The organism is Lactobacillus apis, assembly GCF_003150935.1.
Lineage (GTDB): Bacteria > Bacillota > Bacilli > Lactobacillales > Lactobacillaceae > Lactobacillus > Lactobacillus apis.
Genome location: NZ_CP029476.1, coordinates 1,245,006 through 1,360,348, shown reverse-complemented (window position 1 = coordinate 1,360,348; position 115,343 = coordinate 1,245,006). Strand labels below are relative to the sequence as shown.

115 protein-coding genes, 2 tRNA genes, 1 pseudogene and 1 riboswitch (1 of these 119 only partly in view) are annotated in these 115,343 nt (G+C 37.4%); of the genes and pseudogenes, 103 read left to right on the top strand and 15 right to left on the bottom strand.

Annotated elements, in window-relative coordinates; all coding sequences use genetic code 11:
• Positions 1 to 34 precede the first annotated feature (34 nt).
• From rpoE to scrK, 12 genes are all read left to right on the top strand, one after another.
• Positions 35 to 580 carry a DNA-directed RNA polymerase subunit delta gene (gene rpoE, locus DKL56_RS06495; RefSeq protein ID WP_109715807.1) on the top strand — a complete coding sequence of 182 codons (546 nt, stop codon included), beginning with the start codon at positions 35 to 37 and terminating at the stop codon, positions 578 to 580.
• Between the two features lie 118 nt (positions 581 to 698).
• Positions 699 to 2,318, top strand: a complete 1,620-nt coding sequence (locus DKL56_RS06490; RefSeq protein ID WP_109715806.1) for a CTP synthase — start codon at positions 699 to 701, stop codon at positions 2,316 to 2,318.
• Positions 2,319 to 2,448: 130 nt separating this feature from the next.
• Positions 2,449 to 3,723 carry a UDP-N-acetylglucosamine 1-carboxyvinyltransferase gene (locus DKL56_RS06485; protein ID WP_074425808.1) on the top strand — a complete coding sequence of 425 codons (1,275 nt, stop codon included), beginning with the start codon at positions 2,449 to 2,451 and terminating at the stop codon, positions 3,721 to 3,723.
• A 142-nt stretch (positions 3,724 to 3,865) separates the two neighbouring features.
• Positions 3,866 to 4,510, top strand: coding sequence for a hypothetical protein (locus DKL56_RS06480; protein ID WP_109715805.1), 645 nt, complete (start codon positions 3,866 to 3,868; stop codon positions 4,508 to 4,510).
• A 291-nt stretch (positions 4,511 to 4,801) separates the two neighbouring features.
• On the top strand, positions 4,802 to 7,537 hold the full coding sequence (locus DKL56_RS06475; RefSeq protein WP_109715804.1) for a sigma 54-interacting transcriptional regulator: 2,736 nt from the start codon (positions 4,802 to 4,804) through the stop codon (positions 7,535 to 7,537).
• A gap of 143 nt (positions 7,538 to 7,680) precedes the next feature.
• Positions 7,681 to 8,454 (top strand): PTS mannose/fructose/sorbose/N-acetylgalactosamine transporter subunit IIC, encoded by a 774-nt coding sequence (locus DKL56_RS06470; RefSeq protein WP_074425801.1) that lies wholly within the window; start codon positions 7,681 to 7,683, stop codon positions 8,452 to 8,454.
• Positions 8,447 to 9,235, top strand: coding sequence for a PTS system mannose/fructose/sorbose family transporter subunit IID (locus DKL56_RS06465; protein WP_074425800.1), 789 nt, complete (start codon positions 8,447 to 8,449; stop codon positions 9,233 to 9,235). The genes DKL56_RS06470 and DKL56_RS06465 overlap by 8 nt, the downstream gene beginning before the upstream one ends.
• Before the next feature lie 12 nt (positions 9,236 to 9,247).
• Entirely contained in the window at positions 9,248 to 9,736 is a 489-nt protein-coding gene (locus DKL56_RS06460) for a PTS sugar transporter subunit IIB (RefSeq protein ID WP_109715803.1), read from the top strand.
• A 15-nt stretch (positions 9,737 to 9,751) separates the two neighbouring features.
• On the top strand, positions 9,752 to 10,162 hold the full coding sequence (locus DKL56_RS06455; RefSeq protein ID WP_109715802.1) for a PTS sugar transporter subunit IIA: 411 nt from the start codon (positions 9,752 to 9,754) through the stop codon (positions 10,160 to 10,162).
• Between the two features lie 17 nt (positions 10,163 to 10,179).
• Positions 10,180 to 11,589, top strand: coding sequence for a glycoside hydrolase family 32 protein (locus tag DKL56_RS06450; RefSeq protein ID WP_109715801.1), 1,410 nt, complete (start codon positions 10,180 to 10,182; stop codon positions 11,587 to 11,589).
• Positions 11,590 to 11,604: 15 nt separating this feature from the next.
• A complete protein-coding gene (locus DKL56_RS06445; RefSeq protein ID WP_109715800.1) occupies positions 11,605 to 11,982 on the top strand; it encodes a VOC family protein in 378 nt (125 codons plus the stop codon).
• A 117-nt stretch (positions 11,983 to 12,099) separates the two neighbouring features.
• Positions 12,100 to 12,972, top strand: coding sequence for a fructokinase ScrK (gene scrK, locus DKL56_RS06440; RefSeq protein ID WP_109715799.1), 873 nt, complete (start codon positions 12,100 to 12,102; stop codon positions 12,970 to 12,972).
• Between the two features lie 127 nt (positions 12,973 to 13,099).
• Here scrK and DKL56_RS06435 read toward each other — a convergent pair whose 3' ends face one another.
• Positions 13,100 to 14,515, bottom strand: coding sequence for a C69 family dipeptidase (locus tag DKL56_RS06435; protein WP_109715798.1), 1,416 nt, complete (start codon positions 14,513 to 14,515; stop codon positions 13,100 to 13,102).
• A gap of 201 nt (positions 14,516 to 14,716) precedes the next feature.
• Here DKL56_RS06435 and DKL56_RS06430 point away from each other — a divergent pair.
• Positions 14,717 to 14,857, top strand: a pseudogene (locus DKL56_RS06430) (helix-turn-helix transcriptional regulator); the annotation flags it as partial.
• Positions 14,858 to 15,053: 196 nt separating this feature from the next.
• Positions 15,054 to 15,932, top strand: a complete 879-nt coding sequence (locus tag DKL56_RS06425) for a phosphotransferase family protein (RefSeq protein ID WP_204116341.1) — start codon at positions 15,054 to 15,056, stop codon at positions 15,930 to 15,932.
• 119 nt (positions 15,933 to 16,051) lie between these two features.
• Here the strand turns inward: DKL56_RS06425 and DKL56_RS06420 are convergent, their stop codons facing one another.
• Both DKL56_RS06420 and DKL56_RS06415 read right to left on the bottom strand, forming a co-directional pair.
• Positions 16,052 to 17,338, bottom strand: a complete 1,287-nt coding sequence (locus DKL56_RS06420; protein ID WP_109715797.1) for a nucleobase:cation symporter-2 family protein — start codon at positions 17,336 to 17,338, stop codon at positions 16,052 to 16,054.
• Positions 17,319 to 17,915: a xanthine phosphoribosyltransferase gene (locus tag DKL56_RS06415; RefSeq protein ID WP_109715796.1), complete on the bottom strand. Its 597-nt coding sequence runs from the start codon at positions 17,913 to 17,915 to the stop codon at positions 17,319 to 17,321. Before DKL56_RS06415 ends, DKL56_RS06420 begins: the two co-directional genes overlap by 20 nt.
• An 80-nt stretch (positions 17,916 to 17,995) precedes the next feature.
• A riboswitch (purine riboswitch) is annotated at positions 17,996 to 18,093 on the bottom strand.
• Between the two features lie 186 nt (positions 18,094 to 18,279).
• Between DKL56_RS06415 and guaA the strand changes: the two genes are divergently transcribed.
• From guaA to budA, 3 genes are all read left to right on the top strand, one after another.
• Positions 18,280 to 19,830 (top strand): glutamine-hydrolyzing GMP synthase, encoded by a 1,551-nt coding sequence (gene guaA / locus DKL56_RS06410; RefSeq protein ID WP_109715795.1) that lies wholly within the window; start codon positions 18,280 to 18,282, stop codon positions 19,828 to 19,830.
• A gap of 148 nt (positions 19,831 to 19,978) precedes the next feature.
• Positions 19,979 to 21,904, top strand: coding sequence for an AbiA family abortive infection protein (locus DKL56_RS06405; RefSeq protein ID WP_109715794.1), 1,926 nt, complete (start codon positions 19,979 to 19,981; stop codon positions 21,902 to 21,904).
• A gap of 184 nt (positions 21,905 to 22,088) precedes the next feature.
• Positions 22,089 to 22,796 carry an acetolactate decarboxylase gene (budA, locus tag DKL56_RS06400; RefSeq protein WP_109715793.1) on the top strand — a complete coding sequence of 236 codons (708 nt, stop codon included), beginning with the start codon at positions 22,089 to 22,091 and terminating at the stop codon, positions 22,794 to 22,796.
• A 330-nt stretch (positions 22,797 to 23,126) separates the two neighbouring features.
• Here the strand turns inward: budA and DKL56_RS06395 are convergent, their stop codons facing one another.
• Both DKL56_RS06395 and DKL56_RS06390 read right to left on the bottom strand, forming a co-directional pair.
• Positions 23,127 to 24,002, bottom strand: a complete 876-nt coding sequence (locus DKL56_RS06395; RefSeq protein ID WP_109715792.1) for a hypothetical protein — start codon at positions 24,000 to 24,002, stop codon at positions 23,127 to 23,129.
• A gap of 114 nt (positions 24,003 to 24,116) precedes the next feature.
• Positions 24,117 to 24,704, bottom strand: coding sequence for a TetR/AcrR family transcriptional regulator (locus tag DKL56_RS06390; RefSeq protein ID WP_109715791.1), 588 nt, complete (start codon positions 24,702 to 24,704; stop codon positions 24,117 to 24,119).
• A 137-nt stretch (positions 24,705 to 24,841) separates the two neighbouring features.
• On the opposite strand from DKL56_RS06390, the gene DKL56_RS06385 reads away from it, so the two are divergent.
• From DKL56_RS06385 to DKL56_RS06355, 7 genes are all read left to right on the top strand, one after another.
• Positions 24,842 to 26,686 carry a beta-glucoside-specific PTS transporter subunit IIABC gene (locus DKL56_RS06385; protein WP_109715790.1) on the top strand — a complete coding sequence of 615 codons (1,845 nt, stop codon included), beginning with the start codon at positions 24,842 to 24,844 and terminating at the stop codon, positions 26,684 to 26,686.
• Positions 26,687 to 26,691: 5 nt separating this feature from the next.
• Positions 26,692 to 27,006 (top strand): hypothetical protein, encoded by a 315-nt coding sequence (locus DKL56_RS06380; protein ID WP_109715789.1) that lies wholly within the window; start codon positions 26,692 to 26,694, stop codon positions 27,004 to 27,006.
• An 8-nt stretch (positions 27,007 to 27,014) separates the two neighbouring features.
• Complete coding sequence (locus DKL56_RS06375) at positions 27,015 to 28,430, top strand: 6-phospho-beta-glucosidase (RefSeq protein WP_109715788.1); 1,416 nt, start codon at positions 27,015 to 27,017, stop codon at positions 28,428 to 28,430.
• A gap of 223 nt (positions 28,431 to 28,653) precedes the next feature.
• Positions 28,654 to 29,508, top strand: coding sequence for an ABC transporter ATP-binding protein (locus DKL56_RS06370; protein WP_109715787.1), 855 nt, complete (start codon positions 28,654 to 28,656; stop codon positions 29,506 to 29,508).
• Positions 29,509 to 30,354, top strand: a complete 846-nt coding sequence (locus DKL56_RS06365; RefSeq protein WP_109715786.1) for a multidrug ABC transporter permease — start codon at positions 29,509 to 29,511, stop codon at positions 30,352 to 30,354.
• Position 30,355: 1 nt separating this feature from the next.
• Positions 30,356 to 30,808, top strand: coding sequence for a LytTR family DNA-binding domain-containing protein (locus DKL56_RS06360; protein ID WP_109715785.1), 453 nt, complete (start codon positions 30,356 to 30,358; stop codon positions 30,806 to 30,808).
• A 1-nt stretch (position 30,809) separates the two neighbouring features.
• Positions 30,810 to 31,202, top strand: a complete 393-nt coding sequence (locus tag DKL56_RS06355; RefSeq protein ID WP_109715784.1) for a DUF3021 family protein — start codon at positions 30,810 to 30,812, stop codon at positions 31,200 to 31,202.
• Between the two features lie 85 nt (positions 31,203 to 31,287).
• On the opposite strand, the gene DKL56_RS06350 is transcribed toward DKL56_RS06355, so the two are convergent.
• Positions 31,288 to 32,742, bottom strand: coding sequence for a vinyl phenol reductase (locus DKL56_RS06350; RefSeq protein WP_109715783.1), 1,455 nt, complete (start codon positions 32,740 to 32,742; stop codon positions 31,288 to 31,290).
• Between the two features lie 107 nt (positions 32,743 to 32,849).
• Here DKL56_RS06350 and DKL56_RS06345 point away from each other — a divergent pair, with 107 nt between their 5' ends.
• Positions 32,850 to 33,770, top strand: coding sequence for a LysR family transcriptional regulator (locus DKL56_RS06345; RefSeq protein ID WP_109715782.1), 921 nt, complete (start codon positions 32,850 to 32,852; stop codon positions 33,768 to 33,770).
• 29 nt (positions 33,771 to 33,799) lie between these two features.
• Here DKL56_RS06345 and DKL56_RS06340 read toward each other — a convergent pair whose 3' ends face one another.
• Positions 33,800 to 35,107 carry an APC family permease gene (locus DKL56_RS06340; protein WP_109715781.1) on the bottom strand — a complete coding sequence of 436 codons (1,308 nt, stop codon included), beginning with the start codon at positions 35,105 to 35,107 and terminating at the stop codon, positions 33,800 to 33,802.
• Positions 35,108 to 35,337: 230 nt separating this feature from the next.
• On the opposite strand from DKL56_RS06340, the gene rbsK reads away from it, so the two are divergent.
• From rbsK to alr, 11 genes are all read left to right on the top strand, one after another.
• The gene (gene rbsK / locus DKL56_RS06335; protein ID WP_109715780.1) at positions 35,338 to 36,252 is read left to right on the top strand and encodes a ribokinase; all 915 of its coding nucleotides are present in this window, start codon (positions 35,338 to 35,340) and stop codon (positions 36,250 to 36,252) included.
• 119 nt (positions 36,253 to 36,371) lie between these two features.
• Entirely contained in the window at positions 36,372 to 37,280 is a 909-nt protein-coding gene (locus tag DKL56_RS06330; protein WP_109715779.1) for an L-lactate dehydrogenase, read from the top strand.
• 388 nt (positions 37,281 to 37,668) lie between these two features.
• On the top strand, positions 37,669 to 38,328 hold the full coding sequence (locus DKL56_RS06325) for an amino acid ABC transporter permease (protein ID WP_109715778.1): 660 nt from the start codon (positions 37,669 to 37,671) through the stop codon (positions 38,326 to 38,328).
• Positions 38,309 to 38,986 (top strand): amino acid ABC transporter permease, encoded by a 678-nt coding sequence (locus tag DKL56_RS06320; protein ID WP_109715777.1) that lies wholly within the window; start codon positions 38,309 to 38,311, stop codon positions 38,984 to 38,986. Before DKL56_RS06325 ends, DKL56_RS06320 begins: the two co-directional genes overlap by 20 nt.
• Positions 38,987 to 38,991: 5 nt before the next feature.
• Positions 38,992 to 39,732 carry an amino acid ABC transporter ATP-binding protein gene (locus tag DKL56_RS06315; RefSeq protein WP_109715776.1) on the top strand — a complete coding sequence of 247 codons (741 nt, stop codon included), beginning with the start codon at positions 38,992 to 38,994 and terminating at the stop codon, positions 39,730 to 39,732.
• Between the two features lie 9 nt (positions 39,733 to 39,741).
• Positions 39,742 to 40,587, top strand: coding sequence for a transporter substrate-binding domain-containing protein (locus DKL56_RS06310; RefSeq protein ID WP_109715775.1), 846 nt, complete (start codon positions 39,742 to 39,744; stop codon positions 40,585 to 40,587).
• Positions 40,588 to 40,702: 115 nt separating this feature from the next.
• Positions 40,703 to 40,948 (top strand): type B 50S ribosomal protein L31, encoded by a 246-nt coding sequence (locus DKL56_RS06305; protein WP_046307648.1) that lies wholly within the window; start codon positions 40,703 to 40,705, stop codon positions 40,946 to 40,948.
• Positions 40,949 to 41,078: 130 nt separating this feature from the next.
• Entirely contained in the window at positions 41,079 to 42,446 is a 1,368-nt protein-coding gene (locus tag DKL56_RS06300; protein WP_109715774.1) for a UDP-N-acetylmuramoyl-tripeptide--D-alanyl-D-alanine ligase, read from the top strand.
• 10 nt (positions 42,447 to 42,456) lie between these two features.
• Positions 42,457 to 43,989, top strand: coding sequence for a degradosome RNA helicase CshA (cshA, locus tag DKL56_RS06295; RefSeq protein WP_046307644.1), 1,533 nt, complete (start codon positions 42,457 to 42,459; stop codon positions 43,987 to 43,989).
• Between the two features lie 78 nt (positions 43,990 to 44,067).
• Entirely contained in the window at positions 44,068 to 44,421 is a 354-nt protein-coding gene (gene acpS, locus DKL56_RS06290) for a holo-ACP synthase (RefSeq protein WP_074425773.1), read from the top strand.
• A 2-nt stretch (positions 44,422 to 44,423) separates the two neighbouring features.
• The gene (gene alr / locus DKL56_RS06285; RefSeq protein ID WP_109715773.1) at positions 44,424 to 45,554 is read left to right on the top strand and encodes an alanine racemase; all 1,131 of its coding nucleotides are present in this window, start codon (positions 44,424 to 44,426) and stop codon (positions 45,552 to 45,554) included.
• 55 nt (positions 45,555 to 45,609) lie between these two features.
• Here alr and cbpA read toward each other — a convergent pair whose 3' ends face one another.
• Positions 45,610 to 46,317, bottom strand: coding sequence for a cyclic di-AMP binding protein CbpA (gene cbpA, locus DKL56_RS06280; protein ID WP_046307639.1), 708 nt, complete (start codon positions 46,315 to 46,317; stop codon positions 45,610 to 45,612).
• 223 nt (positions 46,318 to 46,540) lie between these two features.
• Between cbpA and pth the strand changes: the two genes are divergently transcribed.
• From pth to lysS, 11 genes are all read left to right on the top strand, one after another.
• Positions 46,541 to 47,107: an aminoacyl-tRNA hydrolase gene (pth, locus tag DKL56_RS06275; RefSeq protein ID WP_046307637.1), complete on the top strand. Its 567-nt coding sequence runs from the start codon at positions 46,541 to 46,543 to the stop codon at positions 47,105 to 47,107.
• Position 47,108: 1 nt separating this feature from the next.
• Entirely contained in the window at positions 47,109 to 50,600 is a 3,492-nt protein-coding gene (mfd, locus tag DKL56_RS06270) for a transcription-repair coupling factor (RefSeq protein ID WP_109715772.1), read from the top strand.
• Positions 50,601 to 50,611: 11 nt separating this feature from the next.
• The gene (locus DKL56_RS06265) at positions 50,612 to 50,854 is read left to right on the top strand and encodes an RNA-binding S4 domain-containing protein (protein ID WP_046307633.1); all 243 of its coding nucleotides are present in this window, start codon (positions 50,612 to 50,614) and stop codon (positions 50,852 to 50,854) included.
• Positions 50,855 to 50,930: 76 nt separating this feature from the next.
• Positions 50,931 to 51,308, top strand: a complete 378-nt coding sequence (locus DKL56_RS06260; RefSeq protein WP_109715771.1) for an FtsB family cell division protein — start codon at positions 50,931 to 50,933, stop codon at positions 51,306 to 51,308.
• A complete protein-coding gene (locus DKL56_RS06255; protein ID WP_420812386.1) occupies positions 51,308 to 51,673 on the top strand; it encodes a S1 RNA-binding domain-containing protein in 366 nt (121 codons plus the stop codon). The genes DKL56_RS06260 and DKL56_RS06255 overlap by 1 nt, the downstream gene beginning before the upstream one ends.
• Positions 51,663 to 52,922: a tRNA lysidine(34) synthetase TilS gene (gene tilS / locus DKL56_RS06250; protein ID WP_109715769.1), complete on the top strand. Its 1,260-nt coding sequence runs from the start codon at positions 51,663 to 51,665 to the stop codon at positions 52,920 to 52,922. Before DKL56_RS06255 ends, tilS begins: the two co-directional genes overlap by 11 nt.
• Before the next feature lie 87 nt (positions 52,923 to 53,009).
• Positions 53,010 to 55,217, top strand: a complete 2,208-nt coding sequence (ftsH, locus tag DKL56_RS06245) for an ATP-dependent zinc metalloprotease FtsH (protein WP_109715768.1) — start codon at positions 53,010 to 53,012, stop codon at positions 55,215 to 55,217.
• A gap of 48 nt (positions 55,218 to 55,265) precedes the next feature.
• Positions 55,266 to 56,138: an Hsp33 family molecular chaperone HslO gene (gene hslO / locus DKL56_RS06240; protein WP_109715767.1), complete on the top strand. Its 873-nt coding sequence runs from the start codon at positions 55,266 to 55,268 to the stop codon at positions 56,136 to 56,138.
• 113 nt (positions 56,139 to 56,251) lie between these two features.
• Entirely contained in the window at positions 56,252 to 56,884 is a 633-nt protein-coding gene (locus DKL56_RS06235; RefSeq protein WP_109715766.1) for a histidine phosphatase family protein, read from the top strand.
• A 99-nt stretch (positions 56,885 to 56,983) separates the two neighbouring features.
• Positions 56,984 to 57,994 carry a tRNA dihydrouridine synthase DusB gene (gene dusB, locus DKL56_RS06230; protein WP_046307621.1) on the top strand — a complete coding sequence of 337 codons (1,011 nt, stop codon included), beginning with the start codon at positions 56,984 to 56,986 and terminating at the stop codon, positions 57,992 to 57,994.
• A gap of 26 nt (positions 57,995 to 58,020) precedes the next feature.
• Positions 58,021 to 59,568, top strand: coding sequence for a lysine--tRNA ligase (gene lysS, locus DKL56_RS06225; RefSeq protein ID WP_109715765.1), 1,548 nt, complete (start codon positions 58,021 to 58,023; stop codon positions 59,566 to 59,568).
• A gap of 81 nt (positions 59,569 to 59,649) precedes the next feature.
• Here lysS and DKL56_RS06220 read toward each other — a convergent pair whose 3' ends face one another.
• A complete protein-coding gene (locus DKL56_RS06220; protein WP_109715764.1) occupies positions 59,650 to 60,471 on the bottom strand; it encodes a DUF2785 domain-containing protein in 822 nt (273 codons plus the stop codon).
• A 127-nt stretch (positions 60,472 to 60,598) separates the two neighbouring features.
• On the opposite strand from DKL56_RS06220, the gene DKL56_RS06215 reads away from it, so the two are divergent.
• From DKL56_RS06215 to rpoC, 7 genes are all read left to right on the top strand, one after another.
• A tRNA-Gly gene (locus DKL56_RS06215) sits at positions 60,599 to 60,673 on the top strand.
• A gap of 45 nt (positions 60,674 to 60,718) precedes the next feature.
• Positions 60,719 to 60,792 (top strand) — tRNA-Pro (locus DKL56_RS06210).
• 83 nt (positions 60,793 to 60,875) lie between these two features.
• On the top strand, positions 60,876 to 61,184 hold the full coding sequence (locus tag DKL56_RS06205; protein ID WP_109715763.1) for a hypothetical protein: 309 nt from the start codon (positions 60,876 to 60,878) through the stop codon (positions 61,182 to 61,184).
• Between the two features lie 692 nt (positions 61,185 to 61,876).
• Positions 61,877 to 62,446, top strand: coding sequence for a hypothetical protein (locus DKL56_RS06200; protein WP_109715762.1), 570 nt, complete (start codon positions 61,877 to 61,879; stop codon positions 62,444 to 62,446).
• A 379-nt stretch (positions 62,447 to 62,825) separates the two neighbouring features.
• Positions 62,826 to 65,330: an ATP-dependent Clp protease ATP-binding subunit gene (locus tag DKL56_RS06195; RefSeq protein ID WP_109715761.1), complete on the top strand. Its 2,505-nt coding sequence runs from the start codon at positions 62,826 to 62,828 to the stop codon at positions 65,328 to 65,330.
• 211 nt (positions 65,331 to 65,541) lie between these two features.
• Positions 65,542 to 69,174: a DNA-directed RNA polymerase subunit beta gene (rpoB, locus tag DKL56_RS06190; protein WP_109715760.1), complete on the top strand. Its 3,633-nt coding sequence runs from the start codon at positions 65,542 to 65,544 to the stop codon at positions 69,172 to 69,174.
• Between the two features lie 16 nt (positions 69,175 to 69,190).
• Complete coding sequence (gene rpoC / locus DKL56_RS06185; RefSeq protein WP_109715759.1) at positions 69,191 to 72,850, top strand: DNA-directed RNA polymerase subunit beta'; 3,660 nt, start codon at positions 69,191 to 69,193, stop codon at positions 72,848 to 72,850.
• A 68-nt stretch (positions 72,851 to 72,918) separates the two neighbouring features.
• Here the strand turns inward: rpoC and DKL56_RS06180 are convergent, their stop codons facing one another.
• Both DKL56_RS06180 and DKL56_RS06175 read right to left on the bottom strand, forming a co-directional pair.
• Entirely contained in the window at positions 72,919 to 73,287 is a 369-nt protein-coding gene (locus DKL56_RS06180) for a DUF3021 family protein (protein ID WP_109715758.1), read from the bottom strand.
• 184 nt (positions 73,288 to 73,471) lie between these two features.
• Complete coding sequence (locus tag DKL56_RS06175; RefSeq protein ID WP_109715757.1) at positions 73,472 to 74,161, bottom strand: prepilin peptidase; 690 nt, start codon at positions 74,159 to 74,161, stop codon at positions 73,472 to 73,474.
• Between the two features lie 180 nt (positions 74,162 to 74,341).
• Between DKL56_RS06175 and rpsL the strand changes: the two genes are divergently transcribed.
• The 40 genes from rpsL to DKL56_RS05975 all read left to right on the top strand — a co-directional run bounded on the left by rpsL (position 74,342) and on the right by DKL56_RS05975 (position 102,174).
• Positions 74,342 to 74,749, top strand: a complete 408-nt coding sequence (rpsL, locus tag DKL56_RS06170) for a 30S ribosomal protein S12 (RefSeq protein ID WP_046307589.1) — start codon at positions 74,342 to 74,344, stop codon at positions 74,747 to 74,749.
• A gap of 15 nt (positions 74,750 to 74,764) precedes the next feature.
• Positions 74,765 to 75,235 (top strand): 30S ribosomal protein S7, encoded by a 471-nt coding sequence (rpsG, locus tag DKL56_RS06165; protein ID WP_046307588.1) that lies wholly within the window; start codon positions 74,765 to 74,767, stop codon positions 75,233 to 75,235.
• A 23-nt stretch (positions 75,236 to 75,258) separates the two neighbouring features.
• Positions 75,259 to 77,361 carry an elongation factor G gene (gene fusA / locus DKL56_RS06160; protein WP_074425752.1) on the top strand — a complete coding sequence of 701 codons (2,103 nt, stop codon included), beginning with the start codon at positions 75,259 to 75,261 and terminating at the stop codon, positions 77,359 to 77,361.
• 385 nt (positions 77,362 to 77,746) lie between these two features.
• Entirely contained in the window at positions 77,747 to 78,055 is a 309-nt protein-coding gene (gene rpsJ / locus DKL56_RS06155) for a 30S ribosomal protein S10 (protein WP_046307586.1), read from the top strand.
• Between the two features lie 25 nt (positions 78,056 to 78,080).
• The gene (gene rplC / locus DKL56_RS06150) at positions 78,081 to 78,710 is read left to right on the top strand and encodes a 50S ribosomal protein L3 (protein WP_046307583.1); all 630 of its coding nucleotides are present in this window, start codon (positions 78,081 to 78,083) and stop codon (positions 78,708 to 78,710) included.
• 14 nt (positions 78,711 to 78,724) lie between these two features.
• On the top strand, positions 78,725 to 79,357 hold the full coding sequence (gene rplD, locus DKL56_RS06145) for a 50S ribosomal protein L4 (RefSeq protein WP_046307581.1): 633 nt from the start codon (positions 78,725 to 78,727) through the stop codon (positions 79,355 to 79,357).
• Positions 79,354 to 79,659 (top strand): 50S ribosomal protein L23, encoded by a 306-nt coding sequence (gene rplW / locus DKL56_RS06140; protein WP_046307577.1) that lies wholly within the window; start codon positions 79,354 to 79,356, stop codon positions 79,657 to 79,659. Before rplD ends, rplW begins: the two co-directional genes overlap by 4 nt.
• Before the next feature lie 15 nt (positions 79,660 to 79,674).
• Entirely contained in the window at positions 79,675 to 80,511 is an 837-nt protein-coding gene (gene rplB / locus DKL56_RS06135; protein ID WP_046307576.1) for a 50S ribosomal protein L2, read from the top strand.
• An 18-nt stretch (positions 80,512 to 80,529) separates the two neighbouring features.
• On the top strand, positions 80,530 to 80,811 hold the full coding sequence (rpsS, locus tag DKL56_RS06130) for a 30S ribosomal protein S19 (RefSeq protein ID WP_046307575.1): 282 nt from the start codon (positions 80,530 to 80,532) through the stop codon (positions 80,809 to 80,811).
• A gap of 19 nt (positions 80,812 to 80,830) precedes the next feature.
• Positions 80,831 to 81,184, top strand: coding sequence for a 50S ribosomal protein L22 (gene rplV, locus DKL56_RS06125; protein WP_046307574.1), 354 nt, complete (start codon positions 80,831 to 80,833; stop codon positions 81,182 to 81,184).
• A gap of 13 nt (positions 81,185 to 81,197) precedes the next feature.
• The gene (gene rpsC, locus DKL56_RS06120; protein ID WP_109715756.1) at positions 81,198 to 81,869 is read left to right on the top strand and encodes a 30S ribosomal protein S3; all 672 of its coding nucleotides are present in this window, start codon (positions 81,198 to 81,200) and stop codon (positions 81,867 to 81,869) included.
• On the top strand, positions 81,869 to 82,309 hold the full coding sequence (gene rplP, locus DKL56_RS06115; RefSeq protein ID WP_046307568.1) for a 50S ribosomal protein L16: 441 nt from the start codon (positions 81,869 to 81,871) through the stop codon (positions 82,307 to 82,309). Before rpsC ends, rplP begins: the two co-directional genes overlap by 1 nt.
• Positions 82,299 to 82,496 (top strand): 50S ribosomal protein L29, encoded by a 198-nt coding sequence (gene rpmC, locus DKL56_RS06110; protein WP_046307567.1) that lies wholly within the window; start codon positions 82,299 to 82,301, stop codon positions 82,494 to 82,496. Before rplP ends, rpmC begins: the two co-directional genes overlap by 11 nt.
• A gap of 18 nt (positions 82,497 to 82,514) precedes the next feature.
• Positions 82,515 to 82,781 carry a 30S ribosomal protein S17 gene (rpsQ, locus tag DKL56_RS06105; protein ID WP_046307565.1) on the top strand — a complete coding sequence of 89 codons (267 nt, stop codon included), beginning with the start codon at positions 82,515 to 82,517 and terminating at the stop codon, positions 82,779 to 82,781.
• Between the two features lie 32 nt (positions 82,782 to 82,813).
• Positions 82,814 to 83,182, top strand: coding sequence for a 50S ribosomal protein L14 (rplN, locus tag DKL56_RS06100; protein ID WP_034980437.1), 369 nt, complete (start codon positions 82,814 to 82,816; stop codon positions 83,180 to 83,182).
• Between the two features lie 17 nt (positions 83,183 to 83,199).
• On the top strand, positions 83,200 to 83,451 hold the full coding sequence (gene rplX / locus DKL56_RS06095) for a 50S ribosomal protein L24 (protein ID WP_046307564.1): 252 nt from the start codon (positions 83,200 to 83,202) through the stop codon (positions 83,449 to 83,451).
• Between the two features lie 14 nt (positions 83,452 to 83,465).
• Positions 83,466 to 84,008: a 50S ribosomal protein L5 gene (rplE, locus tag DKL56_RS06090; RefSeq protein ID WP_046307563.1), complete on the top strand. Its 543-nt coding sequence runs from the start codon at positions 83,466 to 83,468 to the stop codon at positions 84,006 to 84,008.
• Between the two features lie 12 nt (positions 84,009 to 84,020).
• Positions 84,021 to 84,206, top strand: coding sequence for a type Z 30S ribosomal protein S14 (locus tag DKL56_RS06085; RefSeq protein WP_046307561.1), 186 nt, complete (start codon positions 84,021 to 84,023; stop codon positions 84,204 to 84,206).
• Between the two features lie 22 nt (positions 84,207 to 84,228).
• Positions 84,229 to 84,627, top strand: a complete 399-nt coding sequence (gene rpsH / locus DKL56_RS06080; RefSeq protein ID WP_046307559.1) for a 30S ribosomal protein S8 — start codon at positions 84,229 to 84,231, stop codon at positions 84,625 to 84,627.
• A 24-nt stretch (positions 84,628 to 84,651) separates the two neighbouring features.
• Positions 84,652 to 85,182 carry a 50S ribosomal protein L6 gene (gene rplF / locus DKL56_RS06075; RefSeq protein WP_046307557.1) on the top strand — a complete coding sequence of 177 codons (531 nt, stop codon included), beginning with the start codon at positions 84,652 to 84,654 and terminating at the stop codon, positions 85,180 to 85,182.
• Between the two features lie 24 nt (positions 85,183 to 85,206).
• The gene (gene rplR, locus DKL56_RS06070; protein WP_074425750.1) at positions 85,207 to 85,566 is read left to right on the top strand and encodes a 50S ribosomal protein L18; all 360 of its coding nucleotides are present in this window, start codon (positions 85,207 to 85,209) and stop codon (positions 85,564 to 85,566) included.
• Positions 85,567 to 85,582: 16 nt separating this feature from the next.
• On the top strand, positions 85,583 to 86,089 hold the full coding sequence (gene rpsE, locus DKL56_RS06065) for a 30S ribosomal protein S5 (protein WP_046307555.1): 507 nt from the start codon (positions 85,583 to 85,585) through the stop codon (positions 86,087 to 86,089).
• A gap of 13 nt (positions 86,090 to 86,102) precedes the next feature.
• A complete protein-coding gene (gene rpmD, locus DKL56_RS06060) occupies positions 86,103 to 86,288 on the top strand; it encodes a 50S ribosomal protein L30 (protein WP_046307554.1) in 186 nt (61 codons plus the stop codon).
• 23 nt (positions 86,289 to 86,311) lie between these two features.
• Positions 86,312 to 86,752, top strand: a complete 441-nt coding sequence (gene rplO, locus DKL56_RS06055; RefSeq protein ID WP_046307553.1) for a 50S ribosomal protein L15 — start codon at positions 86,312 to 86,314, stop codon at positions 86,750 to 86,752.
• Positions 86,752 to 88,047 (top strand): preprotein translocase subunit SecY, encoded by a 1,296-nt coding sequence (gene secY / locus DKL56_RS06050; RefSeq protein WP_046307552.1) that lies wholly within the window; start codon positions 86,752 to 86,754, stop codon positions 88,045 to 88,047. Before rplO ends, secY begins: the two co-directional genes overlap by 1 nt.
• A 10-nt stretch (positions 88,048 to 88,057) precedes the next feature.
• The gene (locus DKL56_RS06045; protein ID WP_074425749.1) at positions 88,058 to 88,708 is read left to right on the top strand and encodes an adenylate kinase; all 651 of its coding nucleotides are present in this window, start codon (positions 88,058 to 88,060) and stop codon (positions 88,706 to 88,708) included.
• A 71-nt stretch (positions 88,709 to 88,779) separates the two neighbouring features.
• Entirely contained in the window at positions 88,780 to 89,001 is a 222-nt protein-coding gene (gene infA / locus DKL56_RS06040) for a translation initiation factor IF-1 (RefSeq protein WP_046307550.1), read from the top strand.
• Positions 89,002 to 89,015: 14 nt separating this feature from the next.
• Positions 89,016 to 89,132 (top strand): 50S ribosomal protein L36, encoded by a 117-nt coding sequence (gene rpmJ / locus DKL56_RS06035; RefSeq protein WP_046307548.1) that lies wholly within the window; start codon positions 89,016 to 89,018, stop codon positions 89,130 to 89,132.
• Positions 89,133 to 89,155: 23 nt separating this feature from the next.
• The gene (gene rpsM / locus DKL56_RS06030) at positions 89,156 to 89,503 is read left to right on the top strand and encodes a 30S ribosomal protein S13 (RefSeq protein ID WP_046307546.1); all 348 of its coding nucleotides are present in this window, start codon (positions 89,156 to 89,158) and stop codon (positions 89,501 to 89,503) included.
• Positions 89,504 to 89,527: 24 nt separating this feature from the next.
• Positions 89,528 to 89,911: a 30S ribosomal protein S11 gene (gene rpsK, locus DKL56_RS06025; RefSeq protein WP_046307544.1), complete on the top strand. Its 384-nt coding sequence runs from the start codon at positions 89,528 to 89,530 to the stop codon at positions 89,909 to 89,911.
• Between the two features lie 45 nt (positions 89,912 to 89,956).
• Positions 89,957 to 90,895, top strand: coding sequence for a DNA-directed RNA polymerase subunit alpha (locus tag DKL56_RS06020; RefSeq protein ID WP_046307542.1), 939 nt, complete (start codon positions 89,957 to 89,959; stop codon positions 90,893 to 90,895).
• Between the two features lie 26 nt (positions 90,896 to 90,921).
• Complete coding sequence (gene rplQ / locus DKL56_RS06015) at positions 90,922 to 91,305, top strand: 50S ribosomal protein L17 (protein WP_046307540.1); 384 nt, start codon at positions 90,922 to 90,924, stop codon at positions 91,303 to 91,305.
• Between the two features lie 452 nt (positions 91,306 to 91,757).
• Positions 91,758 to 92,609, top strand: coding sequence for an energy-coupling factor transporter ATPase (locus DKL56_RS06010; protein WP_109716049.1), 852 nt, complete (start codon positions 91,758 to 91,760; stop codon positions 92,607 to 92,609).
• Positions 92,585 to 93,430, top strand: a complete 846-nt coding sequence (locus tag DKL56_RS06005; protein WP_109715755.1) for an energy-coupling factor transporter ATPase — start codon at positions 92,585 to 92,587, stop codon at positions 93,428 to 93,430. Before DKL56_RS06010 ends, DKL56_RS06005 begins: the two co-directional genes overlap by 25 nt.
• Positions 93,431 to 93,436: 6 nt before the next feature.
• Positions 93,437 to 94,234, top strand: coding sequence for an energy-coupling factor transporter transmembrane component T family protein (locus DKL56_RS06000; protein WP_109715754.1), 798 nt, complete (start codon positions 93,437 to 93,439; stop codon positions 94,232 to 94,234).
• Positions 94,234 to 95,019 carry a tRNA pseudouridine(38-40) synthase TruA gene (gene truA, locus DKL56_RS05995; protein ID WP_074425746.1) on the top strand — a complete coding sequence of 262 codons (786 nt, stop codon included), beginning with the start codon at positions 94,234 to 94,236 and terminating at the stop codon, positions 95,017 to 95,019. The genes DKL56_RS06000 and truA overlap by 1 nt, the downstream gene beginning before the upstream one ends.
• Positions 95,020 to 95,125: 106 nt before the next feature.
• On the top strand, positions 95,126 to 95,569 hold the full coding sequence (gene rplM, locus DKL56_RS05990) for a 50S ribosomal protein L13 (RefSeq protein WP_109715753.1): 444 nt from the start codon (positions 95,126 to 95,128) through the stop codon (positions 95,567 to 95,569).
• A 13-nt stretch (positions 95,570 to 95,582) separates the two neighbouring features.
• Complete coding sequence (gene rpsI, locus DKL56_RS05985) at positions 95,583 to 95,978, top strand: 30S ribosomal protein S9 (RefSeq protein WP_074425745.1); 396 nt, start codon at positions 95,583 to 95,585, stop codon at positions 95,976 to 95,978.
• A gap of 113 nt (positions 95,979 to 96,091) precedes the next feature.
• Positions 96,092 to 96,439 (top strand): DUF6176 family protein, encoded by a 348-nt coding sequence (locus DKL56_RS05980; RefSeq protein ID WP_109715752.1) that lies wholly within the window; start codon positions 96,092 to 96,094, stop codon positions 96,437 to 96,439.
• A gap of 470 nt (positions 96,440 to 96,909) precedes the next feature.
• Entirely contained in the window at positions 96,910 to 102,174 is a 5,265-nt protein-coding gene (locus DKL56_RS05975; RefSeq protein WP_109715751.1) for a SpaA isopeptide-forming pilin-related protein, read from the top strand.
• Between the two features lie 140 nt (positions 102,175 to 102,314).
• On the opposite strand, the gene DKL56_RS05970 is transcribed toward DKL56_RS05975, so the two are convergent.
• Entirely contained in the window at positions 102,315 to 103,580 is a 1,266-nt protein-coding gene (locus tag DKL56_RS05970) for an ABC transporter permease (RefSeq protein ID WP_109715750.1), read from the bottom strand.
• Complete coding sequence (locus DKL56_RS05965; protein ID WP_074425741.1) at positions 103,580 to 104,260, bottom strand: ABC transporter ATP-binding protein; 681 nt, start codon at positions 104,258 to 104,260, stop codon at positions 103,580 to 103,582. Before DKL56_RS05965 ends, DKL56_RS05970 begins: the two co-directional genes overlap by 1 nt.
• 243 nt (positions 104,261 to 104,503) lie before the next feature.
• Between DKL56_RS05965 and DKL56_RS05960 the strand changes: the two genes are divergently transcribed.
• The 4 genes from DKL56_RS05960 to DKL56_RS05945 all read left to right on the top strand — a co-directional run bounded on the left by DKL56_RS05960 (position 104,504) and on the right by DKL56_RS05945 (position 107,532).
• Positions 104,504 to 104,818, top strand: coding sequence for a PadR family transcriptional regulator (locus tag DKL56_RS05960; protein ID WP_109715749.1), 315 nt, complete (start codon positions 104,504 to 104,506; stop codon positions 104,816 to 104,818).
• Positions 104,811 to 105,458 carry a DUF1700 domain-containing protein gene (locus DKL56_RS05955; RefSeq protein WP_109715748.1) on the top strand — a complete coding sequence of 216 codons (648 nt, stop codon included), beginning with the start codon at positions 104,811 to 104,813 and terminating at the stop codon, positions 105,456 to 105,458. Before DKL56_RS05960 ends, DKL56_RS05955 begins: the two co-directional genes overlap by 8 nt.
• A complete protein-coding gene (locus tag DKL56_RS05950; protein ID WP_109715747.1) occupies positions 105,458 to 106,330 on the top strand; it encodes a DUF4097 family beta strand repeat-containing protein in 873 nt (290 codons plus the stop codon). Before DKL56_RS05955 ends, DKL56_RS05950 begins: the two co-directional genes overlap by 1 nt.
• 131 nt (positions 106,331 to 106,461) lie before the next feature.
• Positions 106,462 to 107,532, top strand: a complete 1,071-nt coding sequence (locus DKL56_RS05945; protein ID WP_162542533.1) for a S66 family peptidase — start codon at positions 106,462 to 106,464, stop codon at positions 107,530 to 107,532.
• A gap of 60 nt (positions 107,533 to 107,592) precedes the next feature.
• Here DKL56_RS05945 and DKL56_RS05940 read toward each other — a convergent pair whose 3' ends face one another.
• The gene (locus tag DKL56_RS05940) at positions 107,593 to 108,876 is read right to left on the bottom strand and encodes a glycosyltransferase family 2 protein (RefSeq protein WP_109715745.1); all 1,284 of its coding nucleotides are present in this window, start codon (positions 108,874 to 108,876) and stop codon (positions 107,593 to 107,595) included.
• Positions 108,873 to 109,367, bottom strand: coding sequence for a cell division protein (locus tag DKL56_RS05935; RefSeq protein WP_109715744.1), 495 nt, complete (start codon positions 109,365 to 109,367; stop codon positions 108,873 to 108,875). Before DKL56_RS05935 ends, DKL56_RS05940 begins: the two co-directional genes overlap by 4 nt.
• A gap of 414 nt (positions 109,368 to 109,781) precedes the next feature.
• Here DKL56_RS05935 and DKL56_RS05930 point away from each other — a divergent pair, with 414 nt between their 5' ends.
• From DKL56_RS05930 to DKL56_RS05910, 5 genes are all read left to right on the top strand, one after another.
• Positions 109,782 to 110,231 (top strand): PTS sugar transporter subunit IIA, encoded by a 450-nt coding sequence (locus DKL56_RS05930; RefSeq protein WP_074425736.1) that lies wholly within the window; start codon positions 109,782 to 109,784, stop codon positions 110,229 to 110,231.
• Positions 110,232 to 110,233: 2 nt separating this feature from the next.
• Positions 110,234 to 110,551 (top strand): PTS fructose transporter subunit IIB, encoded by a 318-nt coding sequence (locus DKL56_RS05925; protein WP_046307502.1) that lies wholly within the window; start codon positions 110,234 to 110,236, stop codon positions 110,549 to 110,551.
• A gap of 2 nt (positions 110,552 to 110,553) precedes the next feature.
• Positions 110,554 to 111,654 (top strand): PTS fructose transporter subunit IIC, encoded by a 1,101-nt coding sequence (locus DKL56_RS05920; RefSeq protein WP_046307501.1) that lies wholly within the window; start codon positions 110,554 to 110,556, stop codon positions 111,652 to 111,654.
• Positions 111,655 to 111,730: 76 nt separating this feature from the next.
• Positions 111,731 to 114,400 carry a glycoside hydrolase family 38 N-terminal domain-containing protein gene (locus tag DKL56_RS05915; RefSeq protein ID WP_109715743.1) on the top strand — a complete coding sequence of 890 codons (2,670 nt, stop codon included), beginning with the start codon at positions 111,731 to 111,733 and terminating at the stop codon, positions 114,398 to 114,400.
• Between the two features lie 8 nt (positions 114,401 to 114,408).
• A protein-coding gene (locus tag DKL56_RS05910) for a glycoside hydrolase family 38 N-terminal domain-containing protein (protein WP_109715742.1) crosses the window boundary here: on the top strand, positions 114,409 to 115,343 show its beginning. 1,687 nt of this gene lie beyond the right edge of the window; 935 of the gene's 2,622 nt are visible here — the first part of the coding sequence; its start codon is at positions 114,409 to 114,411; its stop codon lies beyond the right edge, outside the window.

The window sequence follows — 115,343 nt, the reverse complement described above, 5'->3', positions numbered from 1 at the left end:
ATAAAAAGGATTGTTAAAAGAGAGGAATACAATTGTGGGATTAAACGACTTTAAAGACAAAAATCGCAATGAACTATCAATGATTGAAGTTGCTCGTGCAATATTGGAAGATAACAATAAAAGAATGGGTTTTGCCGATATTGTTAATGCCGTACAAAAGTACTTGGGAGAGAGTGATGAGGAAATTAGGGAACGTTTACCCCAATTTTACACGGACTTGAATACCAACGGTGAATTCATTTCAATGGGTGAAAATGTTTGGGCTTTACGTTCATGGTTTCCTTATGAATCAGTTGACGAAGAAGTTAACCATCCAGAGGATGATGACGAAGATGACAGTCGTGCACATCACAAGAAAGTTAATGCTTTCTTAGCAAGTGCTACTGGAAGTGACGACATTATTGACTACGATAATGACGATCCAGAAGATGAAGACTTAGATGCGACAGCTGACGATGAAGCAGATGACTTTGTCGAAGATGAAGATTTCGTTGATACTGATGATGACGATGATGAAGATTTGCCAGATGGCATTGAAGGTCAATTGTCAGAATTAGATGATGACGAAGAGGATGAATAATTCTCTTGACTTAATGACGCAAAATAGATAGTATTTTAATTGGGCACCCTTATGTGCGTTTATGCTCCCTTTTTGGGAGCTTTTTTATTTTTATTTTTTGCAAAAAGGAGTTTGGCTAATGACAAAATATATTTTCGTTACGGGCGGCGTTGTTTCTTCACTAGGCAAGGGAATTACTGCTTCAAGTCTTGGTCGGTTATTAAAAAATCGTGGTTTGAAAGTAACCATGCAAAAGTTTGATCCATATATCAACATTGACCCAGGTACAATGAACCCATATCAACACGGTGAGGTTTTTGTAACTGATGACGGAACAGAAGCAGACCTTGATTTAGGCCACTACGAGCGAATTGTAGATGTGCGTACCAGTAAATACTCAAATGTAACTACTGGTAAAATTTACAAAGAAGTTTTGGAAAAAGAACGTCGTGGTGATTATCATGGTGCTACTGTCCAAGTTATTCCTCATATTACGGATATGATTAAGCAAAAAATCATGCGTGCAGGCTTAACCACTGACTCTGATGTGGTTATTTCTGAAATCGGTGGTACTGTTGGTGACATTGAGTCTACTCCTTTTATGGAAGCAATTAGACAAATGCGTCGTGAAGTCGGTGAAGAAAATGTGATGTACATTCACTGTACTTTAGTACCATATTTACACGCTGCTAAAGAAATGAAAACTAAGCCAACCCAGCATTCTGTTGCTGAATTGCGCAACATTGGTATTCAACCAAATATGTTAGTTTTACGTGCAGAAATGCCAATCAACCAAGAACATAAAGATAAGATTTCTAACTTTACTGATGTTCCAGTTGATCGAATTATTGAATCAATCGATGCACCATCACTTTTCGACTTACCATTAGCCTTTAAAGAACAAGGTATGGATCAAAAGGTTTGTGACTTTTTACATATTAAGAGTCCAAAAGATGAAGCTGATATGGCTGAATGGACCCGTCTTGACGAAAGAGTTAAGAACTTAAAGTACAAGACCAAAATCACTTTAGTTGGTAAATATGTTGAACTTGAAGATGCTTATATTTCTGTTACTGATGCACTTAAGCATGCTGGTTATTCTTATAATACTGATGTTGAAATTAATAAGGTACAAGCAGAAGATATAACTGAAGATAATATTGCAGACTTCATGAAAGGTTCCGATGGCTTGATTGTTCCCGGTGGATTTGGTTCCCGTGGCTTTGAAGGCATGATTACTGCAATTAAATATGCCCGTGAAAATGACATTCCATTCCTTGGAGTATGTTTGGGTATGCAAATGGCAACTGTTGAATTTGCACGTGACGTTTTAGGATATAAAGATGCAAATACTGCTGAAGCTGATCCTAACACTAAGCACAATGTGATCGATATTATGGCTGACAAACGTGATGAAGAAAACATTGGTGGTACTTTACGTTTAGGCCTTTATCCAGCAGCATTAAAGCCTGGTACTAAGACCGCAGCTGCTTATGACAATCAAGATGTTATTCAAGAACGTCACCGTCATCGTTACGAATTTAACAATGAATACCGTGAAGCATTTGAAAAGGCTGGAATGACCTTTGCAGGTGTTTCACCAGATAACCATTTAGTCGAAGTAATCGAACTTACAAAGAATAAGTTTTTCATTGCTGCACAATATCACCCTGAATTTTTGAGTAGACCACAAAGACCAGAAGGACTATATAAGGCCTTTATCGGTGCTGCTTCTGGTTTAGAGGAAGAAAAACTATAAAGAGTGAAATTGAATAATACAAAAATCTTTATTTTTAAGCAGGGAAGACGAAGGTCTTCCCTTGTTTTTTCCGTTAAATTCCTTTAACATAATTATGACTAATCGAAAATAGAAAAGGATTTTTTCGCCAATGAAGCAAATGATAATTCATGGTGGAAAGCCCCTACAGGGTGATGTCTGGATTGGCGGCGCAAAGAACTCAACCGTTGCACTAATTCCGGCATCAATTTTGTCGCGTACACCGGTAACTTTGGAAGGCGTTCCAAGGATTGCAGATGTTGACAACTTAATGGATTTACTGAGTGAGATGGACGTCGTTTGTTCTTTTGAAAAGACAACTTTACAAATCAATCCAGAGAACATTAAGATGAGCCCATTGCCAAGTGGTAAGATCAAGAGTTTACGAGCTTCCTATTACTTTATGGGTGCTCTTCTTGGCCGTTTTGGTAAGGCTGTTGTGGGCTTCCCTGGCGGGGATGATATTGGTCCCCGCCCCATTGACCAACATATCAAAGGTTTTGAAGCCTTAGGTGCATGTGTAACAAATGAAAATGACCAAATAACAATTACTGCTCCCGATGAAGGACTGCAAGGAGCGACTATTCACCTAGAAATGCCATCAGTAGGCGCGACAATGAATATTATCATGGCTTCAGTTACCGCAAATGGGCAAACTGTCATTGATAACGCTGCTAAAGAACCTGAAATAATTGACTTAGCAACTTTCCTTAATAATATGGGTGCAGTTATTCGAGGAGCAGGAACCGATTCAATCCGAATCGAAGGTGTTGAAAAGTTAGAAGCTAGAGCTCCGCATACGATTATTCCTGATCGAATTGAAGCTGGAACGTACATTTCTCTTGCTGGCTGTATTGGCAATGGTATCTGCATTCATAACATTATTGAAGAACACCTTGATTCTTACCTTGCGAAGGTAGAAGAAATGGGACTAGTCATTGATGCAGATGAGGACTCACTTTACGTTTATCCTGCTGGCGACTTGAAAATGACACAGATTAAAACTGGTGCATACCCAGGTTTTGCTACTGATTTGCAGCAGCCTGTAACTCCTTTGCTGTTATCTGCTAAGTCTGGTGAAGGTGTAATAATTGATCGCATTTACCCTAAACGAATTGGTCATATTGAGCAATTGCGTAAGATGGGTGCTGACATCAAAGTAGAGGATAATATTATTCTTGTTCACCCGACTGAAAAACTGCATGGGGCAACTGTTGCTGCTGGAGAAATCAGAGCTGGTGCATGTTTGATGATTGCGGGACTAATGGCAAAAGGTGACACAATTATCAATAATGCTGGTAATATTCTTCGTGGTTATGATCGCGTTCAAGAAAAATTACGCTTGCTAGGTGCTGACGTTACAATCAAAGACGTTCCAGATAAGTAGCTAAAAATAGTGCAATTAAAGATATTTAAGTAAACGACTAGTCTTTTGATTAGTCGTTTTTTACTATTTTCATTAACTGTTAACATCCGCTTAATATAGTGTGATACAATAAGACTAAATATATAAAGGATGGTTGAATGAAATGAAATTAAAATTAGGAAGAATATCAAAAATTGCTTTAGCGGCAGCTCTTCTTTGTGCTCCGATTGCAGCGGTAGCATCATCAAGTAATGTTATTTCTGCTAAGACAGCTGCGAATAAAAAAACACCGTACCATTATTCAGCAAAAGCTTGGACTAAGAAATTAGCAAAAGCTGGCTATTCATTTAAACTACCTAATGCAGCTAAAGGCGCTTTGTATAAGCCTAACGGTAAGCCTTATGGTAAAAAGTCACTTAAGAAGATTGTAAAAAGCAATACTCTTTTTAAAGTAAAAAAAGTAAGGTTAATCCACAACAATGTATTCGTTGATCTTGTATCAAAGAATGGTAAATTCAAGGGTTATACTTCATACATTAATGGCATTTATAATAAGAACTTGGATAATCCAAAATTACAGCCACTAATAGAAGCTGAATTAGGTGTAATGACTGCAAAAGTTAATAAAAATCCGACAGCTGATTTATTAGGTCAGGCGCAAAACGAGGCCGCTAAATTAACTGGTAAAGAGAAGAAAATTGCTGATCTTTCGCTTAAGCAACTAAAAGAATTCGTTGAATATGGAACAGTAGCTGAAACACCAGTATTGCTGATCGGCCGCTATCCAGGAAGTGTAGTAGAAAAATAATTTAATTTAATCAAAGATAAGTTCTAAAAGACTTGAAGATAATAACTTCAAGTCTTTTTTGTTTTCACACTAATATAATTTTTTCACACAAGTGCTTTTTTCAACTAATTAAAATGTGTGCATTAACGAGAAAAACAGTGTAACAGGAACGAATTAAGCGAAGAATCTTTTTCTGCCAGCCAGATTCACAGTTTGCTACAGTGAAAAAAGCTCAGATTTGTTAATAAAGTTAATGTAAAATGACTTTGAAAGCGGTTTTAAGTTGAGACGATATTTAAAAAAGAGGTCATTATGCTAAAAGACGAGATTTTACATTACTTGGATAAAGAAACGAAAACAGTCAATTTGGAGGAATTAGATGACAAATTTACGGCTGGTGGAATTGCTAAAGCTTTAAACGCAAAGCGCAATACCGTCAGCTTGTATTTAAATCAACTGACTAATGAAGAGAAATTGGTAAAAATTGAAACTAGACCTGTGCATTTTCTTCACCGCTCAAGCTTTGAAAAAGAGAACTACAAACTGAAAAAAAGTGTCTATCAATCTGTTACAAAATTAGAACAGGAAAATAGCAACCAAGATTTGCTAAAACGATTCGTCCAAATTAATCCTAGCTTGAAGGAGAGCATTGAGCGAGTTAGGGCCGCAGTTCTATATCCTAACGGCGGCTTGCCTTTACTGATTAATGGAGAAAGTGGTACAGGAAAAAGTTATTTGGTCAGCTTGATCAATCGTTTTTGCCGCACACATAAATTAATTAAAAAGTCTGCGCCCTTTATAACAATCAACTGTGCGCAGTACGCTGATAATCCAGAACTATTAACTAGCAATCTTTTTGGCTATAAAAAAGGTGCTTTTACTGGTGCTGATGAAGATCATGAGGGTGCATTTGTGGAAGCCGATGGTGGAATTCTCTTTTTGGATGAAGTTCACCGACTTGGTCCTAAAGGGCAAGAAAAGCTATTTACTTACTTAGACCAGGGAATAGTTTATCCAGTTGGTGAAACGAAAAAAGGAAAAAGGGTCCATGTGAGATTATGCTTTGCCACAACTGAGGATCTGGATACCAGTTTTTTAACTACTTTTACACGTCGTATTCCCGTAAAAATCACTTTGCCTTCGCTTAGTCAACGGAGTAAGGAAGAGCGCTTGAATTTGGTTTATACGCTTTTTAACAATGAGCAAAAAAAGATTGCTAAACCGCTTTCTATTAGCGACCAAGTTTTAGACATGTTGGCCAACTATCAGCCAACCGGCAATATAGGAGACTTAAAAAATGCAATTAAGTTAACAATTGCTCGCGCTAATGCTGATCAAAAGGATAACGAGACAATTACTTTGACGGCATATAACTTACCACTAGACGTTTTGAATAAAAGCAAAGTGGAGGTCTATCATCCTTCTTCTAAGCCAATTATGATTACAAATGAAACAGAAGTAGATGATTTAATTGAACGAAATTTTCCCGAAAAGAAAATTTTTCTTAATAGCTTAAATAAGTTACTCAAAGTCTATGAGCAAAGTGATGATAACTTGGCTGAATGTGAATCTAAGTTAAAACAAATAGTGTACCAGCTATTTGATTCCTTGCTTTTTGAAAAAAATAATAGCGATCATATTCCATTGCTTTCGTATGTGATCGATGGCGTTAACCATTTGTTTGAGCAAATGAAAACAGCTTATCAGCTAAAGATTAGTAATAATGCAGTATATGCAGTTAGTTACTATTTATTTGAGCGCCAAAAGTTTCAATGGAGCAGTGAGGAAATAAAGAATCAAAAGGCTTTGGTGAAGCTCAACAAAGATGTTCACCAACGCTATCTTGACATTTATGTTTATGTCACCAAGTTAATTAATTTGATTAAGACAAATTTGGATATTGAACTTAATGAAGTAGATTATATCTTTCTAACTATTTATCTAAACAAGTTGGAGATTATTACCAAGACTGGTTTGATTAAAGCAATTGTGATTGCTCATGGTTATGCCACAGCTGGGAGTATAGCAAATGTTGTTAACCGGCTTTTGGGTGCACATACACTTGATGCATTTGATATGCCAATTAATGTTAGTACGCAAGAAATTGCTGACAAAATAATTGATTATACTGAAAATAATGATGTGACGCATGGCCTAATTATTCTAGTTGATATGGGATCATTGAAAGAGATTGAAACACTTTTTCCACGCCAGATTAATGCACCGATTTTATTAATTAACAACGTTTCTACATTATTAGCCTTAACGGTGGGTGAAAGCATTCTAAAGAAACGTAATTTTCGGAAGATTAGTCAATTAGTAAAACAAACCGGAGAGATTGAAATCAAATTAACCTACCCGGAAACCAGTAAGCAAAAGGTGATTCTAACAACTTGTTATTCTGGAATTGGAACCGCAACGCATGTTGCAAGACTTTTGGAGCGTTGTTTGCCGAATAAAAAAATTAAGATTGTACCGTATGATTTTCAAGCTTTGAAAGATACTCATGAAGTGGGCATTATTAAGAAAATGTATGAGGTTGTTGGCATCATTGGAACTGAGAACCCAGGCATTAACGGAATTGATTTTATTTATCTTGAACAAATTTTATCTGACAAAGATACAGCTAAGTTAAGCGACTGGCTAAAAACAGCATTTTCGAATCAAGAAATAGAAACTATTCTCAATAACTTAGTTAAGAACTTTTCCTTAGAGCAAACCATTAATATGGTTACTATTCTTGATGCACCCAAAGTTATTGAAAACATTACTATTTTTATTCAAGAGCTTGAGCGTCGATTTTCAATTACTCTGTCTAATCAAAAGAAGTTTACCCTTTATGTTCATGTCAGCTACTTAATTGAGCGGTTAATTAGGAAGGAAGCTAATAATCTTGACTATAACTATGAAAAATCATTCTCACAAAAATATGCCAATGAGCTAAGCAAAATAAAAGCTGCATTCAGTGTGATTAGTGATAATTATAGTGTGAAAATTCCACAATCTGAGTTAATTTACATTGATCAAATTATTTTTAATCGGCAATGAAAGCCGCATTTACCAATGTCTATTAGGTAATGTGGCTTTTTTGTTTATAACTTGGCACAAAAGTTGCTAATTAGTTGATGGAAAGAAGTGTTTGGATAAATCAATCACCAAATTAATTTATTTTCTAAAAAGGAGAACGAGAAATGATATTACGAAATATTCTTGTCGTAATTTATGGCTTTATTATCAACTTTGATAAAGAAGGACCAAAATTGGGTATCTCACAACCGGTTGTGGCTGGTTTCATTACCGGTTTAATTATGGGGGATGCAGAAACTGGGCTATACATAGGTGGTACATTACAATTAATGACACTTGGTATTACCAGTTTTGGTGGAGCATCAGTTCCAGACTATCAAACGGCAGCTTTGATTGGTACGTACTTAACTTTAGCGACTCATCAAAAAGCCGCTATCGGAATCACGCTAGCAATTCCAATTGCTTTGCTAATTGTTCAAGTTGATGTCTTAAAATGGTCAGCTAATATTTTCTGTCAACAAAAGGCTGAAAAATATGCTGAACAAGGAAACTACCGAATGATTAACTGGATGCAGTATCTAGCAACTTTAATGACAAGTTGTGTATCAGGTATTCCAGTTCTATTGACTGTAATTCTTGGGCCTCAAATTGTTGGTAGTTTTATTAACTACATTCCTGCTTGGCTTTCTGGTGGACTTAAGACAGCTGCCGGTATTCTACCTGCAGTAGGTATTGGAATGTTATTACAGTACTTACCAACTAGAGACTACTTTTCATACATCATTATTGGATTTGTTTTAGCCATTTATTTAAAGATGCCAATTATTGGTATATCACTAATTGGCTTTGCAATTGCTTTGCTTCTATATAAGAACCAAACCAAGGGTAGTGAAAGTGGACAAGCAGCTGTAGAAGGGAGTGCTGACGAAGATGAGTAAAATGAAAAAAGTTTATCGTAAAGTAATGAATCGGTGGATTGTTTTTGGTGCTACTTCTCTAAATTATGAAAAATACGAAGGCTTAGGCTATACCTATGCGATGTTACCATTCATTGAAGAGAACTATCGCGATGATCCTGAAGGTAAAAAAACTGCTATTAAAACGCAATTGCAGTTCTTTAATACAACTCCATATACTGCACCATTTATTATGGGAATTGATGCGGGGATGGAAGAAAGTGGTAAAACTGCATCGCTTGAAGCAGTTAGCGCGTTAAAAACAGGTTTAATGGGACCACTAGCAGGAATTGGTGATAGTTTGTTTGTAACTATTCCATGGACAATTTTTGGTGCGATTGCAGCTAATATGGCACTTCACGGTAATCCATTTGGCGTATTCATGTGGATAATTGCTTCAATTTTAATTAGATTGACAGCATATCCTTTGTTCAATGCTGGATACAAATCTGGAACTAAGATGCTTTCTTCAATTAATACAACGTTAAAGGCTCTTACTAATGCAGCATCTGTTCTAGGATTGATGGTTGTTGGTGCATTGGCTGCGACAATGGTAAAAGTAAATCTAGCATTTACTTTTAAACAAGGAAAATTAACGATGACTGGTAATAGTATTTTAGATCAAATTATGCCTGGACTATTGCCAGCAGCAGTTGTTGCAGGAATCTATTATTTACTGGGTAAAAAGATAAAACCAGTATATGTAATTTTGATTGTTTTGGTAGTATCTGTTGCATTAAATGCAATGCACATTTTGGCATAGAGGTATTAGACAATGGCAGAAGAAATGGAAGGAATTGTTCACGTTAGAATTGACGATAGAATGATTCATGGTCAAGTGGCAACCCAGTGGAGTGGCCGCTTAAATGCAACGAGAATTATGGTTATCAATGACTCGATTGTAAATGATGACATGCGTAAAACTGTAGTTAGATTGGCTGCCCCAGCAAACGTAAGCACATCTATTTTAGGAAGAGAAAAGGCGCTAGCTAATATTAAGAGCGGGCGCTATAAGGGACAGAGAGTACTTTTAATCTGCGTTTCTCCGATGGATGTTAATTATTTAATTGATAATGGGTTACCAATTAAAGAGGTTAATGTGGGTAATATGGCGGCAAGAGAAGGTACGGAACGCATCCGACCATCAATTAATGTTACTCAGGAAGAACGTGCATCATTTAAGCAATTAATTGATCGTGGCATAAATGTTACTGTTATTCCGACACCACAAAGTCCAACTGTTTATTTAAAAGATTATATTTAGAAGGATTGAAATTCAATGTTCAACATAATAATAGCTACACATGGTCATCTCGCCGGAGAGTTCTTAAGGGTTTTACAGTCATTTTTTGGCCAAACTAAAAAAGTGAAGACTGTTGAATTGGGTGATCAAGGAATAGATCAATTTTCAAAGAAGGTTGAAAATGTGGTTGAACCATTAGTTGATGAGCCAGTAATTATTTTCTGTGATATAGCTGGTGGGACACCATTTAATGAGTTTGCTAAAAAAAGCACTGCTTGGGAAAATGAATCATATTTATTTGGCGGTGTTAGTTTACCGGTTCTTGTTGAAACTTTGAATTTAAGAATGCAAAACAAGCCACTAAAGGATGTAGTGGATAAAATTGAGAAAATGGTCCCTTTGACACGATTTGAATTAAAAAATGTTAAAGGTGATGATGATGAATAAAGAAAGAATTAACTAAAATGCAAAAAATATTTTATCAACCAAAAGATTATTGGTTTGGGGACTGTATGCCTTTCTTTAATGAGGATGATCAAACTTTTTATCTTTTCCATCAAAGAGATACTCGGAAACCTAAGCCTCTAACTGATCCGTTTGGCTGGTCACTGGTTACAACAAAAGACTTTGTTAATTTTAAAGACTATGGTGAGGTCTTACCCAAAGGATCGCATGATGCAGTTGATCAATTTATTTATGCCGGAAGTGTTACTCAAGGAAAAAATGAGAAGATTGCCTTTTATACAGGTCATAATCGCCAAGCTAAACTAGCTAAAAAGACTTCTGAAGTTTTAATGTCAGCTACTAGCCAAGATTTAGTTCATTGGAAAAAATCAGGTCAAGCAACTAGTTTAGTACCACAAACTGGTTATGATCATAATGATTGGCGTGATCCAGTAATTGTTTATTCTCAAGAAAAGCAATGCTATATCTTAGTTCTTGGTGCAAGATTGCCTAGTGATAAGAAAAAGCCTACAGGTCGATTAGTTTATTTCGAATCTCAAGATCTTAAAAATTGGGATTTCAAAGGTGATTTTTGGACACCAAATGAATTTAATATGATCGAAATGCCTGATCTATTTCAGATAGATGGTGATTGGTACTTAATCTTTTCGGAATATTCTGAAGATAAAAGAACTAAATATCGTGTTGGAAAAGACTTGTTTGGCGTTTGGCATTCTTTAAGCGATGAATTCTTTGATGGTAAAGCTTATTATGCCGCTAGAACGGTAGGTAATGAAAATGTTGGTCGCTTTTTAACAGGCTGGGTAGCGACTAAAAAAAATAATGATGATTTAGGAAATTGGGATTGGGGTGGAGCATTTGTACCGCATCAAGTAATTAAAAGAGAAGACAAAACTCTTGGCGTAACTCTACCTCAAACCATTATTAACAATTTCGCAAAAACAGCCTCCTTACCAACATTTGAATTTGGAAATTCAACCGAAAAAACAGAACACAGTTTTATTGAAAATCTACCAAGTCAGTTTTTACTTGAAGGACAAATCGATGTTCTAGAAGATACTAAAGAATTTGGAATAAAGGCGTTTGTTAATAATGAAACTCGAGAAGGATACCAATATAAAGTCTCGCGTCCTGAACACATGCTTAAATTTACTCATACTCCAAATTACCCTTGGCCATCCTACTTCACTACAGGATTACAGCGTCCAATTTCCTTGGTCAAAAACCAAAAATATGACTTTAAACTGATTGTAGATGATAGTATTATTATTTTGTATATAAACAACATAGCTTTAAGTGCTAGAATGTACAATAAAATGGGCAAGCAGCTAAGTTTCTTTGTAACAGAAGGCAAAATCGCTGTTTCTAATTTGCAGTATCATACTCAATGGAAAGATACTTTAAGATAAAACATGAGGTAAAAAATGTTTTTTAATGGTTTACAACATATAGGAATTCCTACAAGAAAATTTGCTGAAAGTAGGAAATTTTACGAAGCTCTTGGCTTTGAATTAGTGAATACAGAAGACAACGACGGTAGTAAAGTTGGTTTTTACCAGTTAGGTACTTTAATGCTTGAGAGTTGGGAATCACCAGAAGAAGCACCTGAAAAGGTGGGAGCTATCAATCATATTGCCTTAGATACTAAAGAAATTGAAGCTGCTTACGAACAAGTTAAACAATTAAAAGTTGAATTTGTTGAAGATGGTATACAGAGCTTACCATATTGGGAAAATGGTATTAAGTACTTTAATTTCTATGGTCCTAATAAAGAAATTTTTGAAGTTTGTCAAAAACTGTAGCCTTGATAAGCTGAGACCGTCATTTTTTAATGATGGACTTTTCTTGACTAGCTTTATTTATAATTTAGCTTAAAATTAACTTTGTAAATTAGAATTTGAAAACGAAAGGACAACTAAATGTTATTAGGATCAATTGAAGCTGGTGGAACAAAGTTTGTTTGCGCCGTGGGTAACGAAAATTACCAGATTAAAGATCAAACTACTTTCCCAACCACAACTCCAGAGGAAACACTTCGCAAAACAGTCGACTACTTCAAAAAGTTTGATATTGATGCGATTGGAATTGCCTCTTTTGGACCAATCGAAGTACGTAAGACTGCATTGAATTATGGCTACATTACTGACACACCTAAGGCAGGCTGGAGTAATACTGACTTTGTTGGTTATTTGAAAAAAGAGATTGATGTACCGATGTACTTTACAACTGATGTAAATGGATCAGCGTATGGTGAGTACGTCATGTCACAATTATCTAATGAAGATATTGACTCCCTTGTTTATTACACTATTGGCACCGGTGTTGGTGGTGGAGCAATTATTAATGGCAAGTTGGTTGGCTCACTTGGTCACCCTGAAATGGGTCATGTTAAGCTTAAGCGTCATCCTGATGATCTTGATTTTGCAGGTGTTTGTCCTTTCCACAAAGATTGTCTGGAAGGTTTAGTATCCGGTCCAACTTTTGATGCCCGTTTGAATAAGCCAGGCAAGGATGTTTCACTATCAGATCCTGTTTGGGACATCATGAGTTACTACGTTGCTCAAGCTGCTTTGCAAGTTACATTGATTTTGCGCCCTGATAAAATTGTTTTTGGCGGTGGCGTTACTAGTGAAAAGTTCCTAGAAAAAGTAAGACGCGATTTTGCTAAAGTGTTAAATGGCTACGTTCATGTACCCGAACTTGATCAATACATTGTTATGCCTGAAATTGAAAACAATGGTTCGGCGACCGTAGGTGATTTTGCACTCGCAAAGCGATTATTAAGAGAATAATCTATCCAGCATATTAAGCAAAAATTTTCATAAAAGATATAAAAGTCAATAATACTAAAAAAGCCAATGGCATCTATTTGATGTCATTGGCTTTTTGTTGCGTCTATTTAGTAAGGCACCGATAGCCTTAGTCTAATAAGTCAAACTTAAGTGTAGCTAAGTTATGACCTTCGTTAACCATGTTGCTGAGCAATTCAATTGTATTGTTGTAAACTTGGTCGGCCATCTTTTGGTTAGCTTCAGTTAACAAGTCTTCAGCTTCTTTACCTGTAAGACCTGCAGCCTTCTTATCAGTTTCGTGTTGAATAAAGTGGCATTGTGATAATGATTTTTGTTCAAAGTCACTTTCAAGCTCACCATATACCTTAAAATTAGTGTCTCCAAGTTGTGCAGTTAGCTTGTTTAACCAGAAAATCTTGTTGAGATCAAATTTTGGACCGGTTTGGAAGCTTGCAGGAGTGTCATTAACATTGGTATAGAAAGGAACAAAGCTGTTAAAAGTGTTTGGACCGAAGCAAAGCCATTGAACACCAGCGATTTCTTCTGGAACATCATTTCTAACTTGGAGAATATGAGTTTCGAAGTTACGGTTAAGTGCAATTGGGCGATAAGTCTTCTTTTGCTCAGGAGTACCAAGGTCGCCGTATGGGTCAAATGGTGTATCTTGGTAGTGTGAACTTTCTACAAAACAAATGTCTTCAATACTAATCTTACGGTTAGCATGGCAAATGAATGGTTGGTCTTGATCAGTTGGTTTGCCACCAAATTCTGGATCGAAGTAATTGTGTACAAACCAAGCACGAGGGTTGTTGTAGTGTGCATCTTTGACAGTTGAACTACCAAAAATGTGACGCATGTTGTAGCCTTCACGATCAGGGTTTAAGTGGTATTCTTCGATTAAACCTTCCAAAGTATCGTCAGCTAAAAAGCCGTCTTCACCAAAGTGGAATTCATCAATGTTCAAACGGTTAGGAGCAACAACATAAGCGTCATCAGGGATGCGACGAGCGATCCAGTGATGACCACCGATTGTTTCAAGGTACCAAATTTCATCATGGTCAGCAAAAGCCATACCATTCATTTCGTAAGTACCATACTTTTCAAGTAAGTAACCCATCCGTTTAACACCGTCAAGAGCACTGTGGATATAAGGCAATGTCAAGGTAACAAAGTCTTCTTCACCAAGTCCACCTTCAGTTACTAGTGGGTCGATTCCTTGGATGCGGGAATTCGTAGTGATTGTTTCAGTTGCAGTCATTGCAATGTTTTCGGAGTTAATTCCGGCTGCTGCCCAAATACCACTTTCACCTGATACGTCTGGTGCACTAGTGTAGCGTAAAGGAGTATCTGCTAAGTCCTCACCATCAATTTTTTGGTGACTAATAACACTTTCATAGTGCTTAGGTTGCTTTTCTGGTGAAATGAGTTCGAAACCTTCGGGAATAATTTCACGTCCACCGTCTTCACTTCTGGCAATCATTGCTGAGCCATCAATTGAAGCATTTTTACCGACAAGAATAGTCGTACATTCTGCTTTTTTCATTTAATCTGTCCTTTCAAAATAACTTAATCTATATTGTATTAAAAAGGATAGCTATAATGCAAAGAAATACGCAAACTTAACCTGAAATTATTTATTTGATTGTTGGAGTTGAGAAAAAAGTGAAGGAAAATATTTCTTGATTAGATATTGCTTAAATATGTAAAACATGTTTTGCATAAATTACGTAAGAAATAGCGCTATTCACAGTATCAATTAGCAGAAGAAGCCAATGTTAGTCGCCAAACGATTAATGCAATTGAAAATGACAAATATGATCCCTCACTAGATTTGGCTTTTCAGCTGGCAGATATATTAGGGGTTACAGTTGACGAATTGTTTATTAATAAGTTGCCAGCGCAATCAATTGAGATACCTACTTTAGTTTCTGCTATGGGCACTATTGAGTTTAGCAATCTAATCATCATAAGTTAGTGGGCTTTTGCCTTTGCGGATTTCTACCTTGATTGGTAAGAAAATCGTGTGAACTAATTTCAATTAAAAATCATAAAAAACTATAGAGACTAAAAGAGATATACATATGGAAACTAGAAAAATTTTACAGGAAAAATTAGAGGCAACATTACTCCAAATAACGCATGAGTCACTAAACAGCACTTTTGTTGGGTATAGTGAACTTTATAAACAAGTGATTTTTGTCAAAGTTTTTTCTCAAGAAGGTAAATTTTTAACCGAAAAAGCTGTTAATGAACAACTTAATTCATGCGTATTAGGCTTTTTTACGATTGAAAATCCGCAGCGCTTCATATTAATAATGAAGGATTGTGACCCGATAGACTTAAAACTACCGCTTACAACCGAACTGGCTTTTGAAATGGGACAGGAATTGTCAGCTTTTCATCAAAATGTAAAACCATTTGAGGGCATTTATCTTAATGAACAGCTTTTTAAAAAGGTTGAGACGGATGTTAGCAGTCTAAAAAACATTGCGGTCAAGGACAGACTTGAAGAACTGTTAAAAGCATTTAATCCAATTAAAGCCAAAATTGAACATGATTTATGTGCTTATTCCACGGTAGTACTTCATGGTGATGTTGGTGTGCGCAATTACAAACTTGTTAATGGAAAACTGCGTTTAATCGACTTTGAGCGAGCAAGGAAAGGTGTAAACTATCAAGACTTCATTAAACTGTTTTATCAAGATTTTAATTTAAACAAAAATCTGATTAGCTCTTTTATAGAAGGATATAGGGCAAAAGGTGCTAAGGTTGAGATTTTGCCTGAAACACAAGTTTTTCTAATCTTTATTACAGCAGTTGGAATTATGAAGTACGTGGAAAAAATAGAAGGTCAACCGTTTGAAAAGATTGGCGAATTGATGTTAGAAACTTGCACGCAATATTTCAATATGGATTCTGGAAATGAGTCCAAACCGAAATTGAATGCAATAATTGAATAAAGCGTGAGCTATTTTGGTAATTAGAAAAGGCATCTTCGACTTAGAAGATGCCTTTTGGCGCGAACAAAATAATTTTAAGGGAAAATAATTGTTCACATGATATTTGCAGTTTGATTTTTCTATTTTTCCTTTGACTCACCTCCCTTCAATAAAAGATTTAGAAGTGTAGCGGATAAACTGGTGATAACAATTCCGTTACTTAAAAATAATTGAACTGTTGCAGGCAAGTTCTTGAAAAATTGTGGATAAATAGTGACGCCAAGTCCTAAGCCAACTGAAATTGCGATGATTAGGATATTATTGTTGTCACTCAAATCCACTTTTACAAGTGTTTTAATTCCTTGAACGGCAATCATGGTAAACATTACCAGCATTGCGCCACCTAAAACAGGAGTAGGAATAATAGTAACTAGTGCACCAATTTTTGGTAACAGTCCCATAGCCATTAACAGGCCAGCTGCCCAATAAATTGGTCTTTTTGTTTTAATACCTGACAGTTGAAGTAGTCCAACGTTCTGTGAGAAGGTAGTGTACGGAAAAGCATTAAACAAACCACCAAAGATTTGCGCTAATCCTTCTGCACGATACCCCTTTTTTAAATCCTCTTCAGTTACGTCATGGCCGATTAGGTCACCAGTAGCAAAGAAGACACCAGTAGACTCAATCATTGAAACTAATGCGATAATCATCATGGTCAAACTGGATGACCATTCGAATTTTGGAACACCGAAGTAGAATAATTGGGGCAAGTGAAACCAAGAAGCTTCTAAAACTGGTGTCAAGGAAACTCGTCCCATCAAAGAGGCAATTACGGTCCCAGCAACCAAGCCGATAAGAACGGAGATTGACCGCAAGAAGCCTTTAGTCCAGATTTCTAATGCCAAGATAATGAACATTGTGCTGAAAGCCAATATCAGGTTTTGGCTACTACCAAAGTCTTTGGCACTAGCATTGCCACCACCCATATTTTGAACGGCCACAGGGACCAGCGTAAGACCAATAGTAGTGATTAGAGTTCCTGTAACCGCTGGTGGAAAGTACTTCTTGATTTTTGCAAAAACGCCAGAAATCAAGATGACAAAGATCCCCGCAATGATAATGGCACCATACATATCGTTAATCGAAAACTTTTGGCCGATCATTTGTAAAGGTGCAACCGCTTGGATGGCACAACCCAAGATTACTGGGAAACCAATACCAAAATATTTGTTTCGCATGAGTTGTAGTAGTGTTGCAAGCCCACACATAAAGATGTCAATTGAGACAAGATAAGTCATTTGTTCTGCGTTGAACTTTAGCGCGGTTCCAATTAATAATGGAACGGCAACTGCACCGGAGTACATCGCCAATAGGTGCTGTAGACCTAAAATAGCTGCTTTTTGGTGACTAACTTCTTCTTGCTTCATTATTTTCGTCCGCAAATTGAACTTCACCGTTAGCTAAACTAGCGATATTTGCTAAGGATTCTAGGCGGTAGCCGTGTTCTTTAATCCAGCTGCTGCCACCTTGGAAAGTTTTCGCAACCACGATACCGATTCCAGCAACATTAGCATTGGCTTGATTAGCTATGTTAATCATTCCCTTGACTGCTTCGCCGTTAGCCAAAAAGTCATCGATAATCAATAAGTTGTCATCTTCATGTAAAAATTTTTGTTCTACACAAATTTGATTTGTGGTTTTCTTGGTGTAGGAATATACGTCAGCCCAGTAAACCGCATCATTAAGTGTTGATGGCTTTTTCTTGCGGGCAAAAACCATTGGCACATGAAGTTCGTATGCTGCCATTACTCCGGGAGCAATACCAGAAGCCTCGCAGGTTAATACTTTTGTAACTCCGCTTTGATCAAACAGACGAGCAAACTCCTTGCCCACAGCCATCATCAGCTCTGGATCAACCTGATGATTCAGAAAAGAATTAATTTTTAGTACATCACCAGGTAGAACCTCACTGTCTTGACGGATCCGATCTTCTAAAAGCTTCACAATTTCCTCCTTGAAAAATAAAAGGGCCTTCTCTACCAAAACTATGGTAAAAAAGACCCTTAAAGCAGCTTGCGCTGAGTTAATTGCTATTGTTTATCCATAGTTCAGAATTTACGGTTCTGAGTAGAGACTGTCGACCACATTACGACAATATATAGATTGATATTTACTTGTTGAGTGAATTCTAACAAACCAAATTAAGTTGTGCAAGGTGAAGTTGGAATTCAGAATTTTAAACAGCATCGATCAAATATAGTTAAATTGTACAAATGAATTTCCAGTGAAAAAAGTAGTTGACCAAAGAGACAATTCTTAGTACAGTTTAAATAAATTTACGTTTTTTAGAAGAGGAGCTCGGATATTTGTGAAAAAAGACATTCACGATTTTGATGAAATTATCGTTTTAGATTTTGGTAGTCAATATAATCAATTAATTACCAGGCGCTTGCGCGATTTTGGGGTTTATTCTGAGCTCCTACCGCATGACGTCAGTATGGAGAGAATTAAGGAAATTAATCCAAAGGGGCTTATTTTTTCTGGTGGGCCAAATAGTATCTACGGTGAAAATGCACTTAAGGTTGACCCAGCAATTTTTGACTTAGGGATTCCAATCTTAGGTATCTGCTACGGAATGCAATTAATGTCGTACTATCTGGATGGTAAGGTTGAAAAAGCTGACAATTCAGAATACGGTCGTGCAGAAATTGAAGTTGAAGATTCTAGCAACGTTTTATTCAGTGACTTACCAAAAGAGCAATATGTGTGGATGAGTCATGGGGACCTAGTAACTGGAGCACCTAAAGGCTTTGAAGTGGTTGCTTCAAGTAAAAACTGCCCGATTGCTGTGATTGCAAACGATCAAGCCAAAATGTATGGTATTCAATTCCATGCCGAAGTGCGCAACACACAATATGGTCTAGACATTTTACGTAATTTTGCTTTTAAAGTATGTGGTGTCAAAAATGATTGGTCAATGACCGACTTTATTGACTTACAAGTTGCAGAAATCAGAAAAACGGTTGGTGACAAAAAAGTCATTCTTGGTTTATCCGGTGGGGTAGACTCCAGTGTGACCGCAACACTTTTACATAAAGCGATCGGAGATCAATTGACTGCAATTTTCGTTGATCACGGGATGCTGCGTAAAAATGAGGGTGACGAAGTAATGGCAGCCTTAAATCGTGATTTGGGTGTGAACATTATTCGTGTGAACGCCCAAGAACGGTTTTTAAATAAACTAAAAGGTGTCACTGATCCGGAACAAAAACGTAAAATAATTGGTAAGGAATTTATCGAAGTATTTGCTGATGAAGCTAAGAAAATTAAGGATGTTGATTTTTTGGCTCAAGGTACCCTTTACACTGATGTAATTGAAAGTGGAACTAACACAGCACAGACGATTAAGTCGCACCACAATGTAGGTGGTCTTCCTAAGGATCTAAACTTTAAGTTAATTGAGCCATTACGTAAGCTGTTTAAAGATGAAGTGCGCGAATTGGGCGAAAAACTAGGTATTCCACACGATTTGGTTTGGCGTCAACCATTCCCTGGACCTGGTCTTGGTATTAGAGTTCTTGGTGAAGTGACAGAAGACAAGCTAAAAATAGTGCGTGATAGTGATGCTATTTTACGTGACGAAATTAAAAAGGCAGGACTGCAAGAAGACGTATGGCAATACTTTACTGTTTTACCTGGAATTAAATCCGTTGGTGTTATGGGGGATGGCCGTACTTATGACTACACCATTGGTATTCGAGCAGTTACTTCAATTGATGGGATGACAGCAGATTTTGCCCGTCTGCCATGGGATGTTTTGCAAAAAATCTCGACTAGAATTGTCGATGAAGTGCCAAACATTAACCGCGTCGTCTACGATGTAACGAGCAAGCCACCTTCAACAATTGAATGGGAATAAGTTTCTTATGCTAGTTGTAGATGAAAACTATATAAAGAATTTTAGAAATTTCACTAGATAAAACGGTGATTACACGCATAGTTGATTTCGAAGACTCTTAGTTAGTACTAAGAGTCTTTTTGAATATATAAAGGAGAAGCTAAATTAAATGAATAATTTGCTGCTAGGTTTTAATTATAATAATTGGAAAAGAACTTGCAATTTGTTTTTAAATCCAAAAATAAAGCGCTCATTATCAATGTATCTTCAAGATTATCCATTAGCAAAATTAAGCTCTGAGAACATAGAAACAATAAAAAGTGAAGATTTTTTTAACGAGTATATTGAAACCGGTAAAGTGTTTTTTAATTCAACGGTAATATGGCGAACATCAAATTTTATTACTAAAAATAGTGGTGGTTTTAGAGACGCACAATTGCTTTCCCCATTTTTGTTTTTATTGTTACAGGCAATAGGCGTAGAAATTCAGTCCAGGTATGTACCGCTAAGAAGTAAAAATCCTAAATTAATAGCATATTACTCAGGTGATTTTTCTCGCAATATTGTTACTTATAAATCGCAATACAGAGGATTTTGTGAAGTTAACACACAGTTATCAAAAGAATTTCCTTATTTTATAAAAACCGATATAAGTGATTATTTTTCTAATATCAATTTAGACAGATTGCTAGCTATGATAAATAGCAGAATAGATAAAGAAAATAGCTCAAAATTTACTCCGCTTCAACTAAAAATGATAAAAGAGATGTTATATTATTGTGGAAATGGCAAGTTTCCATTAGTTGAAAACAGCACGTGCTCTTCTTTTTTGGCTACTATTATATATTTAGATGAAATTGATGATAAAATGGGATCGTTCATTGATGATATGACTGATATTGAAGATTATAGATTAGTTAGATATGTTGACGACTTATATATTTGGATAAAACCCAAAGATTATCAAAATCAAGATAAAGAAGATTACAACTCGGAATATAATAATATAAGATTTAAATATTCATCACTTTTGCATTCGTACGGATTAACATTAAATACTAATAAAACGCTTTTTTGTAAAAGTGAAGGTATTTTTGAACAACTTAAACTAAATATTTATGATGAGATCATTCCAGAGAAAGAGAATCCGATATCTTTAAATAAAGAAGAAGCAGTCGATAAAATCAAAAATTTTATGAGTGATTTGATAAACTTTAATAAAAAACATAATCTAACAAAAGAAGATTTGGAAAACATAATTGATAATAATTTTAGACCTAAAGATGCAATAGATTTTACTGGAGAAGAGGTTTTGCGAAATATCATTTTTGATAAACCTGAGTATTTAAATGATGGCAATATAATTTCTTCTATCAATAAACTAATTATTGAACGTGGTATATCATTTATTTATTTGTCTCCTAAGCTTTTTACGAATATGGTTTTGAATACCAGCCGTGATCAGAATAGAAACAAAGCTGTAAAAACGCTTTTAAATGAAATTTTTTTGCAATTAAGGTCAGGAGCATTAAATGCATATGATATAAATATCTCTCTATTTTATTTACTAAGAACTGATTTTAAGCATAATGACTTGAAGAATAAAGTAATAAAAGAATATGATCCCAAATTATTTGAGTATATAGCAATGTACTGTGTTAAAGATTTTTTCTGCTCTTTTTGTGAAGAAAATAGAAAGAAATCCATATATTTACAAGTAATCAGCTCGGATTGGAAGACATATTATTTATATGCAAATTATTTATTTGAGCAAGAACGTAATAATAAAATTGAGGCGTTTGCATATTATAAAACCTATTTTGATAGATTTACTGCACTGATTTCTGCTTATACTACAAAAACCAAACTTAAAGTAAAAGATTTTTATAGTATTGAAGATTTAAATAAAGTGTATAAAGACTTAGAAGGGATTAACAGCTATAAAATCATTAAAAAAGCAAATGAATTGAGAAATGAGAATCCACTTGTTCATTCCTCTGCAAAACTAATAGGTAGACCTTCTTTAGAAGGTATTGATGTTTGCATAAAGCAATTACAAGATTTGATTAAATTAAGAATAGAGTCATATGATTAAGTAGAGCAAGATCATAAAGGAAAAATATAATTAAAAAGCAGTACTAATTGAAACTTTCATGTTTCAGAATGATCAAAAAAGATAGATTAAACCGATTTGTAAAAACTAATTATGTTCTGATTGTTTTTTGCTTTCTGGTGATTAAAAAATAAAAAAATTTAAAAGGATGGAGTAGTGAAATAATATGGCAAATACTTTATATCAACACGGTACAATGCAAATGTTAGTTGAAGGTTTATTGGATGGCACAATGCCGATTGAAGATTTATTGACACATGGAAGTATTGGCATCGGCACTGGTGATGGTGTGGATGGTGAACTCGTCATTTTAAACGGTGTTGGCTATAAAATCGATACGAGTGGTAAAGCAGTTGAATTACCAAAAGATTTTAAAGTAACCTATGCAGATGTTTGCAATGATAATTATCGTGAATTTAAGCAATATCAAAATGTTGAATTAGAGCAAATGCTTAATGATGTTCTTGATGCTAATAATGGCCAAAATCAGTTTTTTGCTATTTTGACTAAAGGAATTTTCCAAAAAATTAGAACCAGATCATCTAAAAAGTCTCAAAAGCCCTATCCATCTTTAGGAACGATTGCACAAAATCAGGTTGAATTTGAAACAGAAGATATTGCAGGGACAATGATTACTTTCTACACTCCTAAAGTTTTTCAAGGTGTGGGAGTTTCAGGCTTTCATAACCACTTTTTAGCTGATAACCTATCATTTGGTGGACATGTTTTAGCCGCAACAATGAAGGATGTCACTGTCAGCATTCAACCAATAGAAAATTTTGACTTACATTTACCAGTAAATAGTCAGGAGTATTTGCAAGCTGACTTGAACGATATGAGTAGTCTGGATAATGTGATTTCAAAGTCAGAATAAGCATAAATAAATTATCACTATCTGGTTTACAGGCTTTTAGTCTAGAGTTCTTTGGAAAAATAAATATAATATCCGATAGGGTGATTGTTCTTTGCAACCTTTTGAATGTTAAAAGTGTCGTGATTTTCAATGTTAGAGTTCTTATCTTTACAATTAGAGCAGCCAGTTATTTTCACTATAGAAGTATAGAACTATAAATATATTTATATCAGTTAGAGCGCATTTATATTTTAAATAATGCAATTAAATAGTAAAAGACCACAAAGCTTTGTGGTCTTTTTTGATGCACAGGAAATAAAAATAAATTGTCACAGTTCCAGAATATTATAATCATTCAATATACAAATTTTGATAATAATTATCACTATATGACTTAAATTTATCATAGCCACCATGAGTATCGACTATTATACCTCTAAAATACACAGTTGCGATTTTATTTTTATCCAAATAACGAGTTACTATTGAAGTATCAGATCTTTTAGATAGACTTGAGATATTTGAGAATACTTTAGGAAGAGAACTGTTTTCAAATTTTATTTCAAGCATACCTTTTCCCAAATTTGACGTTTTAATTTTAGCTTTGCCGTAAAAAATTCGAACTTCGTTTCTTAAAGGCCTATCTTCAGTAGAAGATATAAAGAGGTCATTTAGTGATAATAATGAACTACCAATATCGATTAATTGTTTACTATTGTCAGTTTTCTTATCTTTAAAAAGTCTCACAAAGCTTGCAATTGAAAAAATGTGGCGAGTTTCCCACTTTGTTTGTTTACCGTGGTTATAACTAGAATTATTAGAATTACCAGAACTACCACTTTTAGAAAATGAAGCAGCTTTTCCCGAAGGGTGATGTGTAACTTGTCTAACGGGTTTTTTCATTTTAATTATTCCGTTTTTTCTAATTTGCCCTTTTGCCAACTCATATTCTGTATTTTTACTATCTTTAGTTTCATGTTCAGATGCTTCAGTACATCCATATATATGCTGCTCTTCATGTGAAGTAGGTGTGAAGTAATATCTATTATTATTTTTGTGATTAGCTTCTTTGCGCCAATTAGTGCATGTCAGGGGGATGTTGCAGTATGAGTCAGGGCACCTAAAAGCATGCCTATCTGTAAGATCGCCTTCAATTGAAAGTTTCCACGCTGTTTTTGCGTCCATACTACGACGCTCTTTTTCTATACTAATTGCGTGGTCACTCATTACAGCATCCTCCTAAAATTGTAAACGGAAAATAAAAACAAATTTCTTCTTATTATAAATCCATAGTTAATTTTAAACAATATGATTTAAGATAAAATTAATAAATTAAAGAAATCATTTTTCTTGGACAAAGGCATAGTAGGTACCAGTACCAAGACATTTAGTGATTATCGAGGCAATTTCAGTGACTGGAGCTGTCGGCTTTATTTCAAACCACCAAAGCAAGACTTGCATAGCTGAAGCAGCAAACAAATTAGCCTGTAATTGATCGTAAGCCGTTATTTCACTGTTTTCAGCATAAAGACCAATAATGAACTTGTTGGCGACAATATTTTGCATTTGTTCAAACACATTAACTTCAATATTAGGAGACCACATTACTTTAAGCCATTCACGATGATGAAAAATAGGCAAGAGGGCTTTAGGCAGATTTGCTTCGTATGATTTTAAATCCTGATTCGGATTAATAAATGAAACATCAAGTCGCTCCGAAAAGTTTCGTATTGTTTCAGTAATCATTTTTTCGCGTAAATCATATTTATCTTCATAGTATTTATAAAAAGTCGATTTGTTAATCATCATAGCTTCGGTTAAGTCTTGAATAGAAATTTTGGAAAAAGTCTTTTCATTAATACACTTTGTGAATCCTTGCTGAATCATTAACTTGGTTTTTTTAACGCGCAGATCTGTTTTTGCTACCACTTCAAAATCCTCAAATTTTAGAATAAAACAACTATTTTTCTCAATAAGTTGCTTAAGCAACTTATTATCGCAATCCTCTGATTTTATGCCTTTTAATTTAATGATACAACTAAATTATTAGAAAAGAGGTTAATAAAATGAACTATGAAAAAATCGCCAATGAAATTAAAAATAAAGTTGGTGGAGAAGAAAATATTAAGGCAGTTACTCACTGCGCAACTAGACTAAGAATAAATGTTAAAGATTCTGAAAAAGTTGATTTTGATAGTATTAAGAAAATATCTGGTGTTGTCGATGCAGTATATAGCAATGGACAAGTTCAAGTTGTAATAGGAACCGATGTGCCTAAGGTATACGATGCATTTATGGAAATCTATGATGTTTCCAATAGTAATCAAAGTACAGATGAAGAAGTTACTAAGAATAAACAGAGCGCTTTTTCTAAACTGATTGATTTTATTGCTAGCAGCTTTACACCTATTTTGCCAGCCATTATTGGGGGAGGGCTCCTAAAAGGAATAATTGCGATTTTTGTTGCTTTTAACGTATTATCAATCAAAAGTATTGATTATCAGGTCTTGTCGTTTATTGCTGATGCAAGTTTTCAATTTTTACCAGTTCTTTTAGCATACACATCAGCCAAAAAGCTAAAGGCTAATCCGTATATTGCGGTAACTTTGGCAGGTGTATTGATGAGTTCCAGCTTTGGAATGCTAATTAATCAACATGCTAAAATCGTCTTATTTGGGTTGCCTATTCGACCGGTTAATTATGCTTCCAGTGTTATTCCAATTTTATTGATTGTTTACGTACAGTCAAAGATTGAGAAGTACTTAAATAAAGTTTTTCCAGCAACTGTTGGAATGTTCTTAACACCAACTATTTCAATCTTTGTTAATGCTATTTTGGGATTGGTGATTTTAGGACCTTTGGGCTCATACATAGGGGACTACTTAGGCATGGCGATTGGCTACCTAAATCAAAATATTCCTTGGTTAGCTCCGACAATTCTAGGCGCTTTCTCACCATTAATTGTAATGATGGGTATGCATTATTCATTGTTTCCAATAGCACTTCAATCAATTTCACGCTTTGGTTATGATTCATTTTTCACACCAGCTGGGCTAGTTTCTAACATTGCTCAAGCAGGAGCAGGATTTGCAGTAGCAGTTAAAACTAAAGATAAGAAAATGAAATCAACAGCATTTTCAACTTCAATTACTGCTTTGTTGGGAGTTACAGAGCCCGTTTTATATGGTGTTAATTTAAAATTGAAGAAGCCTCTATATGCTGCAATTGTTGGCGGTGCTATTGGAGGATTATATGCGGGTATAACTTTTGTTACATCAACTGCAATGGCTAGTCCTGGTATTTTAGCACTCGCTTTATTTGCCAAAACGATTAAAAATTTAATTAATGCAATTATTGCTATGCTAATCGCATTTTTGGTTTCTTTTCTGCTGGGTTTGCTTTTACTAAAAGATGATGACAAAAGTAAAAAACATGTTCAAGATGAAAAAAATGAGCTATCAGTATCTAGCGTAACTGATGGACAGATTGTGTATTTATCAAGAGTAAATGATAAAGCCTTTTCTAGTGAGCAGATGGGAAAAGGGATTGCATTTATTTCAAAAAAAGGTGATGTTTATGCGCCGACTTCAGGTGAAATTTCTTTAGTTTTTCCAACAAAGCATGCTTATGGAATTAAGACACCAGAAAATATTGAGCTACTAATTCATCTTGGAATTAATACCGTTGAACTAAAAGGAAAGTACTTTGAGAGTTTTGTAACGCAGGGACAGACTGTCAAACAAGGACAAAAAATAGCTCATTTTAATTTAGACAAGATATCGCAAGCTGGATACGACCCGACAATAATGCTGATTGTTACTGAACCACAAGGATTAGTGCCTCAAGTTTGTGTAGCAGATAATCAGGAAGTAACTAAGAGTGATAAAGTTATTAATTTAATACAGGGGTGAAAATTTTGTATCAGTTAAGAATATATACGATTGAATCAAAAAAGAACGCACAAGAATATTTTGATGTACATTGGACAAAGCATATTGTCAGTTTGAAAAAATTCAATATTGAAGTTTGTGATGTTTATATGGAAGATGAACCAGATAGTAAAAACTGTTACCGAGTAATTGCAGTAGTTATGGCTGAGAATAAAGCAAGCTTATTATCGTCGAATGAAGAGTACATGAGAAGTCAAGCTTTCGAAGAAGACATGCAGGGCTTTGATATGAGTGCAATCAAAAATGTTGAAGCAATTAATTTAAATAGAAAGCATTTTTAGTAATACCAATGAAAAAAGACTTTTTATACGGAGTGGGTACCTCTGCAAGTCAAATTGAGGGCTCGTATGCAGTGGATGGTAAAGGCTTAAGTATGGCAGATTTATTACCTGCAAATAAGAAAAAACGTTTTAGCTGTGTTCAAGATGGTAGCTTTGCTTTGGCGAATTATGATACGCAACAGGAATATTATCCTACACATAATGCAATAGATTTTTATCATACTTATAAAGACGATATTAGACTTTTGGCTGGATTAGGAATAAATTCCATTCGAATTTCGATTATGTGGTCACGTATTTTTCCAACAGGAGAAGAGAATGAGCCAAATGAAGCTGGATTAACCTTTTATAAAAGCGTTGTAGATGAATGCTTAAAATATGGCCTTGAACCAATTGTTACGATTAGTCATTTTGATATACCAGTTCACCTAATTAAAAAATATGGCGGTTGGGCTAGTAGAAAAATGATTGATGCATATTTAAAACTTTGTCAGGTTCTTTTTACTACTTTCAAAAACAAAGTGCATTATTGGATTACGTTCAATGAAATAAATATGATTCTTCATCTACCTTTTGTTGGAGGTGGTCTTTGCTTCAAAGAAGGCGAAAATAAGGAACAAAAAATGTACCAAGCAGCGCACTATCAATTAGTTGCTTCTAGTGCTGCTACTAACCTAGCTCATCAAATTGATCCTAAAAATAATATTGGATGTATGCTTGCGGCTGGAGAAGTTTATCCATTTTCTTGCAATCCTGACGACATATTAGCAGCTTTACAAAAAAATCGTGAACAGTATTTCTTTTCTGATATACAGGTAAGAGGGTATTATCCATCATATGCAAGGGAATTATTTGACCAAAAACAAATCAAACTGGATATTTTACCTGAAGATAATGAAATACTAAAAAATACAGTTGATTTTGTTTCTTTATCTTACTATTCAAGTAGGTGCGTAAGTGTAGACCCTAAAGTACAACAAAATATCACTAATGGGAATGCATTTGCCTCAGTTAAAAATCCATATTTAGATGTATCTGATTGGGGATGGCAAATTGATCCGGTTGGTTTTAGAATTACTTTGAATAACTTGTATGATCGATATCAAAAGCCGCTTATGGTTGTTGAAAATGGATTGGGCGCTATGGATAAGTTAACTAGCGAGCAGGAAGTTCATGATACGTATCGTATTGATTATTTACAAAAGCACTTATCCGCGCTTCAGGATTCACAAAAAGACGGTGTAGATTTAATTGGCTATATGGCATGGAGTGGCATAGATTCAGTTAGCGCTTCTACAGGTGAAATGAGCAAACGTTATGGTTTTTTATATGTTGATTATGATAATTCTGGCCAAGGGTCAGGTAAAAGAGTTAAGAAGGATTCATATTTTTGGTTTAAAAACTGGCTAACCAAAAATAGTTAATGTTAATTATCAACAAAAGCGAGTCATATCAGAGTGACTCGCTTTTGCTTCTTAAATAAATTGATTTTAAGTATTAAAGGTGCTGACCAAAAACTTGGCTAGCACTTTTTTCATGCCTTAATTTTAGCTTCTTGTGATTACTATTTCGCCTCTTATTACCAAATGCGCTACAAATTTCATTTTCGCTAGTATGCTTAATTTAAATTGAAGAGGAGGTGTCGCTATGTTAATTGAAACGCATAAGTTAACTAAAAAATTTGGTGATAAAATTGCCGTTAACAAAGCTAATATTCAAATCAAGCGAGGACAATTAGTGGCGTATTTGGGAACAAATGGCGCAGGCAAATCTACTACAATAAATATGTTAACAGGACTATTAAAACCAACTTCGGGAATCATTTCAAAAGCTTCAAATCTTAAAATAGGGGTAGTTTTCCAAAATAGTGTTTTAGATAATGCTTTAACAGTCAAAGATAACCTTTATTTAAGAGCTCAGATGTATCGCAATTATTCGCCAGATTGGCTTGAACATCTGATTGCTTTGATGGATATCAAAGAATTTTCAAATCAAAAATTTGGCACTTTATCAGGTGGGCAAAAAAGGAGAGTAGACATTGCTCGAGCACTGATTTGTAAACCGGACTTGCTCTTTTTAGATGAACCAACTACAGGGCTTGATATTCAAACCAGAATTGTTATTTGGAACTTATTGACCAAATTGCAACAACAGCAAAACCTAACTATATTTTTGACAACTCATTATTTAGAAGAGGCAGAAAATGCTGATCAAATGTATATTTTGGAAAATGGTCAAATTCTTGCAAGTGGTTCTGCAGCAAAAATCAAGACGGAATTTGCCCCTAATAAACTAATTCTTACTGTGAATGACACCGAAATTTTACAGGCTAAACAAAAAGTCATTCAGTTCAGTCACAATCAGGTTGAAATTGATTCATTATCTCCCCAAGAAGCAATTGGAATTTTAAAAATCAATCAAGAAAATATTACTGATTTCTCTTACCGCAAAGGAACAATCAATGATGCCTTCCTTCAGATTACTGGAAAGGAGATACATTAAATGTTTGCTTTATTTCGTAGAAATTTAAAAATTTATTTCTCTAACATTCCTGGTGTATTCATGTCATGCCTGGGTGCACTGATTTCCTTCTTTATCTATATTGGCTTTTTGCAAAATAATTTAAAAAGCAATTGGCAGCAATTACCTCATGTGACTAAGATGTTGGATTTATGGATGATAGCAGGTATCGTTGCAGTTTCTGGTATTACTACAGCTTTTCAAGCTTTGGGTCAACAAGTAAGTGATCGCGAAACTCGAGCTGAGGCCGATTTTGAACTGACAGGAATACCACGCTTTGCAGAAAATTTTGCATATATTTTATCCGGTATAGTAGTCAGCTTTTTTATGCAAATCATCACTTTTGTTGTGATGGCAATGTACTTTTCATTAGTTGATCATATTACGATTCCTCAATCAGCCTATTTACCAGGACTTTTGTATATCTTGGTAGGTGCGATTGCAGCAACTTTATTAGATGAAATAATCGTGCTTTTCATGCATTCCAGCACTACTTTTAGCAGACTTTCCGCTGTTTTAGGAGCTGCTGCTGGCTTTGCTGTAGCGACTTATTTGCCATACGGTATATTAGTCTCCCAAGCACAGAGTTTGGTAAAATTAATACCAAGTAGTTATGAAGCAGCTGCTTTAAGAGACTTTTTACTTAAACAGGCATTGGCAGATCTTCCAAATCGTGTAAAAAGTCATCTTGTTTATTATTTAGGAATACAATTTAAGATGAATAGTTATCGACTAAATAATATGCTCGTTTTGCTATTAATGATTGCAATACTAATTTTGGTAATTGGGTTGCTTTCTTTTATCACTGATAGAAGGCGCAATAAGTAAAGTGAAAATTGAATTTAAAACAGATTCGACTTTAGACGAACAAGAAATTGAAGTTGAAATTAAAGCAGCTCAAAAAAGTGAAGCAGTTAATAATTTAATTAGCTATTTGCATAAATTTGGCAAAAAAAGATATGATCTTTTACCAATTAAAGTGGAAGACTGTATAGTAACAATTAAGCGTACAGAAATTATTAAAGTAGAAATTCAAGCAACAGATATTACGTTTTATACTACTGAAAACATAATAAAAACAACTGGTCGATTATATCAGGTACTAGAAAAACTGGGGGATGGATTTATTCAGGTTTCAAAACACGGCATTATTAATATCAATTTTCTGGAATCGATAGAAGTAGGCTTTTCAGGAAATATGATTGCACTTTTAAAAAACAATCTAAAAGCCGACGTTTCTAGACTGTATTTGCCTGCATTAAAAAGAGAGTTAGGTCTTTAAAATGAGAAAATTAAGTAATTTCATTAACTATTTCTTTACTGGTATGGGCTTTGGTGCAATTGCTTATTTGATAATACTTACCTTTGCTTTTCCAGGTGTTCCTACTAGTTCCTTAGGTGTTATTTCTGTTTTCATTATTTCTGGGTTAATAGGTATTTTATCTATGATTTTTGCAATGGATATACCGCTTGCTATGGCCTTTAGCGTTCATTTGCTAGGAACACTTTTACTGGTTTTAATAATGATCTGGATAAATAAGTGGCCGATTAATTTTTGGTTGATTGGTGTCTTTGTATTAGTTTATATTGTCGTTTGGCTGATCGTTATTTTGTCACAGACGCAGACTGTAAAAGAAATTAATTCCAGTATTAAAAAAAGAAATTCAAAAAAATAAAATTTACTTTTGATATATAAAAGCCAGAATCTTTCAGTGAAAAATTCTGGCTTTTTAAATTTACATATTTTGTTTTTTAAATAGATTATCCTTTGAGTTGATCATAAATAATATTTGCAACATGTTTGCCGGAGTAAAAGACAAAGCCTGCTTCAGTACCTGGCATGTTAGGACCATAAGTATCACCAATTAGCATCCCCGCAGCGTCATTGCCTGCAGCGTACAATCCATTAATTGGTTTACCAGCTTTATCAAGTACTTCATGTTCAGTGTTAGTCTTCAAACCGCCCATCGTACAGAAAGCACCGACACCTAACTCAATTGCATAGAAAGGACCATTTTCTACTGGAATCAAGAAATCAGCCTTTTTACCAAAATCGGTATCTTTACCAGAATGTGCTAATTCGTTATAGTGCTCAATTGTCTTTTCAAGATTCTCTAGTCCTACCTTTTCTGCTAATTCATGAATTGAGTCAGCTTTAGTTAAATAAGGAGCCTTTTCATCAAATGCCTTTTGCATTTCTTCTTTAAGATGAGGCAATTTAGTGTCGTGGTAGTCCCAAGTTCCCATTTGTTTGTACAATTGATCGTCTGCTAAATGATCAATTGTGCTCTGATCAACAATTGTAAAAACTTTACCCTGGGTGCATAGTGCATTGCCAGCTAAAGCAAAGTTATCAACAACTTCTTCATTAACAAAACGATCACCATTTTCATTAACCCATAGAAGTGATTGCTGATCGGCTGCACCGTTAAGTTCGGAATAACGGTAAACGTAGCCAGGCTTAGTGTGGTCTTTTAAATAGCCACCGAATAGCATTGCTGTCCCCATAGCGTATTTTTGAGCGCCAGCGTCCCAAGCGAGTTTAAGACCATCACCAGTATTTTTCTCTGAGTTAACAGGGATAATCTGTTCTGCATCATAATGGGTATCGTTCTTAATCATATCTTCATTGTTTAAGTAGCCACCGGTAGCCAAAACAACAGCTTTAGTTGCAACAGTCTTTTTCTCATGATTGCTTAAATCTTCTAGTTCAACGCCAGTTACATTGCCTTTATTATCTAAATTAACTTTAGCAACTGTGGTTGAGGTAATGACATCAGTCCCTTGTTCCTTAGCCTTTGGCTCTAAAACATCATGAATGACTGATTTGCCTAGTCCTTTGAATAAGTGCCATGTGCGGTAGCCGCTACCTAAAGGAGCAACATCTAAGTACTCAACACCAAGGTCTTTTAACCACTTAATAATATCTGCTGAAGCATCAATATATTCTTTCCAAACTTGAGTATCAGCACGATAATGAGAATATTCAAGTTCTTCGTTTAAAACATCTTCTTTAGTTAAAGCAACATTGTGTTCTTTTTGTAAGTAAGAATCAACTGCAAAAGCACCCTCAATGTATTCACCACTACCACCAGTATTACGGCCTTTTTCTACGACCAAAGTTGAAAGGCCGCGATGACTAGCTTGGTAGGCAGCAGTAAAACCTGCAGCACCACCACCAACGATAACGACATCATATTGTTCATTAGTTTTCATTATTAAATCTCCTTTTTCTTTACACAAAAAGTATAACCGCTTACAGAAGTAATGTGGTATAGTGAATTTAGTCACGAGTAGGACATAAAAGTACGGGTGATAATAAAATGGATAATGAACAATTAAAGGTATTTTTAGCGGTAGTTCAACAAGGAAGCTTTGGTAGGGTAGCTGAGCAAAAGTTTGTGACACAACGAGCAGTATCGCGCCAAATTTCACGTCTTGAAACTGAAATTGAAGTAAAATTGTTTAAGCGATCGAATAATCATATTACTTTAACTCCTGCTGGAAAGTACTTTGCAGAGCGTGCTCAGGAGTACTTGAATAATTTTGATTCCACCGTATCAGAATTGAAAAATATTGCTAAGTCAGTTGAAGAAACCCTTTATATTGGCTATTTTTCCATTTTTGATGCTTTTATTATGGAAAAGGAAATTATTAACTACCAAAAATCAAAATCACAACCACCAATCAGTTTTTTTACGACAGAAGAAAGCGTTGAGCACAGTTTAGCTGACCTTGCTCTGAATAAATTAGATTGTGCGTACATTAATCACTACGGTAGTTACGATATTCCACAAGCCGATTTGTATGAATATGTGCCTGTTTATTCAAACGAAATGGTTTTGGGAATTAGTAAGCAGAACAAGCTGAGTGAAAAAGAGTATCTTGATGAAGACGACTTAGTGGGACAAACCCTGTGCTATTACAGTATTGAAAATTCCGACTTCATGCGTAAGACCTTTGCAGCAACGGTTGATGAAAAAATACGAAATTATCAAATTGAGCGTGTGTCTTCAATTGAGCAGTTGATGACGAGTACGGCGCTAAACCAAAGCATTGCATACATTCCCCGTGGTTTAATCGATCAGATTATGCAGCCTGATCCTGAAATCGTATATCGCCACTTCCGATCAAAGCAAAAGAATCAGAAATACTCAATGCAGTTAATTTATTTAAAGACCAATAAATCGAAGGCACTCAAAAGCTTCGTTCAGTCAATCAAGAACTTTAATCTGCAAAAATAAAAGGCTTTGTCATATATGACAAAACCTTTTTAATTTGCTTTTTGGCGGTGAACATAGAGATAAACGGGCCAGCCGCTCAAAGTGAGTAGAATACCAATTGCCGACAAGACGGGCTGCGTTAGCGTGGTAGTAATCACTATGAAGAGAGCGCCACAAATTGCTAGCAGTGGTGGCAGTGGGTACCAGGGAATCTTATAAGGACGCTCCAGTTCCGGCTGCCTTTTTCTTAAAATCAATACACCAACAAATAACAGGATTGAGAAGATCCAAGAAACGTAAACAAGCATATTGGTCAGTGAATCGAATGTTCCCGAGAAAATCATCACGGTCGCAATAGCACATTCAAAGAGCATACTATTTGTTGGTACCATCGTTTTACTATTTAGTGAACCAAAGAAATTAGCAGCAGGTAGCTGATGTTCTTTACCCAAAACGTAGGGCATTCTAGAACCTAAAAGCGTGTGACCGTTGATGGCACCGAAAACAGAAACCAAAATACCGATTGCAATGATAATACTGCCGAAGTGTCCGAAAAGCTTTTGTGCGGTCAATAGCGCAGTCGTTTGATTGCCAACAACTTTAGACCAGGGAATGATTTTTACATAGCTCCAATTGAGTAGGGTGTAAAAGATAGTTACGCCGAATAGTCCCCAGATAATTGCTTTGGCTAAAGTCTTAGCCGGATTCTTGATTTCACTGGCTAAGTTACCGATGCTGAGCCAACCGTCATAGGCAAATAAAACTGCCAATAGCGCCTGGCCAAAGGTTGCTGCACCAGCACCTGATGTTAAATGAGGAGCTGGTGCTCCAGCCAATTGATTTGGTCCCTGGTAAAAGAGAGCAAAAATGATAATTGCTGCAATTGGTAATAACTTGATGACCAACGTAATTTTTTGAACTTGACCACTTAGTTTTGAACCAAGCCAGTTAATTAACAAAACAACTAGCATAACAATCAATGCGATGATTGTAGTTGAGAAGTTTTTAAATTGAGGAATTTCTTTTAACTGGGTTGCAAAAACAATTGAAAGTGCGGCGATGTTGGCTGGGTAATAAATAATAATAAGTGACCAGCCAAACAGAAATGAAACTTTGGGACCGTAAATTTCGTCAAGGTATCTGACTGGTCCACCGTCTTCAGGAAAAACGGATGCCAGCTCAGCGATACTGAGTCCCGCCATTAGGGTAATGAAGCCCGCCAGGGGCCAAACTAAAATGCTTAACCACGCGTTGTGGGTTAATGATGAAATATTAGCTATTTTGAAAAAAGCTCCGCCACCAATCATGGTTCCCATGACAGTAGCAAGGGCAGCGAAGAAATTGAGTTGTCTTTTCATAATAATTACCCTATAACAAGAACGAAAAATAAATTTAATAAATATTATATGCTAGGATTATGAAAATAAAAAGAAAGTCGTTGAACTAATAACAAAATTTAAGTAAAGTTCTTCTTTGCCTACTTGAATTTGAAGTATGGTTTTTGCTAAATTGAAAGCAATTACAGCTTACAAGCTTTTTGAATAACAAAAGATGATTTAACTTTCTTTTGATTTGATAAGGAGAAAAAATGAACAAAGTTACAGTAATAGGAAGTATTAACTTAGATACCAATTTACGTGTTGCGCAGATGGCTAAACCAGGTGAGACAATTCATGCCAAAGAGCACTATTCTGCAGCTGGTGGAAAAGGTGCCAACCAAGCGGTAGCTGCTGCACGTTCTGGCTGTGCTGTTAGTTTTGTTGGTGCCGTTGGCGATGACGCACCGGGTAAGGAAATGCTTGCTTTATTAAAAAAGGAAAACATTAACCTTGATGGTGTTAAAGAGGTTGCTGATGAGTCAACAGGTCAAGCTTTTATTACGGTAGATGATTCTGGTCAAAATTCAATTACCATTTATTCTGGGGCTAACTATGCTTTTGACCAAGACGATATCGAGCAAAATAGCGACCTAATTGCTGCAAGTGACTTTGTTGTTGCGCAATTTGAAACACCAATTGAGGCAACAATTCAAGGATTCAAAATAGCGCATCAGAATAATGCAAAAACAATCTTAAATCCAGCACCAGCAATTACTGAAATTCCGGCTGAATTATTGCAAGTGACGGATATTATTATCCCTAACGAGACCGAGGCTGCCACTATTACAGGAATTGAAGTTGTCGATGAAAAAAGTGCCAAAAAGGCAGCGGACAAGCTTCATGAATTAGGTGTTTCCGCCGTCATAATTACAATTGGTGACAAGGGTGCATTTTACGATTTTCAAGATAAACAAGGCTTGATTCCTGCATTCAAAGTAAAAGCAGTTGATACTACAGCAGCTGGTGATACCTTTATTGGTGCGATGACCAGTATCTTAAAACCAGATTTCTCTAATTTAAGTAATGCAATTACATTTGCTAACAAGGCTTCTTCTTTAACGGTTCAGCGTTATGGTGCACAGCCTTCAATTCCAACCAAGGCAGAGGTTGAGCAGGTTAATTAAACTTTCTCGATAAATTTAGGTGGTAAAAAGTTTAATTTGGGCTGAAGAAAAACTATAATTAGCTTTATAAAGATGTATCGCAAAAAACGATAATAATAAACTAAGAAAGGTTAAAAATTATGTCTACTAAAATTGGAATTATCGGTGATGGCCATGTTGGCTGCACGATTGCACATGAATTAATTATTTCGGGTTTAGTTGATGATTTGGTAATGATTGACGTCAACGAGGGCAAGGTTAATGCCGATGCTGTTGATTTTGAAGATGCAATGGCAAATTTGCCATATCACACAAATATTGTAGTTAATGATTATGATGCTCTTAAAGATGCAGAAGTTCTTATTAGTACGCTGGGAAAGATCTCACTTGAAACTAAGGGCGACCGTTTCCAAGAGCTTGAATACAATAAGAAGCAATTGCAACCAATTACTGAATCGATTAAGAAGAGCGGTTTTAATGGTATCTTGTTGGTAATTTCCAATCCAGTTGATGCAATTACCAACCTTTATCAACAATTAACAGGTTTACCAAAAGAACATGTTTTGGGAACAGGAACACTTTTGGATACAGCTAGAATGAAGAAAGTTGTAGCTAAAAAATTCAACGTTGATCCAAGATCAATTAGTGGTTTTGCATTGGGTGAGCATGGTAACTCTCAATTTACTGCTTGGTCAACCGTCAAAGTTTTGGAGCAACCAATCACCGAGCTAGCAAAATCAGCTTCTTGGAGTCTTGATGACCTTGAAGATGAAATCAGGACAGGTGGTCAAGCAGTGTTTATGGGTAAGCACTACACTAATTATGGTGTTTCCGCAGCTGCAGTCAGAATTGTACGCGCAATTTTAACTGATTCACATACTGAACTTCCAGTTTCAAGTTACCAAGAAAAATACGGTACTTATATGTCATATCCAACAATTGTTGGACGTAACGGAATTGAAGCTAAAATTAAGTTAGCGTTAACTCCTGAAGAAGAAGAGTTGCTGGAGCAATCAGCACAGGCAATTAAAGAAAAATCACAAGCTTAAAATTAAGCTAATCAAAAGGCATCCCGTTAGGGGTGCCTTTTTTGCTCTCTGAAGTAACTGATTGATAAAAAATAATTAAAAATGAATGATGCAAATCTGTTGACAAAAAGTAAGTATAAGCATAGCATGTGAAGAGTAACAGTTATTACAAAAAAGGAGTACAAACCATGTTTAAACTTGGTGTAAGTAAAACACAATGTCAAAAAGTCTGTTTTGTTAAAAACAATGTGGACAATCTTTTGGCACGCGGATTCTTAAAGTTAATAACTGCTTAATTAAAGAATCGACGTGCCGACGCGGCTCGTGGTTTTTTGTTATTGGAATTAGACAAGACCTATGAAGTCCATGTGGATAAATAGGTCTTTTTTATTTAGAAATGGGGATAGAAATGAACTGGCAAGTTATTAGTCACAGTTTACCAATCTTTGCCCAAGCTTTTAAGCTAACTTTATGGCTTTCGCTTGTTGGTATCTTAGGCTCGCTAATTGTTGGTGCGCTAAGCAGCCTGATACAGTATTTTAAAGTGCCAATTTTAAGTCAGCTATTTACAGCTTATGTTGAACTGGCAAGAAATACACCATTATTAATTCAATTATTTTTCCTGTATTATGCTTTTCCTGTTATTGGGTTGAAAATGTCCGCTACAACTTGTGGCATTATTGGACTGATTTTTCTGGGCGGTGCTTATATGGCAGAAGGTTTCACTGGCGGTTTTAGTGGTGTTAACCAGACCCAAATTGATAATGGTAAGGCATTGGGGATGAATAATTTACAATTAGCGCGATATGTGGTTTTTCCACAAGGTTTTGCACTGAGTATGCCGGCACTAGCTGCTAACGTCATATTTTTGATTAAGGAAACTTCAATCTTTTCTGTAATTGCTATCCCAGAATTAACAAATACAGCACTTGATTTAATTGGTATGTATTACCGCTCTAACGAGTACTTGTTTGTTCTCGTTGTTGCTTATGCAATCATCCTCATTCCAATTATTTTGCTCTTGAATTTGCTTGAAAGGAGAGTGCGCTATGGAACATTCGGTGATTAATGTCCTTTTTGCAGGAAACAATTTTGCCAGAATCATGCAAGGATTGTGGACATCTGTGTGGATTTCCGTTGATAGTCTAGCGGCGGGTTTAGTTCTGGGGACATTTTTGGGAATTCTAAGAACATTACCTAATAAGCCACTACGCTTTATTCTAAGGCTTTACCTTGAGTTCTTTAGAATTGTGCCAACAATTGTCCTGCTTTATTTGGTTTATTACATTTTGCCACGTAGTTTCAACATTAACTGGCCAGCTAGTTGGATGGCGATTCTCGCTTTTGCATTGTGGGTGGCTGCTGAATTTAGTGATATTGTACGTGGAGCAATTGAATCAGTACCAGTAACGCAAAAAGAATCTGGTTTGGCATTAGGCTTAAGTAAAACGCAGCTTTTCCGCTATGTGTTATTACCACAGGCAGTCCAGTTGGAATTGCCTGCAACGATTAACCTCGCTACGCGGGTAATTAAAACAACTTCACTCTTAATGATGATTAGTATTATGGATGTAATTGCAATTGGCCAGCAAATTATCGAAGCTAATAACCAAAAATATCCAACTGCAGTTTTTTGGATTTATGGTCTGATTTTTATTTTGTACTTTATCATCGATTATCCATTGTCACTTTGGTCTAAAAAGTTGGCAGCTAAAGAGAATAGGTAAGAAAAATGACAGAAGAAATTTTACGAGTAGAAAATTTAAACAAGTTTTATGGCAATCGTCATATTTTACATGATATTAATTTTACGTTGCATCAAGGTGAGGTTTTAACTCTACTTGGTCCATCGGGTTCAGGCAAAAGCACTTTAATCAGATGCCTCAATGGATTGGAAGATTTTAGTAGCGGTGCGGTTTATTTTAAAGGTGAAAAAATTAATCCAACCGATAAAAATTGGCAAGAGATACGACAAAAAATCGGTATGGTCTTTCAAAGTTATGATTTATTTCCTAACTTAACTGTCATAGAAAACATTTTATTAGCTCCTACTAAGGTACAGAAGCGTGCAAAAGATCAGGTGGCTCAAGAAGCAGAAGGATTATTAAAAGACGTTGGGCTTGAGAAGTATGCGGATTCGTATCCTCGAGAATTGTCTGGGGGACAAAAGCAAAGAATCGCTATTGTGCGCGCCTTAATCATGCACCCAGAGGTAATGTTGTTTGATGAAGTAACTGCTTCACTTGATCCAGAAATGGTGCGCGGTATTTTGCAGATAATGACGAAGTTATCAAAAGAGCACCATATGACCATGATTATTGTGACGCATGAAATGGGCTTTGCGGAACAAATAGCGGACCAAGTCCTATTCCTAGAAGATGGGCGGATTTTAGAAAATACGCCCGGAAAAGCTTTTTTTGCCCAACCGAAAACTGAACGTGCGCGCGACTTTTTAGAGAGTATGGATTTTTAAGGAGTTATAATGAAGAAAAACAAACTTAAAAAGCGTATAGCAATTTGGTCAGTTGTAATTGTTGTCTTATTAGTTACCTTTTTTGGCTTCAGGTCTTCATTAAATGACAGTACCGGGGGAAGCGACAGCAGTGTAGTCGCAATAAAAAAACGTGGCGTTTTGCGCGTAGCGGTTTTTGGCGATTTGCCACCATACGGTTGGGTAGATGAACATGGTACCCGGCGTGGCTATGACTTACGCTTGGCCCGCAGAATGGCCAAAGATCTTGGCGTAAAAGCAAAGTTTACGCAGGTCAACGCAAACAATCGGGTTGACACACTGAATTCTGATAAAGCTGATATTGTTTTGGCCAACTTTACAGTGACACCAGAACGTAAGCAAGTGGCTGATTTTGCTAGACCCTATATGAGGGTATCGGTTGGAGTGATTTCACCCAAAAATGCACCGATTAATAATGAACATCAATTGAAAAACAAAACTGTTATTGTGAATAAGGGTACTACTGCTGAGAATTATTTTACTGAAAAAGGCGGGGTCAGCTTGTTAAAATTTGATTCAAAAACGCAACAGTTTAATGCAATTAAGAATAAACGAGCTGCTGCATTAGCGGATGACAATTCATACCTGTATGCGTGGGTTAAACGAAATCCAAGTTATACGGTTGGGATTAAAAATATTGGTCCTAATCAATACATTGCGCCAGCAGTTAAAAAGGGCAATAAATCTCTACTTGATTGGACTAACCAAGAAATCACTAAACTAACAAACCAAGGCTTTTTTGTGACAGATTACAATAAAGAATTGAAGCCTTATTTTGGCAAGGAAGTAAAACCGAGCGATATTGTTCTTAATTAATAAAAAGCTAGTTTAGTAATATATCTTGAAATTGACTCAAAAAAATGTTATTGTAATAAACGTTAATCGATTAATCTATGGCTTGAAAGAGAGTCATGGCAAAGGAGTAATAAACATGAAACAAGGCATTCACCCAGATTACCAGGAAGTTGTCTTTATGGATTCCGCAACAGGTGCAAAATTTGTTGCTGGTTCAACCTTAAAGTCAAAAGAAACAGTAGATTACGAAGGTAAAACTTACCCATTGATTCGAGTTGAAATTACTTCAGATTCTCACCCATTCTACACAGGCAAGCAAAAGTTTGCTCAAGCAGATGGACGAATCGAAAAGTTCAACAAGAAATATGGTGTCAACAAGTAATATCTTTAATCTGGTGGAAGCAGTCCCATTGGGGCTGCTTTTTTATGTAAGACGTAATTATTAGGCTGTAACAATTATGCAGACATAATGTTGGGTTGAGCAAAATTTCTTTTAGGTAGGAGAGTATTAGATGAAAATGCAACTGGCAGAAATTGCCAAAGCAATTAATTCGACTTGTGAAGGTAACGACCAAACTGTTATTACTTCTGTTGCCTTCGACTCAAGAAAAATCTCTGAAGGCGGACTATTTGTGCCGCTAAAAGGCGAACGTGATGGCCATGATTTTATCAATAGTGCAATTAGTAATGGCGCTAGTGCAACTTTATGGCAAAAAGACCGTCCTAATAAACCTGAAAACATTGCTGTTTTAGAGGTTGACGATCCACTTTTGAGTATGCAACAACTAGCGCAATATTACCTTAACAAGGTAAATCCTACAGTAGTAGCAATTACTGGTTCTAATGGTAAAACTACTACTAAAGATATGACTGCAGCGGTTTTAGCTAAGCGTTTTAATGTCCACAAGACTGACGCCAACTTCAACAATGAAATTGGTGTTCCAATGACTATTTTGGACATGAAACCTAATACGGAGATTTTAGTTCTGGAAATGGGAATGGATCACGCTGGCCAATTACACCAGTTAAGTGAACTAACCCATCCTGACGTAACTGTTATTACCATGATTGGTGAAGCGCATATTGAGTATTTAGGTTCGCGTGAAGGCATCGCTGATGCCAAAATGGAGATTACCGATTTCTTGCGTGAAGATGGCGAGCTTATCTATAATGGGGATGAACCGCTTTTACGTGAACGTGCTGAAAAGCTTGAGCAAGCTAAAATCACGTTTGGCTTTGACCAAACTGATAGCGTTTATGCAACTGGCTATCGTAGCTATAAGCATCATGCAACATTTACGGTCAATGACTCTGACAGCCAATTTACTATCCCAATGATTGGTAAACATAATGTTTCAAATGCTCTTTCGGCGCTATGCGTTGGTCGTCATTTTGGTGAAAGTGATGAAGAAATTGCTACCGCATTAGCAAGCTTTACCCCAACAGCTGATCGCATGGAATGGGAAAAAGGCGATGTGGGCGAAGACATCATGAGCGATGTCTATAACTCAAACCCAACAGCGGTTCGCGCAGTTATTTCCAGCTTTGGTCAAATTCAGGTCCCTGAGGGCAGTCGCAGAATTGCCGTTTTAGGTGATATGCTTGAATTAGGCGAAAGATCGGCTGCTTTACATGCTGGACTTGCTGATTGCCTTGATCCGCAAGTGATTAACGAAGTATATTTATTTGGTTCAGAAATGGAAAATTTAGCTGATGTTCTAAAGAACACATATGGACCAGAGAATTTACATTATTATAAAGAAGATCAGATGCAGCGATTGATAGCTGATCTGAGAAATGATATTAAGCCGCACGACATTGTTGTTCTGAAGGGATCACATGGGATGCACCTTGAAAAAGTAGTAAAGCGGCTTAGATAAGGAGAACTTAGTGAAATTTTCAGAATTAGGATTAAATGACGAGCTTTTAAAAGCAATTAAACGTTCAGGCTTTGAAGAAGCAACGCCAATCCAGGAACAGACAATTCCTCTTGCCTTAGCGGGTAAAGACGTAATTGGTCAAGCGCAAACAGGTACAGGTAAAACTGCAGCATTTGCTTTGCCAATTTTACAAAATTTAGATAAACACAATAAAACTATTCAAGCGTTGATTATCGAACCAACACGTGAATTAGCTATTCAAACCCAGGAGGAGCTTTTCCGCTTGGGTCGTGATGAAAAAGCACGTGTTCAAGTAGTTTATGGTGGTGCAGACATTGGCCGCCAAATTCGCTCACTTAAGAACCATGTACCAGCAATTTTGGTTGGTACGCCAGGGCGTTTGCTTGACCACTTAAAGCGTAAGACAATCAACTTGGAAGGTGTCAACACAATTGTACTTGATGAAGCTGATGAAATGCTAGACATGGGCTTCATTCAAGATATTGAGAGCATTTTGAGTTATGTGAAGAATCGCAGCCAAACTTTGCTTTTCAGTGCCACAATGCCAAAACCAATTTTGCGCATTAGTGAAAAGTTCATGCATGATCCAGAGATTGTACGGATTAAGACAAAAGAATTAACTGCTGATTTAATTGATCAGTACTACGTTCGTTGTAAGGACGCAGAAAAATTCAACATCATGTGTCGGTTAATTGACGTTGAAAGCCCAGATTTGGCGGTTATCTTTGTTCGAACTAAGAGAAGGGTTGACGAAGTTACTCGCGGTTTGCAAGCACGTGGCTATAATGCTGCCGGCATTCACGGTGACTTGTCACAAGCACGTCGAATCAGTGTCTTGAAGCGATTCCGTGCAGGAAAATTAGATATTTTAGTTGCTACCGATGTTGCAGCACGTGGGCTTGATATCTCAGGTGTTACTCACGTTTACAACTATGATATCCCTCAAGATCCAGATTCATATGTTCACCGTATTGGTCGTACAGGTCGTGCTGGTCAAAATGGTAGTTCAATTACTTTTGTTACTCCAAACGAACTTGGCTACATGCGCACAATTGAGCAATTAACTAAGAAAAAGATGACTCCACTTCGTCCACCTTCAGATGATCAAGCTCTTCGTGGTCAATTAAAGATTGCTAAGACTAAGATTGAAGACTTGATGAAGGAAGATTTGAGTAAGTACACTGATGACGCTAGTGAGTTACTTGAAAACTACTCAGCCATCGACCTAGTTTCCGCATTTTTGAAGAACCTTTCAAAAGATTCTTCTGATGTTGAAGTAACTATTAGTTCCGAAAAACCATTGCCATATAAAGGTGGTAACGGTGGTGGTCGCCGCAATGGTGGCGGCAGAGGCCGTGGACATTATGGTCGTGGCGGCGGTCGCGGTGGTAATAGCCGTGGCGGTCACGGTAATTATCGCGGTGGGGATCGTAATCACGGTGGTCATAGCAGTTACCGCGGTGGCCGTTCAAACCGCTCAGGTAGTGGTCATGATTTTGTAATTAAAAACAAAAAAGATTAACGTTTTTGCTAAAAAGAGGGTTGTGGTTAAGTGCAACTCTTTTTTTGTATTATAATTTTGGCTTAAGAGGTGAGCAAATTGATTTATGGTGTTGGTATTGATGCAGTAGAAGTAGAACGTGTAGCAAAAATAGTTGCCAAAGGTGATGGCTTTGCCAAAAAGGCATTAACACCAAATGAATTTGCCCAGTATCAAAAAATGTCTGGTAAGCGTAAGGTTGAATACTTAGGTGGTCGCTTTTCAATTAAGGAATCATTTTCTAAGGCAATGGGAACTGGTTTAGGAAAAGACCTTGGCTTACAAGATGTCGAAACACTTTGGGATGAAATTGGTCATCCGATAACAACTTCAACTAAGTTTGAAGGCAAAATTTGGTCAAGTATTACTCATGATAATCATGAAATAGTTACTTTAGTTGTATTGGAGAAATAAAAATGGTACCTGGAATACATCGCCCAGCCGCTGTTTATGTCAATTTAGCAGCGATTAAGCACAACTTAAAAGAAGAACAACAGCAACTCAAACCGGGACAAAAACTATTTGCAGTAATCAAAGCTAACGCATATGGTCATGGTGCAGTTAGAGTAGCTCAAGCCGCAATTGAGGTTGGCGTTGATGGCTTTTGTGTGGCAATCTTAGATGAAGCGCTGGAATTGCGTCAGGCGGGCATTAAGGCTCCAATTTTAGTTCTGGGTGTCACACCTACGCAATACGTTTCACTGGCCGTTTCCCATGATATCTCTTTGACTGTTCCGGATTTGGCGTGGCTAAAAGAGGCCAATAAAGAACTTAAAGATGAAGATGGTGAGCTGAAAATTCATCTTGCAGTTGATACAGGTATGGGACGCATTGGCTTTAGCGAAGATCAGGATTTTCTTGCAGCCAACGATTTTCTCGTAAACAACCATCACTTTAATGTCGAAGGAATGTATACCCATTTTGCCTCAGCAGATAGTAGCGATGATTCGTATTTTAAAAAGCAGGTTGAGTGCTTTAATCATTTTAAAGGCCTACTTAAGCTTAAACCTAAGTGGATTCACGCAGATAATACGGCTGCAAGTCAGTTCCACCAACAAGTTGAAAGTGATATTGTTCGTTTTGGAATAGGAACCTATGGCCTGAATCCATCGTCTAATCCCGCAAGTCAAGATTTGCCTGTGCGTTTTAAGCTAGAGCCAGCCTTATCTTTTGAAAGTGAATTAGTTCAGGTACATACGGTTCATAAAAATCAGGGCATCAGCTATGGCTCAACTTATGTTACCGATAGTGACCAAATTATTGGTACTGTTCCTGTCGGTTATGCCGACGGTTTTATTAGAAAGTTTCAGGGCTTTACGGTAAAAGTGGGTGATGAGTACTGTCCAATTGTTGGCCGGATTTGTATGGATCAGCTGATGGTACGTTTGCCGCATGAAATGCCAGTAGGAACAAAAGTGATTTTAATTTCAAATGATCCTCAAGCGCCTAATGACATTAAGGCTGCGGCTGATTACGTGGACACAATCCATTATGAGGTCGCTTGTTTACTTGATGACCGTTTACCTCGGATTTATTATGAAAAATAAAAGCATCAAAAAAGCACTGCAATTAAGTAGCAGTGCTTTTTATCTTGGTTAAAAATTAATCTTCAGTTGGTTCACTTAAGAAGACACCAGGATTTTCATCACTCATGATGGTCATTCCAGCTTGTAAGTCTTCAATTTCTGCAACTACATATCCTTTGGCTTCAAGTTTGGCAACAATGGTCTTCATTGTGTCATCTGTTACACCAGCGGGTAGGGTGAAGAGAATACGTCTAACAAAGTTATCATTAATTGTGTTTGGTGATGAATCCAAGCTCATAACACCAGCAATTTCTGAATATTTACTAATCACTTTCGACATTTTAACTAAATTACCACGAGAATTATCGGTTAAAACAGTTAATACATAAGAACCAGTTTTAACATTCCAGGCAGCTGACAACATGTCGAGCAGACGAGAGTGTGTCAAGATACCATAGAACTTGTTGTCTTCGTCTAAGACACTGATGTAAGGCAAATCCTTAATCGTGAAGAAAACTTTGAAAAATGGTGAGTTAACTTTAATAGTTTTTGTAGCATTTTTCAGTAAGTAGGTAACTGGCAGGTTCATGTCCTTACCTTCAGACTTGTGACGATAAATATGCATGCGGTAAATATTACCGCGGAAGATTGTACCGGTATCATCTAAAATCGGTACACACCGAAAACCAGATTCCTCTAAAGTCTTTAGTGCTTCTTCAAGCGTTGCGTGTTCGTTAACTGTTGTAAGATAATCTTTTTTTCTAACTAAAGATTTGATGAGCATGAAACTGCCTCCGTTTTTAAAAATAATCTAATCAATTATACCATATGATTTTTGATTAAATAAAAATTAAAATAGTTTTTTCGAATAAATAGAGTTTAGCACGTGTGAGCTAAATAAAAAAGTAATTTTGTTCACTGAAACTAAAGTGTAATAGTCTGAGAGAAACTGAGTAGGGTTGAATGTGCTATCATTAAATACGATTATTTAATTAAGGGGAAATATGATGAAACTAATTGCGGGTCTGGGAAATCCAGGCAAAAAGTATGACGGAACTAAGCACAATACAGGCTTTATGGCACTTGATCAGTATTTAGCTAAAAATTCTTTGGTTCTTGAACGGGAAAAGTTTGAGGGTAAATATACTAAACAAAAAATTAAAGGTGAAGACGTAATTTTGCTTGAGCCACAAACATATATGAATGATTCTGGGCGCTCTATTGCGCAATTTGCGCACTTCTTTAAGATTGATCCACAAGATATTTTAGTCATTCATGATGATATGGATATGCCGTTAAGTAAAATCCGCATTCGTGCAAATGGTAAGTCAGGCGGTCATAATGGTATTAAGAGTATTATCCGTGACTTGGGTTCAAGTAATTTTAACCGGTTAAAAATAGGTATTAGACATCCCGACAACGTGACAGAATCTAGCGTTATTTCATGGGTTTTATCGCAATTTGACAGCCAGCAACAGAAATTAATGGATGCTGCATTCGATACTAGCTGCGAAATAATCGACGATTTTATTGCTGGCAAGGGCAGTCAATTTTTGATGAATAAATATAATTAAAATGCGCTTAACAGAGTTAATTAAAGAAGATAAAGAACTAACAGATTTCATTAATAAGACAGCTAAAGTCAAAAATTCACTAATCACTGGCGCTAATGCCGGTGCTTTTGGTCTGCTCTTATGTCAAATTGTGACTTCGCTTAACCGTCCACTATTATTAATAGAAGAAAACGAAAATAAGGCACAGAAGCGGTATAGTGAATTAAATGCAGTTATGCCTGATGGAAGTGTTCAAATCTTTCCAGTTGATGCTACAATTGCAACCCAAACTGCTGTTAGTTCACCAGATGAATTAAGTAGCCGAATTCAGGCGCTTAATTTTTTATTGACCGGCCAAATGGGAATTGTTGTAACCACACCGCAAGGGTTGCAGTATAAACTATCTGCCCCCGAGCAATATAGCGCTACAAAGCGTGACTTTGAAACGGGAAAAGAATTTGATCTTGCCCAATTGACAAGCTGGTTGGTGGCAGCAGGCTATCGTCGTGAAAATTTGGTTGCACGAGTAGGAGAGTTTGCTGTGCGTGGGGATATTTTGGATATCTACCCACTTGATCGCGAAAATCCGGTCAGAATCGAATTTTTTGGTGATGAAATTGACACAATAAAAGAATTTGATTTGTCCAGCCAGCGTAGTAAAGATGTAATCGACAAGGTTACAATTGGTCCTGCACAAGACCGTGTTTTTACGGAAGCAGACTTTCAACGGGCTGTGACTAAAATAACTAAGGCAATGGGAGATGCGCCTGCCCCAGAAGAAGCAGTGAAGGATCACTTTACCCAAACTCTGGATGAGCTAAATAGTTCTACTTTGCCCTCAAATTATGCTTTTTTGGTTGATTTTTTACTCGAAAAACCAAGTAACTTACTCAAATATTTAAGTGCAGACGGCTTGATTATGCTTGATGACTGGCCGCTAATTGATCAAGCTGTTAAAACAGTTGATCAGCAAAACGCCGGCTTTATTGACGATGAACTGAAAACAGGTGCAATTTTACCTGGTCAAGAACTGAGAGCTGATTTTAATCGCGTTTGGACTAAAGATGATCATCATCACCTTTATTTTTCATTATTTCAACGATCAATTGGGCGGATTCGGCTTGATCAGTTATTTGACTGGCAAACACGGGAGCCGCAACAATTTTTTAGTCAGATGCCTTTGATAAAAACAGAAATTGAATCGTATCAAAAAAATAAGCAAACAGTCATTTTGCAGGCTGACAATCAAAAGCGAGCGCGCCAAATCAGCCAAACAATGATTGAATTTGGCATGTCAATTCCAGTTGTTGCTAAAGATGATCTTGTTGAAGGACAAACACAAATCATTGTTGATTCTTTTGCCAGCGGCTTTACATTACCGAAAAACAACCTAGTTTATCTGACAGAGCATGAGCTGTTTAATAAAACGAGCCATCACCGTCGACGTGTCAAGACTTTGGAAAATGCACAACGTTTGCGTAATTATAATGAACTCAAACCAGGTGATTATGTAGTTCACGTTAACCACGGTATTGGCCGGTTCGAAGGAATCAAAACACTAGAAAACAACGGTGTTAAACGCGACTACATTACGATTACCTATCAACGCGGTGATCAATTATTTGTGCCAGCTGATCAATTGAAATTAGTGCAAAAATATGTGGCTTCGGAAGGTAAAACGCCTCATGTTAATAAGCTAGGTGGCAGTGAATGGGCTAAAACTAAGCGCAAGGTTGCAGCTAAAGTTGAGGACATTGCTGATGACTTGATTGACCTTTACGCTAAGCGTGAATCAGAAAAAGGTTTTGCCTTTTCAAAGGATGATGAATTGCAACGAGAGTTTGAAGATTCGTTTCCTTACGTTGAAACGGCAGACCAGTTGCGTTCAATTAAAGAAATTAAGCATGATATGGAACAACCCAAACCAATGGATCGGCTACTTGTGGGTGACGTTGGTTTCGGTAAAACTGAGGTGGCTTTGCGTGCGGCTTTTAAAGCAGTACAGGACAATAAGCAGGTAGCGTTTTTAGTACCAACTACCATTTTGGCGCAACAGCACTTTGAAACGATCCAAGACCGGTTCAAAAACTTTCCGGTTAACTACGCGGTTTTGTCACGCTTTCAGACCGCAGCAGAATCAAAGAAAATCACAGAAGGATTGAAAAGCGGTAAAATTGATTTAGTAGTTGGTACGCACCGATTGCTATCCAAAGACGTCCAGTTTAAAGACTTGGGCTTGTTAATTGTTGACGAAGAGCAGCGCTTTGGTGTTAAGCATAAAGAGCGTCTTAAGGAATTGAAGGCTAACATTGATGTCTTAACTTTAACGGCCACACCAATTCCCCGAACCTTGCATATGTCAATGGTTGGTGTGCGTGACTTATCTGTTATGGAAACTCCGCCATCCAATCGTTATCCAATTCAAACATATGTAATGGAACAAATTCCAAGTGTAGTTAAAGATGCCTGTTTGCGTGAAATGCAACGTGGTGGGCAAGTCTTTTATTTGCATAATCGAATTGACGACATTGATGATGTTGTAAGTGAGTTGGAGGACTTGATACCAACGGCACGAATTATTAGTGTCCACGGACGAATGAGCAAGAATATGATGGAGGATATTCTCTATCGTTTTCTAAATCGTGAGTTTGACATTCTGGTTACCACAACAATTATTGAAACGGGAATTGACATGCCAAATGTCAATACAATGATTATCGAAAATGCAGATCACTATGGCCTGAGTCAGCTCTATCAGCTTCGCGGTAGAATTGGTCGAAGTGCACGGCTTGCCTATGCTTACTTCCTATACCAGCCAAACAAGGTTTTAACAGAAATTGGTGAAAAACGATTAGAAGCAATCCGCGATTTCACCGAACTTGGATCAGGCTTTAAGATTGCCATGCGCGATCTGTCGATTCGAGGGGCAGGCAATATGCTTGGCGCTCAGCAGCATGGTTTCATCGATAGTGTTGGGTATGACCTTTATTCACAAATGCTTTCTGATGCAATTAAAAGCCGTAAAGGCAAGAAAAAGGTTGATAAGAGTAACGCTGAGATTGACCTTGGATTGGAAGCCTATATTCCTGAAAGCTATATTGCGGATCAAGAAGAAAAGATTGAGTTTTATAAGAAGATCAAAGCGGCTAATGCTGATGACATTGAGCAAATTCAAGATGAATTAATTGACCGCTTTGGTGATTATCCCGAACCTGTTGAAAATCTATTGGCAATTTCAAAACTAAAAGCTGAAGCTGATTTGGCGCAAGTGCTTAACATTACCCAAATTAAGCAGCAGGTGAAAGTTGAATTTAATAATAGTGCAAGTAAAGAACTGAAGGGGCCTAACATTTTTAAGGCACTCGAGCATGCTTCGTTCAAGGCAAGAATTAATCTGTCACCGCAACAACGCCTTGTCGTTTTATTAGACATACCAACTGATATTCATCATCGGCAACTTTTTAATGAATTGACAACATTTATGACAGCAGCAAGTGACATTATTCAAAGATAACGAGGTAAAAAATGCGCATTGATAAATTTTTGAAAATTTCAAGATTAGTTAAAAGAAGACCCGTGGCCAAGGAGATGGCAGATCAAGGTCGAATTAAAGTAAATGACAAGGTTGTTAAGTCAAGTTATGACGTAAAAATCGGTGACGTTATTGAAGTAGGTTATGGTTCAAGACAGGTTAAGGCCAAAGTTTGTGACATCCGCGAGACAACCAAAAAAGCAGAGGCCAGTGAACTTTATGAATTAATCGAATGATAACTTTGTTATTTAATGACTTTTATGAATGGTCTTGTTATAATTAAATAGTATTTTAGAATTACAGAGGACAAAAATTATGAAAGGACCACGTATCTATAATTCGCTTAGTCCAGAAGAGCGAATTGCGCGCCTAAAGCGTAAGCAAGAAAAACGGGGAAAAGAAGTACACCGAATTCGACGCAATCGTATTATTGCCGTCTTTTTAGTCTTGTTTGCACTTTTGGGTATTCAACTTACGGTTACGCGTGTACAAACACAGCGCATCAATGAGCAAGTACAAACGCAGAAAAAATCGCTCAGCCAAATCGATAAGCAAAAACGTGCTTTGACAGCTAAGCGCGACGACTTAAAAGATCCTGATTACGTGGCTAAACTTGTCCGCTTTAAGTTTTTATATTCTAAACCAAATGAGACAATTTATAATTTACCTGAGGGCAAAGACGATAATTGATGAAATTTCAAGTAGGACAACGTGTTACAGGTACAATTAACAACATCACCGATTTGGGTATTTTTGTTACCCTTCCTAAGCATACGTCGGGACTCATTCACCACAGTGATTTTGGCGAAAATTGGGTGCGCGAACGTGCTAACTATCAAATCGGTGATTCTATTCGTGTAGTTGTAATTAATAATTTTAAAGGTAAAATCGGTCTATCAAGAATGCGGTTAAATGATCCGGATTTAATTGACCATACTAACGAATTTTCTGATGTAAAAAAAGAGCAGTTTTTAACTGTTTTAACCAAAACAATCACTGATTCTGATCGTGAAATCAAAAGATTGCAGCAAGAATTTAACAATTATGCTGATTGATGACTTCTTTAAAGCAAATAGTTTGCCGTTAGAGGGTAAAACACTTGTTGTAGCGACAAGTGGTGGACCAGATTCAATGGCACTCCTTGACATGGTTAATGAAGCTAAGGCGCATTATCATTTTAAGTTAATTGCGGCTCATTTTAATCACCAATTGCGTGTTGATTCCAATTGCGAGGATACAGCAATCAGTAGTTATTGTCAGACAAAGCAAATTGAAGTTGTGACTGGAAAATGGTCGAAACAGTTGCAACCGCAAAAAGGAATTGAAGCTGCTGCGCGCCAAGTTCGCTATCAGTTTTTGACTGAAGTAATGAAGAATAAGGCTGGCGACTATTTGTTAACGGCACATCACAGTGATGATTTGCTGGAAAATATTTTGCTCAAATTTATCCGTTCTGGTAATCCAAGTGAAATGAACAGTTTGCAGCCAGTTAGCAAAATGAATGGCCAGATTTTGTTACGACCACTGCTAACAGTTGAAAAGGCAGAGTTATTAACTTATGTAGAGAAACGTCAAATTCCTTTTGTGATTGATCAAACCAATAATGAGGATGACGCTTTACGTAATCGGATAAGACATAAAATTGTGCCGCTTTTGAAGGCCGAAAATCCAGAAATAAAGCGCAGCGCTTGGCGTTTTAGCAAGCAAATGAACTTAATGACATCGCTAATTGCTGGTGACTTTGAGCAAGTAGAGCAACCGAGCAAATATCTCGGTGTTTTTTATCGGCTTAAAAAAGAAAATCTGGCTTCTCTGACTGAAAAGCAGAAAATGCTGTATTGGCAAAACTTTATTTGGAAAACATGGCATGTACGTGTTAATGATAATCTTGGGAATTTTGAATTACTGCCTTATCAAGATTATTTTTATTTAATTGAAAAACCATTGCCAGACATTGAGCAAAAACAGCAAGTTGAAATAGGACAAAATTTTAAATTTGGCAGTAGGGAATTTGTCATTACTGATAAGTTAAATGCTAATGGCAACTTGATTGCTAAGCTTAGCATTCCAGAAGGCGCTAGAATATATGCTGGACCAACTGAGTCTGGTGCTAAACTTAGTCTAAAGAATGGGCAACACGTCAAAAGTAAGAAAAAGTTTGCTCAAAGCGGCATTCCTAATGTGCTACGGCCATATTGCTTGGCTATTTTTGTGGATAGCGAAGTGGTCCTCATTGAGGATACTTATTCAAGTCAAAAAAAGGTAGAAAATAAACGTCATTTTTATCTATATGGCAATATTTGATAAGAAATTTTAAAATAATAGAGTGATACTGAAATATGTGTTAAACTTTTATTCGTATATCTCTAGGAACTTTTGTGGAGGATTTTTATGAAAAATAACCGGAATCGGCTGTTTTCAAATGGCTTGTTCTATATAGTTGTTTTCCTTTTATTATTAGGAGGAATCAACTGGGCGCTTGGTGGCACCGATAATTCCGGTGGTAGTGAGAACATCAGCTACTCGGAATTTGTCAAAGATTTGAATGACGGCAAGGTAAAGAACTTTAACGTTCAGCCTGCCAACGGTGTTTACACTGTATCAGGCAGTTACAAAGAGGCCCAAGATACTAAAAGCCAATCAAGTAACAGTCTTGACTTCTTTAATGGTAGCTCTGGATCAAAAGTGAAGCGTTTCTCAACAACTATGCTTCAAAATGATTCGAGTGTGTCGAATGTTCAGAACTTAGCTGAAAAGAGTGGCACAAAAATGACCACTCAAGGCGAATCGCAGTCTGGCAACTGGATCTCAACCATTGTAATGCTGGTGCCAACTATTCTGTTCATTGTCATGCTTTGGATGATGATTAGTCAAAGTAGTGGCGGTGGCGGCCGTGGTGGTAACGGCGGTATTATGAACTTTGGTCGTTCGCACGTTAAGCCAGAAGATCCAAAGAAGAATAAGGTTCGTTTTTCTGACGTTGCCGGTGAAGAAGAAGAAAAGCAGGAACTTGTTGAAGTTGTTGAATTCTTAAAGAATCCAGCTAAATTCACTAAGTTAGGTGCGAAAATCCCATCTGGGGTTTTACTCGAGGGTCCTCCGGGAACTGGTAAGACTTTGCTTGCTCGTGCTGTAGCAGGTGAAGCCAACGTACCGTTCTTTTCAATTTCAGGTTCTGACTTCGTTGAAATGTTCGTTGGTGTTGGTGCTAGTCGTGTACGTGACTTGTTCACTAATGCTAAGAAGAACGCACCAAGTATCATTTTCATTGATGAAATTGATGCCATTGGGCGTCGTCGTGGCGGTAATGCTAGTGGTGGCGGTAACGATGAACGTGAACAAACCTTGAACCAATTGTTAGTTGAAATGGATGGGTTTGAAGGTAACGAAGGTGTTATCGTCATTGCCGCAACTAACCGTTCTGATGTTTTGGATCCAGCTTTGCTTCGTCCTGGTCGTTTTGACCGTAAAGTTCTAGTTGGTTCGCCAGACGTTCGTGGTCGTGAAGCCATCCTACGTGTTCATGCCAAGAACATGCCATTGGCAGATGACGTTGACTTAAAGGAAATTGCTCGTCAAACTCCAGGTTTCGTTGGTGCTGATTTAGCTAACTTACTAAACGAAGCTGCATTATTGGCTGCTCGTCGTAATGGCAATGAAATTACTGCTAATGACTTGGATGAAGCAGAAGATCGAGTAATTGCTGGACCAGCTAAGCGTGACAGCATGATCTCAAAGAAAGAGCGTCAAAGAGTTGCCTTCCATGAGGCAGGCCACTCGATTTGTGGTTTGGTTCTAAGTGATTCACGGACAGTTCGTAAGGTTACAATTGTTCCTCACGGTCGTACAGGTGGATATAACTTAATGCTACCTAAGGATGATCAGTTCTTACTAACTAAGAAGCAATTAATGGAGCAAATCGTCGGCTTAATGGGTGGACGTGCTGGTGAAGAAGTTGTGGTTGGTGACCAATCAACTGGAGCTTCCAACGACTTTGAACAAGCAACACAAATTGCTCATAGTATGGTTGTCAACTACGGTATGACTGATTCGCTAGGAATGGTTGAACTCGAAAAAGAGGGCGAAACTAATCCTTACGGTTTTAAACCATATAGTGAAGCAACTTCTGCCAAAATTGATGAAGCTGTCAAGCAAATTCTTGACGAGGCCCATGAACAAGCAGTTGAAATCGTTAAGAATAACCGTGAAAAGCACCGTATTATTGCGGAAGCATTGCTTAAGTATGAAACTCTAGATGAAAAGCAGATTATGTCGCTTTACACTACTGGAAAAATGCCTGAAAAGACAGTTGAAGAATACCCAAGTGAATCTAAGGCTTCTACTTATGAAGAAGCTAAGGCTGCTGCTGAAAAAAGAGAAAATCAAAAGGCAGTTGCTAATTCTGATGAAACTGGTGTAGAAGAACAAGAAAAGGCTTCTGAAGAAGAAAAATCTGAATCTCCATTACAAAAGAATCAGGAAACTGAAAAGCGTAATCCAGAAAATCCAGAGAAACTTGAATTTCCAGAAGAACAAAATTCTTCACAGACTACAGAAGATAAAGCTGATCATTCATCTGATGATCATCCTCAAGATTAATAATTAATAGGGCCTGTTTAAAGGCTCTATTTTTTTAGGAGAATTAAAATGAACGATTATTTAATTAAAGCAATTGATAAAACTAAAAACTTACGTTTATTGACAATTAATGCCCATGATTTAGTTCAGGAAGCGCAAACTAGGCATGACACTTGGTCGGCTTCTTCTGCTGTTTTGGGAAGAACATTAATTGCTGGTGTCCTATTAGCAGGCGCTGAACTAACTGACAAAGAAGAGTTAACGATTCGTCTATTAGGTGATGGTCCAGTGGGCCCAACAATCGTAACCGCTAAATCTGATTTGACGGTTAAGGGCTATGTTAAAAACCCTCATATTGCTTTACCACCTAAGGAAAATGGTCATATTGATGTTAAAAAGGCCGTTGGTAAAGGTTGGCTTGAAGTGACTAAGGATTTAGGACTAAAGGAACCTTATACTGGTCAAGTTCCGATTGTTTCCGGTGAAATCGCTGAAGATATTGCTTACTATTTAACTAAGTCTGAGCAAATTCCTTCTGCTGTTGGTCTTTCCGTTTTTGTTAATCCAAACAACACAATTGGCGCAGCAGGTGGCTTTATGCTTCAGGCATTGCCTGGTGCAAGTGATAGTCTAATTGATCAAACGATTGAACGGATTAACAATTTACCTGCACTCTCCAGTTCATTTTTAGACGGCATGACTCCTGAAGAATTGGCTAAGAAGATTTTGGACGATGACTGCAAGATTTTGGAAAAAGATGATGTTGCATTCAAATGTGACTGTTCAAAAGAAAAATACGGTGACATTTTAACAACTCTGAAAAATAGTCAGTTAAAGGAAATGATTGAAAAAGATCATGGTGCTGAATTGACTTGTAACTTTTGTGGTGAAAAATACGATTTTTCTGAAGATGAATTAAAGGTGATTTTAGCCAAAAAATAAGTTGAAACAGATTTGTAGATTAATCACACGTATTATTAAATTTTGGTGCGGTAATTAGCGTTTTTGATTATAATGAAGAAGTTGAACTAAATGAAATTAAAGGAGTGTAACTAATGCTAAACGTGTATATCGTTCGTCACGGTCAAACTGACACTAACAAAACCCTTGCAATTAACGGCTCGGGTACCAACTTGCCATTAAACGAAACAGGAATTAAGCAGGCTGAAGCTTTACGTGACAGTTTTGACATTGAGCGAATCGATTATGTTTATGCTAGTCCTTTGATCCGTGCAAAACAGACTGCAGAAATACTGGATCAAGGAAAGCATGAAATTATTTACGATGATCGATTAAAAGAAATGAACTACGGTAATTGGGATGGTAAACCTGCAGCTGAAATTCATGCAAAATATCCACAAGCTTTTGATGATTTAGGCTATTTTACTGAAAACTACAGTGATTATTGTACTGGTGAAACATATCGTCAATTAGCTGATCGACTAATGGACTTTTGGCACGATCTTGTAAATAAACACGTAAATGAATCTGTAGTATTAGTTTTCCATGGGACTGCTTCACGCTCATTAGTACAAAATATTTTGGAGAGCACAGGAATTTCCAAAATTGGTGAAATGCAAAATGCAGCTGTAACCAATATTTCTGTTGATGATACAAGTAAAAAAGCATTTTTGCGTTACTATAACCGTTCAGCTCCGTGTGACTTCTTTCTTGAACCAAAGAGCTGATGAATAAGTTTCTACAATTTTTTTCTTAATAAAAAGGTTGAAGTTTTGCTTATGAGGCCCTTTTTGTTATGATGTTAAGGTATTTGAAAGGATGATTAGGTGGATAATAGCTGGAAAATTCGCGAAATAACCATCCCTAATCGGGTTGTTGTTGCTCCAATGGCTGGAGTATCAAACTCTGCATTTCGAATGATCTGTAAAGAATTTGGTGCAGGCTTAGTGGTGTGCGAGATGATTTCCGATCACGGAATTATTTATCGTAATAAAAAGACAATGTCAATGATGAAAGTAGATCCGCGTGAGCACCCCATGAGTATTCAAATCTTTGGTGGCACAGAGGAGACTCTTCTTGAAGGAGCGCAGTACATCGATCAACATACTGATGCTGATATTATTGATATTAATATGGGTTGCCCCGTTCCTAAAATCACTAAGACTGATGCAGGTTCAAAATGGCTTTTGGACTCAAATAAGATCTACCAAATGGTTCATAAGGTAGTTCAGAATGTTTCTAAGCCCGTTTCAGTTAAGATGCGGATTGGCTGGGATCGAAAACATATTTTTGCAGTTGAAAATGCTCTAGCTGCACAAGAAGCTGGTGCAAGTATGATCGCAATGCACGGTCGAACCCGTAAGCAGATGTATGCTGGTGAAGCAGACTGGGAAACACTTCATGATGTCGCTCAAGTGCTTGATATTCCGTTTTTGGCTAATGGTGATATTGCTACGCCAGAGCTTGCCCAAAAGGCACTAGATGAAATTGGATGTACTGGTGTCATGATTGGCCGAGCTGCTTTGGGTAATCCTTGGATGGTCAAAGATATGGTCCATTACTTGGAAACAGGTGAAAAATTACCGCCTCAAACAGTTCGTGAACGTGTAGCGACTGCTGAGCATCAACTCCAGGGTTTAGTTGAGCTTAAAGGTGAAAAGATTGCTGTGCCGGAATTTCGGCAACAAGCTGCATATTATTTAAAAGGAATTCCCCGTTCAGCGCGGACTCGTGCTAAAATAAATGAAGTTTGGACTGCTCAAGAAGTCTACGATTTACTTGACAATTTTGTTGATGAGTATGAAAAGAGACAGGCACAAAAGGTCGCAAGAAATTAAAGTGAAAGATAATGGAGGAAAAATAATTGGCTAAAAGTGAAATGAATGACCAATTAATCGTTCGTCGCCAAAAGATGGAAGAACTTCGTGAAAACGGAATTGAACCATTTGGCATGAGAAAATTCGACCGTCAAGATTTGGCTCGTACTTTAAATGAGAAGTACACTAAAGAAGACAAAGACGAATTAAACAGTGAGTTACCTAAAACCAAGGTTGCTGGTAGAATGCTCGCTAAAAGAGGTAAGGGTAAAGTTGGCTTTGCTGACTTATATGACCGCACTGGCAAAATCCAGATTTATGTTCGTAAGGATATTGTTGGTGAAGAAAACTACCAAATTTTCAAAAAATCAGATATTGGTGACTTCTTAGGAATTGACGGCGAAGTCATGAAAACTGATACTGACGAATTAACTATTCGTGCAACTCATGTAACCTTCTTATCTAAGGCCTTGCGTCCACTTCCTGATAAGTATCATGGTTTGAAAGATGTTGAACAAATTTATCGCCAACGTTACCTTGACTTAATTACTAATCATGAAAGTTATGAGCGCTTTGTTAATCGGACTAAGATTATCCAAGCAATTCGTGACTTTTTAAACAACAAGGACTTTTTGGAAGTTGAAACACCAGTTTTGCATAACATCCCTGGTGGTGCAGAAGCACGTCCATTTATTTCTCATCACAACGCCCTTGATATTGACCTTTACATGAGAATTGCTTTGGAATTGCCTCTGAAGCGTTTAATTGTTGGTGATATGGAACGCGTTTATGAAATTGGCCGAGTTTTCAGAAACGAAGGTCTTGATACCCACCATAACCCTGAATTTACTGAGCTTGAAACTTATGCCGCATACTGGGACTTCCATGATGTCATGGATGAAGCAGAAGGAATTATTCGTGCTGCCGCAAATGTTGTTACTGACGACGGTAAAGTCACATACCAAGGCACTGAAATTGACTTAGGTAAACCATTCCGTCGTGTACATATGGTTGACTTAATTAAGGAAAAGACCGGTGTTGATTTCTGGCAAGAGATGAGCGTTGAAGAAGCAACCAAAATTGCTGAAGACCATGATATTAAAGTTGAAAGCTTTTGGAAGGTTGGTCATATTATCAATGCCTTCTTTGAAAAGTACTGTGAAGAAACAATTGTTGACCCAACCTTTGTATATGGTCATCCAGTTGAAATTTCACCACTTGCTAAGAAGAACGCTGATGATCCACGCTTTACTGATCGTTTTGAAATTTACATTATGGGTGAAGAGTACGGCAACGCCTTTTCAGAACTAAACGACCCAGATGACCAACGTGAGCGTTTTGAAGCACAAATGGCAGAACGTGAAGCTGGAAATGATGAAGCTGATATGATCGATGAAGATTACTTACGTGCTATGGAATACGGTATGCCGCCAACAGGTGGATTGGGAATCGGAATTGACCGTCTTGTAATGCTTTTGACCGATGCGCCTGCAATTAGGGATGTTTTACTATTCCCAACAATGCGTCCAGAGCGAATTGAAGATATTGAGCGCGAAGTCGAAGAAGACATGAAGAAAAAAGAAAATAATAAATAATCGTTTTGCTAGCACTATAGTAAGCTAGCTAATGACACTACTAAAAAAGAATCCTTCTTTAAGGATTCTTTTTTAGTTTGCCTACAATGTAAAACCCATTTTTTCGTTGTAGGCAGTTATTTTCGAAAGTAGATTATCTTGAACATCCTTATTGGTAGAAAAATAAAAATACCAATTTTGTAATAACCTGAACCAGGAACTCAAACAATACCAGTTAGCACGATCATCGTGTAAAAGCAGCTGATAAATTTTCTTATCGAAATCGTCAACAAATGAATCAAAGTCAGCTGAAGCTATCTTTTGGAAATGAACGCCTTGAAAAAAAGCAAATGCTATTCGTTGCTCTTCATCATCAATAAATGGATTTTTTATATTTTGGAAAATGCTCGTAATTACTTCAAATATTGCACTTACATTCTTAGGCTTGAAATCATGGTGACTCAAAGTAGCACCCAGAAAATCACTCCCATGTGCGACACTGTGTGCCCAACCCTTGTTTGTCACATAGCCACGAAAATCTTTTTCTTCTTTTAGATACCTAATGCTCCAGTCAAAAAGTAATTGACGTTCACTATCTGTTAAGATCGGTTTGTCATTATCTGATTCTAAAATGAGTGCGCCAAGTAAGGCACTGAAAGTTCTTAGAAAAACGGCATCGTTTTCTGGTTGATTAATTTGTCTAAAAAGACCTCTGTTCTGAATAAAACTGTCGATAATTACCTGAATCTGTTTTTGTTTAAATGCATTTTCTGAAAAGCCGCGTGCAAAGAGGGTGTAGACAAGGCTATCTCTAATATGTGGATTCAAATTGCCAATATTGTCTAATAAGAATTGAATCTGCTCATTAGTAAAAACGAGCTTTCCTTCTGGCAGATCAACTAATTGCTCCAATTCGTTTTGCATAATTTTCCTTTTAAATCTATAAGTGTATTTTAGCTATAATTATATAATAATCGGATATTTTTTGGTGATTTTTTTAAAAAAGGGGGTTGAAAAACATAACTGATTTGCTATAATAATATTTGTTCTTGCGGAAGTAGTTCAGTGGTAGAACATCACCTTGCCATGGTGGGGGTCGCGGGTTCGAATCCCGTCTTCCGCTCCAAGAGAAACAGAAAAACTCACCGCTTTGGTGAGTTTTTTTGTTAACCGGGAAATAGCTCAGCTTGGTAGAGCGCTACGTTCGGGACGTAGAGGTCGCAGGTTCAAATCCTGTTTTCCCGATAAATGAGATTTTACCTTTATGTCATACTTTTAATCATGAGTAAAAAAATAAAAAGTAAGTTTAATTATTGAGGAACATTAAGATGAAAACAAATATTGGAATTATTGTTTTATTCATATTTATGATTTTATCTAGTATAGCTGCTGCTTGGGATTTTTTTGAAAATGATAAGCATTCATATTTAGACATAATAACTTTTCTTGCAGGATTATCTGTTTTTACATTCTTTTTAGTTACTTACAAACAATTTTTAACTATAACTATAATTTCGAATTTATTAATAGTCATTTCAGCAATTTTGCATGGTATTTTGAATAAATCGTTTCATCTAATTCACCATGTAGTCAGAATAGTTTTATTGTTTTTGGTATATATACTTTTATTAAGTTAATTAACATATATGGTATAAAGCTTAACGTTAGGCTAATCATTTAGAAAATTATAGTCGGACAATAATATTTCAGTACTTTAAAAGTAATTTTGAGAAGTCAATCAAAAATTTAGTAAAGCCCAAGGATACTAGTAGCTACATTGACTATACAATATAAGAAGATTCTATTTAGAGTGAGTTCAGAAGGTTAGACAATTTTGGGGTTATTCATAAGTTAAGGTCTTTCACCAGCAATCGGCGTATTAAAACATAGTGGTTTTGTAATCAAAGATAAGAATGTTAGGCGTCTGATACATAAATTAGAATTAATATGTTTACGTCGACATAAACGCAAGTATCCTAACTATATAGAAAACGATGGGGCAAGATTCTCCCTAACTTCATTCAACGCAATTTCTTTGTTCTACGCTCTAACCTGAAAGTGGTACATTGACATAATCAGGTTTGACCCTGTAGGAATAAAGTTTTATTCTATGCAATTTTATGGCATCTAAATCTTAACCTGATAATGATATTGTTTAATTACATGCACTTAAATTGTGCAGCATTATGTAAATATCTTGTGCGGCTCTTTGTCAAACAAATATTTAACTTTCAAAAAGGCGCCTTTCTGAAGCTAGCTCAAATAGGAAATATATAAACCTGGAAAAATTAATAAAAACTTGAAGCATAGCAAATAAAGGAGATTTTGTATGATAATCAATAAAAAAGATTGGAATAACTACCTTAATAAAAGGGAGTTAGTGAAAATTTATGGGAAATCACAAGATAGTTATATATTTGCAGTAGGATATATGATTGCCGATCTAGGACAATACTATATCTTTGAAGTTGTAGACGATATTGGCAGTTTAGATAGTTATGTTTTATATAAAAAGACAGAAATTGAAAAATTAGTATGTAATGATAGTCATACAAGGATGTTTGATTTCTATATTGACTACCTAAAAAAACAAGATGAATATGATAGATTAAACTTACAAAAAGTATATAATGATATCATTACTTTGTTAGATTATTGTTGTAATTGCGGCTTTTATGTCACCATAGCTGAATCTGAAAATGAATATGAGGAAACTGTAAAAATAATTTCTGTTGACACGCAAAAGGTATTAATTGATCAAACAGAATATTGTAAAGACCATAATTTGATGGAAGAGGTTAGATCCGAGCCAATCAAAATCGATGATATTCTGACACTAGATATTATTAGTAAAGAGAATTTTTTGTATGAACAATATCTTAAACAAAAAAATAGCTAGTTAAATTTATTCGCGCAAAAAAAGCAACTTTTTAGGTTGCTTTTTATTGTACACAAATTTAATTATAAATAAGGTTAGTTGATTACATACGATTTCTGAAATCGATTAGTAAGTGAATAGAAATTTATATCACTCGTACATAAACTAATCTACTTATATAGTGAATCTTTTGCTACAATCAAGGTATTTTGTTTAACGAAAATAAAACATTTGTAAAAGCACTTATATTGAGAAAACAGAAATTAGCATCATTAGCTAGTCTTTGCTATAATGGTGGCAATGTTTTTACGCTAAAAGCACTTTACTTGAAACAAAATATTTTACAATTCAGCCAAAAAGTTTATAGTGGATACACATCGTTTTTAAAGGTGGTGCTATGATGAAAAAATCCTATACCAAAAGTGCAAATCAAGTTTTAGAAATTGCACGTGAACAGGCACAGAGCTTTCATCATCGTTTAATCGGTACGGAACACGTACTGCTTGCGATGGTAATCGAATCTGATGGTGAAGCTGGTAAAAACTTGCGTGCATGGGGCGCAACGCCAACGGCTATCCGTGAAGAAATTGAACGCTATACCGGCTATGGCTCGGCAGGTAAATCTACTTATATGGAAATGTCACCTCGGTTGAGTATGGCATTATCTTATGCAGGAATCTTAGCTGAACGTGAAGGTTCAGCTCAAATTAAAACTAGTCATATTTTGCTTGGTTTGATTCTCAATGAACAGATTCTTGCTTCTGTCATTTTACGAAATTTGAACATAGATCTTCCTGGTTTGCGCAATGATTTATTACACTCGCTAGGTGAAGATATCGATAATATTGATGATAATGATCAATCTGATAATAGTGGTTGGTCGAGTTTTAATGGTGCGGATTATAGTAATTCCACTAATTCGCAAAGCAAAACGCCAACCCTTGATCAAGTGTCAGTTAACTTAAATGAACGAGCAGAAAATGGCAAAATCGATCCAGTGATTGGGCGAGATAAAGAAGTCGCTCGTGTAATTGAAATTTTATCTAGACGTAACAAGAATAACCCTGTTCTAATCGGTGAACCAGGAGTCGGTAAGACGGCTGTTGCTGAAGCGATTGCGACAGCAATAGTTAATAAAAAAGTGCCGCATGACTTAATGGACAAAAAAGTCATCTCACTTGATTTGGGAGGCCTTGTTGCTGGTACTAAATATCGTGGTGAGTTTGAAGATCGACTGAAGAAAATCATCAAAGAAATTGTTGATGACGGAACAATTATTCTGTTTGTTGACGAAATGCATACCTTAATTGGTGCTGGTGGAGCCGAAGGATCAATTGATGCAGCTAATATTTTGAAGCCATCACTTGCACGTGGTGACATTCAAATGATAGGTGCAACAACTTTTGACGAGTACCAAAAGTATGTTGAAAAAGATCAAGCATTAGCACGTAGATTTCAAATAGTGCGTCTAAATGAACCTTCTAAGGAAGAGACACTAGCTATTTTAAGTGGTTTGAAACCAAAATATGAGAAGTTTCACCATGTCACAATTACTGATGCGGCCCTTGAGAATGCAATTGATTTATCAAGTCGATATATTTCTAACCGTTATTTGCCGGATAAAGCAATTGACTTAATTGATGAAGCTAGTGCAGCTGTCAAAATCAAGTCTGGTAAGGGCTCAAATAACCAGCTGGTTCAACTTAATGAACAAATTAAAAAAGTTATAGAGCAAAAAAATCAAGCTGCGATTAATCAGAATTTTGTCAAAGCGGCTCAGCTTCAAGATAGACAAAATAGCTTGCAATTACGCCAAGATAAGTTAAACGCTAAATTGGAAAGTGCGACTAGTAAAAAGTCTACAGTGCAACCAGAAGATATTGCTAAGGTAGTTTCAAACTGGACAGGCGTACCTGTTACTCAAATGAATCGCGATGAATCAAAGCATCTGGCTAATCTGGAGGCAGATTTGCATAAGCGCATTATCGGACAAGAGGATGCAGTTCGTGCAGTTAGTCGCGCAGTTCGTCGTAGTAGGAGTGGAATTAAGGATGAAAATCGTCCAATCGGTTCATTTCTATTCTTGGGCCCAACAGGGGTTGGTAAGACAGAACTAGCCAAAGCGATAGCGGCCTCAATCTTTGGTTCAGAGAATAACTTAATCAGAATTGATATGTCTGAATACATGGATCAAATTGCTAATAGTAAGCTGATCGGCTCAGCTCCAGGCTATGTTGGCTATGATGAAGGTGGACAATTATCCGAACAGGTTCGTCGCCACCCATATTCTGTAGTTTTGCTAGATGAAGTTGAAAAAGCCCACCCTGATGTTTTTAACCTACTATTGCAAGTACTTGATGATGGTTTTTTGACCGATTCAAAAGGACGCAAAGTAGACTTTAAGAATACAATTATTATTATGACTTCCAACTTAGGTTCGCGTTCTTTATTTGATACCAAAGAAGTCGGCTTTAATGCTGACAATTCAAGCCAAGTTGAAATGCGTAAGGATCGTGTTCGTCAAGCGCTTAAACAGTTCTTCCGTCCAGAATTTTTAAACCGAGTTGATGAAACAATCATCTTTGATGAGCTTAACCAGCAACAATTACGTCAAATTGTCACTCTACTTACTCATAAGTTGATTGTCCGTTTGCAAAAGCAAGGCGTGCAATTGAAAATTTCACGTGCTGCTTTGGATAAAATTGCTAAAGATGGCTATAATCCTGAGATGGGTGCAAGACCTTTGCGCCGCGCAATTCAAAAGGATATTGAAGACGAAATTGCCTCAAAACTAATTACTGGTGAACTTGGTGATGGCGATCTTCTCAAAATTGGTTGTAACCATGACAAATTAAAATTTGAAATAGTTAAAGCAGAACCAAAAAATCTAGTTGGCTCTAAGTAAAACGATTGACAAATCAGTTATCATTTGCTATATTAGTGCGTGATTAAAAAGGCTGATTTTCAGGATTTTGCTGATATATTGTCCAGCAGAATAATAAAGGACAAAAACGACAGAGGTTGTTTTTGTCTTTTTTATGCTTAAAAATCCCGCTTTTTGAAATTGTAACCAAAATGTAATATTAGCTTTCTCTGACAGAAAGGATGTTTTCTCCTTGTTAAATGGACACGTAGTGAATTTCGGTAAGCATCGAACAAGACGTAGTTTTTCACGTATTAAAGAAGTACTGAAGCTACCTAACTTGACAGATGTTCAAACCGAATCGTACCAAAACTTTTTGGATGAAGGTATTAAGGAAGTCTTCGACGACATTATGCCGATCAGTGACTTTTCAGGTAAGCTCTCGCTTGAGTACGTTGGCTATAAACTGCAAAAGCCAAAGTATACTGTTGATGAAGCGCGTGATCACGATGCAACTTACGCTGCACCAATGCACGTTACCTTAAAACTGACTAACCAAAAAACTGGTGAAATTAAGACCCAAGATGTTTTCTTCGGCGATTTACCTTTAATGACTGAATCTGGTTCATTCATTATCAATGGTGCCGAAAGAGTTATTGTTTCCCAATTAGTTAGATCACCAAGTGTCTACTATTCTGGCGACTATGATAAGAATGGTCGAGAAATCTTCGGCACAACTGTTATTCCTAACCGTGGTGCATGGCTAGAATATGAAACAGATGCTAAGAATGTTTCTTATGTACGTGTTGATCGTACTCGTAAACTGCCTTTGACTGTTTTAATTAGAGCTTTAGGAATTGGTTCAGATGGCGAAATTATTGATATCTTTGGTGAAAGTGATACTTTGCAATTCACTTTGGATAAAGATGTACACAAGAATCCAGCAGATTCACGTGTTGCTGAAGCCTTAAAGGATATCTATGAGCGTCTACGCCCAGGTGAACCAAAGACAACTGATTCTTCACGGTCCCTCTTATATGCTCGTTTCTTTGACCCACGTCGCTACGACTTAGCCCCTGTTGGTCGATACAAGGTTAATAAGAAGTTATCATTAAAGAACCGTCTCTACGGTCAAACTTTAGCAGAAACTTTAGCTGACCCAGATACTGGTGAAATTATTGTTAAGAAGGGTACTGTTGTTACTCATGAAGTAATGGACGGCTTAGAAAAGTATCTTGACCGTGATGACTTCAAGATGGTTACTTATGAACCTTCAAAAGAAGGCGTCTTACCTGACCCAATTGTTGTTCAAGAAGTTAAGGTATATTCAAAGGCTAACCCTGAACGCGTTGTTAAGTTGATTTCTAATGGTCACATCGATAAGGACGTTAAATACTTAACTCCAGCAGATATTTTGGCATCAATTAACTACTTCTTCTTATTACAAGATGGTATTGGTGACACTGATGACATCGATCACTTAGGTAACCGTCGTATTCGTCGTGTTGGTGAATTGTTACAAAATCAATTTAGAATTGGTTTGGCAAGAATGGAACGTGTTGTTCGTGAAAGAATGTCAATTCAGGATCCTTCAACTGTTACACCACAACAATTAATCAACATTAGACCTATTGTTGCCAGCATCAAAGAATTCTTTGGTTCATCACAACTTTCACAGTTCATGGACCAACATAACCCCCTTGGCGAATTAACTCACAAGCGTCGTATGTCTGCTTTAGGGCCTGGTGGTTTAACTCGTGACCGTGCTGGATATGAAGTTCGTGACGTTCACTATACCCAATACGGTCGTCTTTGCCCGATTGAAACTCCTGAAGGACCAAACATCGGGTTAATTAACTCTCTTGCATCATACGCAGTTATTAACAAATATGGTTTCATTGAAACACCATATCGTCGTGTTTCATGGAAGACGCATAAAGTTACTGATAAGATTGACTACTTAACAGCTGATGTAGAAGATAACTTCATTATTGCCGGTGCAAACACTAAATTAAATCCAGATGGTTCTTTCAAGGACGATTTAATTTTGGCACGTCATAAGGAAGACAACGTCGAAGTTAGTCCTGATAAGATTGACTACATGGACGTTATTCCTAAGCAAGTTGTTTCGGTTGCGTCTGCATGTATTCCTTTCCTTGAAAACGATGACTCTAACCGTGCATTGATGGGTGCTAACCAGCAACGTCAGGCTGCCCCATTGATTGATCCACACAGTTGTCTTGTCGGTACTGGTATGGAATACCGTGCTGCGCATGACTCTGGTGCTGCAATTGTTGCTAAGGCAGCAGGTACTGTTGAGTACGTTGATGCCAATACAGTTAGAATTAGACGTGCTGACGGCACTTTAGATAAATATGTGCTTGAAAAATACCGCCGTTCTAACAACTCCAAGTCATATAACCAAACACCAAATGTTAGATTAGGTGATCAGGTTGAAGAAGGCGAAGTAATCGTTAATGGTCCAACAATGGATCATGGTGAGCTTGCTTTGGGTCAAAACCCAGTAATTGCCTTCATGACATGGAACATGTACAACTATGAAGATGCCATCATGCTTTCAGAGCGTTTAGTTAAGGATGATGTCTACACTTCAATCAGTATTGAAGACTACGAATCTGAAGCTCGTGACACTAAACTTGGACCTGAGGAAATTACACGCGAATTACCTAATGTTGGTGAGGATGCACTTAAAGATCTTGATGGTCAAGGAATCGTTCGCATTGGTGCTGAGGTTCATGACGGTGACATTTTAGTTGGTAAGGTTACACCAAAGGGTGTGACTGAATTATCCGCTGAAGAACGTTTGCTTCACGCCATCTTTGGTGAAAAAGCACGTGAAGTACGTGATACATCATTACGTGTACCTCACGGTGGTGGTGGAATCGTTCGCGATGTTAAAGTTTATACTCGTGAAAACGGCGATGAACTTTCCCCAGGTGTAAATACCCTGGTACGTGTACATATCGCACAAAAGAGAAAGATTCAAGTCGGAGATAAGATGTCTGGTCGTCACGGTAACAAAGGTACTGTTGCTGCAGTTGTTCCTGAAGAAGATATGCCATACTTACCAGATGGTACTCCAGTTGATATTTGTTTGAACCCAATGGGTGTTCCTTCACGTATGAACATCGGACAGTTACTTGAGTTGCATTTGGGCTGGGCTGCTAATAGCCTCGGTATCCACGTTGCAACTCCAGCATTTGATGGTGCGAGCGAAAGTGATGTTTGGGATACTGTTCATAAAGCAGGTATCGATGAAGATGGTAAGACTGTTTTATATGATGGTCGTACCGGAGAACCTTTCCATAACCGTGTTTCCGTCGGAATTATGCACTATCTGAAATTAACCCACATGGTTGATGATAAGATTCACGCCCGTTCCATTGGGCCTTACTCATTAGTGACCCAGCAACCTCTTGGTGGTAAAGCACAATTTGGTGGACAGCGTTTCGGTGAAATGGAAGTTTGGGCACTGGAGGCTTATGGTGCTGCATACACATTGCAAGAAATTTTGACTTACAAATCTGATGACGTTGTTGGTCGTGTAAAGGCATATGAAGCAATTGTTAAGGGTGACAGAATTCCTAAACCTGGTGTTCCTGAATCATTCCGTGTCCTTGTCAAAGAATTACAATCTCTAGGATTAGATATTCGTGTTCTTGATATGGATCACAATGAAATCGAACTTCGTGACATGGATGATGATTCAAATGAACATTTGAATATTGATACCCTGTCGAAGATGGCCGAAGAACAACAAAAGAAGAAGTTAGCCGAAGAAACCGCAAAATCTGAAGATGAAGAATCAGCCGAGATTGAAACTCCAGTTGATGAGTCTGATGATGATAACAAGATTTCTAGATAAGTAGGGGGTTAAACTTTTGATCGACGTAAATAAATTTGAAAGCATGCAAATTGGCCTTGCTTCTCCAAATAAAATTCGGAGCTGGTCGTATGGTGAAGTAAAAAAGCCTGAAACGATCAACTACCGTACTTTAAAACCGGAAAAAGATGGTCTGTTTGATGAAAGAATCTTTGGACCAACCAAGGATTGGGCATGTGCATGTGGCAAATATAAAGGTGTGAGATACCGCGGCATCGTTTGTGATCGCTGTGGTGTTGAAGTTACCTCTTCTAAAGTTAGAAGAGAACGGATGGGTCACATCGAATTAGCAGCCCCAGTAACCCACATTTGGTACTTTAAGGGAATCCCGTCTCGAATGGGTTTGATTCTTGATATGTCACCAAGATTGTTGGAAGAAGTTATCTATTTTGCGGCCTACATTGTCATTGATCCGGGTGACACTGAACTTGAATTCAAGCAGCTTTTAACTGAAGCAGAATACCGTGAAGAAAAAGCTAAGTATGGTAACCGGTTTGAAGCTAAAATGGGTGCCGAAGCAATTCGCGATTTGTTACGTAAAGTTGACCTAGAAAAAGAAGTTGCTGATTTAAAGAAGGAATTAGAAACTGCTACTGGTCAAAAGCGTACACGTGCAATCAGAAGATTAGACATTCTTGATGCATTTAAAGATTCTGGTAATAAGCCAGAATGGATGGTCATTGATGCTGTGCCAGTTATTCCACCGGACTTGCGTCCAATGGTTCAATTAGAAGGTGGCCGTTTTGCTACTTCTGATTTGAATGACTTGTACCGTCGTGTAATTAACCGTAACAACCGGTTAAAGAGACTTCTTGACTTAAACGCACCAAATATCATTGTTCAAAATGAAAAGCGGATGTTACAAGAAGCCGTAGATGCATTGATTGATAATGGTCGTCGTGGTCGTTCTGTTGTTGGCCCCGGTAACCGCCCACTTAAGTCACTTTCACACATGCTTAAGGGTAAGCAAGGTCGTTTCCGTCAAAACTTACTTGGTAAGCGTGTTGACTACTCTGGTCGTTCAGTTATCGATGTTTCACCAAAATTGAAATTCTATCAATGTGGTGTTCCTCGGCCAATGGCACTTGAATTATTCAAGCCATTTGTAATGCATGAATTGGTTAAGCGTAAGATTGCTTCTAACATTAAGAGTGCAAAACGTAAGATTGATCGTGAAGACGATGATGTATGGGATGTATTAGAAGATGTTATTAAGGAAAGAACTGTTTTACTAAACCGTGCGCCAACTTTGCACCGTTTGAGTATTCAGGCTTTTGAACCAGTTTTGGTACCAGGTAAGTCAATTCGTTTGCATCCACTTGCATGTGAAGCCTACAATGCCGACTTCGATGGTGACCAGATGGCTATTCACGTTCCTCTATCTGATGAAGCTGTCGCTGAATCACGTTTGTTAATGCTTGCAGCTCACCATATTTTGGCACCTAAGGATGGTAAGCCAATTGTTACACCATCTCAGGATGTAGTTTTAGGTAACTACTGGTTGACTCAAGCCGAAAAGGGCCGTGAAGGTGAAGGAATGATCTTCAATTCACCTGATGAAGCAACAGTTGCATATAATAATGGTGATATTCACTATCACACTATTATTGGTATGTCTGCCGATTCGATGCCTAAGAAGTCATGGCCTAAAGGTTTTGAACATGGCATTTTCATTACCACTTACGGCAGAATCATCTTCAATCAAATTTTCCCAGATGATTACTTCTACATTAATGAGCCAACTGAAGAAAACCTGAACCATCCAGTAAGCGCTAAGTACTTCTTAGAGCCTGGTGAAGATATCCATGAAAAGATTGATGATGTTGCTAGTGATTTAATCTCAACACCATTTAAGAAATCTTTCTTATCTGATTCAATTGCAACTATTTACAAGTACTACAAGGTTCAAAGGACTTCTGAATACCTTGATGACTTAAAGACACTTGGCTACACTAGTTCAACCACTTCTGGTATTACAATCGGCATGACTGATGTACCAGAAATTGAGGACAAGGACGAAAAGGTTGCTAAGGCGCACAAGCAAGTTGATGTCGTTTCTAAGCAATTTAGACGAGGCCTAATTACTGAGCAAGAGCGTCACGATCGTGTTATCAGCATTTGGAATGATTGTAAGGATCAAGTTCAGGACGAAATTGCTCAAATTTATGATCCTCGTAATCCAATTACGATCATGGCGGACTCTGGTGCTCGTGGTAACATTTCCAACTTTACTCAGTTAGCTGGTATGCGTGGATTGATGGCCACTCCTAACGGTGGATTGTTCGAAATTCCAGTTACTTCAAACTTCAAGGAAGGTCTATCAGTTCTAGAACTATTCATGTCCACTCACGGTGCTCGTAAGGGAATGACTGATACAGCATTGAAGACTGCCCAGTCAGGGTACTTGACTCGTCGTCTAGTTGATGTTGCTCAAGATGTTATTATCCGTGAAGATGATTGTGGTACTGACCGTGGTATCAATGTTCATGCCATCATGGAAGGTGACGAATTAATTGAGCCACTATACGATCGTCTATTAGGACGCTTTACTGCTGAAACTGTTAAAGATCCTAAGACTGGCGAAGCTATTGTTAGACCAAATGTCATGCTTGATGAAGATTTATCACATAAAATTTGTGATGCTGGTGTGACAGACGTTAAGATTCGTTCTATCCTAACTTGTGATACTTCCCATGGTGTTTGCCGTAAGTGTTACGGTATGAACCTTGCTACTGGTGAGGAAGTTGAAGTGGGTGAAGCAGTTGGTACGGTTGCTGCCCAATCAATTGGTGAACCTGGTACTCAGCTTACTTTACGTACATTCCACAACGGTGGTGTTGCTGGTGCAGAAGATATTACTCAGGGTCTTCCTCGTGTTCAGGAATTGTTTGAAGCACGTAATCCAAAAGGACGTGCTATTATCTCTGAAGTAGATGGTTTAATTGATTCGATTCAAGAAAATCCAGCAGAGCATACACGTGAGATTACTGTTAAAGGTAAGATCGATACTAGAAGCTACAGTGTACCTTACACTGCATCGGTTGCAGTTAGTGAAGGTGATGAGGTTAGTCGTGGCTCCAAGTTAACTCTCGGATCAATCGATCCAAAGGAACTTATCCAAGTTACTGATACCTTAACAACTGAAGAATACATCTTGGTTGAAGTTCAAAAAGCATACCGGATGCAAGGTGTAGATATTTCTGATAAGCACGTCGAAGTTTTGACTAGACAAATGTTACAGAAAGTACGTGTGCTTGATCCTGGTGAAACCAACTTACTTCCAGGTGAGATCATGGATATTGGTGAATTCAAGGAACGTAATACTTCAGTTATTATTTCTGGTGGTATTCCAGCCACTGCACAAAGTGTCATTCTTGGTATTACGAAGGCTGCTCTTGAAACTAACAGTTTCTTATCAGCTGCTTCATTCCAGGAAACTACCCGTGTATTGACTGATGCCTCAATCAGAGGTAAGAATGATCCATTACTCGGTTTGAAGGAAAATGTTATCATCGGTAAGATTATTCCGGCCGGAACCGGTCTTCCAATTTACCGTGATATGGAACCTGAAGCTGATGTTCCAAAACCTAAATCTGTTTATTCAATAGCTGATATTGAAAAAAAGATGCGGGAAGCTGACGAAGCTACAGAGTCATAAAATAATATAAATAAAAACTGTTCCGTTAGAAGTTACTAACGGAACAGTTTTTTGTTTGCTCGAAATTATTACTTTAAAATCTTACCAAATAGAATATATGATATTGTCCATAAAATAATGCCAACAATCAGAAAGAAACCAAATATTTTTACTAAGTCTAGTATTGATTTAGTTGGGAACCAGCCACTGAATACTAAACAAGGATATATAGTAACCAGCATGATTAGAAAATGAACGACAGATTGTTTTATTAATGACCAACTTTTGACATCATAAATAACAGAGGTTGCTGCAACTGCAGTTATTATTAGTCCCGTGATAAATGTCGATTTGACGCTATAATCATCGATATGTTGTAATTTCATAATCCATGAAAATATACTCATAATGATAAAAGGTATGGCGCCACGTATTGCTGCAGATAAAATATAGTGCATCGTTTTTCCTCAATAAACTTCGAATTTTCTTATATAAAAGATTTTATCATAGGTTGAAATGCAAAAGAAAATAGGTGATAAAACTGGCTCATATTTAACTGGATTAATATTACTTGAAATGTTATGGCTAAATAGCAATCTTTTGATTTTCATCTTTAATTGGAGACTTGACCTAAAAGACTTTTTATTTGCACAAAAGTTGAGTGACTACACCAATATAAATAAATGGAATAAATGCCACAGAAGCTTTTCTATCCAGCTCAGCAGTTTTAAAGAGAATAACTAGAATAAGTGATGCGACTAAAAAAGCCAAGTTTGCAAATTGAGGACTAAAGTAAAGGGCCAGAATTAGATAAACAAGTAAATCCCCAGAACCTAAATTATTTTTGAGTATTTCATAGATAAAAAGAGCAAAAATAGGACAAAAGTGAATGAGATCAACAGAACTGATTTTTTGGAAATTCAGTAATATGTGTAAAGTTGCAATAATGAAAGCCGGAACAATGAATGCAACATCAAATTCTTTACGTTGATAGTCACTAATAGCTGCAAGTAGTAGGCTAAATAGTACAAGTGCAGTATTCATGCCACTAATACTACTGAAATTAATTTTACAAAAGGCAAAGCCACCCAAAAATTCTATTAAGAAATATTCACAAGGGATGTGCACTTTGCAATAGCGGCAGCGACCTTTGAGCATTAAATAAGAAACTAAGGGGATTTCATCAAGTAAGCTCAGTTGCTGTTTGCAATTAGTACATTTGGAACGAGTAAAAATAAAATCCTCTTTGCCTGCTCTTTCAGCAATTACACATGCGTGGGAAGCCAAACAAGTCCCGATCAAAAAATTAGTTAATTGATAAAGTAAATTCATTTTTCCACCTCACATATTTAATTACGCAGAAAACTAAATTTTGCTTTTTCAAAAAAGAAAATTGCATTTTGCTGAAAAGGTAGTACAATAGTCTTTGTGTATTTTGGAGATAACTCAGGTCTAAAAAAGAAACTCCTGGGTGTGTGAACAAGATAATCAAATTTTAGGAGGAAAAAGTTTATGCCAACCATAAACCAATTGGTAAGAAAAGGTCGTCACACTAAGACGACTAAATCAAAGTCACCAGCTTTAAGCTATGGCTACAACAGTATGAAGAAGGAATTAGTAAACAACCCTGCACCACAAATGCGTGGAGTTGCAACTCGTGTTGGTACTATGACACCAAAGAAGCCAAACTCAGCTTTACGTAAGTATGCTCGTGTTCGTCTTTCTAACTTAATCGAAGTTACTGCCTACATCCCAGGTGAAGGTCACAACTTGCAAGAACACTCGGTTGTTTTAATCCGTGGTGGACGTGTAAAGGACCTTCCTGGTGTACGTTACCATATTATCCGTGGTGCCCTTGATACTGCTGGTGTTGATGGCAGAAAACAAAGCCGTTCTAAATACGGTGCTAAGAAAGACTAAAGGAGGAGTTAAATAATGCCTAGAAAAGGACATATAGCTAAAAGAGATGTTTTGGCAGATCCAGTATACAACTCAAAGCTTGTTACTAAATTAATCAACCACTTAATGCTTGATGGTAAGAGAGCTAAGGCATCTTCAATCCTTTACGATGCTTTTGACATTATCAAAGATAAGACTGGTAAAGAACCACTTGAAGTATTTGAAGAAGCAATGAACAACATTATGCCAGTTTTGGAAGTTAAAGCTCGCCGTATCGGTGGTTCTAACTACCAAGTCCCAGTTGAAGTTCGTCCTGAAAGAAGAACAACTTTGGGCTTAAGATGGCTTGTTTCATACGCACGTTTACGTAATGAACACACAATGGATGAACGTCTAGCTAATGAAATCATTGATGCTTCAAACAACACTGGTTCAGCTGTTAAGAAACGTGAAGATGTACACCGTATGGCTGAAGCTAACCGTGCATTTGCACACTATCGTTTCTAATTTTATAAGGAGAGAATGAATTTATGGCTAATAAACGTGAGTTTCCATTAGAAAAAACACGTAATATTGGTATCATGGCCCACATTGATGCGGGTAAGACTACCACTACTGAGCGTATTCTTTATTACACTGGTAAGATTCATAAAATTGGTGAGACCCACGAAGGTGACTCACAAATGGACTGGATGGAAGAAGAAAAAGAACGTGGTATCACTATTACGTCTGCTGCTACTACAGCTCAATGGAATGACTACAGAATTAACATCATTGATACCCCAGGACACGTTGACTTCACTATCGAAGTTGAACGTTCCCTACGTGTTCTTGATGGTGCCGTAACTGTTCTTGATGGTCAAGCAGGTGTAGAACCACAAACCGAAAACGTTTGGCGTCAAGCTGAAACTTACGGTGTTCCTCGTATTGTTTTTGTTAACAAGATGGATAAAATTGGTGCAGATTTTGATAAGTCTGTTACTTCTTTACATGAACGTCTAAATGCTAACGCAATCGCTGTTCAAATGCCTATCGGTTCTGCTGATACTTTTGAAGGTGTCATCGACTTAATCAACATGGTTGCTGATGTTTATGATGAAGACAAACTTGGTTCTAAGTGGGACACTATTCCAGTTCCTGATGAATACAAGGAAGAAGCAGAAAGACGTCGTAACGAGTTAATTGAACAAGTTGCTGACGTTGACGATGCAGTTATGGAGAAGTACCTTAACGGTGAAGAAATTTCTGTTGATGAAATAAAGGCTGCTCTTCGTAAAGCAACTTTGGAATTAAAGGCTTTCCCTGTCTTTGCAGGTTCAGCATTTAAGAACAAGGGTGTTCAAATGATGCTTGATGGTGTTGTTGATTACTTACCATCACCATTAGACGTTAAGCCTTATATTGCTCATGATCCTAAGACTGATGAAGAAGTTCAATTGATTGCTGGTGACGACAAGCCATTCTCAGCTTTAGCATTTAAGATTGCTACTGACCCATTTGTTGGTCGTTTAACTTACATTCGTGTTTACACTGGTTCACTTGAATCAGGTTCATACGTTTTAAACGCATCAAAGAACAGTCGTGAACGTGTTGGTCGTTTATTGCAAATGCACGCTAACTCAAGAAGTGAAATTTCTGAAGTTTTCTCAGGTGATATCGCTGGTGCTATCGGTTTGAAGAACACTACTACTGGTGACTCTTTAACTGACCCAGATCATCCATTGATTTTGGAAAGTTTGGAAGTTCCAGATCCAGTTATTCAAGTTTCAATTGAACCTGAATCAAAGGCTGACCGTGATAAACTTGATGTTGCTTTACAAAAGTTAACTGAAGAAGACCCAACTTTCAGAGCTGAAACTAACGCTGAAACTGGTCAAACATTGATTTCAGGAATGGGTGAATTGCACCTACAAATCATGGTTGAACGTATGAAGCGTGAATTCCACGTTGAAGCTAAGATTGGTGAACCACAAGTTGCCTACCGTGAAACCTTCACTAAAGAAGCTAAAGCACAAGGTAAGTTTGTTCGTCAATCAGGTGGTAAGGGTCAATACGGTGACGTTTGGATTGAATTTACGCCAAATGAAAGAGGTAAAGGCTACGAATTTGAAGATGCCATCGTCGGTGGTGTTGTTCCTCGTGAATTTATCCCATCAGTTGATGCTGGTTTGCAAGAATCAATGAAGAACGGTATCCTTGCAGGTTACCCATTGATCGATGTTAAGGCTAAGCTTTACGATGGTAGTTACCACGAAGTCGATTCATCAGAAGCTGCCTTCAAGGTTGCTGCATCTCTTGCTTTAAGAAATGCTGCTCCTAAGGCTGGTGCTGTAATTCTTGAACCAATTATGAAGGTACAAGTTATTACTCCTGAAGAATACTTGGGTGACGTAATGGGTTCAGTTACTGCTCGTCGTGGTACAATGGACAACATGGTAGACCGTGCTGGTGCCAAGGTATTGAATGCAATGGTTCCACTTGCTGAAATGTTTGGTTACGCAACTACTTTACGTTCATCAACTCAAGGTCGTGGTACATTTACTATGGTATTTGACCACTATGCTGCAACTCCTAAGTCAATTCAAGAAGAAATTATTAAGAGTCGTGGCGGTAACAACAATAACGCTGAATAATTTTAACTAAACAATTTGTTTAATCGAGCTATTGGTAAATCCAATAGCTCTTTTTGTTTAAAAATAAGCAAATTTCTTGCTATATCGAGCCATAGATAGTAACTTAGGCGCTGTTGAAAAATTTTAATTTTAATTTTTGAAAAAAGTATATTAATTAATTGGTCAAAATCGAGAAAAATATCCTAAAACCCTTGATATCTAGCCATAAAATCGGTATACTAGTCTTTGTGCGCTTAGGGTGTACTATGCTCTAATGCACATATTGTTGTAAAGCGTTGATGCAAAAGGTTGCGGCACACCAGGCTGCATTGCCACAGAGGTGGTGCCGGGAATTTTTGCGGAGGCTAGTCATCTTTTAAAAAGAAGACGTTGAGGAGGTAATTCAATGGCAAGTCAATCAATTCGTATTAGACTTAAGTCTTACGAACATGGTATTCTCGATGAATCGGCTGCTAAAATTGTAGAAACAGCTAAGAGAACTGGTGCTGAGATCTCAGGTCCAGTTCCACTACCAACAGAAAGGGTTTTGTTTACTGTTCTTCGTTCACCACACAAGAACAAGGACTCACGTGAACAATTTGAAATGCGTACGCACAAGCGTTTAATCGATATTTTAAGTCCTACACCTAAAACTGTTGATTCTTTAATGAAGCTTGATCTACCAAGCGGCGTTGACATCGAAATCAAATTATAATTTTTAAAAAGAAAGAGGTGTAATCATGACCAAAGGAATCTTAGGAAGAAAAGTCGGTATGACTCAAGTCTTCACCAAAGATGGCATCCTTGTTCCTGTAACTGTTGTCGAAGCAACTCCTAACGTTGTTATGCAAGTTAAGACTGTTGAATCAGACGGTTACGAAGCAGTTCAATTGGGATACCAAGACAAGCGTGAAGTTTTGAGCAACAAACCAGAAAAAGGTCATGCTGAAAAAGCAAAGACTTCGCCTAAGCGCTTCATACGTGAAATCCGCGGAGTTGAGCTTAAGGACTACGAAGTCGGCTCAGAAATTACTGTGGACACATTTAAGGAAGGTGACGTCGTAGACGTTACTGGTACTACAAGAGGTCATGGATACCAAGGTAACATTAAGCGTTGGGGCCAATCACGTGGACCTGAAACTCACGGTTCAAGATACCACAGAGTTCCTGGTTCAATGGGTTCCATCATTAACCGTGTACCAAAGGGCAAGCGTTTGCCAGGTCACATGGGTATGAAGAAAGTTACCATTGAAAACTTAGTAATTGAAAAAGTTGTAGCAGACAAGAACGTATTACTTATCAAAGGTAACGTTCCAGGTGCTAAGAACTCATTAATTACTGTTAGATCTGCTGTTAAGAATAGTAAATAGGAAGGAGGACTAGAATGGCTAATTTAAAAGTTATCGATCAAAAAGGTAAAGATGCCGGTGAAGTTACTTTAAAAGATGAAGTATTTGGTATCGAACCAAACGAAAGCGTAGTTTTCGACGCAATCATCAGACAAAGAGCTGGCAAGCGTCAAGGTACCTCAAAAGTTAAGAACAGATCTGCTGTTCGCGGTGGTGGTAAAAAGCCATGGAAGCAAAAAGGTACTGGTCGTGCTCGTCAAGGTTCTATCCGTTCACCACAATGGCGTGGCGGTGGTGTAGTCTTCGGACCAACTCCACGTTCTTACGCATATTCAATGCCAAGAAAGCAACGTCGTTTGGCTATCAAGTCAGTTCTTTCCCAAAAGTTGATTGATAAGAATTTGATCGTTTTAGACCAGTTGACAATGTCTGCTCCTAAGACTAAAGAATTCAAGTCAATGTTAGACAGCTTAAATATTGAAGGTAAAGTACTTGTAGTTTCAGAAGACAAGAATGTACAACTTTCAGCTAGAAACTTACCAAAGGTTAAGGTTGTTCCTATCAACGGTTTAAACGTTGAAGACGTTGTCAACTATGACAAATTGATCTTGACTAAGGATGCTATTGAGAAGATTGAAGAGAATGTTGAGGGGGCTTCGAGAAAATGAGTGCACATGATATCATTTTAAGACCTATCATTACTGAAAAGTCAACGAACTTAATGGATGATAAGAAGTACACTTTCAACGTGCTTTTAACTGCAACCAAGACGCAAGTTCGTAATGCTGTCGAAGAAATTTTTGATGTCAAAGTTAAGAAAGTTAATATCATGAATGTTCGTGGTAAAGACAAGCGTGTTGGTCGTTACACTGGTAAGACTGCTCGTACGCGTAAAGCAATTGTCACATTAACTGATGATTCAAACGACATTAAGATTTTCAAAGACGAAAATCAAGAAGAAAATAAGTAATAGGAGGTCAGTCAATTGGCTATTAAAATTTATAAGCCAACCACAAATGGTCGCCGTAATATGACTTCTTCCGACTTTGCTGAGATTACTAAGACTACGCCAGAACGTACCTTACTTGAATCTCAATCACATACTGCAGGTCGTAACTCATATGGTCGTATTACAAGTAGACACCGTGGTGGTGGTCATAAACAAAAGTACCGTATCATCGATTTTAAGCGTAACAAGGACAATGCAAAGGCTGTTGTTAAGTCTATTGAATATGATCCAAACAGAAGTGCTAACATTGCGCTTTTACACTACACTGATGGTATCAAAGCTTACATTTTAGCTCCTAAAGGCTTAAAAGTTGGCGCTGTTGTTGAATCTGGTCCAAATTCAGATATTAAACCAGGTAACGCTTTACCATTAGCAAACATTCCAACTGGTACTTCAATTCACAACATTGAATTAAGACCTGGCAAAGGTGGACAATTCGTAAGAAGTGCCGGCACCAGTGCTCAAGTTTTAGGTAATGACGGTAAGTACACTTTAGTTAGATTACAAAGTGGCGAAGTTCGTAAGATTTTGTCAGCTTGTCGTGCAACTATCGGTGTTGTTGGTAATGAACAACACTCATTGATTCAATTAGGTAAGGCTGGCCGTAGTCGCTGGTTAGGCAGACGTCCACAATCTCGTGGTTCTGTAATGAACCCTAACGATCACCCACATGGTGGTGGTGAAGGTAAGGCTCCAGTTGGTCGTCCACAACCTATGACTCCTTGGGGTAAGAAAGCTCGTGGTATTAAGACTAGAGATAGTAAGAAAGCTAGCGAGAAGTTAATTATTCGTCACCGTAAGGGTAGCAAGTAACAGAAGGAGGGTTAATTAATGAGCCGTAGTATTAAAAAAGGGCCTTTTGCTGATGCATCATTGCTGAAGAAAGTCGATGCACAAGCAGACACAGAGAAAAAACAGGTTATTAAAACCTGGTCGCGTCGTTCAACTATTTTCCCTTCCTTCGTTGGTTTGACTATAGCTGTTTACGATGGTAGAAAACATGTTCCAGTTTATATTACTGAAGACATGGTTGGTCACAAGTTAGGTGAATTTGTTCCAACGAGAACTTTCCACGGACACAAGACATCTGACGACAAGGCCACTGGAAAATAGAGGAAGGAGAAACACTTAAATGGCAGAACAAATTAGTTCAGCTAGGGCTGAAGCAAGAACTGTTCGTATTGCTCCAAGAAAAGCACGTTTGGTCGTTGATTTGATTCGCGGCAAAGATGTTGCTGAAGCATTAGCAATCTTGGAATTTACGCCTAGAGCTGCTTCCCCAATCGTTGAAAAAGTTTTACGTTCAGCAATCGCTAACGCAGAACATAACTACGATCTTGAAAGTGCTAACCTTTACGTATCTGAAGCATACGTAAATGAAGGTGCTACTTTAAAGAGATTTAGACCGCGTGCCAAGGGTATGGCTTCTCCAATTAACAAGAGAACTAGTCATGTAGTTGTTGTAGTTTCAGAAAAGAACGATTAAGGGAGGTATATTAATGGGTCAGAAAATTAACCCAAATGGTTTTCGTCTCGGCGTAATTCGTGACTGGGAATCTAAATGGTATGCTGACAGAGGATTTAAAGAAACCTTAAATGAAGACTTGAAGATTAGAAACTTCATTTCAAAGAAATTAAAGGATGCCTCTGTTTCTACTATTGAAATTGAACGTGCAGCAAATAGAATCAACGTATCAATTAATACCTCAAAACCTGGTATGGTAATTGGTAAAGGTGGTTCTGAAGTTGAAGCTTTAAGAAAACAATTAAATGCATTAACTAAGAAGCAAGTTCACGTTAATATTGTTGAAATTAAGAAGCCAGATCTTGATGCTAAGTTAGTTGCTGACAGTATTGCAGCTCAACTTGAAGCTCGTGTTGCTTTCAGACGTGCTATGCGTCAAGCAACTCAAAGATCTATGCGTGCTGGTGCTAAAGGAATCAGAGTTCAAACTTCTGGTCGTTTAAATGGTGCCGACATGGCAAGAAGAGAATGGCACACTGAAGGTCGTGTTCCATTACAAACTTTAAGAGCTGACATTGATTACGCTTGGGTAAATGCCTTCACTACATACGGTGAAATTGGTGTTCAAGTATGGATCAACCGCGGAGAAGTTTTACCTTCAAAGAGTAAAAATCCTGCAAAAGCTGTGAAGGGAGGAAACAAATAATGCCTCTAGTACCTAAAAGAGTAAAGCACCGTCGTGAATTCCGTGGAAAGATGCGTGGTGCTGCTAAGGGTGGTAAGACCATCGCTTTCGGCGAATACGGTTTACAAGCTCTTGAATCTCACTGGATTACTAATCAACAAATCGAAGCTGCCCGTGTTGCGATGACTCGTTACATGAAGCGTGGTGGTAAAGTTTGGATTAGAATTTTCCCTCAAAAGTCATACACTGCCAAAGGTGTTGGTGTCCGGATGGGTTCCGGTAAAGGTGCACCAGCTGGTTGGGTAGCTGTAGTTAAGAGAGAAAAGATTATGTTTGAAATTGGCGGAGTTAGTGAAGAAGTTGCTCGTGAAGCTTTAAGACTTGCTTCAACAAAATTGCCAATTAAATGTAAGTTTGTGAAAAGAAGTTCGGAAGTAGGTGGCAATTCTAATGAAGGCTAAGGATATCAGAGCACTAACCACTGATCAGATGTTGGACAAGGAAAAGCAATATAAAGAAGAACTCTTCAACTTGCGTTTCCAACAAGCAACGGGTCAATTAGAAAATACCGCTCGTCTACGCAAAGTCCGTAAAAACATCGCTAGAATTAAAACAATTCTAAGTGAAGATGCATTGAAGAAAGATTAGTGGAAGGGAGTTATTAACTTGAGCGAAACAATCGAAAGAAATCGTCGTCACGTATATCAAGGTCGAGTAGTTTCAGATAAGAATGACAAGACTATCACAGTTGTTGTTGATACTTACAAGAATCACCCTGTTTACAAGAAGCGTATCAAGTACTCCAAGAAGTACTACGCACAAGACGAAAAAAATGAAGCTAAAGTTGGCGATACTGTTCGTATCATGGAAACCCGTCCATTATCTCGTACAAAGCGCTTCCGTTTAGTAAAAATTGTCAAGAAATCTGTATAGTTTTGCGGATTTAGTGAGGGGAGGATTAAATAGTGATTCAAAATGAATCCCGTTTGAAGGTTGCTGATAACTCTGGTGCCAGAGAACTATTAGTTATTAGAGTCTTAGGTGGATCAAGACGTAAGACCGGTAACATTGGTGATATCGTAGTAGCAACTGTTAAACAAGCAACACCAGGTGGCGTTGTCAAAAAAGGTGACGTTGTCAAAGCTGTCATTGTTAGAACAAAATCAGGCGCACGCCGTGAAGATGGTTCATACATCAAATTTGATGAAAATGCCGGCGTTGTAATTAATGCAGATAAGAGCCCACGCGGTACTCGTATCTTTGGGCCTGTTGCACGTGAGTTGCGTGAGCACGACTTTATGAAAATCGTCTCTCTTGCTCCTGAAGTCTTATAATTAAGTGAGGTGCACTGATGTTTGTTAAAACTGGTGACAAAGTAAAAGTTATTGCCGGAAAAGACAAAGGCAAAGAAGGTACTGTTCTTTCTGTTAACGTTAAGAAAAACCGTGTGGTTGTTAAAGGCGTTAATACAATTAAGAAACACCAAAAACCTTCTCAAACCAATGCTAATGGTGGTGTAGTTGAATCTGAAGGTTCAATCCACGCATCAAACGTTAAGGTTATTGCTAAGTCTGAAAGCAAAAAAGAAGAAACTAAGAAATAGGAAGGAGGACACAAATGGCAAATTATTTAGCAGAAGAATATAAAGAAAAAATTGTTCCTGCATTGCAAGAAAAGTTTGAATACAGCTCAGTTATGCAAGTACCTAAAATCGAAAAGATCGTTTTGAACATGGGTGTTGGTGACGCTGTTACTAATGCAAAGAACTTGGATGAAGCTGTCGAAGAATTAGCTTTAATCTCAGGTCAAAAGCCTTTAGTAACTAAGGCTAAGAAGTCAATCGCTAACTTCCGTTTACGTGAAGGTATGTCTATCGGTGCTAAGGTTACCCTTAGAGGAGATAGAATGTATGACTTCTTGTACAAGTTAATTAGTGTTTCACTTCCTCGTGTTCGTGACTTCCGCGGTGTTTCAAGCCGTTCATTCGATGGTCGTGGTAACTACACTTTAGGTATTAAGGAACAACTTATCTTCCCTGAAATTGACTTTGATAAAGTTAATCGTACAAGAGGTTTAGATGTTGTTATCGTTACTACTGCCAACACTGATGAAGAAGCTCGTGAGCTTTTAAGTCAATTTGGTATGCCGTTTGCAAAATAATGGAGGACACTAATGGCTAAAACATCACAAAAAATTAGAAATCATCGTCCTGCTAAGTTTTCTTCACGTGAATACACTCGTTGCGAGAGATGTGGTCGTCCACACTCCGTATATCGTAAATTTGGTTTATGCCGTATTTGCTTGAAGGATTTAGCACACAAAGGTCAAATCCCAGGTCTTAAAAAGGCTAGTTGGTAATACGGTTAGGAGGATAGCATAAATGGTCATGACAGATCCGATCGCAGATTACTTGACTAGAATTAGAAATGCCAACATGGCAAAGCATAGTTCAGTTGAAATTCCTGCATCAAACATTAAAAAATCTATTTCAGAAATTTTGAAACGCGAAGGCTTCATCCGTGATTACGAAGTTACTGATGACAACAAGCAAGGCATGATTAAGATTTTCTTGAAATATGGTCCAGACGGAGAACGTGTCATTTCAGGCTTAAAGCGTATTTCTAAGCCAGGTCTTAGAAACTATGTAAGTGCTGAAAACTTACCTAAAGTTCTTAACGGTTTAGGTATCGCCATCGTTTCAACTTCTGCCGGTGTAATTACCGATAAAGAAGCTAGACAAAAAGACGTTGGTGGCGAAGTTGTTGCTTACGTTTGGTAATTTTGACAGAAAGGAGAACAATCAATGAGCCGTATCGGTTTAAAAACAATTGAAGTCCCAGATAGTGTCACAGTTACCAAAGATGGTGACAACATCACCGTTAAGGGACCTAAGGGTGAATTAACTAGATACTTTGATCCAAAGATTACTTTCAAGCAAGAAGATGGCAAGATCAACTTTTCACGTTCAAGTGAAAGTGATAAGGCACTTCATGGTACTGAAAGAGCTAACTTAGCTTCAATGGTTGAAGGTGTAGTTAATGGTTATAAGAAGACTTTGAAGTTAATCGGTGTTGGTTACCGTGCAACTGCACAAGGCAACAAGTTAACTTTAAACGTTGGTTACTCACACCCAGTAGAAATGACTGCACCAGAAGGTGTTTCCGTAAAAGCTACTTCAGCAACTGAAATTGAAGTAGAAGGAATTTCAAAGCAAAATGTTGGACAATTTGCTGCTGAAATTCGCGATGTACGTCCACCAGAGCCTTACAAGGGTAAAGGTATTCGTTACACTGACGAATACGTACGTCGTAAGGAAGGTAAGACAGGTAAATAGTAAATAAATTTTTGAGGTGAAATTGTGATTTCAAAACCAGATAAAAACAAGTTACGCTTAAAGCGTCACAAACGTATTCGTGGCAAAATTTCTGGTACTGCTGAGCGCCCACGCTTAAGCGTTTTTCGTTCAAATAAAAACATCTACGCTCAATTAATTGATGACGTAGCGGGTGTAACGCTAGCAAGTGCCTCATCTTTAGATGATTCTGTTGCAAAGGATTCAGCTAAAGTAGAACAGGCTCAAGCTGTTGGTAAGGCAATCGCCGAAGCAGCAAAAGCTAAAAACATTTCAAATGTTGTGTTCGATAGAAGTGGTTACTTATACCACGGCCGTATTTCAGCTTTGGCAGATGCCGCTCGTGAAAACGGATTAGATTTCTAGGGAAGGAGATAAATACATGGCAAACCGCAACGATTCTCGTAATAATCGCAGAAATAAAGACGACATCGAAGATCAGTTAGTAGCAATTAATCGTGTCACCAAGGTTGTCAAGGGTGGTCAACGAATGAGATTTGCTGCCTTGGTAATCGTTGGCGACAAAAAAGGTCGTGTAGGCTTTGGTACTGGTAAAGCTCAAGAAGTTCCAGAAGCAATCCGTAAGGCCGTTGAAGCTGGTAAAAAGAACATGATTACTGTTCCTAAGGTTGGTACTACTATTCCTCATGAGGTAATTGGACACTATGGTTCAGGTAGTATTTTAATTAAACCTGCCCCAGCTGGTTCCGGAGTTGCTGCCGGTGGTGCCGTTCGTATCGTTATGGATATGGCTGGTATCGCAGATGTTACTTCTAAGTCACTCGGTTCAAACACTCCAATTAATGTTGTTCGTGCAACTATTGATGGTTTGAAGAAGCTTAGAACTAGTGAAGATGTTGAAAAGCTTCGTCACGCAGATTTAGATTAGGGAGACAATATAAATGACTGAATTAAAAGTTACTTTAATTAGAAGTGCTGCGCACCGTCTACCTAATCAACAAAAAATTGTTAAAGCTTTGGGCTTAGGTAGAATCAATAGTACAGCTACTCTACCAGACAACGCTGCTACTCGTGGTGCATTGATGAAAATTGCACATTTGATCTCAGTTGAAGAGATCAACAAATAAATTATTGAGGAGGTGCCGAATTAATGAAGCTTCATGAATTACATGCTGCTGAGGGTTCACGCAATACTAGAAAACGTGTTGGACGTGGTACTTCAAGTGGTTACGGTAAGACTTCAGGCCGTGGACAAAAGGGACAATTAGCCCGTCAAGGTGGACACACTCGTTTAGGTTTTGAAGGTGGACAAATGCCATTATTCAGAACTATGCCTAAGCGTGGTTTTAAGAATGTTAACCGTAAAGAATATGCAATTATTAATTTAGACGACTTAAACAAGTTTAAAGATAATGACGAAGTAACTATCGCAAGTCTTAAAGAAAACGGTTTGGTAAAGAAAGAATTATCAGGCGTTAAATTACTTGCCAATGGTGAGTTGAAAGTTAAGTTAAACGTAAAGGTTAACAAAGTTTCCGCCGCTGCCAAGAAAGCAGTTGAAGCTGCAGGCGGATCTGTTGAGGTGATCTAATGTTTTCGACTTTGAAGAACGCCTTTAAGGATAAAGAAATTAGAAATAAGATTTATTTTACCCTCTTTATTCTTTTGCTTTATCGCATTGGAGCTAACATTACTGTTCCAGGTGTCAATGCAAAAGCGATTACTCAAGTTGCACAAACTGGTTTGGTCCCAATGCTGGACACTGTGTCCGGTGGTGGACTAGATAACTATTCAATCTTTTCACTGGGTGTTTCCCCGTATATTACTGCGCAAATTGTTATTCAATTATTGCAAATGGATATAGTTCCTACATTAGTAGAATGGGGAAAGCAAGGTGAAGTAGGTCGTCGTAAGACAAACAATGTGACAAGATGGCTTGCATTGGTTGTTGCCTTCATTCAGAGTATCGGAATCACGCTTGGTTTCAACGCTTTGACTGAGATGGGATTAGTCAAATCACAGACTTGGCAATCCTATGTTGAGATTGCAATTGTGATGACTGCCGGAACAATGTTACTAACCTGGTTAGGTGATGAAATCACTGATAAAGGTTTAGGAAACGGAGTTTCAGTTATCATTTTTGCTGGTATTATTGCTCGACTTCCGCGCGGCCTATGGCAGCTTTATAAAGATGAAGTTATTAACAATAGTGCGAGTGACCGTTGGCAAGGAATTGTGTTCTTCATTGCGATTATCATTGCAATACTCATCGTAACTCAAATTGTTACTTGGGTTGAACAGGCAGATCGCCGAATTCCAATCCAATACACTAGACGAGCAACTACCAGTGGCTCAGAAAGTTTCTTACCATTAAAAGTTAATGTTTCAGGTGTTATTCCAGTAATTTTCGCTAGTTCGTTTATCGTAACACCAGCGACAATTTTAATGGCCTTTCAAAGAACCCAAGGCGATCAACAATGGTACAAGGTAATGACTACAATCTTTAGTCTGCAAACTACGCCTGGTGTAGTAATTTACACAGTGTTGATTGTACTGTTTACTTTCTTTTATGCTTTTGTTCAGGTTAATCCTGAGAAGCTTGCTAAGAACTTGCAAAAACAAGGTGCATACATTCCTAGTGTATGGCCAGGCAAGGATACTCAAAAATACGTATCAAAAGTATTGATTAGATTATCAACTGTTGGTTCAGTATTTTTAGGTTTGGTAGCATTGCTACCACAACTTGCAACTAATTTGTGGGGCTTACCAAGTTCAATCGGACTAGGTGGAACTAGTTTATTGATCGTAATTGGGGTTGTCTTGGAGTTATCTCGTCAAATTAACGGCTTGTTAATGAAGAGAGAATATGTAGGATTCATCAGATAGGAACGAATAAATGATTAATTTATTTCTTTTAGGTTTGCCAGGTGCTGGTAAAGGAACAGTATCAGAGCAAATTGTTGATAAGTATCATCTAACTCATATTTCAACTGGGGATATGTTTAGAGAAGCAATGGCTAATGAGACCAAGGTTGGTCTTGAAGCTAAGAGTTATATTGACAAAGGTGATTTGGTACCGGATGAGGTTACAGCTAGATTAGTTGAAGAACGTTTGGGCCAACCTGATATTAAGGAAGGTTACATTCTAGATGGTTTTCCAAGAACTATAGTTCAAGCAGAACTTTTAGAAGAAATCACTAAAAAGCTAAATAAGCCTTTGACTAATGTTATCTCACTTGAAGTTAAAGAAGATACTTTAGTAAATCGTTTGTCAGCACGCTTCATGTGTAAAAAATGTGGTGCAACATATAATAAGATTACAAAGATGCCTAAAGTTGAGGGTACATGTGATCGTTGTGGTAGCCACGAATTTTACCAACGTGAAGATGACAAGCCAGAAGTAGTAAAGAATCGTTTACAAGTTAACGAAAAGATGAATACACCTTTAAAAGACTATTACCAAAAGAATGGAATTCTCAGCGTCGTTGACGGTGAGCAAACTCCAGAAAAAGTCTTTGAAAGTGTTGATGCGGTTTTAAGTAAATAGTAATAATTTGTATATTTACTTTTCCGTGTTATAATTTCAAAGTATGACTGTTTAAATGCGGAGGAACCACTTTGGCAAAAGATGATGTCATTGAAGTAAAGGGTAAAGTTATTGATACTTTACCTAATGCTATGTTTAAAGTTGAATTGGAAAATGGAGCTGAAATTTTAGCACATGTTTCTGGTAAAATCAGAATGCACTATATTCGTATTTTACCTGGAGATCGTGTTACTGTTGAACTTTCTCCTTACGACTTAACAAAAGGTAGAATTACTTATCGGTATATAAAATAATAACGGAGGGAAACATGAAGGTTAGACCATCTGTTAAACCAATGTGTGAACATTGTAAGATTATTAAAAGACATGGTCGTGTAATGGTTATTTGCCCTGCAAACCCAAAGCACAAGCAGCGTCAAGGTTAAAAACAAAATAGGAGGTGCAATTTATGGCACGTATTGCTGGTGTTGACTTACCAAGAGATAAAAGAATCGTTGTTGCATTAACATATATTTACGGTATTGGTGAACCAACAGCTCAGAAAATTTGTGCGGATGCTGGTGTTTCTGAAGACATACGTTCAAAAGATTTGACTCCAGATGACCAAGAGAAGCTTCGCGCAGAAGTTGATAAATACCGTGTTGAAGGTGACTTACGTAGAGAAGTCAGCATGAATATCAAACGGTTAATTGATATTGGTTCTTACCGTGGTATGCGTCACCGCCGTGGACTTCCAGTTCGTGGACAAAATACCAAGAATAATGCCCGTACACGTAAGGGCAGTAAGAAGAGATAAATAAAATTATAAGGAGGTTTATTGATGCCTAAAACAGCACGTAAACGTCGTGTAAAGAAGCACGTTGAAAAAGGCGTTGCTCACATTCACTCTACGTTTAATAATACTTTAGTCATGATTACTGACGCTCAAGGCAATGCAATTGCTTGGTCTTCAGCTGGTGCATTGGGCTTTAAAGGTAGCCGTAAATCTACACCATTTGCTGCTCAAATGGCAGCAGAAGCTGCAGCTAAGAGTGCAATGGACCAAGGAATGAAACATGTAGAAGTTTCCGTTAAAGGTCCTGGCGCTGGACGTGAATCTGCTATCAGATCACTTCAAGCTACTGGGTTAGAAATCACTGCAATTCGTGATGTTACACCAGTTCCCCACAATGGTTCTAGACCACCAAAACGTCGTCGTGTTTAATTTTGTTCTTAATGAAGGACGTTGCGTTTTGAAAGGGGCCTAGTAATGATTGAATTTGAAAAACCAAATATTACCGTTGTGGACCAAGAGAAGTCTTATGGTAAATTTGTCATTGAACCACTAGAACGAGGCTTCGGTACTACTCTAGGTAACTCATTACGTAGAGTTTTACTTACATCTATTCCAGGTACTGGACTTGTTTATGTTCAAATTGATGATGTTTTACACGAATTCTCAACCGTTCCAGGTGTTAGAGAAGACGTTGCTAAAATAATCTTGAACCTAAAGAAGCTTCAATTGAAATCATTTTCTGATGAGCAAAAGACAATTGAAGTAGACGTTGAAGGTCCGGCTACTGTTACTGCAGATGACTTAAAAGTTGATTCAGATGTGCAGGTTCTTAACCCAGAGCAATATATTTGTACTATTGCTGAAGGTGGACACTTACACATGCAAATTGCAGTTAAAAATGGCCGTGGTTACGTTGCAGCAAGTGAAAATAAGAGTGAAGATATGCCAATTGGTGTTATTCCAGTTGATTCTCTCTTTTCACCAATTGAAAAAGTTAATTATCAAGTTGAATCAACTCGAGTTGGTAAAAGAGATGATTTTGACAAGCTCACTTTAGAGATTTGGACTGATGGTTCAATCAAACCTAATGACGCCCTTAGTTTTGCTGCTAAAATTTTGGTAGCACACTTTAAAGTGTTTGAAACTGCTGATGCAAATACCCAATTCAATGACGTGATGGTTGAAAAAGAGGACGACACTGCAGAGAAGAAGCTTGAAATGACAATTGAAGAGCTTGATTTATCTGTTCGTTCATACAACTGCCTGAAGCGTGCTGGCATTAATACTCTGCAAGAACTGACTGATAAGACAGAAGCAGATATGATGCGTGTACGTAATTTGGGTCGCAAGTCATTAGAAGAAGTTAAAAACAAATTAACTGATTTGGGACTTTCACTTCGTCAAGAAGATTAACCTAACAAATAAAAGGAGGTAAACTGATGGCATACCGTAAATTAGGTCGCGATAGTGCACAAAGAAAAGCAATGCTTAGAGAAATGACTACTCAATTGATCATGAACGAACGTATTGTTACTACTGAAACACGTGCTAAGGAAGTTCGCAAAACTGCCGAAAAGATGATTACTTTAGGCAAGCGTGGTGACTTAGCTGCAAGAAGAAGAGCTGCTCGTTACGTACGTAATGAAGTTGCTGATATTCAAGAAGAAAACGATGCAGTTGTTGTAAAATCAGCATTGCAAAAGCTTTTCAGTGATATTGCACCTCGTTATAAAGACCGTAATGGTGGTTACACCAGAATTATGAAGCTGGCTAAACCTCGTAGAGGCGATGCAGCTCCAATGGTTATTCTAGAATTAGTTTAATTTAGATAACCAACTTAATAGCTATTAAGAATTACCCATGAGAGTGAGAATAAGCGTTAAGATGATGACGAAAGTTTAGTCTAGCTTAGATAAGTAAATTATCCCTCCTCATGGGTGATTTTTTTTGTTCTTTTTATCCTGCTGAGTCAGTTTATTTAAACTATTAGCAGGATTTTTATTTTTAAAATCATCCTTTTGAATGTCTAGTTTTCACCTCAACCGTAAGTTATTATAATAGATACAGAAATAGAAAATTTAGCTCTTAAAGACAGAGTAACCAATTTAACCAATGATATTATGCGGTATGAAGCAGCTGAATTGATAATCATCTAACGAAATGTGTGATTAATAGTCTTACTGAGAAAAATAAAAAAGTGTAAGAAAGCATGATCATCGAAGAATTTTGGTTATTTTTTGGTACAATTAAATCATACTATGAGAAAGGTGAAATCATGACAACAGATAATATTATAAAAATCAAAAATATCAGTTTCACGTATCCTGAGTCTGATTCGCCTGCTATTGATCAACTTAGCTTTGAGATTCCAAGAGGGGCTTGGACATCAATTATTGGTCATAACGGAAGTGGTAAGTCGACAATTGTTCGTTTAATCAACGGCTTATTAGTTCCAGATGAAAATGAAGATTCATTTATAGAAGTTGATGGAACAAAACTAACCGATGACTCTGTATGGGACATTAGAAATAAAGTTGGAGTGGTTTTTCAGAATCCTGATAATCAATTTGTAGGGGCAACAGTGGCTGATGATGTAGCCTTTGGATTGGAAAATCGAGGAGTACTACGGTGTGAAATGGTAAAGATTGTTCCTGAAGCAATTAAAGCTGTGGGAATGACGGATTATACATATACTGAGCCAGCTAACTTATCAGGTGGTCAAAAGCAGAGGGTAGCGATTGCCGGTATTATTGCGATTAGGCCAAAAGTAATTATTTTGGATGAGGCAACTTCAATGCTTGACCCTGAAGGCAGGGATCGGATTTTGAAGACAGTTCATCAGTTGCAGGAAGATTACAATTTAACTGTTATTGCAATTACACATGATATCGATGAAGCAAGCTTGGCAGATAATGTAATTGTTATGGATGATGGTCATTTAATTACGCAAGGCACCCCTAAGAATGTGTTCGCGCAAGCCAAATTATTAAAAGAAATTGGTTTAGATATTCCTTTTTATATGCAAGTAAAACAGGCATTACTCGAGGATGAATTTCCAATACCAGAACAAGTTAATTCAGAAAAAGAGTTGATCAAGTACTTATGTCAATTAAATTCGAAAAAGTAGGGTATACATATTCAGCAGGCTCGCCACTTGAGAAAAAAGGGCTTGATGATATTAGCTTTGAATTAAAAGATGGCTCTTTTACAGCTATTGTAGGACATACTGGAAGCGGTAAATCCACGCTGATGCAACATTTTAATGCGTTGCTTAAGCCTACCGAAGGACAAATTGAAATTGCAGGTACAACGATAACGCCTGAAACTTCCAACAAGAACCTAAAACAACTTCGTAAACATGTTGGTTTAGTATTCCAATTTCCAGAGTCACAGTTATTTGAAAATACTGTACTTGATGATATAGCATTTGGACCAAAAAATTTTGGTTTTAGTGAAGAGGAAGCTAAAGAAAGTGCACGTTCGTGGCTAAATAAGGTTGGTTTACCTGATGAAATTGGTGAACGCTCTCCCTTTGAACTTTCCGGCGGACAGATGCGTCGTGTGGCAATTGCAGGTGTAATGGCCTATGAACCAGATATTTTATGCCTTGATGAACCTGCAGCTGGTCTTGATCCACGTGCACGTAAGCAGATGATGAATTTGTTTTCTGAATATCAAAAAGCTGGTCATACTATTATTTTGGTTACACATAATATGGATGATGTAGCTAATTATGCTGACGACGTTCTTGTCTTGGAGCATGGTAAGCTATTGATGCATGATTGCCCTGACCAAGTATTTAAAAACCGTGCGTGGCTTGAAGAACATCATTTAGAAGAACCCAAGGCTTCACTTTTTGCTGCACAGTTGGAAAATTTCACTTTTGCTAAGCCACCGTTAACAAAACACGATTTGGTAAAAGAAATAGAAAAGAATTTAAAGGGGTGAGTGTGCGTGAGTAAAATTTTAATTGGGCGCTATATTTCTGGTAACTCGCTGGTTTATAAAATGGATCCACGCGGCAAATTACTAGCCACTATCTTTTTTATTCTGATTGTTTTTATGGCAAATAACCCTCTTTCTTATTTAATTATTACAGTATTCAGTTTAGTTGCTGTTGCCGCTACTAAGTTAAAGCCAAAGATCTTTTGGGATGGTGTCAAACCGTTAATATGGTTGATACTATTTACCTCTTTTTTGCAGCTCTTTTTTACTGTGGGAGGAAAAGTATATTGGCGATGGACAGTATTTGTAGTTTCAAGCTATGGTATTGAGAATGCGATATTCATTTTTATTCGCTTTACGGTAATTATTTTAATTTCAACCGTTATGACGGTTACAACTATGCCACTTGAAATTGCTGATGCAATTGAATGGATCTTGACACCGCTGAAGCTAATAAAGGTTCCTGTTGATAAAATTGCTTTGGTTATGTCGATTGCGTTGCGTTTTGTTCCAACATTATTTGATGAAACATTTAAAATCATGAATGCGCAGAGATCGCGGGGAGCGGACTTTAATAATGGTGGATTAATTACCAGGGCTAAAGCTGTAACACCGCTTTTAGTACCACTGTTCATTAGTTCGCTTGAAACTGCGATTGATCTGTCGACGGCAATGGAGGCACGTGGTTATCGCGGAGATGACGGTAGAACCAAGTTTCGCGTTTTAAAGTGGTCAAAATATGACTTAGTGAATTTGGGCTGCTTTGCTATTTTAATTGTACTGTTATTAGTTTTTAGGACACATTAATGACTACTAGATATAAGATGACTTTGGCCTATGACGGTCACTTGTTTCATGGCTTTCAATCTCAACCCAATCAGAGAACGGTGCAAGGAACAATTGAAGCAGCTTTGAAAAAAATGACGAAGGGACAAGATGTTCCAATTGAAGGCTCAGGCAGAACAGATTCTGGGGTTCATGCATTAGGGCAGGTTATTCATTTCGATTATCCGGGAACAAGAATTCCGCCAGAAAGAATGATTCGTGCTCTTAATTCAATTATGCCTCTCGATATTGTTTTTAAAGAATGTGAAATAGTTGATGAAAGTTTTCATGTTCGCTATAGTGCAAAAGGTAAATGGTATCGCTATCACGTTAGCTTAGATCGCTTTGTTGATCCATTCAAACGTTTTTATACAGGACATTATCCGTATCCAGTTAATTTGAAAAAGATGCAGCAGGCTGCTACTGACCTAATTGGTACTCATGATTTTACTAGTTTCGCTGCAAGTGGAGGACAAATAAAGAATAAAGTACGGACAATGTATTATGTTAATATTCAAAAAGATGAGCAAGAAAACGAAATTGTTTTTGATTTTATTTGCTCCGGCTTTTTGTACAATATGGTGCGAATTCTTGTTGCAACTTTATTAGAGATTGGCAATGGGAAAAGACCGGTGGATGATCTTCCTAGAGTAATTGAGGCAAAAGACCGGGAACAGGTCAGAGAAACTGCACAAGCAAATGGTCTATTTTTATACCATGTTTTTTATGAAGATATCCCCAAAAAATATCGACTGGACAAGGATTAATATTGACAAACTGCTCAAATAGACGTATTCTATTTAAGTATGTTTGTCCACGATAGGCCCCGGAATCTTATTGTTTTCAAACAACGTATTAACGGAGGAAATTAAATTGCGTACTACACAATTAGCAAAACCTAATGAAATTGAACGTAAGTGGTATGTTATTGACGCAACAGACGTATCTTTAGGTCGTCTGTCTACTGCAGTAGCAACTATTTTGAGAGGTAAAAACAAGCCCCAATATACACCAAATGTTGACACTGGTGACAACGTTATTATTATCAACGCTGCTAAGCTTAAGTTGACTGGTAAAAAGGCTACTGACAAGATTTACTACCACCACTCTTCTCATCTTGGTGGCTTAAAAGCTACTCCAGCAGGTGACTTACTTGCCAACAACCCAGTTAGATTAGTTGAATTGTCAGTTAAGGGAATGCTTCCAAAGAACACTCTTGGTCACCAAGAATTCATGAAGATGCATGTTTATGCTAGTGAAGACCACAAGCATGAAGCACAAAAGCCTGAGAAATTAGACATTAACAAATTAATCTAGGAGGTTAAATTAAATGGCACAACAAGTTGCATATGCAGGTACTGGCCGTCGCAAGAATTCAGTTGCGCGTGTACGTTTAGTACCAGGCAGTGGTAAAATTACTGTTAACAACAAAGACATTGATGAATACATTCCATTCCCTAACTTAGTTAAGGACTTGAAGCAACCATTGACTTTGACAGAAACTGACAACCAATATGACGTTAAAGTTAACGTAAATGGTGGTGGATTCTCAGGTCAAGCTGGTGCAATCCGTTTAGGTATTGCTCGTGCTCTTCTTGAAGTAGACCCAGATTTCCGTGGTCCATTAAAGAAGGCAGGCTTCTTAACTCGTGATCCAAGAATGGTTGAACGTAAGAAACCAGGTCTTAAGAAAGCTCGTAAAGCTTCACAATTCAGTAAGCGTTAATTATATTTCATATTTATTAACGTTTTGCCGTAAGATTGCAGAGCTTAAAATAAAAAAAGCACTTACTAAACTACAGTAAGTGCTTTTTTGTTGTAATTTTTTGGAGATAGATAATGGTACAAATAGAATTAACTCGCTTTAGAATTAAAAAAGGTAAAGAACAAAGGGCTGAAGAGTGGATGAAATTCCTAAATGCTCATCATGCTGATACAGTTGCAACGATGGCTGGTGAGAAAATGTATGTTGAAACTGTTTTTAAAGAAGAAAATGCCGATGGCTATATGTACTTTTACTGGTACTCAATTCAAGGTGAAAATGGTAATGCAGTTGAAGACTCGGAGAGCTATATTGATAAAAAGCACCTAGAGTATTGGGAAGAGTGCATTGATAGTACGTATCGCCCTGTTGATATGACCTTGATGCAAAGTTTGCTTGCACCTAAAATTGAAGAAAATATGTAGTAATGCATAGATAAATATTTAAAGCGGGAACCAATTATAGTTCTAGCTTTTTTCTTTTCTCAAGTTTTGAAAAAAGAAGTATACGAGTAGAATATACATGAATTCTATGTGTCATTAATAAAAAATATAATTGGATTATAGATGAGTAAAATTACATTTAACTGTTATTTATAAAAATCGGTTCACATATAGATATCAAACAAAGAAGCGATAGTTCCCACTGTGATACTATGTTATCTTATTTTTCTAGTTTGTTATTTAGCTTATAAATACTATGTTGACGCAAAAGTTACCATAATATATAATCATAAAACGTGATGATTAAATAAATAATTCTATGATATATGTTATTTAATTTGTTGTAGTTGTTACTATACCTACTGCTTGTAAGACATTTTATAGAAATTTTCATTTAATAGTACGGTCATTATTTTTTTGAAATATAAAAATATGGAGAAGTGTAATTTAATATGAAAAAAATTAAAAAGGCACTATTTTGCTTTATGAGTTTAATGGTTCTCTTGCAGTATATGATGCCGACAGTTGTCTTTGCTGTAGAAAATCAAGGCGACTTTCAGTTAACTTCTTTATCTGTCGATAAAGAAGAGAAAGATACGATTGAAGCGAAAATAAGCCTTTCTTTTAAAGCTCAGACAGAAGAAAGTCAAACGTTGATCTTTAACGAAGACGCAACCGTTAAAGATGTAAAAATAGAAAATGAAACTGAGTCAACTAAAGTTGATTACGTTATCAACAAAAATAAAATAGAGATGAAGATTGCTCCTAGAACAGAGGGAACAATTATCCTTTCTGTTTTACTCGACTCTTCAGATTTAAAAGATGATAATCTGATGCTTACAAATGGTGTTCAAACACTAAAGGCTCCGCTAAAAATGCATGAGTCAGAATCAGAAGAAGATGGAACTAAAGAAACAGAAGAGTCTGAAAAGGAATCTGAATCTGCTGATAAAGCTAAAGAAGTAAAAATAAAACGTGATGGCGGCAAGCAAAACATTCGTGATTTATTAACTAAAGTGGGAATTAGTCCTGCAACCATTATTGACGATGTAAAAGTTGTATATATTAATAGCAATGGTCACATATGTACGGACTTAGATAGCATACCAGCTAATGCAAGTGTTGAAGTAAATTACTCTTGGAGTCTTCCCGAAGAATTATTCGGAGTAATTAAGGAAGATGATTATTTCGAATTTAGCTTACCAGATGCCATTCGAGTTTTTCCGGGAACTGGACCACTTATAGGAAATCTAGGTCAATATGGTTCATATGAAGTTTTCACTGATGGTAGAGTACGGTTTGAATTCAACAAGAATGTAGAAACTGATCATGATATAATGGGTAGCTTCAGTTATTCAACAAAGTTTAAGCGGACTGAACCTGGAGTAGTTGTCATTCAAACACCAAATGAAGATAATGCTGGACCAAGCAAAATTCGTATTCGTCCAAATTATGATCAAGCTATAGATAAAAGCGGTCACGTTAATAAAGTACCTAATCCAACTGGAATAGTTTGGGAAGTCAATATTAATCGTCCCTTAAGTAATATGAAGGATGCCGAGCTTGTTGATATTGTACCTGCTGGTACAAGTCTGAAGAGTATTGAGATTTATCCAGAAACTGTAGATGGCACTGGTGCTATTGTAAATATTGACAGGGATCACCCATTAACCGAAGGCGTAGATTATAAAAGAATCTCATCTGGTTCGACTGAAACCATTAAGTTTATTGGAAAGTACGCAGAGACTCATCAAGCCTTTCATGTTGTTTATACAACAATGATTGATGAGGATAGAAAACCCGAGAAGGGTGGAAACGTAGAATTCAAAAACCGTGCTACTCTTGATGATGGTACTTCCAGCACCTCTGCTGAAGCGAGCGTCACTGCCCATTATGAGCGACCAATTACAAAAAATGGTCCGTTTGCCACAGGTAATGATCAAATATATAAATGGATTGTTAGATACAACTACAATGAAAGGAAGCATCCCGCTGGCTCAACGATTACGGATACAATGTGTGATAGGCTTTCTTTAGTCAAAGATTCCGTTAAGTTATTTAGGATTTCATTTACTGGTGCTGGTGATGATGAAATAATTGGCGATTCCTTGGTAGAAGGTAGCGATTACGTAATAGAAGAAAGTTCATCTAATGCGCACCGATTTATCATTAGGTTTTTAAAGGAAATCGATTATCCAGTTAGAATTGACTACCAAACAAAAGTGAACGGTTATGTTGACGAAACTACTCCAATTTCTAATTCTGTCATAACAGATATCGGAGATAGTGACGAGAGTGAAGGTACTGGACATAAAGATGAGATTAAAGGGGATGCAAACCAGCAGAGTATTGCTAAGAGTATTGACGGTGATATTGACTACGTAACTCATGAAATCCCATGGCAAATTCAAATTAATAAGTCTGGCTATTTGCTGAAAAATTGGTATTTGGAGGATACATTCAGTAAAGGACAAAAATTAGTAGATGGTAGTTTCAGAATCATCGATTTAACCGAAGGGAAAGCGTTGAGTTCAGATCAATATACATTTACTAAAACCGACAATGGCTTTAAGGTAGAATTTGAAGGCGAACTGAAAAACGGCACTGATCATAAATATGCCATAACCTATAAAACTAATTTTGATATTGCTGCAATAGAAAGCACTGGAAGTGAAGATTTATTTATATTTAAAAATACGGCTACTGCAAACTGGATGGATAAATCTGGTGGCAGTCATTCAAGCACAGATTGGGTAGAATTTGATCCACTGCAAAGATTTAAATACAATGGAAACAAAATTGGTGTGTATAATGCGATTAACAAGAAGATTACTTGGACAGTAGCAGTAAACTATCGTCATCAAGAGTTGAAAAATGCAACGATTACGGATGTAATAGAAGCGCCGCAAGATTATGTTGCAGGTAGCGCGAAACTATATGAAGCAACGGTCAATAGTAATGGTACTTACACTTTAGGTGATCAAGTTGGGGCAGACCTAGTTGAGCCTACGACTGCTCTGCCAACATTACAGGTTAACTTGCCAGAGAACAGTAACAAAATGTACGTACTTGTCTTCGAAACAAGTCTGGCAGGAAAAGTGATCAATCAACAGTATTATAATAATAGGGCGGTTTTTACCACTGAAGGTGTATCACATAACTTAAACTCAAGTATTTCACCAGCCCATTTCGGCGAATTACTTGATAAGGATGGTGCACAGGATCCTGATGATAGCGGTTATGTAAAATGGAACTTAACAGTTAATGCTTCACAATCTACTTTGAACAACGTAAAAATTGTGGATACTCCATCAGCTAACCAATTTATTTCTAAAGATGGGATCGTAATATATGGAACGATTGTTGACAGTGCAGGGAATATCGAAAAAGATAGTTCAACTGTTTTAGCTGAAGGTACAGATTACAAAGTAGATATTGAAACTAACAATGCAACAGGTGCTCAGGTAGTTACAATTGAGTTTCTAAAGCAAATTACCACATCATATATAGTGGAGTATCGTTCATTAGTTCTTTTAGATAAATTAGTTGACACAGTTGCAAACTCTGCCAGTATATCCGGGATGAATGAGCAAACTATAACTCAGGGTCAAGCTAAGGAGATTGTTGTAACTAGCACGTCTGGAAATGCTACAGGGTCAAAGGGATCGATTAAACTTATTAAAGAGGATTTAAGCGGAAAGAAGAGATTATCTGGTGTTCACTTACAATTGTGGACAATCAATGAAAAGCTGGAGAAAAATAAGCTTGTTCGTGAAGGTGTTACAGATTCAAAAGGAGAATTGGAGCTTGGAAACTTGCGAGTTCAAGAATATCTCGTTGTTGAAACTGAAGCTCCTGCTGGCTATACAGTCAGCGATGAACTGGCAAAAGGTAAGAGAATAAAAGTTATAAAAGATGAAGCAGGCAGTACTGCTAAAGTGGTTCATATTTATAATGAACCAACAAAGGTAACTTTTAGAAAAGTTAGCGAGCCTGACGAAAAAGGTTCAAAACTTCCATTAAAAGGAGCAGAATTTAAAGTTCTTGATTCTAATGGAAAAGTTATAGAAGGATATGAAAACGTCGTTTCAGGCGATGAAGGAATCGTCACGATTGAAGGTTTGGTTCCAGGCAAGTATCAAATTGTAGAAACAAAGGCACCTACTGGATATAAATTAGACGATAAGCCAAGAGAGTTTACGGTAGAAAAGAAAGATGACGGAATAATTCCTCCAATTAACTTATGTGATTGGGAAAATAAACGTCTAAATTATAAAGGATCTGCAAAACTACTCAAGACTGATAATAAAGGCAATCCTCTAGCTGGAGCAGAATTTAAAGTAGTCGATAGGGATGACAATATTGTTAAATCAGGTTTGACTTCAGATGCCAATGGAGTTGTTTTAGCTACATCATTGGCACCAGGAAAATATAAATTTATTGAAACTAAAGCTCCTGAAGGATATGTTATTAACTCAGCACCAGTTAGTTTTACAATAAATGAAGAAGCTAAGGAAGATCCTGCTGCGGTAGTTACAGAGTGTGAGTTAATTAACTACAAGGGTTCAGCTCAATTAGTAAAAACTGACAGCAAAGGAAATCCTTTAGCTGGAGCAGAGTTTAAACTGGTTGACGAAGATGGTAAAACAGTTCGCGATAGTTTGGTATCATCAGAAAGTGGTATCGTCTTTGTCTCAGACTTGGCACCAGGAAAATATGAATTTGTCGAAACTAAAGCACCAGCAGGCTATTTGCTGAATGCTGCACCTGCTAGTTTTACAATAAGTGAATCAGCCCAAGGTGAGCCTGCAGTTGTTGAGGCAAAATTAGTTAACTATAAGGGTACAGCTCAATTAGTCAAAACCGACAGTAAAGGTAATCCTTTAGCAGGAGCAGAATTTAAAGTAGTTAATAAAGATGGTGAGATAGTTCAGGAAAGCTTAGTATCGTCTGATAAAGGTATAGTCTTTGTCACCGACTTAACACCAGGCAAATATCAATTTATCGAAACTAAGGCACCAACTGGCTATGTTATTAATTCGACACCGACTGATTTCACCATAAGTGAGTCAGCTCAAGGTGAGCCTACTGTTGTTGAAGCCAAATTAGTTAACTATAAAGGTTCAGCTCAATTAGTTAAAACCGACAGTAATGGTAAACCTTTAGCTGGAGCAGAATTTAAAGTAGTTGATGCAGATGGTAAGACTGTACGGGATAAATTGGTCTCGTCTGACAAAGGTATTGTTTCAGTAACTGACTTAGCACCAGGTAAATACCAATTTATCGAAACCAAAGCGCCTAAAGGTTATTACTTAAATAGTAAGCCAGTTGATTTTACAATTGATAAAGAGGCAGCAGGTGAGCCAGGTTTAGTGAAAGCTGGAAACTTAGTCAACATGGAAATTAAGAATGATACACCAGAATGGCCAAGTAATCCTGAAACTCCAAGTGCACCTGACGAACCAGATAGTCCGGATAATCCTGAAAAGCCAAGCATTCCAACAGATCCTGGAAAGCCAAGTATTCCGGATAATCCGACTACGGCAAAAACTGTGTATGATAAGAGATATAATAAAAAAACTCGGCACGATACAAGTCAAAAACTGCCGAAAACGAATTATCAAAATACATTATGGCTAACAATTTTAGGCTTGGTTATTCTTATGCTTGTAGCTGTGATCATCTATCGAAATAAGAAAGTAGACCAAGCTGAATAGTTATCTAGTTCATGTCATGAATTAATAAAACTAAGTTTTTAAAACAACAAAATAGGTACAGAGTAATATAAAACTCTGTACCTATTTTTTATTAACTACGATTTAAAAAGAAGTTAGACTACTCGAGTCATCCGATCTTTTTATTCATAGCGCAAGGCTGTAATTGGATCTAATTTTGCAGCTCGTCTTGCTGGCAACGTTCCTGCTAAAAATGTAATTAGGCAAATGATACCGACGATTAACAAGCTACTGGACCAATTAAACTGGACTAAAACAAAACCATCTATTCCTTTAAGGAAACTACTTGTTGCTGCTTTATTCAATAATTGGCCTAAGCCTATTGCAGAAATTAATCCTAATAGTGACCCGATTAATCCTATTAAAATAGCCTCACAGCTAAAAATTGAGAATACTTTCCCGCGGCCTAAGCCAAGGGCTTTCATCAAACCAATTTCACGTGTTCGATCACGAACTGACATGTAAAGCGTATTGATAACACCGAAACTAGCAGCAATCAAGGCAATTGCTCCAAAGATAATTAACACTCCGGTTGCTGCATTAAAGGTTTGAAATAGTTGTTTGACGGCTTCCTTTAGAGTTTGTGCTTCATAGCCCTTTTTGCTAAGGGCCTTTTCGGCCTTTGCAACTGCTGCGTCGCTTTTTCCAACTGGAGTTGCCACAACTTCGGTATAACGATCTTTAAGTGCTTTCGGCAGACCATCTTGGTTGGCGGCAACAATTTTTTCACTTAAGCCATGACTGTATACTGATTGACCACTGTTTACCATACTCTCATTTCTAATACCAACAACTTTTGCAGTGATAGTTGATTTTTTCTTGGTAACAGGTGAAATAACAATCAAGTTTATCTTTTTGCCGATTATCTTACGAACATTTTTATAGCCAAAAGCCTTAGCCATTTCTTTTGTCAATAAAATCTCTGATTTATTTCCAGAAGTAGCCACTTGTTTACCAGCAAATAAATCATATTTGATACCAAGGGTAGTTTGCGCATTGATCACATATTTAGTCTTACTTTTACTTTGAGCATATTCAACGTTATCATCTTTCATTGCTTTAACGTTTTTAATTCCCTTGGTGCGCTTGATTTTTTCGACATCTTTTTTAGTCATCATGCCGTCAGCGTTTTGACTACTTTTCTTAGTGCTATATTTCTGCGGTCCTGTACCATCTCCAGCTGAGTATTGCGGTGAAATGATCATTTGTTCAGTGTTACCAACATTACCAATTTGTTTATGTAAATAGTCATTAACACCCGTATTGATTCCTAGCGTAATACTAATTGTTAAAGAACCAATTAAAACGGCAATAATAGTTAATAGAGTTCTTCCTTTGTTATGCCATAAGTTGGATCCAGCAGAGTTTAAAATATCACGGAATTTCATTAGAAATCTCCTTTCACTACTTGACCATCTTTAATTTGGATTTGACGATCACATTTTTGGGCTAAGTCTGGATCGTGGGTAACGATAATCAAGGTAATACCTTTTTCACGATTCAGTTTGAAAAGAATGTCTTCAACTTTTGCACCGGTATTAGAGTCTAAATTACCTGTTGGCTCGTCGGCAAAGATAATTTCTGGATTGTTAACAAGTGCTCGGGCGATACAAACGCGTTGCTTTTGACCACCTGATAGAGCACTAGCTTTATTATTCATTTTTGCTTCTAAACCAACCGCTTCAAGTGCAGAAGTTGCTAATTCACGTCGTTTTTTGCCAGTTACACCAGCTATCTTCATTGGCAACATAACGTTCTCGAGAACATTATCTTGTGCATTGAGGAAAAATTGTTGAAAAACAAAGCCAAAAGTCTGGTTTCGCAACTTGTTTAACGACTTTGCCTTAATTTTTGCTGTTGGTTGGTCATTTAGTAAAATGCTGCCTGAAGAGGGATGATCTAGCAAAGCCATAATATGCATTAAGGTTGATTTGCCAGAGCCACTTTTACCAATGATAGCAACTGATTCTCCTTTTTCAATCTTCAAACTAACGCCGCGTAATGCCTGAAAGCTAGTTGTTCCTTTCCCATAAGTACGTGTAATATCTCGCGCCTCAATTAAACTCATTTTATTCACTCCTTTTGTACTGCTGTCATATATAAATAATACACTAGAGAATTTAAAATTCAATACATTATGGAACTAAAATTAAAAAAAGATGTAAATGAGAGTAATGTAGAAGCGTAAAATTCATTTGTTGTTTAACTAATTGAAGTTTAATTGGCACTTCGTTTGCAATCGGCTGGCTTGCATAACTTGCTTTTGCGCTCTACAATATTATATAAAATATAGTATAGAGGAGATGGAAACATGCATTTTCAAATTCAGTCACGCTTGCTTGACGGTGCAATTTTATCCTTTATTGATGAAGAAAGTCTTTATGGGTATGCAATTGCTAAGCGTGTTAGATCAATTTTTGCTGTATCAGATTCTTCAATATATCCCGTACTTAAGCGGTTAAAAAAGCAGCAGCTTGTTACTACTTATGATCATTCATATCATGGTCGTAATCGCCGTTACTATAAGATTACAGCAGCAGGAAGCACTGAATTACACACAATTGCTAAGGAATGGTGGAGTTTTAGTAACAAAATTAATGAGTTGATGGGAGAAGAAAATGGATAAAATAATCGAAAAGTATATTAATGACTTAAACAATAATTTACTAGATCTTCCGCATGATGAACGCCAAGATGTAATTGAGTTTTACCAAGAATTTTTATTTGATGGCAATTTTAGTAGTGAAAAGGAGATTATCAAGGATTTAGGTACACCAAAGCAGTTGGCACGTATGATTTTGGCAGATTACTCAGTCTCCAAGGATGTACCCCAACCTGATATGCATGAAAAACCAAGCTCCAAAACCAACCTAAAAACAATTTGGCTAATTTTGCTTGGTGTTTTAGCGGCGCCCGTTGGCATTCCCTTGGTCTTAGTAACGTGTTTTTTGATGATTGCGGCTCTAGTTGCATTTTGCGGAATTTTTGTTGCTGTTGTACTGACTACGGTTGGCTTATTTGCATTGGGAGTTTTCATCCTGTTAAAAACTTGTGGATTACTTTTTAGCAATTCTTGGTCAACAGGGTTGTTTTACACAGGAATTAGTATTTGCCTGATTAGCTTGAGTCTATTCTTATTCCCGCTAATTATTAAATTCATTCACTTCTTGATCGCTGAATGTACAGTCTTTTTCCGCTATCTAGGTAGAAAAATTTTCAAGAACCATTATTATAAAACAAATTCTGCAATGAAAACGGAGGGATAATGATGAAAAAATTTTACCAAATAACTGGGCTAATCGGGGTTATCGGTATAATTGCCGCACTACTAGGTTGGGCGAATGCTGGAGTAAATCCAGTATTCGATAATCATAATCAATTTACCTTTGAGACTTCTGGCAGTACGGTACATAAACGCGAGTTAACTACCAGCCCTAACTTTGATCAAATTATTGTACAAACTGACAACTCTGATATTTATTTGCATTCTGGTAAAAAGTATCAAATTACAGTTACTGGATTAAACCCTAACGCAGTCAAAGCCAAAGTTAGAAAAAAGCGACTTGAAATTAACGAATCTCGTCCGGTTGCGATTAATTGGCGAAATGATAGCTCTCAAATCGATATCACGATTCCTAAAAACAAGTATTTAGCTGAAGTTGATAGTAGTAGCGACAATGGCAACCTTAATATCAAAAGTATCTCAATAAATGATCTTTTTGCGAATGCACAAAATGGTAAAGTTACTGTGGATAAACTAACTGCTAAGAAGACCATTTTTGCTAGCTATGGTAATCATCGGATAGATATTGGCAATTCAGATATCGGCAAGTCGCTTATTACAATTCATGGAGGTCAATTAAAAATTGATCACAGTAAATTAACTGCGGATGCCAAAGCATACTCAAGTCAGGTAGCGATTACTGACTCACAACTAATTAACCGAAACTCTTTCCAAATGCTAAGAAAAGGCGATTTTACAATTAAAGCTGCGCCTAACCTCAGCTACAAGCTCGCAGCCGACGGACCAAATATTAGGTACAAGGGTCAGAAAATCAATAATAAGTTAACCAAGAAGTTGTCAGCTAAAAACAGCCTCGAAGTATTCGCAGCAAAAGGAACAATTACAGTGGAATAGGACTAAAGTAACTGAACTCATTTTCAAAACCACCTTTAATCCAAGTTGACTTCTTGTCTTTAAACCAGCATAATCAGCAATAACAATTTTTTACTAAGTGCAAACGGCACAAGAAGGAGTGGATTATAATGTTGAAAAAACCATCTAAATTAGCTCAAGGTGACAAAATTGCTGTTGTGAGTCTGTCACAGGGAACACTAGGTGAGGACTTTGCAGCTCATCAACTTAAGCTGGGTAAAAAAAGAATTGAAGAACTTGGGTTAACACCTATTTTTATGCCTAATGCTCTTAAAGGAATAGATTTTGTCAAAAATCATCCTGAAAAAAGGGCGGCCGATCTGAAACAAGCTTTTCTTGATCCAGAAATAAAAGGAATAATTGCGGCTATTGGCGGCGATGACACATTCAAGATTTTGCCCTTTTTAATGGAAGACGAAGAATTTAAACAGGCAGTGGTTAAGCAGCCAAAACTTTTCACCGGTTTTTCAGACACAACGATTGACCATCTGATGTTTTACCGGCTAGGGATGCAGAGCTTTTATGGTCTAAGCTTTTTAAATGATTTTGCAGAACTTGATACAGAAATGCTGCCGTATACGAAGAAGACAATCGAGCACTTTTTCACCAATCCTGCCACTACTGAAATTCCGGCGAGTGAAACTTGGTATGAGGAAAGAACAGATTTTTCTGCTGCCCAAGTTGGCCAACCACGTGTCAGTCACCAAGATTCTGGATATCAAGTCTTGCGCGGACACGGGCAAGTTCAAGGTCATTTGTGGGGTGGCTGTATCGATAGCATTTATGATGCACTAGATGGAGAACGCTATAGCGATGAACCAGCAGTGATTGCACGTTATCAATTGCTTTTAAAGCCAGAAGAAACTAAGGACAAAATCATCTTTCTTGAAACTTCTGAAGAACAGCCGGAACCAGCTTTGTATCGGAAAAAGTTGACGCGCCTCGCTGAAGCTGGAATTCTTGAAAATGCGCAAGCAATTTTAGTTGGCAAACCTCAAAACAAAAAGTACTTTGCTGAATATCAAAAAGAACTGCTTGAAGTAACACAAGAATACAATACACCTATTTTGTATAACGCCAATTTTGGTCACGCTTATCCACATACGGCATTGCCATATGGTGCGTTAGCGAAAATCGACTTTGATCAGCCAAGTCTGACAATTATGGAACCATGGTTTGCATAATTACAAGAAAAAGCCATCTAGCATAGAGCTAGGTGGCTTTTTGTGTGAATAAATTAAAAATTAGCGTGAAGGACTGACCCAAGTTCCAGAGCCATGACCCAAGATAGTTTTAATTGCAGGAACAAAAGTTGTCACAATAGTAAGCGTGTTGATAATCCACAAACATAATAGGTAAATTGGCGCAAATAGTAAATACTCAATCTTATTGCCTTTGCGGTCAATCATTAGTGCGATAACTAATTGCATTGTACCCGCAATCATTTCAAAGCAAATCAAGATTAAAGCTGAGAATAACAAGTAAACTAACTGGGACCAATTTTGTGTAAGTGCAAAATTACCTACTAAATAGGTGAAAACAAATGTGGCTAACCAGAAGAAGAAAGACCAACAAATGCTTAGTGTTTGATCCAGTAACATTAATGACTCACCTAAATTTTTGAGTGGATGGCGTAAAACCTTTCTTAAATTGGTCAACCAAACTTCGGTTCCACCCTTTGCCCAGCGCTTACGTTGGTGGTAGAGTTCTTTGAGCGTTTCTGGAACAAGTGTGTAAGAAATGATTTCAGGGGCAAAAACTGCCAACCAGTTGTTCAGTTGGTGGTCCCAAGCAACACTGATGTCTTCGGTTGCCCGGTCCTGTCGAAACATCCCCACATCAATTAGGGCACTCTTGCGGTACATCGTGTTCGCACCGCTATAGGCAAAAATACTACCGAAAACCCCCATTTCCGCTCTTTTAATAATGCCAACAATGCTTGAAAATTCAACTGTGGTCGATTTGGTAATCAACTTGGTTCTATTCCGAACTTCCACATTAGAAGTCACAGCAGCGATATTTTGTCCTTCCGGACTATTAAAATAATTAACGTAGCGCATCAGAGCATCTGCTTCTGGAAGTGTATCCGCATCGTTGCTGAGCACTAAGTCACCTTTAGCAAAAGCGAGGCCGATATTAAAAGCATGAGCCTTACCCTTATTTTCAGCTAAGCGAATTACACGCAATCGCTTAGATTGTTGCTGCAATTTATGCAGAATTTTGGGTGTATTGTCGGTTGAGCAATCGTCGATCACTAGTACTTCATAATTAGTGTAGTTTAACTCATTAAGTAGGTAGCTAATCGTTTCTTTAATTGTAACCTCTTCATTATGAGCGGGAACCATGATGGTAATAAAGGGCTGTTCACGTGAGTCCAAAATCGTGAAGTTCCTCTTTTTGTTTTTAAAAACATATTTATAACAAAGTCCACCAACGAACCAGGCCAAACCGCCTAAGATTGGGTAGGAAACTAAAATCAAAAATAGTACTTTAAAAACTGTTTTAGCTATTAGCCAGATTGATGTCATAACTTCCTTTCTCCTTTGGCAAATAGTGTCTGAGCAAAGTCAGTCTCAAGGTTTTGTTGCGGCTCAACACAATAAAAACTGCAGTTGTGCCGTTCGTCCGAGTTACCAAATTTCTCCTGCCAGGCCTGTTCGACTAGTTGTGAACGCTCTTGTTGCCGGTCTTGGTCAACTACGAGATGGTCACGCCAGCTAGCAGCGAAGCGATAATTGTTTAAAAAAGTTAATGTTAGATAGGAGATGCTGATAAAAACAAAGTAATCGTCAAAGAATTTTGCTAAAAATTCCAGTGGACGCAAAATAGCAGTATTGTAGTTAAAGGGGAGTAGGGATGCAAAGTGAGGCTGCCAAAGTGGTAGGGCTAATCCAAAAAAGGGCAAAAAAACAAATAGCCAGCCGAGCAAAGCTATGCTTGTTTGCTCGATTTTTAGGTGCCAATCTCCACTAGTAAAATAGTCATCTTTAATTAAGTCAGTTGTTCTTTTCTGCTTCAAAGCAATTTCCCTCCTTGCTAGGTAAACTGTGCATTAACAAAGTGCGTTTTATACTTTATTATGGTTTGGCTTTATGTGCAATTTTGAATACCCAGCTTTAGAAATTTTCAAGAAAGATTATCATTTGCTTAACTACTTTAACCTTACTTAATAAATGTCGAAGTAAATTAAAGAACAATTCTAAGCGCTCTAACAAAGTCATTTTCAAATAAATGACTCTGTTTTTGTGCCAAAAATCATCGCAGAAGTCTGCGATATATTTGCATAAAGTGCTGTAGCACCTTGTTTACTAGCTGTGAATAAAAATATGCTTTTTCCACTTAATATGGAAAAAGCTTGTAATTACAAAATATTGATAACAGTTTAGTATAAATAAATGTAAAGGGTTTCAAAATAAGGAAGTGAGAACAGGTAATGAAATTTTCAGCTAATGACGTTTATTTGGACGTCAATGAGCAAAGTGTTGATTCCTTTTTAAAGTATGCTTCGCAAGTTGCTTGTAATGCAGGTTTTGCTGCAGATGCAAGTGAACTAGAGCAAAGCTTTTTGGCAAGAGAACAAGAATATCCAACTGGGTTAGAAGACGGTTTTGCAATCCCACATGCAAAAACGGAGACAGTCAAGCGGCCAGGTTTTATCTACTTCAGATTGACCACACCACTTGATTGGCAAACATACGATGACAAGCCGGTGACGGATGTATTTGCGTTGATGGTGCCACCAGAAAATGCTGGGGATGAGCACTTGAAAATGTTAGCAAGTTTGTCTACTGCCTTACTTGAGGATGATTTCAAACAAGAGTTACGTCAGTTGACCTCTAAAGAAGAGATAGCCAACTTTATTAATCAAAAGATTGGAGAATAACTATGAATGTAGTAGGAGTTTCAGCATGTCCAGCTGGATTAGCCCATACTCCAATGGCAGCTAAAGCCTTGGAAAAAGCGGGTAAGGAATTAGATTGGAATGTCAGAATTGAGCAACAAGGGATGATGGGTCCAGTTAATCCAATTACTCAAGCAGAAGCAGATGCAGCTGACTTTGTCTTGATTGCATCTGATCAAAAAATCACTAGTATGGAACGTTTTGAAGGTAAACCAATTATTCGAGTAGATATCAACACCTGTATCAAGGCACCTAAAGCTGTCTTGAAGAAGTGTGCTGCTGCGGTTAAGAAGGAGAACTAAAAATGAAGAGAATTTTGAAAGAATGGGAAGGAGCCATTATGAGTGGGATCTCTTACATGATCCCGACAGTTATTGGTGGTGCGCTAGTTGTTGGTGTTCCGCAATTAATTGGTATGTGTTTTGGTTATGGTGACCTTTCTAAATTTGCCAAAACTGGTGGCTTTTTCCACTTGCTTTATCAAATTAACTCCGTTGGTTGGATAGGTATCGGCCTAGTTAACCTGGTTATTGGTGGCTACATTGCCTATGCGCTTGGTGACAAACCAGCTTTGGGAGCCGGCTTTATCGGTGGACAATTAGCAACCAATAACCAACTTGGCTTCATCGGTGCGATTGCAGCTGGTTTGATTGCAGGTTATGTTGCACGTTGGTGCCGTAAAATCAAAGTTCCAGAAAAGTGGAATTCAGCTATTGAATTAATTGTTATGCCACTTTTAACCGTTGGTTCGGTTGCTTTGTTTGTTGGTGTAGTCTTAACACCGCCACTTGCCTGGCTTAATAATGGTTTAACCTCATGGGTTAAGTTCATGGTAGAACAAAAGACTAACGCTATTTTGTTAGCTGCCATTATGGGCGCCATGATTGGTTCAGACCTTGGTGGTCCTATCAACAAGGCAGCTTGGGGTGTAGGTAACTTCTTCTTTATCGAAGGAATTTACCAACCATGTCTCTATACTAACATCGCCATTTGTGCAATCCCAATGGGTTACGCACTTATGAGTTTCATTTGGCCTAAGAAGCGTTTCTCAGCAGAATTGCTAGAGATGGGTCATAACAACTTAATTATGGGTACATTTGGAATTACTGAAGGAGCTATTCCATTCATGATGAAAGCTCCTCAATTAATCATTGTAAACGTTATCGGTGGTGCACTTGGTTCAGCAGCAGGTGCATGGCTAGGTGTTAAATCACATATCCCACCTCTAGGCGGTTTACCTGGAATTTTAACAGCCGACAATATTTTAGCTTACCTCGGCGGAATTCTAGTTTGTGCTTTGTTCATTGCAATTGTCGCTCCATTAGTTGCTGACTTTACTGACAAAGATTCTACACCTGGTGAAGAATCAATGAGTGATGATGATATTGAATTAAACATCCAATAATATGAAACCGAAAAAACTATAGTTGGGAATCAAATCAATCTTTTCTAGCTATAGTTTTTTATTTTTAGGAGAAAAAATGGTAAAAAAAGTTTTTGTCGTTCCACATACTCACTGGGATAGGGAATGGTTCTTTACCTCAGATCAAGCGAAAGTATATCTACTAAAAGATTTAAAAGATGTTCTTGATTATCTTGAAGCTTCAGGACAATATGGTTCTTTTTTGCTGGACGGTCAGTCTTCACTAATTGAGGATTATTTAAACTGGCGTCCGCAAGAGCGAAAGCGGGTTGAGAAGTTAGTTAAAGAAAAGAAACTAATTCTCGGACCATGGTATACCCAAACGGATCAGTATCTAGCTTCTGGGGAAAGCATTATTAACAACTTACGTATTGGAATGAAGCAGAGTGATGAATTAGGTGGGCATATGAACGTTGCCTATGTTCCTGATTCATTTGGTCAAGAATCAAGTATGCCCCAAATATATCAACAGCTTGGTATTGATGATGCTGTTTTGTACCGTGGCTTTTCACTTGATAATACTAAGCAATCCGAATTTACTTGGCAAGGTGAGGACGGCTCAGAAATCAGTGTTTTCCGGATGGCCTGTGGTTACTTTATTGGCGGCGTAGTCGATGAAACTAAGCTAGCCCAGTTAATGACTGAAGAACCATTTAAAACAGTTGTTGACCAAGCTTCAACTGATAATGTGCTATTTCCAAATGGCTCTGATATGGCACCGTTACGTTTTGATCTACCTGAGTTTATCGAGCGGCTTAATCAAGCAAATAAAGGAAAGTTCACTTTTGAAGTTGCTTCACTCGAGGATTACATTACAGCTGTTAAAGAAGCTAAACCTGAATTGCGACTGATTACTGGAGAACAGGATTGTGGCAAGGACATGCGTGTTCATAAGTCAATTTCATCTTCACGTGCCGACTTAAAAGCCCTTAACACCAAATTGCAAAATTATCTTGCGAATGTCGTAGAACCAGTTCTTGCCCTGGGAAGCTATTGTGGCTTGTCTTATCCAACCAAAACGCTTGAAGACTTGTGGAAAAAAATGGCTAAGAATGCAGCACATGATTCAATGGGAAACTGTGTGTCTGATCGGGTAAACGCGGATATTAAAGCGCGCTATCAAAAGGTCGAAGATATAGCGACTGCGCTGGTTGAAGTAACTTTGCGGCAGATTTCTACAGGTGTTAAAAATGGTGGTCACCCAATTACACTAACTGTTTTCAATACGTTGCCAGTTGAACGCGGCGGTGTGATAAGCAAACGGATATATTCACCAAGTCGTAACTTTAAAATTCAAGATTATAATGGGCAAAATATTCCCTTTGAAATTACTGCTGTCAAAGATGTAACTGAGTTAATTACGTCTTCAACAATTCAACTTGATCCAGGTCAAGCAATTTATTTACCGGAAAAAGTGTATCAGCTTGATGTGAACATGCAGCTAGCAAGTATCCCCGCTTTTGGTTACAAACAGTTATCTTTGGTTTCAGAACAGGACCAGGAAATTGACTTACCAACAAGACAAACTGGGACCAAGATTGAAAATGAGTTCTATCAAATTTCAGTAAATGTTGATGGTAGTTTAGACATTTTGGATAAACTGAATAATCACTTATATCGGAAACAAGCAATCTTAGAAGAAAATGGTGATGATGGTGACTCCTACAACTATTCACCTGCCAAACAGGATTTAGTTAGTTACTCAACAGCACAACCGCATCGCTCACAATGCATTCAAAATGCACTAAGCAGCAAATTAATCATTGATTACGATTTTAGTGTGCCGAGTGATTTGGCTGCTCGGGCTAAAGGCTTGATTGATGTGAAGATGCCAACGCAAATGATAGTGACACTTGATCAGGCATCAAAGCTGATCAAATTTGAGCTTAATGTCGATAATAGACTGCCAAAGAGTCACCGTTTATGCATCGATTTTGACAGTGAAGTAGTTACTAATACAAGTATTGCCGACATTCAGTTTGGTACAATAAAACGTCCGCTGACGAAGAAGCAAGCTTTAAAAGACTGGCACCAAAATCAAGGTGCATGGCAAGAAAAGCCAATTTCGATTAACACTGTTCAAAGCTTTGTTGCGATGTCCGATCATGAACGTGGGCTTGCACTTATTCCACAAGGAGTTCGTGAATACGAATGTATTGGAAAAGACAACGCCACAATTAGATTAACTGTTTTCCGGACATATGGAATGCTAGGAAAACGCGACTTGCTCTATCGACCGGGAAGAGCATCGGGGGATGAAACCGTGCCAACGCCTGAGGCTGAACTAAATCAGCACTTATCCTTCGAATTAGCCATGACAACCATGCAAACTGGCTATGATCAGGCTGCTTTGGCTAGCGAGGTTAAAGCGTTTGAGACACCACTACAGGTCTATCAATATGCGGAATTTTTGAATGGTCGATTAACTTTTCCATTCAATCCGGTTGAACGCACAGCTGATCCTGAACTCAGCCTCTTTAAGACCGATGACCAGTTAGTTATCAGCACGGTTGAACAAACAGAAGAGGGCACAGGCTATCAAATGAGATTGTATAATCCGCTGTTTCATCCTGTAGGTGACAAAATTACGTTTAATAAGCAACCACAAGTGGTACAGCTAGTCGACTTATTAGGAAACAAAATTGCGGATTTGCAGGTAGACAACCGGACAGTTGTTTTGCCAGAAATTAATCACGCTAAGTTCATGACAGTTTATTTTGAATTATAGGAGAAATTATGGTTAAAGCATATTTTGTAAATCACACACACTGGGATCGAGAATGGTATTTCACTACTCAGGATGCTCAGGTTTTAAGTGACCAATTGTTTACACAAGTTTTGGACGAACTTGAGGATCATCCAGAAGCAAACTTCACTTTGGATGGCCAGATGTCAATTGTGGACGAGTATGTCGAAATTCATCCTGAAGCTAAGGAACGAATTCACCGCCTAGTTAACCGGAAGCAGCTATTCATTGGACCATGGTATACCCAAACAGATGCAATGATACCGAGTGCTGAGTCGTTATTGCGTAACTTGATTATCGGTATTATCGACGCAAGAGAAAATTATGGTGAGCCAATGATGTTAGGTTATTTGCCTGACACTTTTGGCTTTAATGCCAACTTGCCAATGATTTTAAACCAAGTGGGAATCCATGACTTTTTATCTTGGCGTGGGACGAATTTTAAACGACAAACTAATTCTGTATACTTTAAATGGAAAGCAATGGGTGGAAAAGCTGTCTTTGCGGCCAATTTCCCACTGGGGTATTACACCGGTCAAATCGATTTGGAGTCAAAGCGCAACTTACAAGATTTTGTCAAAAATCGCTTAGATAAGGGAATTGAATTTGAAGCATTAAATGGCAATAATGATGAGGTTTTGGTTCCTTCTGGAATCGATCAAATGAACATCATTCATGATGTTTCAAAAACAATTGAAAAAGTTAACGAGCTTTCGCAAAATGATGTCGAAATAAGTACATATCCACAGTTTATGAACAAGTTACGTTCTAAGAAACTATCAGAATATCAAGGGGAATTAAGATACCCAACTTATTCTCGAGTTCACCGGACAATTACATCGGTTAGATCGCGTAATAAGCGTAGTAATTTTGAACTTGAACAAGCTATTACCAGACGTTTAGAACCACTTATGGTAATTGCCAA

What these genes read in the sequence shown, in the direction of transcription:
- DKL56_RS06490 (WP_109715806.1), top strand. Translation starts at nt 699, where the DNA reads ATGACAAAATATATTTTCGTTACGGGCGGCGTTGTTTCTTCACTAGGC.
- DKL56_RS06485 (WP_074425808.1), top strand. Translation starts at nt 2,449, where the DNA reads ATGAAGCAAATGATAATTCATGGTGGAAAGCCCCTACAGGGTGATGTC.
- DKL56_RS06480 (WP_109715805.1), top strand. Translation starts at nt 3,866, where the DNA reads ATGAAATTAAAATTAGGAAGAATATCAAAAATTGCTTTAGCGGCAGCT.
- DKL56_RS06475 (WP_109715804.1), top strand. Translation starts at nt 4,802, where the DNA reads ATGCTAAAAGACGAGATTTTACATTACTTGGATAAAGAAACGAAAACA.
- DKL56_RS06470 (WP_074425801.1), top strand. Translation starts at nt 7,681, where the DNA reads ATGATATTACGAAATATTCTTGTCGTAATTTATGGCTTTATTATCAAC.
- DKL56_RS06465 (WP_074425800.1), top strand. Translation starts at nt 8,447, where the DNA reads ATGAGTAAAATGAAAAAAGTTTATCGTAAAGTAATGAATCGGTGGATT.
- DKL56_RS06460 (WP_109715803.1), top strand. Translation starts at nt 9,248, where the DNA reads ATGGCAGAAGAAATGGAAGGAATTGTTCACGTTAGAATTGACGATAGA.
- DKL56_RS06455 (WP_109715802.1), top strand. Translation starts at nt 9,752, where the DNA reads ATGTTCAACATAATAATAGCTACACATGGTCATCTCGCCGGAGAGTTC.
- DKL56_RS06450 (WP_109715801.1), top strand. Translation starts at nt 10,180, where the DNA reads ATGCAAAAAATATTTTATCAACCAAAAGATTATTGGTTTGGGGACTGT.
- DKL56_RS06445 (WP_109715800.1), top strand. Translation starts at nt 11,605, where the DNA reads ATGTTTTTTAATGGTTTACAACATATAGGAATTCCTACAAGAAAATTT.
- scrK (WP_109715799.1), top strand. Translation starts at nt 12,100, where the DNA reads ATGTTATTAGGATCAATTGAAGCTGGTGGAACAAAGTTTGTTTGCGCC.
- DKL56_RS06435 (WP_109715798.1), bottom strand. Translation starts at nt 14,515, where the DNA reads ATGAAAAAAGCAGAATGTACGACTATTCTTGTCGGTAAAAATGCTTCA.
- DKL56_RS06425 (WP_204116341.1), top strand. Translation starts at nt 15,054, where the DNA reads ATGGAAACTAGAAAAATTTTACAGGAAAAATTAGAGGCAACATTACTC.
- DKL56_RS06420 (WP_109715797.1), bottom strand. Translation starts at nt 17,338, where the DNA reads ATGAAGCAAGAAGAAGTTAGTCACCAAAAAGCAGCTATTTTAGGTCTA.
- DKL56_RS06405 (WP_109715794.1), top strand. Translation starts at nt 19,979, where the DNA reads ATGAATAATTTGCTGCTAGGTTTTAATTATAATAATTGGAAAAGAACT.
- budA (WP_109715793.1), top strand. Translation starts at nt 22,089, where the DNA reads ATGGCAAATACTTTATATCAACACGGTACAATGCAAATGTTAGTTGAA.
- DKL56_RS06395 (WP_109715792.1), bottom strand. Translation starts at nt 24,002, where the DNA reads ATGAGTGACCACGCAATTAGTATAGAAAAAGAGCGTCGTAGTATGGAC.
- DKL56_RS06385 (WP_109715790.1), top strand. Translation starts at nt 24,842, where the DNA reads ATGAACTATGAAAAAATCGCCAATGAAATTAAAAATAAAGTTGGTGGA.
- DKL56_RS06375 (WP_109715788.1), top strand. Translation starts at nt 27,015, where the DNA reads ATGAAAAAAGACTTTTTATACGGAGTGGGTACCTCTGCAAGTCAAATT.
- DKL56_RS06370 (WP_109715787.1), top strand. Translation starts at nt 28,654, where the DNA reads ATGTTAATTGAAACGCATAAGTTAACTAAAAAATTTGGTGATAAAATT.
- DKL56_RS06365 (WP_109715786.1), top strand. Translation starts at nt 29,509, where the DNA reads ATGTTTGCTTTATTTCGTAGAAATTTAAAAATTTATTTCTCTAACATT.
- DKL56_RS06355 (WP_109715784.1), top strand. Translation starts at nt 30,810, where the DNA reads ATGAGAAAATTAAGTAATTTCATTAACTATTTCTTTACTGGTATGGGC.
- DKL56_RS06350 (WP_109715783.1), bottom strand. Translation starts at nt 32,742, where the DNA reads ATGAAAACTAATGAACAATATGATGTCGTTATCGTTGGTGGTGGTGCT.
- DKL56_RS06345 (WP_109715782.1), top strand. Translation starts at nt 32,850, where the DNA reads ATGGATAATGAACAATTAAAGGTATTTTTAGCGGTAGTTCAACAAGGA.
- DKL56_RS06340 (WP_109715781.1), bottom strand. Translation starts at nt 35,107, where the DNA reads ATGAAAAGACAACTCAATTTCTTCGCTGCCCTTGCTACTGTCATGGGA.
- rbsK (WP_109715780.1), top strand. Translation starts at nt 35,338, where the DNA reads ATGAACAAAGTTACAGTAATAGGAAGTATTAACTTAGATACCAATTTA.
- DKL56_RS06330 (WP_109715779.1), top strand. Translation starts at nt 36,372, where the DNA reads ATGTCTACTAAAATTGGAATTATCGGTGATGGCCATGTTGGCTGCACG.
- DKL56_RS06325 (WP_109715778.1), top strand. Translation starts at nt 37,669, where the DNA reads ATGAACTGGCAAGTTATTAGTCACAGTTTACCAATCTTTGCCCAAGCT.
- DKL56_RS06320 (WP_109715777.1), top strand. Translation starts at nt 38,309, where the DNA reads ATGGAACATTCGGTGATTAATGTCCTTTTTGCAGGAAACAATTTTGCC.
- DKL56_RS06315 (WP_109715776.1), top strand. Translation starts at nt 38,992, where the DNA reads ATGACAGAAGAAATTTTACGAGTAGAAAATTTAAACAAGTTTTATGGC.
- DKL56_RS06310 (WP_109715775.1), top strand. Translation starts at nt 39,742, where the DNA reads ATGAAGAAAAACAAACTTAAAAAGCGTATAGCAATTTGGTCAGTTGTA.
- DKL56_RS06305 (WP_046307648.1), top strand. Translation starts at nt 40,703, where the DNA reads ATGAAACAAGGCATTCACCCAGATTACCAGGAAGTTGTCTTTATGGAT.
- DKL56_RS06300 (WP_109715774.1), top strand. Translation starts at nt 41,079, where the DNA reads ATGAAAATGCAACTGGCAGAAATTGCCAAAGCAATTAATTCGACTTGT.
- alr (WP_109715773.1), top strand. Translation starts at nt 44,424, where the DNA reads ATGGTACCTGGAATACATCGCCCAGCCGCTGTTTATGTCAATTTAGCA.
- cbpA (WP_046307639.1), bottom strand. Translation starts at nt 46,317, where the DNA reads ATGCTCATCAAATCTTTAGTTAGAAAAAAAGATTATCTTACAACAGTT.
- pth (WP_046307637.1), top strand. Translation starts at nt 46,541, where the DNA reads ATGAAACTAATTGCGGGTCTGGGAAATCCAGGCAAAAAGTATGACGGA.
- mfd (WP_109715772.1), top strand. Translation starts at nt 47,109, where the DNA reads ATGCGCTTAACAGAGTTAATTAAAGAAGATAAAGAACTAACAGATTTC.
- DKL56_RS06265 (WP_046307633.1), top strand. Translation starts at nt 50,612, where the DNA reads ATGCGCATTGATAAATTTTTGAAAATTTCAAGATTAGTTAAAAGAAGA.
- DKL56_RS06255 (WP_420812386.1), top strand. Translation starts at nt 51,308, where the DNA reads ATGAAATTTCAAGTAGGACAACGTGTTACAGGTACAATTAACAACATC.
- tilS (WP_109715769.1), top strand. Translation starts at nt 51,663, where the DNA reads ATGCTGATTGATGACTTCTTTAAAGCAAATAGTTTGCCGTTAGAGGGT.
- ftsH (WP_109715768.1), top strand. Translation starts at nt 53,010, where the DNA reads ATGAAAAATAACCGGAATCGGCTGTTTTCAAATGGCTTGTTCTATATA.
- hslO (WP_109715767.1), top strand. Translation starts at nt 55,266, where the DNA reads ATGAACGATTATTTAATTAAAGCAATTGATAAAACTAAAAACTTACGT.
- DKL56_RS06235 (WP_109715766.1), top strand. Translation starts at nt 56,252, where the DNA reads ATGCTAAACGTGTATATCGTTCGTCACGGTCAAACTGACACTAACAAA.
- DKL56_RS06220 (WP_109715764.1), bottom strand. Translation starts at nt 60,471, where the DNA reads ATGCAAAACGAATTGGAGCAATTAGTTGATCTGCCAGAAGGAAAGCTC.
- DKL56_RS06205 (WP_109715763.1), top strand. Translation starts at nt 60,876, where the DNA reads ATGAAAACAAATATTGGAATTATTGTTTTATTCATATTTATGATTTTA.
- DKL56_RS06200 (WP_109715762.1), top strand. Translation starts at nt 61,877, where the DNA reads ATGATAATCAATAAAAAAGATTGGAATAACTACCTTAATAAAAGGGAG.
- DKL56_RS06195 (WP_109715761.1), top strand. Translation starts at nt 62,826, where the DNA reads ATGAAAAAATCCTATACCAAAAGTGCAAATCAAGTTTTAGAAATTGCA.
- DKL56_RS06180 (WP_109715758.1), bottom strand. Translation starts at nt 73,287, where the DNA reads ATGCACTATATTTTATCTGCAGCAATACGTGGCGCCATACCTTTTATC.
- DKL56_RS06175 (WP_109715757.1), bottom strand. Translation starts at nt 74,161, where the DNA reads ATGAATTTACTTTATCAATTAACTAATTTTTTGATCGGGACTTGTTTG.
- rpsL (WP_046307589.1), top strand. Translation starts at nt 74,342, where the DNA reads ATGCCAACCATAAACCAATTGGTAAGAAAAGGTCGTCACACTAAGACG.
- rpsG (WP_046307588.1), top strand. Translation starts at nt 74,765, where the DNA reads ATGCCTAGAAAAGGACATATAGCTAAAAGAGATGTTTTGGCAGATCCA.
- fusA (WP_074425752.1), top strand. Translation starts at nt 75,259, where the DNA reads ATGGCTAATAAACGTGAGTTTCCATTAGAAAAAACACGTAATATTGGT.
- rpsJ (WP_046307586.1), top strand. Translation starts at nt 77,747, where the DNA reads ATGGCAAGTCAATCAATTCGTATTAGACTTAAGTCTTACGAACATGGT.
- rplC (WP_046307583.1), top strand. Translation starts at nt 78,081, where the DNA reads ATGACCAAAGGAATCTTAGGAAGAAAAGTCGGTATGACTCAAGTCTTC.
- rplD (WP_046307581.1), top strand. Translation starts at nt 78,725, where the DNA reads ATGGCTAATTTAAAAGTTATCGATCAAAAAGGTAAAGATGCCGGTGAA.
- rplW (WP_046307577.1), top strand. Translation starts at nt 79,354, where the DNA reads ATGAGTGCACATGATATCATTTTAAGACCTATCATTACTGAAAAGTCA.
- rpsS (WP_046307575.1), top strand. Translation starts at nt 80,530, where the DNA reads ATGAGCCGTAGTATTAAAAAAGGGCCTTTTGCTGATGCATCATTGCTG.
- rplV (WP_046307574.1), top strand. Translation starts at nt 80,831, where the DNA reads ATGGCAGAACAAATTAGTTCAGCTAGGGCTGAAGCAAGAACTGTTCGT.
- rpsC (WP_109715756.1), top strand. Translation starts at nt 81,198, where the DNA reads ATGGGTCAGAAAATTAACCCAAATGGTTTTCGTCTCGGCGTAATTCGT.
- rplP (WP_046307568.1), top strand. Translation starts at nt 81,869, where the DNA reads ATGCCTCTAGTACCTAAAAGAGTAAAGCACCGTCGTGAATTCCGTGGA.
- rpmC (WP_046307567.1), top strand. Translation starts at nt 82,299, where the DNA reads ATGAAGGCTAAGGATATCAGAGCACTAACCACTGATCAGATGTTGGAC.
- rplX (WP_046307564.1), top strand. Translation starts at nt 83,200, where the DNA reads ATGTTTGTTAAAACTGGTGACAAAGTAAAAGTTATTGCCGGAAAAGAC.
- rplE (WP_046307563.1), top strand. Translation starts at nt 83,466, where the DNA reads ATGGCAAATTATTTAGCAGAAGAATATAAAGAAAAAATTGTTCCTGCA.
- DKL56_RS06085 (WP_046307561.1), top strand. Translation starts at nt 84,021, where the DNA reads ATGGCTAAAACATCACAAAAAATTAGAAATCATCGTCCTGCTAAGTTT.
- rpsH (WP_046307559.1), top strand. Translation starts at nt 84,229, where the DNA reads ATGGTCATGACAGATCCGATCGCAGATTACTTGACTAGAATTAGAAAT.
- rplF (WP_046307557.1), top strand. Translation starts at nt 84,652, where the DNA reads ATGAGCCGTATCGGTTTAAAAACAATTGAAGTCCCAGATAGTGTCACA.
- rpsE (WP_046307555.1), top strand. Translation starts at nt 85,583, where the DNA reads ATGGCAAACCGCAACGATTCTCGTAATAATCGCAGAAATAAAGACGAC.
- rpmD (WP_046307554.1), top strand. Translation starts at nt 86,103, where the DNA reads ATGACTGAATTAAAAGTTACTTTAATTAGAAGTGCTGCGCACCGTCTA.
- rplO (WP_046307553.1), top strand. Translation starts at nt 86,312, where the DNA reads ATGAAGCTTCATGAATTACATGCTGCTGAGGGTTCACGCAATACTAGA.
- secY (WP_046307552.1), top strand. Translation starts at nt 86,752, where the DNA reads ATGTTTTCGACTTTGAAGAACGCCTTTAAGGATAAAGAAATTAGAAAT.
- DKL56_RS06045 (WP_074425749.1), top strand. Translation starts at nt 88,058, where the DNA reads ATGATTAATTTATTTCTTTTAGGTTTGCCAGGTGCTGGTAAAGGAACA.
- rpmJ (WP_046307548.1), top strand. Translation starts at nt 89,016, where the DNA reads ATGAAGGTTAGACCATCTGTTAAACCAATGTGTGAACATTGTAAGATT.
- rpsM (WP_046307546.1), top strand. Translation starts at nt 89,156, where the DNA reads ATGGCACGTATTGCTGGTGTTGACTTACCAAGAGATAAAAGAATCGTT.
- rpsK (WP_046307544.1), top strand. Translation starts at nt 89,528, where the DNA reads ATGCCTAAAACAGCACGTAAACGTCGTGTAAAGAAGCACGTTGAAAAA.
- DKL56_RS06020 (WP_046307542.1), top strand. Translation starts at nt 89,957, where the DNA reads ATGATTGAATTTGAAAAACCAAATATTACCGTTGTGGACCAAGAGAAG.
- rplQ (WP_046307540.1), top strand. Translation starts at nt 90,922, where the DNA reads ATGGCATACCGTAAATTAGGTCGCGATAGTGCACAAAGAAAAGCAATG.
- DKL56_RS06010 (WP_109716049.1), top strand. Translation starts at nt 91,758, where the DNA reads ATGACAACAGATAATATTATAAAAATCAAAAATATCAGTTTCACGTAT.
- DKL56_RS06005 (WP_109715755.1), top strand. Translation starts at nt 92,585, where the DNA reads ATGTCAATTAAATTCGAAAAAGTAGGGTATACATATTCAGCAGGCTCG.
- truA (WP_074425746.1), top strand. Translation starts at nt 94,234, where the DNA reads ATGACTACTAGATATAAGATGACTTTGGCCTATGACGGTCACTTGTTT.
- rpsI (WP_074425745.1), top strand. Translation starts at nt 95,583, where the DNA reads ATGGCACAACAAGTTGCATATGCAGGTACTGGCCGTCGCAAGAATTCA.
- DKL56_RS05980 (WP_109715752.1), top strand. Translation starts at nt 96,092, where the DNA reads ATGGTACAAATAGAATTAACTCGCTTTAGAATTAAAAAAGGTAAAGAA.
- DKL56_RS05975 (WP_109715751.1), top strand. Translation starts at nt 96,910, where the DNA reads ATGAAAAAAATTAAAAAGGCACTATTTTGCTTTATGAGTTTAATGGTT.
- DKL56_RS05970 (WP_109715750.1), bottom strand. Translation starts at nt 103,580, where the DNA reads ATGAAATTCCGTGATATTTTAAACTCTGCTGGATCCAACTTATGGCAT.
- DKL56_RS05965 (WP_074425741.1), bottom strand. Translation starts at nt 104,260, where the DNA reads ATGAGTTTAATTGAGGCGCGAGATATTACACGTACTTATGGGAAAGGA.
- DKL56_RS05960 (WP_109715749.1), top strand. Translation starts at nt 104,504, where the DNA reads ATGCATTTTCAAATTCAGTCACGCTTGCTTGACGGTGCAATTTTATCC.
- DKL56_RS05955 (WP_109715748.1), top strand. Translation starts at nt 104,811, where the DNA reads ATGGATAAAATAATCGAAAAGTATATTAATGACTTAAACAATAATTTA.
- DKL56_RS05950 (WP_109715747.1), top strand. Translation starts at nt 105,458, where the DNA reads ATGATGAAAAAATTTTACCAAATAACTGGGCTAATCGGGGTTATCGGT.
- DKL56_RS05940 (WP_109715745.1), bottom strand. Translation starts at nt 108,876, where the DNA reads ATGACATCAATCTGGCTAATAGCTAAAACAGTTTTTAAAGTACTATTT.
- DKL56_RS05930 (WP_074425736.1), top strand. Translation starts at nt 109,782, where the DNA reads ATGAAATTTTCAGCTAATGACGTTTATTTGGACGTCAATGAGCAAAGT.
- DKL56_RS05925 (WP_046307502.1), top strand. Translation starts at nt 110,234, where the DNA reads ATGAATGTAGTAGGAGTTTCAGCATGTCCAGCTGGATTAGCCCATACT.
- DKL56_RS05920 (WP_046307501.1), top strand. Translation starts at nt 110,554, where the DNA reads ATGAAGAGAATTTTGAAAGAATGGGAAGGAGCCATTATGAGTGGGATC.
- DKL56_RS05915 (WP_109715743.1), top strand. Translation starts at nt 111,731, where the DNA reads ATGGTAAAAAAAGTTTTTGTCGTTCCACATACTCACTGGGATAGGGAA.